At 70.1% G+C, this 82,552-nt stretch carries 74 protein-coding genes; 43 read left to right on the forward strand and 31 right to left on the reverse strand.

All coding sequences use genetic code 11. From position 1 onward, the window contains the following. The 3 genes from ACTWQR_RS34275 to ACTWQR_RS34285 all read left to right on the forward strand — a co-directional run. Positions 1-783: ATP-binding cassette domain-containing protein (locus tag ACTWQR_RS34275; protein WP_443231106.1), on the forward strand; the 783-nt coding region annotated here is incomplete at its 5' end. 38 nt (positions 784-821) lie between these two features. After that, entirely contained in the window at positions 822-1,571 is a 750-nt protein-coding gene (locus ACTWQR_RS34280; RefSeq protein WP_443231171.1) for an ABC transporter permease, read from the forward strand. A gap of 214 nt (positions 1,572-1,785) precedes the next feature. Continuing rightward, on the forward strand, positions 1,786-3,057 hold the full coding sequence (locus ACTWQR_RS34285; protein ID WP_443231107.1) for a WD40/YVTN/BNR-like repeat-containing protein: 1,272 nt from the start codon (positions 1,786-1,788) through the stop codon (positions 3,055-3,057). A gap of 68 nt (positions 3,058-3,125) precedes the next feature. Here the strand turns inward: ACTWQR_RS34285 and ACTWQR_RS34290 are convergent, their stop codons facing one another. Further along, entirely contained in the window at positions 3,126-4,532 is a 1,407-nt protein-coding gene (locus ACTWQR_RS34290) for a glutamate decarboxylase (protein WP_443231108.1), read from the reverse strand. Between the two features lie 190 nt (positions 4,533-4,722). Here ACTWQR_RS34290 and ACTWQR_RS34295 point away from each other — a divergent pair, with 190 nt between their 5' ends. Both ACTWQR_RS34295 and ACTWQR_RS34300 read left to right on the forward strand, forming a co-directional pair. Continuing rightward, on the forward strand, positions 4,723-5,481 hold the full coding sequence (locus ACTWQR_RS34295) for a MerR family transcriptional regulator (protein ID WP_443231109.1): 759 nt from the start codon (positions 4,723-4,725) through the stop codon (positions 5,479-5,481). A 192-nt stretch (positions 5,482-5,673) separates the two neighbouring features. Then, positions 5,674-6,381, forward strand: a complete 708-nt coding sequence (locus tag ACTWQR_RS34300) for a DedA family protein (protein WP_443231110.1) — start codon at positions 5,674-5,676, stop codon at positions 6,379-6,381. Between the two features lie 98 nt (positions 6,382-6,479). Here the strand turns inward: ACTWQR_RS34300 and ACTWQR_RS34305 are convergent, their stop codons facing one another. Together ACTWQR_RS34305 and ACTWQR_RS34310 are read right to left on the reverse strand one after the other, a co-directional pair. Next, a complete protein-coding gene (locus tag ACTWQR_RS34305) occupies positions 6,480-8,117 on the reverse strand; it encodes a threonine/serine ThrE exporter family protein (protein WP_443231111.1) in 1,638 nt (545 codons plus the stop codon). Between the two features lie 146 nt (positions 8,118-8,263). Further along, the gene (locus ACTWQR_RS34310; RefSeq protein ID WP_033321679.1) at positions 8,264-8,755 is read right to left on the reverse strand and encodes an inorganic diphosphatase; all 492 of its coding nucleotides are present in this window, start codon (positions 8,753-8,755) and stop codon (positions 8,264-8,266) included. A 79-nt stretch (positions 8,756-8,834) separates the two neighbouring features. Between ACTWQR_RS34310 and dacB the strand changes: the two genes are divergently transcribed. From dacB to folE, 6 genes are all read left to right on the forward strand, one after another. Continuing rightward, positions 8,835-10,418 carry a D-alanyl-D-alanine carboxypeptidase/D-alanyl-D-alanine endopeptidase gene (gene dacB, locus ACTWQR_RS34315; RefSeq protein ID WP_443231112.1) on the forward strand — a complete coding sequence of 528 codons (1,584 nt, stop codon included), beginning with the start codon at positions 8,835-8,837 and terminating at the stop codon, positions 10,416-10,418. A 164-nt stretch (positions 10,419-10,582) separates the two neighbouring features. Beyond that, a complete protein-coding gene (locus tag ACTWQR_RS34320) occupies positions 10,583-11,707 on the forward strand; it encodes a zinc-dependent metalloprotease (protein ID WP_443231113.1) in 1,125 nt (374 codons plus the stop codon). A 173-nt stretch (positions 11,708-11,880) separates the two neighbouring features. Then, the gene (gene tilS, locus ACTWQR_RS34325; RefSeq protein WP_443231114.1) at positions 11,881-12,909 is read left to right on the forward strand and encodes a tRNA lysidine(34) synthetase TilS; all 1,029 of its coding nucleotides are present in this window, start codon (positions 11,881-11,883) and stop codon (positions 12,907-12,909) included. Between the two features lie 106 nt (positions 12,910-13,015). Continuing rightward, positions 13,016-13,576 (forward strand): hypoxanthine phosphoribosyltransferase, encoded by a 561-nt coding sequence (gene hpt, locus ACTWQR_RS34330; RefSeq protein ID WP_443231172.1) that lies wholly within the window; start codon positions 13,016-13,018, stop codon positions 13,574-13,576. A gap of 211 nt (positions 13,577-13,787) precedes the next feature. Next, on the forward strand, positions 13,788-15,833 hold the full coding sequence (gene ftsH, locus ACTWQR_RS34335; RefSeq protein ID WP_443231173.1) for an ATP-dependent zinc metalloprotease FtsH: 2,046 nt from the start codon (positions 13,788-13,790) through the stop codon (positions 15,831-15,833). Positions 15,834-15,966: 133 nt separating this feature from the next. After that, positions 15,967-16,572: a GTP cyclohydrolase I FolE gene (gene folE, locus ACTWQR_RS34340; protein ID WP_443231115.1), complete on the forward strand. Its 606-nt coding sequence runs from the start codon at positions 15,967-15,969 to the stop codon at positions 16,570-16,572. A 149-nt stretch (positions 16,573-16,721) separates the two neighbouring features. Here the strand turns inward: folE and ACTWQR_RS34345 are convergent, their stop codons facing one another. From ACTWQR_RS34345 to ACTWQR_RS34370, 6 genes are all read right to left on the reverse strand, one after another. Further along, positions 16,722-17,210 carry a DUF3180 domain-containing protein gene (locus tag ACTWQR_RS34345; RefSeq protein ID WP_443231116.1) on the reverse strand — a complete coding sequence of 163 codons (489 nt, stop codon included), beginning with the start codon at positions 17,208-17,210 and terminating at the stop codon, positions 16,722-16,724. A 156-nt stretch (positions 17,211-17,366) separates the two neighbouring features. After that, complete coding sequence (folK, locus tag ACTWQR_RS34350) at positions 17,367-17,975, reverse strand: 2-amino-4-hydroxy-6-hydroxymethyldihydropteridine diphosphokinase (protein ID WP_443231117.1); 609 nt, start codon at positions 17,973-17,975, stop codon at positions 17,367-17,369. Then, positions 17,972-18,331 (reverse strand): dihydroneopterin aldolase, encoded by a 360-nt coding sequence (folB, locus tag ACTWQR_RS34355; RefSeq protein WP_443231118.1) that lies wholly within the window; start codon positions 18,329-18,331, stop codon positions 17,972-17,974. The genes folK and folB overlap by 4 nt, the downstream gene beginning before the upstream one ends. A 308-nt stretch (positions 18,332-18,639) precedes the next feature. Then, positions 18,640-19,143: a nuclear transport factor 2 family protein gene (locus tag ACTWQR_RS34360; protein WP_443231119.1), complete on the reverse strand. Its 504-nt coding sequence runs from the start codon at positions 19,141-19,143 to the stop codon at positions 18,640-18,642. Continuing rightward, complete coding sequence (folP, locus tag ACTWQR_RS34365; RefSeq protein ID WP_443231120.1) at positions 19,140-20,018, reverse strand: dihydropteroate synthase; 879 nt, start codon at positions 20,016-20,018, stop codon at positions 19,140-19,142. The genes ACTWQR_RS34360 and folP overlap by 4 nt, the downstream gene beginning before the upstream one ends. A gap of 292 nt (positions 20,019-20,310) precedes the next feature. Continuing rightward, entirely contained in the window at positions 20,311-22,116 is a 1,806-nt protein-coding gene (locus tag ACTWQR_RS34370) for a phosphatidylglycerol lysyltransferase domain-containing protein (RefSeq protein ID WP_443231121.1), read from the reverse strand. A 227-nt stretch (positions 22,117-22,343) separates the two neighbouring features. Here ACTWQR_RS34370 and ACTWQR_RS34375 point away from each other — a divergent pair, with 227 nt between their 5' ends. Then, entirely contained in the window at positions 22,344-23,465 is a 1,122-nt protein-coding gene (locus ACTWQR_RS34375; RefSeq protein WP_443231122.1) for an alpha/beta hydrolase, read from the forward strand. Between the two features lie 431 nt (positions 23,466-23,896). Continuing rightward, positions 23,897-25,891, forward strand: a complete 1,995-nt coding sequence (locus ACTWQR_RS34380) for a hypothetical protein (protein WP_443231123.1) — start codon at positions 23,897-23,899, stop codon at positions 25,889-25,891. Between the two features lie 79 nt (positions 25,892-25,970). Here the strand turns inward: ACTWQR_RS34380 and ACTWQR_RS34385 are convergent, their stop codons facing one another. Next, positions 25,971-27,254 carry a PH domain-containing protein gene (locus tag ACTWQR_RS34385; protein ID WP_443231174.1) on the reverse strand — a complete coding sequence of 428 codons (1,284 nt, stop codon included), beginning with the start codon at positions 27,252-27,254 and terminating at the stop codon, positions 25,971-25,973. Between the two features lie 176 nt (positions 27,255-27,430). Next, the gene (locus tag ACTWQR_RS34390) at positions 27,431-27,934 is read right to left on the reverse strand and encodes a PH domain-containing protein (protein ID WP_443231124.1); all 504 of its coding nucleotides are present in this window, start codon (positions 27,932-27,934) and stop codon (positions 27,431-27,433) included. A 31-nt stretch (positions 27,935-27,965) separates the two neighbouring features. Here ACTWQR_RS34390 and ACTWQR_RS34395 point away from each other — a divergent pair, with 31 nt between their 5' ends. Then, complete coding sequence (locus tag ACTWQR_RS34395; protein ID WP_443231125.1) at positions 27,966-29,117, forward strand: NADH-quinone oxidoreductase subunit D; 1,152 nt, start codon at positions 27,966-27,968, stop codon at positions 29,115-29,117. Positions 29,118-29,231: 114 nt separating this feature from the next. Here the strand turns inward: ACTWQR_RS34395 and ACTWQR_RS34400 are convergent, their stop codons facing one another. Then, positions 29,232-30,239 (reverse strand): SAM-dependent methyltransferase, encoded by a 1,008-nt coding sequence (locus ACTWQR_RS34400; RefSeq protein ID WP_443231175.1) that lies wholly within the window; start codon positions 30,237-30,239, stop codon positions 29,232-29,234. A gap of 160 nt (positions 30,240-30,399) precedes the next feature. Here ACTWQR_RS34400 and ACTWQR_RS34405 point away from each other — a divergent pair, with 160 nt between their 5' ends. The 3 genes from ACTWQR_RS34405 (at position 30,400) to ACTWQR_RS34415 (ending at position 33,016) form a co-directional block, all read left to right on the forward strand. Next, entirely contained in the window at positions 30,400-31,602 is a 1,203-nt protein-coding gene (locus ACTWQR_RS34405; RefSeq protein ID WP_443231126.1) for a sensor histidine kinase, read from the forward strand. A 38-nt stretch (positions 31,603-31,640) separates the two neighbouring features. After that, positions 31,641-32,312 (forward strand): response regulator, encoded by a 672-nt coding sequence (locus ACTWQR_RS34410; RefSeq protein WP_443231127.1) that lies wholly within the window; start codon positions 31,641-31,643, stop codon positions 32,310-32,312. Positions 32,313-32,383: 71 nt separating this feature from the next. Further along, positions 32,384-33,016, forward strand: coding sequence for an AAA family ATPase (locus tag ACTWQR_RS34415; RefSeq protein WP_443231128.1), 633 nt, complete (start codon positions 32,384-32,386; stop codon positions 33,014-33,016). Between the two features lie 64 nt (positions 33,017-33,080). On the opposite strand, the gene ACTWQR_RS34420 is transcribed toward ACTWQR_RS34415, so the two are convergent. Further along, a complete protein-coding gene (locus ACTWQR_RS34420; protein WP_443231129.1) occupies positions 33,081-34,187 on the reverse strand; it encodes a DUF5937 family protein in 1,107 nt (368 codons plus the stop codon). 186 nt (positions 34,188-34,373) lie between these two features. On the opposite strand from ACTWQR_RS34420, the gene ACTWQR_RS34425 reads away from it, so the two are divergent. After that, a complete protein-coding gene (locus ACTWQR_RS34425) occupies positions 34,374-34,589 on the forward strand; it encodes a hypothetical protein (RefSeq protein ID WP_443231130.1) in 216 nt (71 codons plus the stop codon). Here ACTWQR_RS34425 and ACTWQR_RS34430 read toward each other — a convergent pair. Continuing rightward, on the reverse strand, positions 34,562-35,782 hold the full coding sequence (locus ACTWQR_RS34430; protein WP_443231131.1) for a threonine aldolase family protein: 1,221 nt from the start codon (positions 35,780-35,782) through the stop codon (positions 34,562-34,564). The genes ACTWQR_RS34425 and ACTWQR_RS34430 overlap by 28 nt on opposite strands. A gap of 147 nt (positions 35,783-35,929) precedes the next feature. On the opposite strand from ACTWQR_RS34430, the gene ACTWQR_RS34435 reads away from it, so the two are divergent. The 10 genes from ACTWQR_RS34435 to ACTWQR_RS34480 all read left to right on the forward strand — a co-directional run bounded on the left by ACTWQR_RS34435 (position 35,930) and on the right by ACTWQR_RS34480 (position 44,490). After that, positions 35,930-36,862: a Rossmann-like and DUF2520 domain-containing protein gene (locus tag ACTWQR_RS34435; RefSeq protein WP_443231132.1), complete on the forward strand. Its 933-nt coding sequence runs from the start codon at positions 35,930-35,932 to the stop codon at positions 36,860-36,862. Beyond that, positions 36,859-37,848, forward strand: coding sequence for a pantoate--beta-alanine ligase (gene panC / locus ACTWQR_RS34440; protein WP_443231133.1), 990 nt, complete (start codon positions 36,859-36,861; stop codon positions 37,846-37,848). The genes ACTWQR_RS34435 and panC overlap by 4 nt, the downstream gene beginning before the upstream one ends. Further along, the gene (locus ACTWQR_RS34445) at positions 37,845-39,572 is read left to right on the forward strand and encodes an L-aspartate oxidase (protein ID WP_443231134.1); all 1,728 of its coding nucleotides are present in this window, start codon (positions 37,845-37,847) and stop codon (positions 39,570-39,572) included. Before panC ends, ACTWQR_RS34445 begins: the two co-directional genes overlap by 4 nt. Before the next feature lie 5 nt (positions 39,573-39,577). Next, positions 39,578-40,591 (forward strand): carboxylating nicotinate-nucleotide diphosphorylase, encoded by a 1,014-nt coding sequence (gene nadC, locus ACTWQR_RS34450; RefSeq protein WP_443231135.1) that lies wholly within the window; start codon positions 39,578-39,580, stop codon positions 40,589-40,591. Positions 40,592-40,593: 2 nt separating this feature from the next. Next, a complete protein-coding gene (locus ACTWQR_RS34455; RefSeq protein ID WP_443231136.1) occupies positions 40,594-41,391 on the forward strand; it encodes a type III pantothenate kinase in 798 nt (265 codons plus the stop codon). 322 nt (positions 41,392-41,713) lie between these two features. Further along, positions 41,714-42,442, forward strand: a complete 729-nt coding sequence (locus ACTWQR_RS34460) for a hypothetical protein (RefSeq protein WP_443231176.1) — start codon at positions 41,714-41,716, stop codon at positions 42,440-42,442. An 84-nt stretch (positions 42,443-42,526) separates the two neighbouring features. Next, positions 42,527-42,706 carry a hypothetical protein gene (locus ACTWQR_RS34465; protein ID WP_443231137.1) on the forward strand — a complete coding sequence of 60 codons (180 nt, stop codon included), beginning with the start codon at positions 42,527-42,529 and terminating at the stop codon, positions 42,704-42,706. Positions 42,707-42,924: 218 nt separating this feature from the next. Next, on the forward strand, positions 42,925-43,332 hold the full coding sequence (locus tag ACTWQR_RS34470) for a BlaI/MecI/CopY family transcriptional regulator (protein WP_443231177.1): 408 nt from the start codon (positions 42,925-42,927) through the stop codon (positions 43,330-43,332). Positions 43,333-43,341: 9 nt separating this feature from the next. Next, the gene (locus ACTWQR_RS34475) at positions 43,342-43,905 is read left to right on the forward strand and encodes an amino-acid N-acetyltransferase (protein WP_443231138.1); all 564 of its coding nucleotides are present in this window, start codon (positions 43,342-43,344) and stop codon (positions 43,903-43,905) included. Between the two features lie 249 nt (positions 43,906-44,154). Further along, positions 44,155-44,490, forward strand: coding sequence for a histone-like nucleoid-structuring protein Lsr2 (locus ACTWQR_RS34480; RefSeq protein ID WP_443231139.1), 336 nt, complete (start codon positions 44,155-44,157; stop codon positions 44,488-44,490). On the opposite strand, the gene ACTWQR_RS34485 is transcribed toward ACTWQR_RS34480, so the two are convergent. Then, on the reverse strand, positions 44,469-45,179 hold the full coding sequence (locus tag ACTWQR_RS34485; RefSeq protein ID WP_443231140.1) for an SCO3374 family protein: 711 nt from the start codon (positions 45,177-45,179) through the stop codon (positions 44,469-44,471). The two genes, ACTWQR_RS34480 and ACTWQR_RS34485, sit on opposite strands and share 22 nt — an antisense overlap. A gap of 429 nt (positions 45,180-45,608) precedes the next feature. Between ACTWQR_RS34485 and ACTWQR_RS34490 the strand changes: the two genes are divergently transcribed. After that, positions 45,609-48,134, forward strand: a complete 2,526-nt coding sequence (locus tag ACTWQR_RS34490) for an ATP-dependent Clp protease ATP-binding subunit (RefSeq protein WP_443231141.1) — start codon at positions 45,609-45,611, stop codon at positions 48,132-48,134. Positions 48,135-48,240: 106 nt separating this feature from the next. On the opposite strand, the gene ACTWQR_RS34495 is transcribed toward ACTWQR_RS34490, so the two are convergent. Then, complete coding sequence (locus ACTWQR_RS34495) at positions 48,241-48,882, reverse strand: HAD family acid phosphatase (protein WP_443231142.1); 642 nt, start codon at positions 48,880-48,882, stop codon at positions 48,241-48,243. A gap of 543 nt (positions 48,883-49,425) precedes the next feature. Between ACTWQR_RS34495 and ACTWQR_RS34500 the strand changes: the two genes are divergently transcribed. Then, positions 49,426-50,946, forward strand: coding sequence for a carboxylesterase/lipase family protein (locus ACTWQR_RS34500; RefSeq protein WP_443231143.1), 1,521 nt, complete (start codon positions 49,426-49,428; stop codon positions 50,944-50,946). A gap of 120 nt (positions 50,947-51,066) precedes the next feature. Here the strand turns inward: ACTWQR_RS34500 and ACTWQR_RS34505 are convergent, their stop codons facing one another. After that, positions 51,067-51,438 (reverse strand): STAS domain-containing protein, encoded by a 372-nt coding sequence (locus ACTWQR_RS34505; protein WP_443231144.1) that lies wholly within the window; start codon positions 51,436-51,438, stop codon positions 51,067-51,069. Positions 51,439-51,568: 130 nt separating this feature from the next. Here ACTWQR_RS34505 and ACTWQR_RS34510 point away from each other — a divergent pair, with 130 nt between their 5' ends. Next, positions 51,569-52,054 (forward strand): helix-turn-helix domain-containing protein, encoded by a 486-nt coding sequence (locus tag ACTWQR_RS34510; RefSeq protein WP_443231145.1) that lies wholly within the window; start codon positions 51,569-51,571, stop codon positions 52,052-52,054. A gap of 19 nt (positions 52,055-52,073) precedes the next feature. Here ACTWQR_RS34510 and ACTWQR_RS34515 read toward each other — a convergent pair whose 3' ends face one another. Beyond that, positions 52,074-53,135 carry a PDDEXK nuclease domain-containing protein gene (locus ACTWQR_RS34515; RefSeq protein ID WP_443231146.1) on the reverse strand — a complete coding sequence of 354 codons (1,062 nt, stop codon included), beginning with the start codon at positions 53,133-53,135 and terminating at the stop codon, positions 52,074-52,076. Between the two features lie 368 nt (positions 53,136-53,503). Here ACTWQR_RS34515 and ACTWQR_RS34520 point away from each other — a divergent pair, with 368 nt between their 5' ends. Further along, entirely contained in the window at positions 53,504-53,674 is a 171-nt protein-coding gene (locus ACTWQR_RS34520) for an ATP-binding protein (protein WP_443231147.1), read from the forward strand. On the opposite strand, the gene ACTWQR_RS34525 is transcribed toward ACTWQR_RS34520, so the two are convergent. Together ACTWQR_RS34525 and ACTWQR_RS34530 are read right to left on the reverse strand one after the other, a co-directional pair. Continuing rightward, positions 53,659-56,886: an NACHT domain-containing protein gene (locus ACTWQR_RS34525; RefSeq protein ID WP_443231148.1), complete on the reverse strand. Its 3,228-nt coding sequence runs from the start codon at positions 56,884-56,886 to the stop codon at positions 53,659-53,661. The genes ACTWQR_RS34520 and ACTWQR_RS34525 overlap by 16 nt on opposite strands. A 14-nt stretch (positions 56,887-56,900) precedes the next feature. Then, positions 56,901-57,128 (reverse strand): hypothetical protein, encoded by a 228-nt coding sequence (locus ACTWQR_RS34530; RefSeq protein WP_443231149.1) that lies wholly within the window; start codon positions 57,126-57,128, stop codon positions 56,901-56,903. A gap of 625 nt (positions 57,129-57,753) precedes the next feature. Between ACTWQR_RS34530 and ACTWQR_RS34535 the strand changes: the two genes are divergently transcribed. Beyond that, positions 57,754-58,389: a M23 family metallopeptidase gene (locus ACTWQR_RS34535; protein ID WP_443231150.1), complete on the forward strand. Its 636-nt coding sequence runs from the start codon at positions 57,754-57,756 to the stop codon at positions 58,387-58,389. Between the two features lie 56 nt (positions 58,390-58,445). On the opposite strand, the gene ACTWQR_RS34540 is transcribed toward ACTWQR_RS34535, so the two are convergent. Further along, positions 58,446-59,030, reverse strand: a complete 585-nt coding sequence (locus ACTWQR_RS34540; protein ID WP_443231151.1) for a TetR/AcrR family transcriptional regulator — start codon at positions 59,028-59,030, stop codon at positions 58,446-58,448. Positions 59,031-59,251: 221 nt separating this feature from the next. On the opposite strand from ACTWQR_RS34540, the gene ACTWQR_RS34545 reads away from it, so the two are divergent. Further along, positions 59,252-60,895, forward strand: a complete 1,644-nt coding sequence (locus ACTWQR_RS34545; protein ID WP_443231178.1) for an MDR family MFS transporter — start codon at positions 59,252-59,254, stop codon at positions 60,893-60,895. 11 nt (positions 60,896-60,906) lie between these two features. On the opposite strand, the gene ACTWQR_RS34550 is transcribed toward ACTWQR_RS34545, so the two are convergent. From ACTWQR_RS34550 to ACTWQR_RS34575, 6 genes are all read right to left on the reverse strand, one after another. Next, on the reverse strand, positions 60,907-61,278 hold the full coding sequence (locus tag ACTWQR_RS34550; protein ID WP_443231152.1) for an imine reductase family protein: 372 nt from the start codon (positions 61,276-61,278) through the stop codon (positions 60,907-60,909). Between the two features lie 67 nt (positions 61,279-61,345). Continuing rightward, the gene (gene cseC / locus ACTWQR_RS34555; protein WP_443231153.1) at positions 61,346-62,788 is read right to left on the reverse strand and encodes a two-component system sensor histidine kinase CseC; all 1,443 of its coding nucleotides are present in this window, start codon (positions 62,786-62,788) and stop codon (positions 61,346-61,348) included. Positions 62,789-62,795: 7 nt separating this feature from the next. Continuing rightward, entirely contained in the window at positions 62,796-63,515 is a 720-nt protein-coding gene (gene cseB / locus ACTWQR_RS34560; protein ID WP_443231154.1) for a two-component system response regulator CseB, read from the reverse strand. A 227-nt stretch (positions 63,516-63,742) separates the two neighbouring features. Continuing rightward, positions 63,743-64,399 carry a hypothetical protein gene (locus ACTWQR_RS34565; RefSeq protein ID WP_443231155.1) on the reverse strand — a complete coding sequence of 219 codons (657 nt, stop codon included), beginning with the start codon at positions 64,397-64,399 and terminating at the stop codon, positions 63,743-63,745. Next, positions 64,387-64,926 carry a SigE family RNA polymerase sigma factor gene (locus tag ACTWQR_RS34570; protein WP_443231156.1) on the reverse strand — a complete coding sequence of 180 codons (540 nt, stop codon included), beginning with the start codon at positions 64,924-64,926 and terminating at the stop codon, positions 64,387-64,389. The genes ACTWQR_RS34565 and ACTWQR_RS34570 overlap by 13 nt, the downstream gene beginning before the upstream one ends. 293 nt (positions 64,927-65,219) lie before the next feature. Then, complete coding sequence (locus ACTWQR_RS34575; RefSeq protein ID WP_443231157.1) at positions 65,220-66,149, reverse strand: A/G-specific adenine glycosylase; 930 nt, start codon at positions 66,147-66,149, stop codon at positions 65,220-65,222. A gap of 469 nt (positions 66,150-66,618) precedes the next feature. Here ACTWQR_RS34575 and ACTWQR_RS34580 point away from each other — a divergent pair, with 469 nt between their 5' ends. Next, the gene (locus tag ACTWQR_RS34580; protein WP_443231158.1) at positions 66,619-67,449 is read left to right on the forward strand and encodes a hypothetical protein; all 831 of its coding nucleotides are present in this window, start codon (positions 66,619-66,621) and stop codon (positions 67,447-67,449) included. A gap of 284 nt (positions 67,450-67,733) precedes the next feature. Here ACTWQR_RS34580 and disA read toward each other — a convergent pair whose 3' ends face one another. Both disA and radA read right to left on the reverse strand, forming a co-directional pair. Further along, entirely contained in the window at positions 67,734-68,858 is a 1,125-nt protein-coding gene (disA, locus tag ACTWQR_RS34585; RefSeq protein ID WP_443231159.1) for a DNA integrity scanning diadenylate cyclase DisA, read from the reverse strand. Between the two features lie 70 nt (positions 68,859-68,928). After that, positions 68,929-70,338: a DNA repair protein RadA gene (gene radA, locus ACTWQR_RS34590; RefSeq protein WP_443231160.1), complete on the reverse strand. Its 1,410-nt coding sequence runs from the start codon at positions 70,336-70,338 to the stop codon at positions 68,929-68,931. Positions 70,339-70,560: 222 nt separating this feature from the next. Between radA and ACTWQR_RS34595 the strand changes: the two genes are divergently transcribed. Further along, complete coding sequence (locus ACTWQR_RS34595) at positions 70,561-72,555, forward strand: BACON domain-containing protein (protein WP_443231161.1); 1,995 nt, start codon at positions 70,561-70,563, stop codon at positions 72,553-72,555. A gap of 142 nt (positions 72,556-72,697) precedes the next feature. Here the strand turns inward: ACTWQR_RS34595 and ACTWQR_RS34600 are convergent, their stop codons facing one another. Further along, positions 72,698-73,582 (reverse strand): hypothetical protein, encoded by an 885-nt coding sequence (locus tag ACTWQR_RS34600; RefSeq protein ID WP_443231162.1) that lies wholly within the window; start codon positions 73,580-73,582, stop codon positions 72,698-72,700. A gap of 71 nt (positions 73,583-73,653) precedes the next feature. Between ACTWQR_RS34600 and ACTWQR_RS34605 the strand changes: the two genes are divergently transcribed. From ACTWQR_RS34605 to ilvD, 4 genes are all read left to right on the forward strand, one after another. Next, positions 73,654-74,586, forward strand: coding sequence for a Ppx/GppA phosphatase family protein (locus ACTWQR_RS34605; RefSeq protein WP_443231163.1), 933 nt, complete (start codon positions 73,654-73,656; stop codon positions 74,584-74,586). A 169-nt stretch (positions 74,587-74,755) separates the two neighbouring features. After that, positions 74,756-75,580, forward strand: a complete 825-nt coding sequence (locus ACTWQR_RS34610) for a sugar phosphate isomerase/epimerase family protein (RefSeq protein ID WP_443231164.1) — start codon at positions 74,756-74,758, stop codon at positions 75,578-75,580. Beyond that, positions 75,577-76,191 carry a TetR/AcrR family transcriptional regulator gene (locus ACTWQR_RS34615; protein ID WP_443231165.1) on the forward strand — a complete coding sequence of 205 codons (615 nt, stop codon included), beginning with the start codon at positions 75,577-75,579 and terminating at the stop codon, positions 76,189-76,191. Before ACTWQR_RS34610 ends, ACTWQR_RS34615 begins: the two co-directional genes overlap by 4 nt. Positions 76,192-76,316: 125 nt before the next feature. Beyond that, entirely contained in the window at positions 76,317-78,170 is a 1,854-nt protein-coding gene (gene ilvD, locus ACTWQR_RS34620; protein ID WP_443231166.1) for a dihydroxy-acid dehydratase, read from the forward strand. Positions 78,171-78,264: 94 nt separating this feature from the next. On the opposite strand, the gene ACTWQR_RS34625 is transcribed toward ilvD, so the two are convergent. Then, a complete protein-coding gene (locus ACTWQR_RS34625; RefSeq protein WP_443231167.1) occupies positions 78,265-80,394 on the reverse strand; it encodes a protein kinase domain-containing protein in 2,130 nt (709 codons plus the stop codon). Positions 80,395-80,537: 143 nt separating this feature from the next. Here ACTWQR_RS34625 and ACTWQR_RS34630 point away from each other — a divergent pair, with 143 nt between their 5' ends. From ACTWQR_RS34630 to ACTWQR_RS34640, 3 genes are all read left to right on the forward strand, one after another. After that, positions 80,538-80,885, forward strand: coding sequence for a peptidase (locus tag ACTWQR_RS34630; RefSeq protein WP_443231168.1), 348 nt, complete (start codon positions 80,538-80,540; stop codon positions 80,883-80,885). A gap of 279 nt (positions 80,886-81,164) precedes the next feature. Continuing rightward, the gene (locus ACTWQR_RS34635) at positions 81,165-81,329 is read left to right on the forward strand and encodes a hypothetical protein (protein ID WP_443231169.1); all 165 of its coding nucleotides are present in this window, start codon (positions 81,165-81,167) and stop codon (positions 81,327-81,329) included. Positions 81,330-81,613: 284 nt separating this feature from the next. Beyond that, positions 81,614-82,396: a class I SAM-dependent methyltransferase gene (locus tag ACTWQR_RS34640; protein WP_443231170.1), complete on the forward strand. Its 783-nt coding sequence runs from the start codon at positions 81,614-81,616 to the stop codon at positions 82,394-82,396. Positions 82,397-82,552: the final 156 nt, after the last annotated feature.

Raw genomic sequence — 82,552 nt, forward strand, 5'->3', positions numbered from 1 at the left:
CTGCCGGACGAGGGGCGCGCGGGGGTCGCAGGACACGACGTGGTGCGCGAGGCCGGCCGGGTACGGCAGCGCATCGGCCTGCTCGGCCAGCACGCGGCGCTCGACGAGGAGCTCGGCGGATGGCAGAACCTGGAGATGTTCGGGCGTCTCCACCACCTGGGCGCCCGCCGCGCGCGCGTGCGGGCCGATGAGCTCCTGGAGCGCTTCGGCCTCGCGGACACGGCGCGCAAGGCGGTGAAGCAGTACAGCGGCGGCATGCGGCGCCGCCTGGACCTCGCCGCTTCACTCATCACCGAACCGGAGGTGCTCTTCCTGGACGAACCGACGACGGGACTCGACCCGCGCGGCCGAGCGGAGGTGTGGAACGCGGTGCGTTCCCTGGTCGGCGGCGGCACCACCGTGCTGCTCACCACGCAGTACCTGGAGGAGGCGGACCAGCTCGCCCATCGCATCTCGGTCGTCGACCACGGCCGGGTCATCGCGGACGGCACGGCGGACGAGCTCAAGGCGAAGACGGGCGGCGACCGGATCGACGTGGTGCTGCGCGACGCTGGCCAACTGGGTGCGGCCGTCGCCTTGTTGCCCTTCGAGAAGACCGACATCTCCGTGGACACCGACCGCCGCCTCCTCAGTGCTCCGGTCACTGACCGAATGGCGGCGCTCGCCGGGGCGGTACGCGCCCTGGAGGAGGCCGGAATCGAGGCGGAGGACATCGCGCTGCGACGGCCGACGCTGGACGAGGTCTTCCTGCACCTGACCGGCAAGCCTGAGGAGGCCGCGTGAGTACATCGTTGAACTGGGCCGTCACCGACTCCTGGACCATGACCCGGCGTGAACTCGCCCACTGGGTACGGCAACCCGTGCAGGTCGTCGTGGGGCTGGTGTTCCCCGTGATGCTGCTGCTGATGTTCGGCTATCTGATAGGCGGCGGCAGCGGTATCGAAGGCGACTACCGCGAGTACCTGGTACCCGGCATGTTCGCGCTGACGATGACCTTCGGCCTGGACGCCACCATGGTCGCGGTCACGCAGGACCTGAACAAAGGGGTGATCGACCGGTTCCGGTCGATGCCGATGGTCAGCGGCACCGTACTCGTGGGCCGCTCGGCCGCGGACATGCTGCAGTCCGTCATCTCACTGGTGGTGCTGGTCGCTGTCGGGCTCGCGGTCGGCTGGACCTGGCACGGTTCGTTCGCCGCCTTCCTGGGCGCGCTCGGCCTGCTGCTCCTGCTGCGGTTCGCGATGCTGTGGATGGGCATCTACCTGGCCATGGTCGCGGGCAGGCCGGAGCTGGTGGTCGCCGTGCAGATCCTGGTCTGGCCGGTGGGCTTCCTGTCCAACGCCTTCGCCACACCCGAGTCCATGCCGGGCTGGCTGGGGGCGACCGTCGAGTGGAACCCCATGTCGGCGACGGCGACCGCGGTGCGTGAGCTGTTCGGGAACAAGGGCGGCGCGGTGAGCACGTCCTGGCCGGCCGAGCACGCCGAGCTGCTGGCGGTGGCGTGGCCGATCGCGCTGCTCGCTGTGTTCTTCCCGCTGGCGGTACGGAGGTTCGCGGCGCTGAGCAAGTAGGCGCCGGCCGGGCAGGCCTGAGCGAGCCTGGGCAGACAGCGGACGCGGGGCAGACAGCGGACGCGGGGCAGACAGCGGACGCGGGGCGGACAGCGGGCGCGGGAAAGTCGTCGGCGGGAAGTGGGAACCCGGTCGCGGCGAGCGGTGTACCAGAAATAGACGCTGCGCGGTGAGCGCGGCGGGGGCATCGGTTCGTCGCTGGTCGGGGGTTTGCATGGAGTCGGTGAAGGCGTGGGCGAAGAGGAAGGCGGTGGCGGTTCTCGCCGCCGTGCTGGGGGTTTCGGCGGTGTTGGGGGCATGCGCCGACGCGGAGCGGGGAGGGGACCGTGCGTCACGGGGCGCACGGCCCTCGGGGCCCTTACGGTCGGCGCCCGATCCCGCTCAGGACGGGGCGACGCCGCCCAGGGTCCCGTCGGCACTCCGACTACCCGGCAGCCCCTCCGGCGTCGGCTTCTCGGCGGACGGCGGCGGGTTCGCGCTCCTCGCGCAGTGCGGTGAGAAGCGCTGCCGGCAGAGCGTAGCCGTGCTGGACAAGGGCGCTGACGCATGGCGGCTCGTGCGCTCACCACTGCCTGACGCGACGGGCGACCTGGGGATAACGGTGGGGCTGACGGTGCTGGGCCCCGGCCGGGCGCTGATCACCGAGGGGCGGTGGCCGCCGACGTACCGGACCTGGTTCACGCGCGACGGCGGGCGCAGCTGGCGCACCGGTTCCGAGAAGCCCTCGGGGACGATTCCCGCGGTACCTGAGGGAGGCGCTCTGGTCCAGGACTGCGTGGAGCTGGAGGACGACGGAAACGGGTGCGCGCGGTCCCGGTTGCTCGCCGTCCTGCCGGCCACCGGTGAGTTCCGGGTGCTGGCCGCGCAGCCACCACTGGAGGGTGTGGTGAGTCCGGCGGGGGAGCAGGCCCACTTGGGGAACGTCCCCGTGCGGCCGACGGGCGAGCCGGCCGAGAAACTGCTCTTCGCCTCCGGCGCCGACCCGGACTCCGGCCTGTCCGCGCTGGCTGTCAGCGAGGACCGCGGGCGCACCTGGCGGACGACTCGGATGCCTGGGACCGAGAAAGGGGGATGGGGCATGAGCGTCGTCACTATGGAAGGCGTGCTGTACGCGGCGCAGCCGGGCCAGCTGCTCGACGAGCCCGATGTGAAGAACGGGCTCCTGGCCATCCACCGCAGCACCGACGGCGGCCACACCTGGCAGCGGATCTGGAAGCACCGTAAGGGGGTGGAGCCGCGCTCCAACCTCGGGGACCTGGTGTCCGCCACCGACGGGGGCCTCACTGTCTACGGCGAAGACGGCGTCTGGCGCAGTACCGATGGCGGCCGCACTTTCCAGCGGGTCAACGGCTCGCGAGGCCCCGCGGGCTCGGTCACCGCGACTCCGCTGGGCTATGTGTGGGCCGACAGCTTCGGCGTCGGGAGTTACCGCATATCCGCCGACGGCGTCCACTGGGACGCGTTCGAGCTGGGGGCCGGACGCTGACCAGGCACACACCGACCAGTGGTGGAAAGCCCAGTGGTGGAAAGCCCCGAGGCGGCAGCTGGGCCCCCTCAGTGATGGAACCCGGTCGCCGCCTCCTTGTCCCGAGTCGACGGATGCGGCTGTCGGCGCAGCTCGGGCAGCAGGCGGCCCAGGTCCTCGGTGAACAGCTCGGCGAGGTCGGACGAGAAGCCGTTGCGGCACACCACACGCAGCACGGAGAGGTCTTCACGGTTCGCGGGGAAGGTGTACGCGGGCAGCAGCCAGCCACGCTCACGCATGCGCCTGGACACGTCGAAGACGTCGTACGCGGTGACGTCCGAGCCGGTTGTGAAGGAAAATACGGGCAACTGATCACCCCGGGTGAGGAGTTGGAAATCGCCGAGCGACTCGACCCGCTCGGCGAGTCCCTGGGCGACGTCCCGTGTCGTCTGCTGCACGGCCCGGTAGCCCTCACGGCCCAGCCGAAGGAACGTGTAGTACTGGGCCACCACCTGCGCCCCCGGCCGGGAGAAGTTGAGCGCGAAGGTCGGCATGTCGCCACCCAAGTAGTTGACGTGGAAGACCAGTTCGTCCGGCAGTTCGGCGGCCGAGCGCCACAGCGCCCAGCCGACGCCCGGGTAGACCAGTCCGTACTTGTGCCCGGAGGTGTTGATGGAGGCGACACGCGGCAGCCGGAAGTCCCAGACCAGGTCCTCGTCGAGGAAGGGGGCGACCATCGCACCGGACGCGCCGTCCACGTGGACGGGGATGTCCAGACCCGTGCGCGTCTGCAACGCGTCCAGAGCGGCGCAGAGTTCGGCGATCGGCTCGTAAGACCCGTCGAAGGTGGAGCCGAGGATGCCGACGACCCCGATGGTGTTCTCGTCGCACAGTTCGGCGGCGGCCCCCGGGTCGAGGTGGAAGCGGTCGCCCTCCATGGGGACTTGGCGGGCCTCGACCTCCCAGAAATTGCAGAACTTCTCCCAGCAGACCTGCACGTTGACACCCATGACGAGATTCGGGCGGGCCCCCGGATACCGGTCGGCGTTGCGGTGGGCCCAGCGGCGCTTGAGGGCCATGCCCGCGAGCATGCAGGCCTCGCTGGACCCTGTCGTCGAACAGCCCACGGCGGCGGCCGGATCCGGCGCGTTCCACAGGTCGGCGAGCATCGCCACGCACCGCCGCTCCAGCTCGGCCGTGCGCGGATACTCGTCCTTGTCGATCATGTTCTTGTCCCGGCACTCGCCCATCAGCACCCCGGCCTGCGGTTCCATCCAGGTGGTGACGAAGGTGGCGAGGTTGAGACGGGAGTTGCCGTCGAGCATCAGCTCGTCGCGCACGAGCTGATACGCGGTAGTCGGTGGCAGCGGCCCGTCCGGCAGCCGGTGCTTGGGTGGGGCCTGCGTCATGCCGCCGACCGGATTCGCCTCCCCGTAGAACGGGTTGACGGCCAGAGGGCGCTCGTCGGGCTTCTCGGGGCCGGTGTGGAGCGGCATGGTGCCTCCGGTGGGTCGATGGGTGGGGCCGGGCTGGATTCCATGGTGAGCCACCATCCGTCATAAGCGGGTAAAGCTGGCATAGCGTCCGGTGGATTGTCGGCATGGCGCCCGGTGGATTCGGGCTTGCACCTCACGCGGCGTCAGGGCGCAGGCTGAGGTGCGTACCGAAAAGGAGGGAGCGGAGGCGATGAGCTATTCCGTGGGACAGGTCGCCGGTTTCGCCGGGGTGACGGTGCGGACGCTGCACCACTACGACGAGATCGGGCTGCTCGTACCGAGCGGGCGCAGCCACGCGGGCCACCGGCGTTACAGCGACGCCGACCTCGACCGGCTGCAGCAGATCCTGTTCTACCGGGAGCTGGGCTTTCCGCTGGACGAGGTCGCGGCCCTGCTCGACGACCCGGAGGCGGACCCGCGCGCGCATCTGCGCCGACAGCACGAGCTGTTGACCGCCCGGATCGAGAAGCTGCAGAAGATGGCCGCGGCCGTGGAGCACGCCATGGAGGCACGCAAGATGGGCATCAATCTCACGCCCGAGGAGAAGTTCGAGGTCTTCGGGGACAAGGACCCCGACGAACATGCCGAGGAGGCCGAGCGCCGCTGGGGAGGCACGGAGGCGTACGCCGAATCGCAGCGTCGCGCCGCCGGTTACACCAAGGACGACTGGAAGCGGATGCAGGCCGAGGTGGCCTCCTGGGGCGGGCGCTACGACGCCCTCATGGAGGCCGGTGAGCCCGCCACGGGGGAGCGGGCCATGGCCATGGCCGAGGAGCACCGGCAGCACATTGGTCAGTGGTTCTACGAGTGCTCGTACGGGATGCACCAGGGCCTCGGCGAGATGTACGTGTCCGACGAGCGGTTCAAGGAGTTCTACGACTCCATGCGCCCGGGGCTCGCCGAACACCTGAGGGACGCGATCGCCGCGAACGCCGCGCGCCACGCGTGAACGGGGCCCGGCCCGGGCTCACTCCCGGGCCGGAGCCTGCGCGGCTGAGGGCTCACGGTTTTGTCCCAGTTCGCTCACAGTGCATGCCGGGTATGCCGGGGGAACCTGGTTCCGTCGTCCTGCGTTGATAGCTTTGGGTCGGCTACAGCTTGACGCCCCGCACCTTCCACCACCCTTCAGGAGCCCGGAACCGTGACGACGCTTGCCCTCGGACCAAGCTGGTTGGACCCGGACTACCTGCTCGACTCGTTCGGCATCTGGGGCTTGCTCCTGATCGTCTTCGCCGAGTCCGGCCTGCTCATCGGCTTCTTCCTGCCGGGTGACTCCCTGCTGTTCACAGCGGGTCTGCTGATCACCTCGGACCAGCTGGACTTCCCGCTGTGGGCCGCCATTCTCCTGATCTGCCTCGCCGCGATCCTCGGCGACCAGGCGGGCTACATGTTCGGCAAGAAGGTCGGCCCTTCGCTGTTCACCCGCCCGGACTCCCGTCTCTTCAAACAGGAGAACGTGGTCAAGGCCCACGAGTTCTTCGAGAAGTACGGCCCGAAGTCGCTGGTCCTGGCCCGGTTCGTGCCCATCGTTCGCACGTTCACGCCGATCATCGCGGGCGTCAGCGGCATGCGGTACCGCTCGTTCCTCACGTTCAACATCATCGGCGGGGTGCTCTGGGGCGCGGGCGTCACCCTGCTCGGCTCCTGGCTGGGCAAGATCGAGTTCGTCGAGAAGAACATCGAGCCGATCCTGCTCCTGATCGTCCTCATCTCGGTGGTGCCGATCATCATCGAGTTCATGCGGGCCCGGAGTAAGTCCAAGAAGGCGGCGGCCGAGGGCCCCGTGGACCCGACGAATCCGGCAACCCCTCCGACGCAGCCGCAGCGCGGACGGCACGCCAAGCGCTGATCGCCCACTCCGTAGGCGCATGAAAACTCCGTAGACGTACGAAAACGGAAAACGCCCACTACGGAGACGTACGAAAACTCGACGGAGACGTACGAAAACTAGAACCCGCGCGTCCGCTTGGCCGCGCGGCGCCCCGCCGAGCTGGCCGCTCCCGGCACCCGCAGGAACAGCCGGGAGATCTCGGAGCCCAGGTTCACGCCGATCGCGATGGCCATCGCGAGGGCGGCGGCCTTGGTGAGGGACACCAGCCCCGCGTCGACGTTGTTCTGGGCGATCGCGAGGAGCCCGAAGTACGTGGCGGAACCGGGCAGCAGCGGCCCGATCGCGGCGGTCGTGTACGGGAGCGCGGACGCGAACCGGTAGCGCGACAGGAGCTGCCCGAACAGGCCGACCACGCCGGCGGCGACGGCCGTCGAGGCGACCGGTGAGATCTCGCCCGCGTAGTGCATCGCGCCGTACACGCTCCAGGCCACGCCGCCGTTGAGCGACACCAGTAGCACGGTGGATCGTTCCTGCTGCAGCAGCACCGCGAAGGCGAGCGACAACAGCATCGACGCGGCGATCTGCGCCACCGGCCGCTCGGCGAACAGCAGCGCCGCGTCCGGATTCAGCTCGACGCCCAGCTTCACACCGAAATACAGGACGACCAGGACACCGATGACGACACCCACGAAGAGGTACATGACCTCAAGGAGGCGGGCCGCCGCGGTGATGTAGTAGCCGGTCAGGCCATCCTGCACGCCCGCCACCAGTGCCCGCCCGGGCATCAGCGCGAAGAGACCACCGGTGATCACCGCGGAGGCGCGCACCTCGACATTCGCGAGCGTGAGCGCGATCCCGATCGCGGCGGGCGGCATCGCGGCCACCGTGAACTGGTAGAACTCCGGCAGCCCGCGCCCCGAGCACAGCCACGCGAGCCGGTCGCCCAGCACCGCGCCGAGAGTGGCCGCCACGAAGACGACCAGGCCACCGCCGACGAGCATGGAGGCCGCGCCCGCGAGGAGGCCGGAGGCCCCGGTCAGCGCCCAGCCGTTGTACGGGTGACGGTTTCGGCGTATCTCCGCGAGGCGCCGGTAGGCCTCCTCCAGGGAGATCTCGGTCTCGTCGTCGCTGATGTCGTCGACCAGCTGGAACACCGCCGCGAGCCGCGTGTAGTCGGTGCCCCGGCGGCGTACCGTCCGTGACGCCGTCACCGGATCGTCCACCAGCGACGGCTGGTACGAGATGGACAGCAGCGTGAACGTGACGTTCGGCTCGCAGCGGTCCAGGCCGTACGAGCGGCAGACGGCGAACATCGCCGCCTCCACGTCCTCGGCGCCCTCCCCGCCCGCGAGCAGCAACTCGCCGATGCGCAGCGTCAGGTCGAGCACGCGCGGAACCGCAGGGCCCTCGTCCTCCGCCTTCTGCACGATCTCGGGCACGGGCCGCTCGGCGACCGGCATACGCAGCATCGTGCGCATCCGGTCCTGCCAGGGGATGTCCTTGGTCAGGTCGACCCGGGGGATGCCCAGGGGCGGCGTGAAGGCGGGGGCCCGGTACGTACGGGGCGTGTTGAAAGCCGAGCCCTCCGGCTCGGTGGTCGGCGGCTCGGGCGGCGCGAGCCCCACCGGAATCGCGAACTCCGACGTCGTGTGCGACTCGTCCTCGATCGCCGGGGCCACACCGGGCGGTTGCGTGAACGCACTCCTCGCCTCGTCCGACTGCGGCTTGCGGTCTTCCGCCTCCGGCTCCGTCACCCCACGACTCCCGACTCGCACCTCCAGTAGGCCCCAGTATGAGCACAGGCATGCGAACGGGCCGCGCGCACCCGGCGTACGGCCCGTAACAGCGGCCTTCTTCAAAGAAGCCGGCGATCAAGAAGCCGACGACCTAGAGGGGGCGCTCAGTGACCGCCCGTCTCCTTGAAGCGCTTGTACGACCGCTCGATCTCGGCCTCGGCGTCCGTGCGCCCCACCCAGTTGGCGCCCTCGACGGACTTGCCGGGCTCCAGGTCCTTGTAGACCTCGAAGAAGTGCTGGATCTCCAGACGGTCGAACTCCGACACGTGGTGGATGTCCCGCAGGTGCTCGACGCGCGGGTCGTGCGCCGGAACGCAGAGCAGCTTGTCGTCGCCGCCGGCCTCGTCCGTCATGCGGAACATGCCGATGGTGCGGCACTGGATGAGGCAGCCGGGGAAAGTCGGCTCGTCCAGGATGACGAGGGCGTCCAGCGGGTCGCCGTCCTCGCCGAGGGTGTTCTCGACGAAGCCGTAGTCGGCCGGATAGCTGGTCGACGTGAACAGGCGACGGTCCAGGCGGATCCGACCGGTCTCGTGGTCCACCTCGTACTTGTTCCGTGAACCCTTCGGAATCTCGATCGTGACGTCGAACTCCACCGGTGGCTCCTCCATGATCAGCACATAGTTCTGGTGGTTAAGTGTCCCTCACGCAGGTGTGTGATCGCGAAAGGGGCTGGTGGTCGTGCCAGAGCTGAAAGCTTGGCGGGCCGCGAGACCGCATGTGGTGCGGGTCGCGCGATCCGTGAAGCCGCAACTCGTACGGGCCCTCGGAGCCGTGAAACCACCACTCGTCCGGGCCGCGGGAGCCGTGCGACCGCTGGTGACGCGGCCATCGACCGCGCAGTTCACGGCGGGCGCCGCCACCCTCGGACTCGCCCTCGCGATCACCGTGGTCACCGCGGCCGGGCCCTGGGACTCCACCGGTCAGCGTACGGCGGAGCGCGACTGGGCCGCATCGCGGGAGCGCGCAGGTGGCGCAGATCACGGCCATGTGTCCGGTACGTCCGGAAAGTTGCCGCAGCCCGCGCCCAGTGCCGCAGCTGTGCTCACCGGACTGGGCGGCTCCGTCGGCTCCGTACCGTCTCCCACCGAGAAGGCCCTCGCCGACATCCTCGGCCCGCTCCTCGACGACGCCTCGCTGGGCTCCGAACGCTCGGCCGCCGTCGTCGACATGACCACCGGCAAGCGCCTGTACGGCAAGGGCGAAGACGACGCGCTGACCCCGGCCTCCACCACGAAGATCGCCACGGCCGTCGCGGCGCTCACCGCGGCAGGCGCCGACCACCGCATCGCGACCCGTGCGGTCCTCGAACCGGACACCCAAGAGGTCGTCCTCGTCGGCGGCGGCGACCCCACGCTGACCGCCCGCGAGGAGACGGCCGGCAACGCGAGCCTGCGCACCCTGGCCGACGACACCGCCCGCGCCCTCAAGGCCCGCAAGCTGGGCGAGGTGACCGTCTCCTTCGACACCTCGCTGTATGCGGGCCCCACCGTGCACCCCATCGGCCCCAACGCCAACCTCGCCGCGGTCAGCGCCCTGATGACCGACGAGGCCCGCCTGGACGACTCCTCCAGCGGCCCCGCGGACCGGAGCAGGGACCCGGCGGCCGACGCGGCCCGGAAGTTCGCGGACCTCCTCGAGGACCGCGGCATCAAGACCAAGGCCCCCGGCCCCTCCAAGGCGACCGGCCGCGCCAAGGCCCTCGCCACCGTCGAGTCCCCGCCCCTGTCCGCCCTGGTCGAGCGCATGCTGACCAGCAGCGACAACGACATCGCCGAGGCCCTGGCCCGCCAGACCGCCCTCGCCTCCGGCGAACCGGCGAGCTTCGAGGGCGGCGCCACGGCGATCCGTAAGCAGCTGAAGAAGCTCGGACTGCCCCTCGAAGGAACCCGGTTCGCGGACGGCAGCGGCCTGGACCGCGCCGACAAACTCACCGCCGACCTGCTCACCGCCCTGTTGGCCGAGGCGGCCGACCCGGCCCGCCCCGACCTGCGCCCGGTCCTCACCGGCCTCCCGGTGGCCGGATTCACCGGCACCCTCGTCAAGCGTTACGCCGACCAGCCCGGCACCGGCGTCGTACGCGCCAAGACGGGCACCCTCACCGGCGTACACACCCTCGCGGGCACGGTGGTCGACAGCGACGGCCGCCTCCTCGCGTTCGCCTTCCTGACGTCTTCGGACCGGCCCATGGACCCGACGGCCACCCAGGCGGCCCTGGACCGCCTGGCGTCGACCCTGGCGGGCTGCGGCTGCGATTGAGCATTGGGGCGCGCTCCGTCAGGGGGCCTTGTCAGGCCGCGCCCCCAAAAGGGGCGCGCGGAACCGCGCGCCCGGCCACAGCCGACCCGCACTTTGAGGACCACGGCACTTCCCCCGGCCCGTACTCCCTGCCCCCAGCGGCAGCGCTCACGTACGGTTGACGCATGACGAGCATCGGTGGTGCGGAGATGGTCGACTGGAATCTCGCGGTGGCGACCGCGACCCGGCTCGTACGGCCGGGCCCAGAAGTGAGCCGCGACGACGCCCGAGCCGTCGTCGCCGAACTGCGCAAGCATGCCAAGGCCTCGGAGGAGCACGTCCGCGGTTTCACGCGGATGGGCGGCGACGACCTCCGCGACACCCCCATCCTCGTCGTCGACCGCCCGGGCTGGGTCCGGGCGAACGTCGCGGGGTTCCGGGAAATCCTCAAGCCGCTGCTCGACAAGATGCAGGAGCGGCGCGGCAGCACCCCCGGCGGAGCCGTCCTCGGCGCCGTCGGCGGCAAGGTCACCGGCGTCGAGCTGGGCATGCTGCTGTCCTTCCTGGCCTCCAGGGTCCTCGGGCAGTACGAGACCTTCGCCCCGGCCACCCGGGACCTCCCGGCCGGTGAGAACGGCGGAGGCAGGCTCCTCCTGGTGGCGCCGAACATCGTGCACGTGGAGCGCGAACTCGACGTCCAGCCCCACGACTTCCGGCTCTGGGTCTGCCTGCACGAGGAGACCCACCGGACGCAGTTCACGGCCGTGCCCTGGCTGCGCGACCACCTCGAGGGCGAAATCCAGTCTTTCCTGGGCGAGACCGAGGTCGACCCCATGACCGTCCTGGAGCGCATCCGCGAGGCCGCCCAGTCGCTCGCCGGCGGCCGCCCCGAGGGCGAGGAGGGCGACGACGGCCGGTCCATCGTGGAGATCGTGCAGACCCCTGCCCAGCGGGAGATCCTCGGCCGTCTGACCGCCGTGATGTCCCTCCTGGAGGGCCACGCCGACTTCGTGATGGACGGAGTCGGCCCCGAGGTGGTCGCGTCCGTCGCCGAGATCCGCGAGAAGTTCCAGCAACGACGCGCCCGCGGGGCCTCCCGCCTCGACCTGGCGCTGCGCAAGCTGCTCGGCCTGGACGCCAAGCTGCGCCAGTACCGGGACGGGGAGCGTTTCGTACGCGCCGTCGTGGACGAGGTCGGCATGGACGGGTTCAACCGCGTGTGGACCTCGCCGAACACGCTCCCGACCAAGTCGGAGATCGCCAAACCGGCGGACTGGGTCGCGCGGGTGCACCGTAAGGCAGAGTCGTGAATTGAATCCGGCCGACGGCAGATGAACGCCCCTTCAATCACCCGTCCGAGGGACCGTTGGCGATGGGTAGGCGTGCAATGCTCGGGGAACGGCCCTGTTCTGTCACCATCTACACACTCTGAGTGACCGAACTTCGGGCTCACCCCCCGACAATTTCATGAAGGGAACCGGACATGGGTCCCCATCCTGCGGTCGCGGCGATACGCCTGGCGGTCCGCCGCGTCCTCCACGACGTCCTCACCGACCACGCCCCTGACCAGACCTCGCACGAGCCGCCGCCCCCGCCGCTCGTGCTCGTCGCGTGCTCCGGCGGCGCCGACTCCATGGCCCTGGCCTCCGCCCTCGCCTTCGAGGCTCCCAAACTCGGCATTCGCGCCGGTGGCGTCACCGTCGACCACGGTCTGCAGTCCGGTTCCGACGTGCGCGCCGCCGAGGTGGTGCTGCGTCTCACCGAGCTCGGGCTGGCCCCGGCCGAGGCCGTCACCGTCAGCGTCGGCCGCGACGGCGGACCCGAGGCCGCCGCCCGCGACGCCCGGTATTCGGCCCTGGACGCCGCCGCGGAGAGCCATGGCGCCGCCGCGATCCTCCTCGGCCACACCCGCGACGACCAGGCCGAAACCGTCCTGCTCGGCCTCGCCCGCGGCTCCGGCATCCGCTCCCTCTCCGGAATGGCAGCCGTCTCCGGGGGACCGGGCGCCACCCGCCGATACCGCCGCCCCTTCCTCCACCTCGACCGGCAGACCGCCCGCAAGGCCTGCATGGTCCAGTCCCTGCCCGTCTGGGACGACCCCCACAACGCCGACCCGGCCTACACCCGCTCCCGCCTGCGCCACGAGGGACTGCCCGCCCTGGAGAAGGCACTCGGCAAGGGTGTCGTCGAAGCCCTGGCCCGTACGGCCCAGCTGTCCCGAGACGACGCCGACGCCCTCGACGCCTGGGCCGGCCAGGCCGAGGCCACCGTGCGCGACGCGGCCGGCCTCCTGGAGTGCGCCAAGCTGTACGCTCTGCCGCCCGCCGTGCGGCGCCGCATCCTGCGCCGCGCCGCCATCGAGGCCGGGGCGCCCGCCGGTTCGCTGTTCGCCCGGCACATCGAGGAGATGGACCGGCTCATCACCGGCTGGCGCGGCCAGGGAGCCATCAATCTGCCGGGCAAAGTCGTCGCCCAGCGGCAGGGTGGCAGACTGGTGATTCGGCAAGGCTGAAAAAGGGTCCCCCTTAGGGGAGTGACTCTCCCGAAAGGGCAACCCCTTCGGGAGCGGCTCCTCTCCGAGGAGGGTCGGGAAGCAGCCGGTGGGACGACCGAAAGTGATGCGGGTGGACGCGAAAGACATGAGTACCGACCTCAAGTCGGTGCTCATCACCAAGGAAGAGATCGACGCGAAGCTGGCCGAGCTGGCAGCGAAGATCGACGCGGAGTACGAGGGCAAGGACCTGCTGATCGTCGGAGTCCTCAAGGGCGCCGTGATGGTCATGGCGGACCTGGCGCGTGCCCTGTCCACCCCGGTCACCATGGACTGGATGGCGGTGTCCTCGTACGGCGCGGGCACCCAGTCCTCCGGCGTGGTGCGGATCCTCAAGGACCTCGACACCGACATCAAGGGCAAGCACGTCCTGATCGTCGAGGACATCATCGACTCGGGGCTGACGCTGTCCTGGCTGATCTCCAACCTCGGCTCGCGTGAACCGGCCTCCCTCAAGGTGTGCACGCTGCTGCGCAAGCCGGAGGCGGCGAAGGTCGCGATCGACGTGGAGTGGGTCGGCTTCGACATCCCGAACGAGTTCGTCATCGGGTACGGCCTCGACTACGCGGAGAAGTACCGGAACCTCCCGTTCGTCGGTACGCTCGCGCCCCACGTCTACGGCGGCTGAGGCACCCTGAGAGGGCAGCGCTCGCCGACAGGTGACGCAGCCCTCACGGGCCACCGGGAACCCCAGCGGGTTTCGCGCCGTTGGAGCATGCGTAGACGGGTTTGTCAGCCGGACCGTGCGGCTTCGGGTGACAATGCTGGGGTACCGTCCGAAGAACAGTCTTATCAAACTCACTATGGCAGGAGGGACGGGGCGGCACCGCTCCGTATGGATGGACGTGAAGCGATACTTCCGTGGGCCGGTCATGTGGATCGTGCTGGCCGTCCTTGCCGTGGTCGTGTTGATGCAGGTCGTCGGCTCGTCCGGCGGCTACAAGACGGTGGACACCGGCCAGGTCGTCCAGGCGATCAATGACAACAAGGTCCAGCAGGCCAAGCTCACCACCGGCGACGAGGCGACCATCAAGGTCGAGCTCAAGGACGGCGAAAAGATCGAGGGCAGCTCGAAGATCCAGGCGAGCTACATCGGCGACCAGGGCGTTGCCCTGGCCAACACCCTCCAGACCAAGTACCAGGACAAGCAGATCACGGACGGCTACACGGTTTCGCCGACCAAGCAGAACGCTTTCGTCGGCATCCTGCTGTCCCTGCTCCCCTTCGTCCTCATCGTCGTCGTCTTCCTGTTCCTGATGAATCAGATGCAGGGCGGCGGCTCCCGGGTCATGAACTTCGGGAAGTCCAAGGCGAAGCTCATCACCAAGGACACCCCGAAGACGACGTTCGCGGACGTCGCGGGCTCGGACGAGGCGGTCGAGGAGCTCCACGAGATCAAGGAGTTCCTCCAGGAGCCGGCGAAGTTCCAGGCCGTCGGGGCGAAGATCCCCAAGGGCGTGCTCCTGTACGGGCCTCCCGGTACGGGCAAGACGCTGCTCGCGCGTGCTGTCGCGGGCGAGGCCGGGGTCCCCTTCTACTCGATCTCCGGGTCCGACTTCGTCGAGATGTTCGTCGGTGTCGGTGCCTCCCGAGTCCGTGACCTGTTCGAGCAGGCCAAGGCGAACGCTCCGGCGATCGTCTTCGTCGACGAGATCGACGCCGTCGGCCGGCACCGCGGCGCCGGTATGGGCGGCGGTCACGACGAGCGCGAGCAGACGCTGAACCAGCTGCTCGTCGAGATGGACGGCTTCGACGTGAAGGGCGGCGTCATCCTGATCGCCGCCACGAACCGGCCCGACATCCTGGACCCGGCTCTGCTGCGCCCCGGCCGCTTCGACCGCCAGATCGCGGTCGACCGTCCGGACATGCAGGGCCGTCTGGAGATCCTCAAGGTCCACCAGAAGGGCAAGCCGGTCGCTCCGGACGTCGACCTGTCCGCAGTGGCGCGTCGCACGCCGGGCTTCACCGGCGCCGACCTGTCGAACGTGCTGAACGAAGCGGCGCTGCTCACCGCGCGCGGCAATCTGAAGCTGATCGACAACCACATGCTGGACGAGGCGATCGACCGTGTGGTCGCGGGCCCGCAGAAGCGGACCCGGATCATGTCGGACAAGGAGAAGAAGATCACCGCGTACCACGAGGGCGGTCACGCCCTGGTCGCGGCGGCTTCACCGAACTCCGATCCGGTCCACAAGATCACGATTCTCTCCAGAGGACGTGCTCTGGGCTACACGATGGTCCTGCCCGACGAGGACAGGTACTCCACGACGCGCAACGAGATGCTCGACCAGCTGGCGTACATGCTGGGCGGGCGCGCGGCCGAGGAGCTCGTCTTCCACGACCCGACCACGGGCGCTGCGAACGACATCGAGAAGGCCACCGCAACGGCCCGCTCGATGGTCACGCAGTACGGCATGACCGAGCGGCTCGGCGCGATCAAGTTCGGTGGTGACAACACCGAGCCGTTCCTCGGCCGTGAGATGGGTCACCCGCGCGACTACTCGGAAGAGGTCGCCGCGCTCGTCGACGAAGAGGTCAAGAAGCTCATCGAGAACGCGCACAACGAGGCCTGGGAAATCCTGGTCGAGAACCGCGACGTCCTCGACGCGCTGGTGCTACAGCTGCTGGAGAAGGAGACGCTGAGCAAGGAGCAGATCGCTGAGATCTTCGCTCCCATCGTCAAGCGCCCGGCCCGTCCCGCGTGGACCGGCTCCTCCCGGCGCACGCCGTCCACCCGCCCGCCGGTGCTCTCCCCCAAGGAGCTGTCACTGACGAACGGGGCGAACGGCGCGACCCCGGCGATCACCGCGAACGCGAACGTCTCCGCCGAGGCGCAGGCGCTCCCGGTGACCGAGCCGGCCCCCGAGGACCGCTCCGAGAGCTGACCCCGGAGGCCTCACCAGGCCCGGAATGACTGCCGCGTCCCCCAGGTTCTAGCCTGGGGGACGCGGCATTTCGGTATGCCGGCGGCGACGCGCGTGGTCCGTACGCGTGAGCGGCACAGAAACGAGGCACCAGATGACCGACCCCGTGACGCTGGACGGCGAGGGCACTATCGGCGAGTTCGACGAGAAGCGCGCCGAGAACGCCATACGAGAGCTGCTGATCGCGGTGGGGGAGGATCCGGACCGCGAGGGGCTGCGGGAGACGCCCGGCCGCGTGGCGCGCGCGTACAAGGAGATCTTCGCGGGGCTGTGGCAGACGCCCGAGGAGGTCCTGACGACGACGTTCGACCTCGGCCACGACGAGATGGTCTTGGTGAAGGACATCGAGGTGTTCTCGACCTGCGAGCATCATCTGGTGCCGTTCAGGGGCGTCGCGCACGTCGGCTACATTCCGGCCACCACCGGCAAGATCACGGGGCTGTCCAAGCTGGCCCGGCTCGTGGACGTCTATGCCCGTCGGCCACAGGTGCAGGAACGACTCACCACGCAGATCGCCGACTCGCTGATGGAGATCCTGGAGCCGCGCGGCGTGATCGTCGTGGTGGAGTGCGAGCACATGTGCATGTCGATGCGCGGCATCCGCAAGCCGGGAGCGAAGACCATAACGTCGGCGGTGCGGGGGCAGTTGCGGGATGCCGCGACTCGTAATGAGGCTATGAGTCTCATCATGGCGCGGTGACGCTCCGCTGAGGTGCGGGGGAGTACGGCGCGTCGGTAGGTGCGGGTTGGTTGTGGCTGGGCGCGCCCACGCGGCGGAGCCGCAAATGTCACAGCCCCGCGCCCCTTACGGGCGCGCCCCGTAAGGGCCGCGCTCCCGGCAGGGTCGCGTTACGCCGCCGGAGCCGCCGTCCCCCCGTTCGTGTCGTCGTCCTCCGGGAGCTTGCAGACGCGCTCCAGGAAGAAGGCGGCCGCTATGACGGCGATTCCTGCCAGGACGGAGAAGCCGGCGTAGATGGCCTGGTCGCGGCGGGCCGGGACGTCGAGGGACTCCAGGAGGAAGGCGCCCGTGCCGCCGTACATACCGGCGACGAGGGCCGCCACCAGGGCGCTGGCCTGGCCGAAGACGACCGCGCGGGCGGCCATCAGGGGGTCGACGCCCTTGGCACCCGGGCGACGCTCTCGCTGGGCCTTGAGACGGGCTCGTAGGGAGAGTGCCGTGGCCAGCAGGACTGCGGCGATCAGAGCGAGGACGATGGGGGCGGCCAGGGGGACCCGGGGAAGCGTGCCCACCGAGTTCCACAGGCGGGCACCCGCCCAGGACAGCACCCCGGCGATGACGAACACCGCGGCCAGCGTCCTGATGCGCAGCTCTTTCACTCAGTTCCCCTCGTGATTGCATGTCCCGGCCACGGCGGTCCGGCCGGCGGTCCGGTCCGCGGCGCAGCCGCTGTCGGATGCGGCGTCCCCGGGAGGACGCAGCCACTCTGACTCTGCCCTTCGGCCAACCGCCTGTGGTGGTCTCGACCTTAACGACTACTCGGGCAGCTGGAGTTCCAGGTCGGCGCGGGGCGCGACACCTTCCCGGGGGACGGCGGCGAGCAGCCCCGCCACGGGGCCGCGGCCGGGCAGCTGCGCCTCGGGATCCACGTCGTACCAAGGGGCGAGGACGAAGGCGCGCTCGTGGGCGCGCGGGTGGGGGAGGGTCAGGTCCGGGTCGTCGGAGACGACATCCGCGTACGCCACGATGTCCACGTCGATCGTGCGCGGGCCCCAGCGCTGGTCCCGTACGCGGTGGAAGGCCTCCTCGACCGCGTGCGCCCGCTCCAGGAGCGAGGAGGGCGGGAGGGTGGTCCTGAGTACGACCACCGCGTTGAAGTACGTCGGCTGGCTGCCGGGTTCGACGCCCCACGGCTCCGTCTCGTACACCGGAGAGACCGCCTTGACGCGGACGCCCGGTGTGTCCTCCAGGGCGTCGATGGCTCCCTGGAGGGTCTCCAGGCGGTTGCCGAGGTTCGAGCCCAGGGAGAGCACGGCACGCCTCGGGTTCTGCAGGGTCGTGTCGGCGGCGTCCACGCGCTCCACCACGGAGGCGGGCACCGGCTGTACGGTCGGGTCGCTCTGGCCCTCGGTGAACGCGTTCATACTCGGCTCCGGGTGATGGTGACGGTCACGTCGTCGAAGGGGACCGTGATCGGGGCGTCCGGTTTGTGGACGCACACCTCGACCTCCTGGACCCCGTCGTGCTTCAGGCACGCCTGGGCGATGCGCTCGGCGAGCGTCTCGATGAGGTTCACCGGCTCGCCCTCGACGACGGCCACGACCTCCTCCGCCACGATGCCGTAGTGCACGGTCTTCGCCAGGTCGTCGTCGGCCGCGGCCGGCCGGGTGTCCAGGCCCAGCCTGAGGTCCACGATGAAGGTCTGGCCCTCTTCGCGTTCCTTGGGAAAGACACCGTGGTGCCCGCGGGCCTTGAGGCCGCGCAGCGCGACACGATCCACGCGAATCACTCCTGCAATCGTCGGTAACGGCTGGCTCGTCCGAGTGCCATCGGCACTCTCCCCACTCTCGGCTCCTCCCCACTCTCGACTTCGCTCGAGCGGGGGGACCCCCATGAGCGGGGGAGACCCCCATGCCTCAATGGAATCTACCTGCGAGCACTGACAGTGCTCGCCCACAGAGGGCTCGGCCCAGGTGGGGACCAGGAGGTTCATCGAGTGTTTTCCTGGGGGAACGCGGCGGCTCACGGGCTGGTAGCCGCCCATACCCAGGGGCCGGTGATCTCAATCCCTACTTGGCCCCTACCCACTCAAGCGGGGGACTCGTCGTCCTCTTCCTCGCCGGATTCGGCCAGTACCGGGGAGGCGTGGTGCGACCAGAGTTTCCAGCCCTCGGGTGTGCGGCGGAACACATTCGTGGCGACCACGAGCTGACCAACGAGCGGCCCGAGTTCGTCGCTGTCCTCGGGCGAGGGGCCGCCGCTGAGAATGTTCTCGGTACAGGTCACCAGGGCGGTGTCGCCGGTGACCGAAACGCGCACGTCGGTCAGGAAGAACTGGATGTACTCGGTGTTCGCCATGATCAGCGCGTACGACCGCAGGACCTCGCCGCGGCCGTTGAGCACCGGCCACCCGGGGTGGACGCAGGAGACCTCACCGGCCTGCGCGGGGTCGTGGTACTCCTCGTCCTGGCCCAGGTCGGACGGGGTCAGCCAGAGCGACGACAACTCCTCGAAGTCGCCCCGCTCCATCGCCTCGTAAAAGGCGGTGTTGGCGAGTTCTACCTGCTCGACGTCCGTGTGGGGCGCGCTCACCGGTCTCCTTCTGCGGCCAGGGCGCCTTCCACTGCCCGGGCGACCCGGACGGCGTCGGCGGTGGCCCGCACCTCGTGGACGCGGACGGCCCACGCGCCCTGATGGGCGGCGAGCGCGGAGACGGCGGCGGTGGCCGCGTCGCGTTCCCGGGCCGGCGGCGGGGCGCCTTCCGGGCCCGCCAGTACACGGCCGAGGAACCGCTTGCGGGAGGCCGCCACCAGCAAGGGGTGGCCGATCTCCCGGAGGCGGTCGACGTGGGCGAGCAGGGCCAGGTCGTGCTCGATCTGCTTGGAGAAGCCGAGGCCCGGGTCGACGACGATGCGGTCCGCGGCGATGCCGCCCGCCAGAACGGCCTCCACGCGCGCGTGGAGCTCGTCGACGACTTCGGAGACGACGTCCTCGTACCGCCCCTGTATGTTGCCGCCCTGCAGGAAGCCGCGCCAGTGCATGACCACGAAGGGGGCGCCGGCCGCGGCGACGACGGGGATCATCGCCGGATCGGCGAGGCCGCCGCTGACGTCGTTGACGAGTGCGGCGCCCGCGGCGAGCGACTGCTCGGCGACCGAGGCGCGCATCGTGTCGACGGAGACGGTGACGCCTTCGGAGGCGAGGCCGCGGACGACCGGGATGACGCGCTTGAGCTCCTCGGCCTCGTCGACGCGGGTGGCGCCCGGGCGGGTGGACTCGCCGCCGACGTCGACCAGGTCCGCGCCCTCCGCGACCAGTTCGAGGCCGCGCTTGACGGCGGCCGTCGTGTCGAACCAGCGACCGCCGTCCGAGAAGGAATCGGGGGTCACGTTCACGACCCCCATGACCGCGCACCGGTCCCACTCCGGAAGCCCCGCGACTTGGCCTCGCCCGCTCTTCTTGCTCATGCGTCCAGCGTAGGCCCCCGGCGGTAAGGCGGTTGGTCGCCCTTGGTGGGTGCGGGCTCGTCTTGTTCGGCGGCTGTCGGCGGCTGTTCGTCGTCGGTGGCTGGGGCGTCTTGCCGCTTCGCGGCTTGCCTTCCCGCCCGCTCGTCCGCTGTCCGCTGGCCCCCGCCCGCCAGCCCACCCGTGGCCCGGGACCCCGGGAGTCAGCCGACCGCCCCGCGGCACGGGGGAGTGCGTCACGAGGCGGCCGGGGTCTTCGTGCGGCCGGGAGGCGGTGCCGGGGAGGCGGGGGCGGTTACGCCGCTCGTACGTCCCGTTCCGTCACTCCGTGTGGGCACGGGCGCGGAGTCGTCGCGCGGCGGCGCAGGACGCGGGGGAGGGCGAGGTTGACGAAGCCCTCGGCCTGCATGGCGGCGAAGCCGATGCGGAGGAGGTCGCGGGAGGAGCGGTAGACGACGAAGCGTGGCTCCCAGCGGGGGCGGAACTTCGCGTTGAACTTGTAGAGCGACTCGATCTGGAACCAGCGGGAGAGGAACACCAGCAGGCCGCGCCAGGCGCGCAGGACCGGGCCCGCGCCGATCTTCTCGCCGCGCGCCAGGGCCGAGCGGAACATCGCGAAGTTCAGGGAGACGCGGGTGATGCCCAGGCGGGGAGCGGCCTGGAGGGCCGCCACGATGAGGAGTTCGTTCATGCCGGGGTCCGCCGAGCGGTCGCGGCGCATGAGGTCCAGGGAGACCCCGTCGGTGCCCCAGGGGACGAAGTGGAGTACGGCCTTGAGGTCGCCGTACGGGCCGGGTTCGGGGTCGGCTTTGTGGGCCGTCGCGATGAGGCAGTCCCCGTCCGACGGGTCGCCGATGCGGCCAAGTGCCATGGAGAAGCCGCGCTCGGTGTCGGTGCCGCGCCAGTCCTCCGCGGCACGCCGGATCCGGTCCAGCTCGCCCTCGCCCACGTCACGGATGTGCCGTACCCGGGTCTCGTAACCGGTCCGCTCGATGCGCTTCACCATCTGGCGCACATTCCGCATGGCGCGCCCCGCCAGGGAGAAATCCGCGACGTCCACCACCGCCTCGTCGCCCAGTTCGAGGGCGTCGAGGCCGGTTTCCCGCGTCCAGACCTCGCCGCCCGTCTCGGAGCAGCCCATGACGGCGGGCGTCCAGGAGTGGGCCTTCGCCTCGTCCATGAAGCGCTCGATCGCGCCGGGCCAGGCCTCGACGTCGCCGATCGGGTCGCCGCTGGCGAGCATCACTCCGGAGACGACGCGGTAGGTGACGGCGGCCTTGCCGCTCGGTGAGAAGACGACCGCCTTGTCACGGCGGAGCGCGAAGCAGCCGAGCGAGTCGCGGGCGCCGTGCTTCTCCAGGAGGGCGCGCAGCCGTGTCTCGTCGTCCTCCGTCAGGCGCGCGGCGGGGTGTTCGGGGCGGAACGCCAGGTAGATCGTGGTCACGGCGGTCAGCAGGCCGAGCGCGCCGAGGGAGACGGCCACCGTCCAGGACGTGGCGCCCTTGTAGTCGACGGGGCCCTCGAAGCCGAACAGGCCGTACAGGACGTGGCTGATGCGGTCCGCGAGGCTCGGACTACCGAGCATGCGGTCCGGGTGGACGCTGACAATGACCAGGCCGAGGGCGAGGGAACCGGCCCCCATGAGAACGAAGTTGGCGAGTGCGCGCCAGCGGCTGCGCGGGTCGGGCAGCGCCGAGAACTCGCCGCGGTGGCGCAGCAGCGGCGCGAGCAGGGCCAGCGAGATGAGGACGCCGATGAGCGAGTGGCGGTACGTGAACTGAGCGAGGGCGCCGAGCGGCAGCAGCACGACGGCTGCCCGCCACGCCCTCCGCTTGCGTCGGCGCAGACCGTGGGCGAGCAGGAGCAGCAGGACGCCCGTACTGAGCGACAGGGCGGCGGCGAAGGGGCCGAGCGCGCCGGGCAGCACCTCGGCGAGCGTGTGCATCCGGCTGTGGCGGAAGCGCGGGAAGACGCCCGCGGCGATGTCCAGGAGCCCGACGAGCGTGCAGGCCCTGGCGACCAGGGCGGGGACGGCCTCGGGACGCGGACCGCGGAGTACGCCCCGCAGTCGGCCCGTTCGGTCCGGAACCCCGCCCGACATTTCCCCATCTATCCTGACAGACATCGCATCCCGTGGTTCTGCGAGAGACCTTGAATCCGGTGCCAATCCGGCATCCGGTCACATTGCGCCCTCTAGGACGGTGTCTTGAGGAGGCAGGTTCACTCGCCTCTGGAAATCCGTTCCAAAAGACTGGGAAAGGCCAGGGGCGAAGCGCCGTGCGGGACGCGGCGCCGGGCACCGGCCGGAAAGCGCAGGCGGCACAGCCCATGGGTCTCACTAGCAACAAGGTGCTGGCACTGGCGGTTCTCTTCGCGGTGCTGCTGTTCGTCGGCACGGTGTGGTTCTGGCCACGGCTCGCCCGCCGCGGCTGGCGTGCCGTGGCAGGGCGGATCGGTCTGCTGCTGGCCACTCAGGTCGTGGTCTTCGCGTCGATCGGCCTCGGTGCCAACCAGGCCTTCGGCTTCTACGCCAGCTGGGCCGACCTCTTCGGCCAGGAGTCCGGCCAGGGCGTGGTGGTCGACCACGACGCCGGCGGCCCGCTCCAGGTGGTCGACACGCGACAGGTGGACGTCTCGGGCGGGGGCGGGGCGAGGCCGGAGATCGGCGGCCAGATCCAGAAGGTCGACATCGTGGGCCGGCGGACCCACATCGCGACCCCCGCGTACGTCTATCTGCCGCCGGAGTATTTCCAGCCGCAGTACCGCACCCGTACGTTCCCGGCCGCGGCCGTGCTCACCGGCTATCCGGGCACCGCCGAGTCACTCATCCACGGTCTGCACTACCCGCGGACCGCCCACGAGTTGGCGAAGAACGGCCGGATGCAGCCAATGATCCTGGTCATGCTGCGGCCGACCGTCGCGCCGCCGCGCGACACCGAGTGCGTGGACATTCCCCGTGGTCCGCAGACCGAGTCGTTCTTCGCCAAGGACCTGCCCGAGGCCATAACGGCCCACTACAGGGTGGACGGGAAACCCGGGAGCTGGGGCATCGTCGGTGATTCCACGGGTGGTTACTGCGCACTGAAACTCGCGATCCACCACCCGGAGACGTACGCGGCGGGTGCCGGCCTGTCGCCGTACTACAGGGCGCCGATCGACCCTACGACCGGCGATCTCTTCCACGGTGACAAGGAGTTGCGCAGCAGCGCCGACCTCATCTGGTACATGAAGCACAGGCCCGCGCCCGATACGTCGCTGTTGGTCAGCAGCAGCAAGCAGGGCGAGACCAATTACAAGGAGACGCTGAGGTTCATCGACTTGGTCAAGGCGAAGAAGCCGACACGGATCTCGTCGATCATTCTCGACAGCGGCGGCCACAACTTCAACACCTGGCGACGCGAGATTCCGGCGACTCTGCAGTGGCTCAGCGGGCGGCTCAGCGACCGCTGACTGGGCCTCCGGGAGATTGGCGGTTGGGGGAGTGGGGCGGTGTCTTCGCTGGTGTTGGCGGCGCGGGGGCGGTGTCGGACATGGGTGTCCGACGAAGGAAGCGGCCTTCGCTTTTCAAGTCTCTTTCGGATCGGGGAAAGCCGGGCCTCAAGCCAGGACCGCGGCCAGTGGCGAATGCGAGGAGCGGCCCTTCCGCACGCCGGGCCCGGAGAAGACGTACGGCATTGACGTCACCGGAATTGGTGCCGACGACCACCACCGACGCGACGCTGGAGCGGGCGGCGAGGAGTTGGCCGACGCGCTCGGGAAGTGGGCGGGGAGCGGTCGTGGCGGGGATTGCGGAGTGATGAGGTGGTGAGAACGCTTCGGTGTGGCTGGGTTTTTACCGGGCGGGGCACCACGATTCGCCTACGCGCGGTAAGTTTCTGGCCATGCCACGTGGACGTCACCGTCATTCCCCACCTCTGCACCGGCTGCTGCCCCCCTCGGCGATCGCAGGCGTCTCTCTCGTCTGCGCCGTCGGGCCATGGCTGTTCGCGGAACCGTTGGTGCTCCGCGGGCTGGCCGCCGGTGCCGCGGCTACGGCTGTCGTGGGCGCGGTCGTCATGCGCCGCTGGGACACGGCGGCGGGCAAGCGCGTCGCGGATCTCACGCGCGCGCGGGCGAGCGACGAGTGGCGCCACGAGGAGCGGGTCGCCGAGCTCGAGACCGACCTCGACGAATCGCGTGAGCTGCGCACCAAGTTGGAGCAAAGGCTCCGCGCGAAGCGGTCGGAGCTGGCGGGGCTGCGCAACGAGCACGCCGCGCTGCTGCGGCGGTACGCCACCGCGGAGACCGAGCGGGCCACCGCCCTGGAAGGGCGCCGGCTGCTCGCGATAGAGGCGACGGCTCCGACCCGTGCGTTGCCCGCGGCCGCTTCCGAGGCGTCGGAGGCCCTGGCGGCTGAGGAGACGGGTCCTGCCGGACTTGTCGAGGCGGCACCCGAGGCGGCGCCCGAGGCGGCGGTTCCGGAGCCGACCGCGGCGACGGTTCAGGCCGCCCTCGCGGCCTCGGCCGCGGCCTCGGTTCTCTACGTGAAGGCCAACGCCGCGCTGGACCGGTTCGCGCGGGCCGGTGCCGCGGGCGCGGCCGGTGCGGATGCGAGCGCGGGCGAGAGCGCGGGTCCGGTCAAGGATGCGGCTTCGGCGAGTGACGCGACGGAGGACGCGTCCGAGTCGGACGGCTCCGTTGCGGACGGCTCTGCGGCGGATGCCGACGGTTCTGTTGCCGACGGCCCTGAGACGGGTGACTCCGTGTCCGTGGAGGACGGTTCGGCGAACGGCGCGTCCGCCGAGGCTGGTTCAGCGGAGGCAGACGCGGTGACGGGTACTTCCGCGCAGGGCGATGCGGTGGCGGACGGCTCCGGCCAGGATGGCCCGGCGACCGATGACTCCGCGCAGGCCGCGGCTGCGAAGGGCGGGTCCGTCAAGCGGGCCTCCGGGAAGGGCGGTGCCCGGAAGGGTTGGCCCTCGCCGGGAGGGCCCGGGAAGGGGGCGCCCCGGCCGGGCGGATCCCCGAAGGGCGCTTCCGCGGCGGGCGGGACCGTAACCGGTGCCTCCGCGAACACCGCCTCTCCGGCCGGGAGTTCGGCGAACGGCGGGTCGCGGGGGAACGGGAACGCCCCCGCGAAGGGCGAGGCCGGGCAGGAGGGCGAGACGCGGGGGAAGCCCGGGGCGGTCGGCGGGCATGAGCGCACGGCCGCCGCGAACGCACCGACGCGCACCCATTCCGCCGAGACGGTGCGCTCGCTCGCGCAGTCCGCGGAGATGGCGCGCCCGCGCACGCAGTCCGCCATGACCGGCACCGCGCCCGCGCAGTCCACCACCCAGGCGCAGCCCACCGGTCACGCGCAATCCGCCGGTCACGCGCAATCCACCGACCACGCCTCGCCGACCATGGCTGCCCCGGCCACCACTGCCGCCCCGGAGCCGTCGCCGAGCACCGCTCTCGCCCGGCCCCGCGTGACAGAAACGGCGCTGGTTCAGCGCCCCGCGCCCGGAGCGACTCCCGACCCGACGAGCGCCGCCGCGCTCACCCCCGCCGCGAGGCCCTCGCAGCCGGCCAAGCCCCCGCAGCCCTCCGGGCACTTCACCGTGCCGACGGCCGTGGCGGTCGTACCGGGTTCGCCCGTGCGGCGCCCCTCCGTGGAAGGCAGGTTCGACTTCTTCGGTACGCAGAAGGGCGCGGAAGCGCTGGAGGCCGTACAGAACGAGGACCTCGCCGACGTGGTGGGCCAGGAGGCGCTCGCGCTGCACAAGGCCGAGGCCGAGGCGGAGTTCAAGCCCGCCGGCGAGGAATCCCGCGGTGTCGGCCAGGTCATCGACCTGACCGCACACGACGAGACGGAACAGATCGACCTGGCGGAACTGCGGAGCGCGGTTTCCTGAACCCGGTCGTCCGTACGTGAGGGCAGTGGCGCCGCGCCACTGCCCTCACGTCGTTCCACCGGGCCGGAGTTGCGCGGAGTCATGCCATCCAGCGATCCGGCCGAGCCTCCCGCCGCCCCGTACGCGACCGGTCCGCCTGCCCGTACAGCAGCTCCGCCGCCTCCGAGGCGTCCCGCAGCCGCGCCGTCACCGTCTTGTTGGCACCGGTGTGGACGTGGACGTGTGCGAGCCCCTTGACGCGCATCCACGGCCCTTGCTCCAGGCGCACGCTCTGCACCTTGGCGTGCGGCACGAGCGCGAGGCTGCGACGCAGCAGCCCGTGCCGGGACGCGAAAACGGTGTCGGTGACGGCGAGCCCGTACCCCCGCCACCAGAACGGCATGCACCACCCGGCCCGGCGCGGCGGCCGCGCGAGTGGGGCCGGCACCGTCACCCCCGGCAGCACTCGCGCGATCACCGACTCCGCGACCTCCCGCGGAGCGACCGGTACGAGCACGGAGTTGGACGAGCCCGCCACGTCCAGCTCGACCCGGACCCAGCCTCGTCGCCGCCAGAGCAGGGGTTCGACGATGCGTACGGTCTGCACGCGCCCGGGTGGCACCGTCTCGTGCGTACGGTCGAGCAGCCCGTGGTCGATGCGGAGCCCGTCCGGGGACTCGCCCACGGTCCAGTCGTACTCGCCGACGAACCGCCCCACGCTGCTCGCGCCCGCCGCGCCGAGCAGCGGCAGCCCTGTCGCGAGAACCGTCCACACACTGTGGGTGGCGAACCACAACAGCGGCGGTACGACGAGCGCGGCGGCCAGTGTGCCCCAGGTGGCCCCGGTCAGCACGAGCGAGACGGCGAGGACGCCGGCCGGCACGTGCAGCAGCTGCCGGACCGGCGCCTCGCCCACCTCGTGCGCTGTCTCGGGCGCGAAACCGGCGGCCCGTGCGAGCAGTTCGGCCCGCAGTATTCGGGCCTCCTCCTGGCCCAGATAGGCCAGTTCGTCTTTCTTGTCGGTCCCGACGACGTCGAGTTTGAGCTTGGCGACCCCGGCCACGCGGGCCAGCAGCGGCTGGGTGACGTCGACGGCCTGGAGCCGTTCGAGCCGGATGTGGGCGGTGCGGCGGAACACCAGGCCCGTACGGATGCGCAGTTCGGTGTCGGTCACCGCGAAGTGAGTGAACCACCAGCTCAGCAAGCCGTAGAGGGTCGCCGCCAGAACCGACACGGCGAGCGAGATCAGCAGCGTGGTCGTCGTCAGCCGGGTCAGCTGCCGCTGCGCCTGGTCGGGGTCGTGCACGGCCCATCCGGCGATCACGGCGACCGGCGCCCACGCGCGACGCAGCGGCGTCACCGGGTGCAGCCGCCGCTCCCGCAACTCGGGTTCGCTCTTCCGCGCGTTCTCGGTCGCTTCTCGTACGTTCTCGGTCGCGTCCTGTGCGGCTTCGGTCTCGTCGCGGAGGTCCTCGCGGGCGTGTACGCCCGTGTGGGCGCCCGGCGGCGTCACGAAGTCCCTGGACGTCGTCCCCGACGGCGGAGGCCCCGGAGGCGTGGTCACAGCCCCGCCGATCGGGCTTCGCCCAGCTCGGTGAGCCGGTCGCGCAGGCGTTCCGCCTCAGCCGGGTCGAGACCCGGAATGCGCGCGTCCGTCGCCGCGGCGGCCGTGTGCAGCTGCACGCTCGCCAGCCCGAAGTGGCGCTCGACGGGACCGGAGGTGACCTCGACCAGCTGCATGCGCCCGTACGGCACGACCGTCTCCTCCTGCCACAGCACGCCCTTGCTGATCAGCAGGTCGTCCGCGCGCTCGGCGTACCGCCAGGACCGCCAGTTTCGCCCCAGCATCGACCAGCCCCACAGCAGCAGGCCGAGCGGCAGCAGCGCGAAGGCCGCCCAGCCGGGGCCGGCGAGCAGGCCGAGCAGCGTGGCCGTACCGACGGTCAGCAGCCCCAGCCACACCACCAGCAACAGTCGCCGCATCCTCAGCAGCCCGGGCGGCAGCCCGGTCCACACCGGCTCGCCCTCCGTGTGCCCCGAGTCTTCCAAGGTCCCCGTCTCCATTCGGCAAGCGTACGTACGAGACACTGTTCCCATGACTCCTACGACGGAGACCATGGTCGGAATCGGCGGCGCCGCGGAGAGCACCGACATGGTGCTCAACATCGGGCCCCAGCACCCGTCCACGCACGGCGTGCTCCGGCTGAAGCTCGTGCTGGACGGCGAGCGGATCCAGCACGCGGAACCGGTCATCGGCTACATGCACCGCGGCGCGGAGAAGCTCTTCGAGGCGCGCGACTACCGCCAGATCATCATGCTCGCCAACCGCCACGACTGGCTCTCCGCCTTCTCGAACGAGCTGGGCGTGGTCCTCGGCGTGGAGCGGATGCTCGGCATGGAGGTCCCCGTGCGCGCGGTGTGGATGCGCACGCTCCTCGCGGAGCTCAACCGCGTTCTGAACCACCTGATGTTCCTGGGGTCGTATCCCCTCGAACTCGGCGGAATCACCCCGATCTTCTACGCCTTCCGGGAGCGCGAGGAGCTCCAGCACGTCATGGAGGAGATCTCCGGCGGGCGCATGCACTACATGTTCAACCGTGTCGGCGGCCTCAAGGAGGACCTCCCCGCCGGATGGGCCTCACGCGCGCGTGCCGCTGTCGCCGACGTCCGCTCGCGCATGGACGTGTACGACAACCTGGTGCTCGGCAACGAGATCTTCCGGGGGCGTACGCGCGACGTCGGAGTGCTGTCCCCGGAGGCGGTGCACGCCTACGGAGTGAGCGGTCCCATCGCCCGCGCCTCCGGAGTCGACTTCGATCTGCGCCGCGACGAGCCGTATCTGGCGTACGGGGAGCTGGGCGACGTTCTGAAGGTGGTCACCCGGCAGGAGGGCGACTGTCTCGCCCGCTTCGAGGTCCTCCTGGAGCAGACGTACAACGCCCTGGACCTCGCCGACGCCTGCCTGGACCGTCTCGCGGAGCTGCCGCCAGGACCGATCAACCAGCGGCTCCCGAAGGTTTTGAAGGCTCCCGAGGGCCACACGTACGCGTGGACGGAGAATCCCCTCGGCATCAACGGCTACTACCTCGTCAGCAAGGGCGACAAGACCCCGTACCGGCTGAAGCTGCGCTCGGCCTCGTACAACAACATCCAGGCACTCACCGAACTGCTGCCGGGCACGCTCGTCGCGGACATGGTGGCGATCCTGGGGTCACTGTTCTTCGTGGTCGGGGACATCGACAAGTAGGACCTCGTCGGGGAGGCCAAGCAGGGCCCATCGGGGAAGCGGGGCTCTACGTAGAGGGCCGTTTTCCCGGATGTCCGTTTTCCGGATGTCCGTTTTCCCGGATGTTCTTGGGCATCACGCCGGCCGCTCGCCGGGCAGCGGGTCCGGGATTCCGACCGGCTGCACGAGCCAGCCGAAGTCGCCGAGTCCGCCCGCAGCGGTGAGCTCGGCGGCCTCGCCCGCGCCCGCGAGGGCCCGTACGTAGGCCGTCGGGTCCGTGGAGGCCAGGGTCAGGGGCGGCCGCTCGCCGCTCACGCCCAGCGCGCGCAGCGCCTCCCGCTGGGTCAGCAGCCGCGCCCCGGGCAGCGCGCACGCGTCCAGCGCCACATGGGCGGTGATGTCGCGGGACCCGTCCGGCACGGGCGCCGTCTCCCGGCCCTCTCGGAAGCCGGTGAGCGTCCCGAAGGGCGGCCGCGCGTCCGCGAAGTGCGCGTAGTCGACCGCCACGGCGAGCCCTCGGCCGAGCGTGGCCACGGCGGAGGCCCAGGCGGTGTCCCTGGGCAGCCCGATCTCGGCGCGGAGGCCCTCGTCACCCCTCCCGAGCGGCCACCACCGCTCCAGCCACTCCGCCTCGGCCCCCGTCACCGGGTCACCCGGAGACTCCGTACCGTCCCCCCGTACGAGCACCAGCCGCGCCACCCCGTCCGCGTCCGTCTCGGCGACGTCCAGCGGTACGTTGTCCAGCCACTCGTTGGCGAAGAGGAGCCCCGTGACTCCCGCGGGAGGTTCCGCGAGCCACTCGATGCGGTGATCGAGATCACTGGGGCGGTCGGCGCGTTCGACCGCGTATCCGCGCGCGCGGGACGCCACTTCGGCGGGGAGTTCCTTCAGGACGCCGGTGACCAGCTCACCCCGGCCCGCTCCCATGTCGACGAAGGCGAGTTCGGCGGGGCGGCCGAGAGCCTCGTCGACGAGGCCCAGCAGTCGGGAAACGGCCCACGCGAACAGCGGCGACGCGTGCACCGACGTGCGGAAATGGGCCGCCGGCCCCTCTGGCCGGCGATAGAAACCGGAGGGCCCGTACAGCGCCTCCTCGGTCGCCCGGCGCCACCCGAGCAGCTCGCCCGCCGCCTCATGCCTCACTGCGCTCACCACTGCTCCGGGCCGTCCTCACCGCGTCAGGCTAAGCCTCGGGCTGGGTACCAGGTCGAGGCCGCCTCCACCTTGGGGAGTACGAGCGCCGGTCACGGATCGACCCTCCGGTTGACCCCTGCACACTGCACGCTTCCCTACGCTGGGTTACGTGCAGCGCCTCTATGACTTTCTCCGCAGGCACCCGACATGGGTCGACAGCTTCTGGGCCGTCGTCCTGCTCGGGATCTCTGTCGTGGGCGGAACCGCGAATCAGGAGGCCCAGGGCTCCGACCTTCCGGCCGCCACTGTCCCGATCACGCTGCTGCTCTGCCTGGTGGTCGCCCTGCGCCGCCGTATGCCGGAGAAGATGCTGCTGCTGGCCGTGGCGGTGGGCCTGGCACAGCTGGCCTTCGATGTGTCGCAGACGCCGGCCGACTTCGCGATGCTGGTGATCATCTACACCGTGGCCGCGGACGGCGCCGGCTGGGCCTCCCGGCTCGCACTGATCGGCGGCCTGAGCGCGGGCATGCTCGCACAACTCCGCTGGCAGTTGGACTCCGAGAGCGCCGCGGCCAACGTCCTGATAGCTGTCTTCCAGACCGTCCCCTTCGCGCTCGCCTGGGTCCTCGGCGACTCCATCCGCACCCGTCGCGCCTACCTCGCCCAGCTGGAGGAGCGTGCCGCCCGCCTGGAGAAGGAGCGCGAGGCCCAGTCCAAGGTCGCCGTCGCCGCCGAGCGTGCCCGCATCGCCCGCGAGCTGCACGACGTGGTCGCGCACAACGTCTCGGTGATGGTCGTCCAGGCCGACGGCGCGGCGTACGTTCTGGACAGCGCCCCCGACCAGGCCAAGAAGGCCCTGGAGACCATCTCCGGAACGGGCCGGCAGGCCCTCGCCGAGATGCGCCGCCTGCTCGGCGTGCTGCGCACCGGCGAGCACCAGGAGTCCGGCGAGTATGTGCCGCAGCCCGACGTCGAGCAGCTCGACGACCTCATCGAGCAGTGCCGCACCTCGGGTCTGCCCGTCGACTTCAAGGTCGAGGGCACCCCGCGCCCGCTGCCCAGCGGCGTGGAGCTGACCGCGTACCGCATCGTGCAGGAGGCCCTCACCAACACCCGCAAGCACGGGGGGCCGAACGCGGGGGCGAGCGTGCGCCTGGTCTACTTCGACGACGGCCTCGGCCTGCTCGTCGAGGACGACGGCAAGGGCGCCCCGCACGAGCTGTACGAGGAGGGCGGCGCCGACGGCCGGGGACACGGCCTGATCGGGATGCGCGAGCGCGTCGGCATGGTCGGCGGCACCCTGGACGCGGGGCCCCGCCCGGGCGGCGGCTTCCGGATCAGCGCCCTGCTCCCGCTCAAGTCCGCCCACTGACACGTGCACGTTCAACGAACCGACCGGAGGACCTCCCCATGCCGATCCGCGTGATGCTCGTCGACGACCAGGTGCTGCTGCGCACCGGGTTCCGGATGGTGCTCGCCGCCCAGCCGGACATGGAGGTCGTGGCCGAGGCGGGAGACGGCGTCGAGGCCCTCCAGGTGCTGCGCGCGTCCGAGGTCGACGTCGTCCTCATGGACGTCCGCATGCCGAAGCTGGACGGCGTCGAGACGACCCGCCGCATCTGCTCGGAGCCCGACCCGCCGAAGGTGCTGATCCTGACCACCTTCGACCTCGACGAGTACGCCTTCTCCGGGCTCAAGGCGGGCGCCTCCGGCTTCATGCTCAAGGACGTGCCGCCCGGCGAACTCCTCGCCGCGATCCGCTCCGTGCACAGCGGCGACGCGGTGGTCGCGCCCTCCACGACCCGGCGCCTGCTCGACCGGTTCGCGCCGCTGCTGCCCAACGCCGGCAAGGAGCCCCAGCACGAGGAGCTGGAGCGGCTCACCGGGCGTGAGCGCGAGGTGATGATCCTGGTCGCGCAGGGCTTGTCGAACGGCGAGATCGCGGCGCGGCTGGTCCTCTCCGAGGCGACGGTCAAGACCCACGTGGGCCGCATCCTCACCAAGCTGGGGCTCCGGGACCGCGTACAGGTCGTCGTCCTCGCATACGAGACAGGGCTTGTACGGGCTGGGGGGCAGGGCTGATTTCAGGTCGCCCGGGCAGGGCCGGACGTGGGCGTGACCGGGACGTGATCGGCGCCTACTAAGGTCTGCGCATGCTCCTGTGGATCAACGGGCCCTTCGGCGGCGGCAAGACACAGACCGCACACGAGATCCAGCGGCGACTGCCCGGCAGCGTCATCTGCGATCCGGAACACGCCGGCTTCGGGCTGCGCCGCATGCTGCCGCCCGAACTGCGCGGAAACTTCCAGGACCTGGCGTCCTGGCGGCAGGGCGTGGTCGAGGTGCTCGACCTCGCCCTAGCCAAGCACGACGGCGTGGTGATCGCGCCCATGACGGTCACGGACTTCGGCTACTTCGACGAGACCGTCGGGCTGCTGCGCGAAAAGGGCCACGACGTTCGGCACTTCACGCTCCTCGCCCAGCGCGAGACCGTCCTGAAGCGGCTGCGTGAGCGCGGCTTCGGGCACCTCATCCAGCGCGTGGCAGGCAAGGACGCCCCCTTGCGCAGGGACAGTTGGGCCGTCGAGCAGCTCGACCACTGCCTGGAGCGGTTGCGCGAACCGGAGTTCGCCGAGCACCTGTGGACGGACCAGTCGACGGTGCCGAAGACGGCGGACCGGATCGCCGTACTGGCCGGGCTGACGCTCGCCCCGAACAGCGAGGGCGCACTGCGGACGCGGCTGCGGCAGGTACGGGTCGGGGTCAAGCACATCCGGTTCGACTGACCGCCTCCGGAAGCTTTCTTCCCGAAGGAGTCAGCTTCCCGAAGGGGTTAGCTTCCCGAAGCGGTCAGCGCAGGATTCCCTCCAGGAAGTCGCTCCCCAGCCGGGCCACCACCGTGACGTCCAGCTGGTGCAGCACGTACCGGCCGCGGCGCCGCGTGGTGACCAGCCCCGCCTTCTTCAGCACCCCCAGGTGCCGGGATATCTCCGGCGCCGTCATCCCCTGCGTCTTCGCCAGCTCGCCCGTCGTGTACGCGCTGCGCGCCAGGTGACGGCACAACCGCATCCGTACGGGATGGGACAGCGCGGCCATCCGGAGCGTGAGCTGCTCGACGGAGGGCGGCGCGGCCAACGCCGGTGAACCGACCGGGTAGTGGAGCACGGGCTGCCACTGGTAGCGGTGCAGCACTTGCAGATGAGGCCGGCCCAGGGTCGTCGGCACGAGCAGCAGGCCGCCGTCCGTGACGGCCGTGCGCCCGGTGGCCAGTTTGTCGACGGTGATCAGCCCCGCGTCCTCGTCCAGCGTCACCATGGGGGACATGGCGGCGAGCGCCTCGGCCAGGCCTTTGCGTCTGAGCAGGTCCGTCTTGTGGCGGGCGTCAGCCGCGAGCTGGTGGCGCAGCCGCGACCAGGTCTCGGCGAAGAAGGCCTCGTCGCAGTCCTCCACGAACCGCCGGAACCATGCCCGGACGCTCGGCGGGTCCGCCAGCAGCCTCTTGGTGAACCGCAGCTGCTGCGGTCCGCGCGAGGCGGCCAGCTCCAGGGCACGTTCCCGTACGGCGGGATCGGTGAGCGCTTCCGGGCCCTGCGAGTCGTACGTCAGCACGCAGGTGAACTCCAACGCGGCGTCCACGAACTGCTCGTCGGAGAGCTTGTCCACCAGGTCCAGCTCCTCGGCGAGCGTGGCGCCCGGGAGCGTCCCGCCGCCCGCGGCTCCCGCGTACGGCAGGAAGATGTCCGAGAACGTCGTACGCCACAGGAAGTCCGCCTCGCACATCCGGTCCGCGAGGCCGGTGTCGAGCCGGGAGGTCACCCCGGTCGCCCAGCTCCGCAGCCCGGGGTGGTGCCCCGGTTCGGTCAGCGCGTGCAGCGCCATGCCGAGCTCGGCCAGTGGCGAGGGCACGACGGCCACCCGCTCCTGCCGCAGCCCGGAAATGTCGATGTGCACGCTCACGACCTCATGGTGCACCCCGCCACTGACAACGCGGCCGCCGATTGACGGCCGCCGTCAATCGAGGCGACGACTCGGGCCGTCGGGGAGCAGTCTGGGATCACTGGGGCACCGCGGGGCCCACGGAGACGTCAGGAACCGATTCCGGTCCTGAACTCGTCCGTTCCCGTCCCGAGAAGGCGATCCGCCATGAGCATCACCGAGCTGTACATCCTCGACACCTACCGCGCCCGGCAGCACGGCGACCCGACCCCACCCGCGCCCGGCGCCCACGACTGGCAGGCTGTGCGCGAGCTGCGGGACTACCGGCGATTCCGGGCGGTCGTGGCGGGTCGCCCGGCCCGCGGGCGGGTACGGGCGGCGCTGGCCCGGCTGCTTCACGGGCGGCCGCGTCCCGGCTGCTGACCTCGGGCGCCCTCCTCGTCGGCGATCCGCCGCACGAACTCTCCGACCGCCGCCTTCACGTCCTGCGCCGTCCACTCCAGCCCGGCGGCCCGCACGGTGACCTCGGTGAACGCCAGGCCCGGCCCGCCCCGGTCCCAGGCGTCGGCGAAGAGGCAGATCCTCGTCTCCTCGGCCTGCCGCACCGCCGCGTCCGCCAGTACTTCGGCGTCGTACGGCAGCCAGACCTGGAACTCGTAGGTGTGCGGCTCCTCAGGGTGTACGCGCACCCAGGGCACCCCTGCCGTCGCGAACCCTTCACGCAGCGCGGCGGCGACCACGCGCGCGTGGGCCACGTACTCCGGCAGCCGGGGCAGTTCCCGCTCCAGGCCCACGAGTGCCGACAGCGCCGTCGGGAACTGTTGGAAGACCGTGCCTCCGTACCGGTGGCGCCACGTCTTCGCCTCGTCGACGAGTGTCTTCGGGCCCGCCAGTGCCGCGCCGCCGAACCCGTCGAGCGACTTGTAGAACGACACGTAGACGCTGTCCGCGAGGCCGGCGATCTCGTCCAGGGGACGACCGAGGTGCGGTGTGGACTCCCACAGGCGCGCCCCGTCGAAGTGCACCACCGCGTCGCGTTCCCGTGCCGCCTCCACGACCTCGGAGAGCTCCTTCCAGGAGGGCAGCACGAAACCGGCGTCCCTGAGGGGCAGTTCGAGCATCAGCGCGCCGAAGGGCTCCTCGAAGTCCCGTATCTCGTCGGCGGTCGGCAGCCGCGGTTCGGTGGTCACGCGGACCGGGCGCAGCCCGCTGACCGTGCTGAACGCGTTCCGTTCGTGCACTTCGGGGTGGCTCATCGCATGCAGGGCGACGGTCGCGTTCCCGGTGCGGCCCGCCCAGCAGCGCAGGGCCACCTGCTGGGCCATCGTGCCCGTGGGGAAGAAGGCGGCTGCCTCCTTGCCCAGCAGGCCGGCGACCCGCGCCTCCAGGGCCTCGACGATCCGGTTCCCGTATACGTCCACCGGCTCGTCCAGGTCGTACACCTGTGGTGCCTCGTCCTGCAGCAGCGCCAGCCGTTCCCGGATCGTCGCCCGGTAGCCGGGGCGTGACAGTGCCTGCCGGGCTTCCCGGTGCGCGGTCGCCCGCCGCTCCCGCATCCGCTCCGCGGACCGCTCTTCGCCCTGCTCGTCCTTGCCCAGCTCCGCCGTATCGCTCATTCCCGGATCATGCAGGACGCCACGGGGGCCGGGCATGCGAATTCTCCACAGCCTGTGGGCAAGAAAACGACCCTCGGACCAATCGCGTTAACATGACGAGAAATCGTCCGGTACCCCGAGCGGACTGGAACGGAAGGCCGCCGTCGAGTGAGTACATTCCCACAGCCAGACCCCAAGGACCGCCCCGCGCGGCTCACCATCGGCGTTGTCGGCGCCGGCCGCGTGGGTCCCGCACTGGCCGCTTCCCTGCAACTCGCCGGGCACCGCCCGGTGGCCGTCTCCGGGGTCTCCGACGCCTCCCGACGACGAGCGGCGCAGCTGCTGCCCGACGTGCCGCTGATGACTCCCGAGCAGGTCCTGGAGCGGGCCGACCTGGTGCTCCTGACGGTCCCGGACGACGCCTTGCCGGGGCTGGTGGAGGGCCTCGCCGAGACGGGCGCCGTGCGGCCGGGGCAGCTGCTCGTGCACACCTCCGGGCGGTACGGCGCGAGGGTCCTGGACCCCGCCCTGCGCGCCGGGGCGCTGCCGCTCGCGCTGCACCCCGCCATGACGTTCACCGGCACCCCCGTGGACGTGCAGCGGCTGGCCGGGTGCTCCTTCGGGGTCACCGCGCCCGAGGAGCTGCGGCTGGCCGCCGAGGCCCTGGTCATCGAGATGGGCGGCGAGCCCGAGTGGATCGCCGAGGAGTCCCGGCCGCTCTACCACGCGGCCCTCGCGCTCGGCGCCAACCACCTGGTGACCCTGGTCGCCGAGTCCATGGAGCTGCTGCGCGCGGCGGGCGTCGAGTCCCCGGACCGGATGCTGGGCCCGCTGCTGGGCGCCGCCCTGGACAACGCCCTCAGGTCGGGCGACGCGGCCCTCACCGGACCGGTGGCGCGCGGCGACGCGGGCACGGTCGCCGCGCACGTCGCCGAGTTGCGCAGGCACGCACCGCAGACCGTCGCCGGCTATCTGGCGATGGCCCGCGCGACCGCCGACCGGGCCCTCGCCCACGGGATGCTCAAGCCGGAGCTCGCCGAGGACCTCCTCGGGGTACTGGCCAACGGGGCGACCCTTCCCGACGACGGGAGCGACCGATGACGACCGCTCTGCTGCGCACCACCGACGAGCTCCACGCACGCGTGCGCACCGGCCGCCGCGCCGTCGTGATGACCATGGGCGCCCTGCACGAGGGCCACGCGACACTCATCCGTACCGCCCGGGGGATCGCGGGGGACGGAGAGGTCGTCGTCACGGTCTTCGTGAACCCTCTCCAGTTCGGCCCGGGCGAGGACCTCGACCGCTACCCGCGCACTCTGGACGCCGACGTCAAGATCGCCGATCAGGCGGGCGCGGACGTCGTGTTCGCCCCCTTCGTGGACGAGGTCTACCCGGGCGGGGAGCCCCAGGTCCGCGTCAGCGCGGGACCCATGGGTGAGCGCCTGGAGGGCGCGGTGCGGCCGGGGCACTTCGACGGCATGCTCACCGTCGTCGCCAAGCTGCTGCATCTCACCCGGCCCGACGTGGCGCTGTACGGGCAGAAGGACGCCCAGCAGCTCGCCCTGATCCGCCGCATGGTGCGCGACCTGAACTTCGGCGTGGAGATCGTCGGCGTTCCGACGGTGCGCGAGGAGGACGGCCTGGCCCTGTCCAGCCGCAACCGCTATCTGTCGACCGCCGAGCGCCGCACCGCGCTGGCCCTCTCCCAGGCCCTGTTCGCGGGCAGCGACCGGCACGCCGCCCAGGAGGCGCTGCGCGCGCGTGCCCGCGAAGTGCCCGCCACGCGCGCGCGTGCCGAGGCCCTCAGCGCCATCGGCGAGTCCCGCGCCGCGGCCGACGCGCACGCCGTGGCCAAAGCCGCTCCCGGAGGCCCCGCCGCGGTGCGCGCCGCCGCCCGCCTCGTCCTCGACGACGCGGCCCGCCTCCAACCCCCGCTCGCCCTGGACTACTTGGCGCTGGTCGATCCGTCCGACTTCACCGAGATCCCGGACGATCACACCGGCGAGGCGGTCCTCGCCGTCGCCGCCCGGGTCGGGACGACCCGGCTGATCGACAACATTCCTCTCACCTTCGGAGCCGCCTCGTGACCACCACAGGCATACGTCTGCACGCGCCCGCACCCGGCTGGTCCATCGCCGCCGACGTCGTGGTCGTCGGCTCGGGAGTCGCCGGACTCACCGCGGCCCTGCGCTGCGACGCGGCCGGCCTGCGCACCGTGGTCGTCACGAAGGCCCGCCTCGACGACGGATCGACCCGCTGGGCGCAGGGCGGCATAGCCGCGGCGCTCGGCGAGGGTGACACCCCCGAGCAGCACCTCGACGACACGCTGGTGGCGGGCGCCGGCCTGTGCGACGAGGAGGCCGTCCGCATCCTCGTCACCGAGGGCCCCGACGCCGTACGCCGCCTCATCGCGACCGGCGCCCACTTCGACGAATCCGAAGAGGGCGACCTGGAACTGACCCGCGAAGGCGGCCACCACCGCCGCCGCATAGCCCACGCGGGCGGCGACGCGACCGGTGCCGAGATCTCCCGGGCCCTCGTCGAGGCGGTACGCGCGCGTGGACTGCGTACGGTCGAGAACGCGCTCGTCCTGGACCTCCTCACGGACTCCGACGGGCGCACCGCGGGCGTGACCCTGCACGTGATGGGAGAGGGCCAGCACGACGGCGTCGGAGCCGTCCACGCGCCGGCCGTGGTCCTCGCGACCGGCGGCATGGGCCAGGTCTTCTCGGCGACCACCAACCCGTCCGTGTCCACCGGCGACGGCGTCGCGCTCGCACTGCGCGCCGGAGCCGAGGTCAGCGACCTCGAATTCGTCCAGTTCCACCCGACCGTGCTCTTCCTGGGCGCGGACGCCGAGGGCCAGCAGCCGCTGGTCTCCGAGGCCGTACGCGGCGAGGGCGCCCACCTGGTCGACGCGGACGGCGTGCGCTTCATGGCCGGCCAGCACGAGCTCGCCGAGCTCGCGCCGCGGGACATCGTCGCCAAGGGCATCATGCGGCGCATGCAGGAGCAGGACGCCGAGCACATGTACCTGGACGCCCGGCACTTCGGCGCCGACATGTGGGAGCACCGGTTCCCGACGATCCTGGCCGCCTGTCGCACCCACGGCATCGACCCGGTCACCGAGCCGATCCCGGTCGCCCCAGCGGCCCACTACGCCTCCGGAGGCGTCCGCACGGACTCCCAGGGCCGCACCACGGTCCCCGGCCTGTACGCGTGCGGCGAGGTCGCCTGCACGGGCGTTCACGGCGCCAACCGGCTCGCCTCCAACTCCCTCCTCGAGGGTCTCGTCTACGCCGAGCGCATCGCGGCCGACATCGCGCACCGCCACGAGGAAAACCGCCTCCACGCGCGCGTGCCGGTCCCGGTCGCCCACCCGGAGAAGCCCGCGCACCCGCTGCTCGCCCCGGAGGCCCGTTTCTCGATCCAGCGGATCATGACGGACGGCGCCGGAGTGCTCCGCTCGGCCACCTCCCTGGAGACCGCGGCCGACCGCCTCCAGCAACTGCACACCGACGCCCGCGACGCCCTCGACGAGAACGGCAAGACGGCCGAGCCCGGCGTCGACACCTGGGAGGCCACCAACCTCCTGTGCGTGGCCCGCGTCCTCGTCGCCGCCGCCGGCCTGCGCGAGGAGACCCGCGGCTGCCATTGGCGTGAGGACCGAGATGAACGGGACGACACGAACTGGCGGCGCCACATCGTCGTACGGCTGAATCCCGACCGAACCCTCGCCGTACACCCCACCGACACAGCAGACTTCCCCTCAACCCGGCAGCCCCAGCAGCCCCGTCCCCAGGAGCAGTGACAGAAGTGAGCACCCCCGACCTTCCCCTCATCGGCGGTGGCTGCGGCGACGGCTGCGGCTGCGGCGCCGAAGGGGAGTACGACCCCGCCTCCCCTGAGAACGCGGAGTACGCCGAGTGCGGCCTCGACCCCTCCCTCGCGCAGCTCCTCGCCGACGCCGGGCTCGACCCCGTCGAGGTCGAGGACATCGCGCACCTGGCCATCGAGGAGGACCTCGACCACGGAGTCGACGTGACCACGGTCGCGACCATCCCCGAAGAGGCCGTCTCCACCGCCGACTTCACGGCCCGCGAGGCAGGCGTCGTAGCGGGCCTGCGAGTCGCGGAAGCCGTCATCTCCGTCGTCTGCACGGACGAGTTCGAGGTCGAGCGCCATGTCGACGACGGCGACCGCGTAGAGGCCGGCGAGAAGCTCCTCACCGTCACCACCCGCACCCGCGACATCCTCACGGCCGAGCGCAGCGCGCTGAACCTCCTCTGCCGCCTCTCCGGCATCGCGACCGCCACGCGCGCGTGGGCGGACGTCCTGGAGAACACCGACACGCGCGTACGGGACACCCGCAAGACGACGCCCGGCCTGCGCTCCCTGGAGAAGTTCGCGGTACGCATGGGCGGTGGCGTCAACCACCGCATGTCCCTCTCCGACGCGGCCCTGGTCAAGGACAACCACGTAGTGGCCGCGGGCGGTGTGACCCAGGCCTTCAAGGCGGTCCGCGAGACCTTCCCGGACGTGCCGATCGAGGTCGAGGTCGACACCCTGCGCCAGCTCCGCGAGGTCGTGGACGCGGGCGCCGACCTGATCCTCCTCGACAACTTCACGCCCCTCGAATGCGAGGAGGCGGTGGCCCTGGTCCAGGGCCGCGCACTCCTGGAGGCCTCGGGCCGCCTCACCCTGGAGACCGCGGAGACGTACGCGAAGACAGGCGTCGACTTCCTCGCGGTGGGCGCCCTCACGCACTCCTCTCCCATCCTGGACATCGGCCTCGACCTGCGCGAAGCGTCGACGAGCGAGGCTGAGTAGGCATGCTGCTCACCATCGACGTAGGCAACACGCACACCGTCCTCGGCCTCTTCGACGGCGAGGACATCGTCGAGCACTGGCGCATCTCGACGGACGCCCGCCGCACCGCCGACGAACTGGCCGTACTCCTCCAGGGCCTGATGGGCATGCACCCGCTCCTCGGCGACGAACTGGGCGACGGCATCGACGGCATCGCGATCTGCTCGACGGTCCCCTCGGTCCTGCACGAACTCCGAGAGGTCACGCGCCGCTACTACGGCGACGTACCGGCTGTCCTCGTCGAACCGGGCATCAAGACGGGCGTCCCGATCCTGATGGACAACCCCAAGGAGGTCGGCGCCGACCGCATCATCAACGCGGTGGCGGCGGTCGAGCTCTACGGGGGACCGGCCATCGTCGTCGACTTCGGCACGGCGACGACGTTCGACGCGGTCTCCGCGCGCGGGGAGTACGCCGGCGGCGTCATCGCCCCCGGCATCGAGATCTCGGTCGAGGCACTCGGCGTCAGAGGCGCCCAGCTCCGCAAGATCGAGATCGCCCGCCCCCGCACCGTCATCGGCAAGAACACCGTCGAGGCCATGCAGTCCGGCATCATCTACGGCTTCGCGGGCCAGGTGGACGGCGTCGTCAACCGCATGTCCCGCGAACTGGCAGAGGACCCCGACGACGTCACCGTCATCGCCACGGGGGGCCTCGCACCGATGGTGCTCGGCGAATCCTCGGTCATCGACGAGCACGAGCCCTGGCTGACCCTTATCGGCCTCCGCCTGGTCTACGAACGAAACGTCTCCCGCACCTGATCAGCCACCGGAGGCTCCACCCGCGGGCGTGCGCTCAGGGCGCGGGTTGGTCGCGCAGTTCCCCGCGCCCCTGAAAGGGCGCCTCAGGCCGGTTCGTACACGGCAGGCCGTCAGTGGCTGGTCGCGCGGTGCCCCGCCCCCGCAACAAACCCAGGGGCGCGGGGAGCTGCGCGAACAGCCCACTCACCCCGCAGACAAACAACCGCCCAACCGCCTGAGGCAAGCCCGGCCAAGCCACGCCACACGCGCCCGTTCTGCGAATTTTGTCTGATTAGCGCGTATCGTCGCGAGCATGCCCACGCCTTACGGATCCCGCGGCGGCATGGCGTTCGGTGCGGAGGAGCTGCGTGTGCTCCGACGTGCGCTCGCCCTCGCCCTCCATCCCAGCCCCGCTTCGGCCGAGGACGTCCAGGACTGCCTCCGCCTGGCCGAGTCCGTCGACGAGGCGGCCCACGAGGGCGCCCGGCTGCGCGCCTTCCTGCTGGCCGACCTCGCCCGCTACCGCGCCGCGCTACCCGGCACGGCAGCCGGCTACCTGACGCTTCTGGAGGAAGCCCTGGGCGCCGGCTACCGCCCGAACCCCGACGACCTCGCCGGCCTACGCGCCCTGCGCGGCAACCCCATCGCGGCCGCCCTCCTCGCCCGCTGCCACGCCCTCGTGGAGCAGGACGTACGCACCCGCCTGGCAGTCCGCACGGTCCCAGCCTCCCGCACCAGCACCAGCGCCAGCGCCAGTGACAGCACCAGTGCCAGCGCCGAAGCCCGCCCTCACGACCACACCCGCGTGCGCACTCGCCTGACGGCTCTCCCCGGCGGCCTGGCCCCCGACACATCTTCACGCGCGCGTGTCGCCACCTGCGGCACCACCGAAGCCGCGAAAGACCCCGGCAAGAAGCCCGCGGAGAAACCCGCCGAGAAGCCGGCCCCCCAGCCCCAGCCGCACCCCTCGCACCCGGACCGCCCCATCCCGACCCCTGGCGAGGTCTTCCCTCCCAGGCGCAAGCCGTCCGCGCCACCCGCCGGCCCGCCGCAGCAACTCGCGGTGGGCTAGCCGAAGCCCAAGACCTCACTCCTCATCTCAACCGCCCACCCCCACCCCTGACCCGCCCCACAGGCCCTGGCTACTCTGGACGGCATGGACTACGTCTCCGCGCTCGTACCCCCGGTAGTGATGGCCGTGTTCTTCACCGGTCTGATCGTGACGATCGTGAAGAGCCAGGGCGGCGCCAACAAGGCCAAGGAGGACGCGGTCGTCGACGCGGCCCTCGCGCGCGCCGAGAACACCCGCCAGGCCTCCCGGAACACCGACGCCTGAACACCTGCGCCTGCTGGACGCCGGACCGAACGCAGACCAGAGGCTCACCCAGGGCGCCAGACGCTCAACCAGGGCGTACGACTCATCAACTTCCCGAGTCGTACGCCCTTTTTGTGCCCGTTTGCCATCCAAAGCCACGTCCACCATGCGAATGACGCCATCTCCCCCTATTGTTCTGAGCTGTGCCTCGCCCATTGGGAGAACTCGAAGACGCGGTCATGACGCGGGTGTGGAAGTGGAACCGCCCGGTAACCGTTCGGGAAGTCCTGGAAGACCTTCAGCAGGAGCGGTCCATCGCGTACACCACGGTGATGACCGTTTTGGACAATCTCCATCAGAAGGGCTGGGTACGCCGCGAAGCGGAAGGCCGGGCCTATCGATATGAGGCGGTCTCGACCCGCGCCGCCTACGCGGCCGCACTGATGAACGACGCCTGGTCCCAGAGTGACAACCCCGCCGCGGCTCTCGTCGCCTTCTTCGGCATGATGTCCCCGGAACAGCGCGAAGCACTGCGGGATGCCGTGCGTATGGTCCAAGGACCGGAAACCCCCGCCAAGGAGAACCCGGCGGCGGAGAACCCGGCCGACGAGAACCCCGCCGCCACCGAGGGCGACACAGGGCGATAGCGTCCGTTCATGCCAGCAGAGCAGCCCGCAGAGCAGTCCGCAGAGCAACCTGAAGTCACCGCTAAAGCACTCACCGTTCGCCGGGCCAGGACCACCGATGTCCCGGCGGTTCGCCGCCTCCTTGACGCGTACGTCCGCGGCGGCATCCTGCTCGACAAAGCGATGGTGACGCTTTACGAGGACATCCAGGAGTTCTGGGTCGCGGAACGCGATGCCGGATCAAGTACTGAGGTCGTGGGCTGCGGCGCTCTGCACGTGATGTGGGAAGACCTCGCGGAAGTCCGCACTCTCGCGGTGAACCCCGCCCTCAAGGGAGCCGGTGTCGGCCATCAGTTGCTGGGGAAGTTGCTGCAGACCGCCCGCTGGCTCGGTGTTCGCCGGGTATTCTGCCTGACCTTCGAAGTCGACTTCTTCGCGAAGCACGGCTTCGTGGAGATCGGCGAGACGCCCGTCGACGCCGATGTCTACGCCGAGCTACTGCGTTCCTATGACGAGGGCGTGGCTGAGTTCCTCGGTCTCGAACGAGTGAAACCGAACACCTTGGGCAACAGCCGGATGCTTCTGCATCTGTGATCGCCGACGGGTAATACTCCGGCAGTACCCCGGCACTTACCCCGATCCGCCTTCCCCGGCGGGCCCTATGTCCGAAACGCGCACGTTTCCGGTCTTCCCGGGTCCCATCGGTCTCTCCCAGGGGTTTGTGTTTTTCCAGCAAAAGCGGTTTGCTTTCCGACGTACTGCAGTAGTGCATATAACAGGGACGTGAAACGCGGCGGCCGCCGCAGACCCTCGGCCCTGAAGATATCGATGAAAGGAAATCCGGTGGCACAGAAGGTTCAGGTCCTTCTTGTCGACGACCTCGACGGCGGCGAGGCGGACGAGACCGTGACGTTCGCGCTGGACGGCAAGACGTACGAGATCGATCTCACGACTGCCAATGCGGACAAGCTCCGTGGACTTCTCGAGCCGTACGTGAAGGGCGGTCGTCGTACCGGAGGCCGCGCTTCGGGGGGTCGTGGAAAGGCGCGCGTCGCCTCCGGCGGGAGTCAGGACACCGCGCAGATCCGCGCGTGGGCGAAGGAGAACGGTTACGAGGTCAATGACCGTGGCCGCGTTCCGGCGTCCATTCGCGAGGCCTACGAGAAGGCCAACGCCTGAGTGCAGGAACGGCGCAGCCGGATGCGATGGCACTCCGTCGCCATCGTGTCCACGAGTCGTACGAGATCGGGGGCGCCCCCACCGCCCCCACCCAGCGCCGACAGCGTCGGCAACGAAGGCTCCACCTCGCAGCCAGGCTCAGGGGGCCGCAGCCAGACGGCGGCCCCCTGCGGGCCGCCGACAGGCCCGCTCACGGGGGCCCCTGTGGTCCTTTCCTGGCTCGTCCCGCCCTGGCGCGTGTTCCTGCGGTCTGTGATCCCGAGATCTGTGATCCCCCGGCCTCTGTTCCTCTGGTCGGTGTTTCCCCGGGCCGTCTTCCCTTGAGTGCGGGCCAGACCCGGTGGTAGCGGCGCCTCGATGCGCTCGCCCGCGCCGATCGCCCTGAGATCCAGCGCGAGAGCGCCCCACTCCAGCCATTCCAGCAGCCCCGGCAACTCGTCCGCGGTGCCCGCGGCCACCAGTAGCCGCATCCGGTCCGCCCGCACGGCCACCGGAGAGCCCGGCCCCAGGTGCCGAAGTGCCGCGTATCCCGCTTCCGCGGGCGCGTCCAGGACGTCGAAACGCATTCCCGTCAGCAGTTTCACCGGAGTTCCGGGCACTGTTGCCCAGCCCAGTTCGTTCTCGTACCAGTGCCGGACCGGATCGCTCGCTTCGAGCGGCCGACGGGGAAAGGGAACTGTGGGGACCATGCAAGGCCAACCGTCAGAAGAGCGTTCGAGTTACGCTGGGTGGCCTCGCGGATGCGCACAGTGCCGTTCGAGAGGGCGTTCCGGAGGGGTCGGCGGCGCAAGGATGTTCGCCCGTAGCGGAGGGAACCGGTGCGCGGGGCATGGAGTGTCAGTGCGTACGGGTAAGACATCCCTAGTGGGAGGGGCGACACGCATGGCTCGGGCATCTCACGTTCGCCATCGGCGTACAGCTAGTGAGGCTATCTGCCTGGCCTGCGGGAACATCGTCTCGCACGCTTGGGTTGGAGCAGATGTCGGCTTTCCGGGTCAGGAGGCCAAGGATGGTGTCGGCAGATGGAATGAGCGGTCCCCGCTTGCGGGACTAAGCTGCGGAAGGACAGGGAGGGGAGCGTCCCCTTACTGCCTGACCGCTCTGAGGAGCGATTAACGATGTTCGAGAGGTTCACCGACCGCGCGCGGCGGGTTGTCGTCCTGGCTCAGGAAGAAGCCCGGATGCTCAACCACAACTACATCGGCACCGAGCACATCCTCCTGGGCCTGATCCACGAGGGTGAGGGTGTCGCCGCTAAGGCCCTGGAGAGCCTCGGGATTTCGCTCGAGGCGGTCCGCCAGCAGGTGGAGGAGATCATCGGGCAGGGGCAGCAGGCCCCGTCCGGGCACATCCCCTTCACCCCCCGTGCCAAGAAGGTCCTGGAGCTGTCGCTCCGCGAGGCCCTTCAGCTGGGCCACAACTACATCGGCACGGAGCACATCCTGCTCGGCCTGATCCGTGAGGGCGAGGGCGTCGCCGCCCAGGTCCTGGTCAAGCTGGGCGCTGATCTCAACCGGGTGCGGCAGCAGGTCATCCAGCTGCTCTCCGGCTACCAGGGCAAGGAGACCGCCGCCGCAGGTGGGCCTGCCGAGGGCACCCCCTCGACGTCCCTGGTCCTCGACCAGTTCGGCCGGAACCTCACCCAGGCCGCTCGTGAGTCCAAGCTCGACCCGGTCATCGGGCGCGAGAAGGAGATCGAGCGGGTCATGCAGGTGCTGTCCCGCCGTACGAAGAACAACCCCGTACTCATCGGCGAGCCCGGCGTCGGCAAGACCGCCGTCGTCGAGGGGCTGGCGCAGGCCATCGTCAAGGGCGAGGTGCCCGAGACCCTCAAGGACAAGCACCTCTACACCCTCGACCTGGGCGCGCTGGTCGCCGGCTCCCGCTACCGCGGTGACTTCGAGGAGCGCCTCAAGAAGGTCCTCAAGGAGATCCGCACCCGCGGCGACATCATCCTGTTCATCGACGAGCTGCACACGCTGGTCGGTGCGGGTGCCGCCGAGGGCGCCATCGACGCGGCTTCGATCCTGAAGCCGATGCTGGCCCGCGGTGAGCTCCAGACCATCGGTGCGACCACCCTCGACGAGTACCGCAAGCACCTCGAGAAGGACGCGGCCCTCGAGCGCCGCTTCCAGCCGATCCAGGTGGCGGAGCCTTCGCTCCCCCACACGATCGAGATCCTCAAGGGCCTGCGCGACCGCTACGAGGCGCACCACCGCGTGTCCATCACGGACGAGGCCCTGGTGCAGGCGGCGACGCTCGCCGACCGGTACATCTCGGACCGCTTCCTGCCGGACAAGGCGATCGACCTGATCGACGAGGCCGGCTCCCGGATGCGTATCCGCCGGATGACCGCGCCGCCGGACCTCCGCGAGTTCGACGAGAAGATCGCCGGCGTCCGCCGCGACAAGGAGTCCGCGATCGACTCGCAGGACTTCGAGAAGGCCGCCTCCCTCCGCGACAAGGAGAAGCAGCTCCTGGCCGCCAAGGCCAAGCGGGAGAAGGAGTGGAAGGCCGGCGACATGGACGTCGTCGCCGAGGTCGACGGCGAGCTGATCGCCGAGGTCCTCGCGACTGCCACCGGCATCCCGGTCTTCAAGCTGACCGAGGAGGAGTCCTCGCGTCTGCTGCGCATGGAGGACGAGCTCCACAAGCGGGTCATCGGTCAGGTGGACGCCGTCAAGGCGCTCTCGAAGGCGATCCGTCGTACGCGTGCCGGTCTGAAGGACCCGAAGCGTCCCGGTGGTTCGTTCATCTTCGCCGGTCCGTCCGGTGTCGGTAAGACCGAGCTGTCCAAGGCGCTCGCCGAGTTCCTCTTCGGTGACGAGGACGCGCTGATCTCCCTCGACATGTCGGAGTTCAGTGAGAAGCACACGGTGTCGCGTCTCTTCGGTTCGCCCCCCGGTTACGTGGGCTACGAAGAGGGCGGCCAGCTGACGGAGAAGGTGCGGCGCAAGCCGTTCTCGGTGGTCCTCTTCGACGAGGTCGAGAAGGCCCACCCGGACATCTTCAACTCGCTGCTGCAGATCCTGGAGGACGGTCGTCTGACCGACTCCCAGGGCCGGGTCGTGGACTTCAAGAACACGGTCATCATCATGACGACCAACCTCGGCACCCGGGACATCTCCAAGGGCTTCAACCTGGGCTTCGCCGCCCAGGGCGACACGAAGTCCAACTACGAGCGCATGAAGAACAAGGTCGCGGACGAGCTCAAGCAGCACTTCCGCCCCGAGTTCCTCAACCGCGTCGACGACGTGGTCGTCTTCCCGCAGCTGACCCAGAGCGACATCCTGCGGATCGTCGACCTGATGATCGGCAAGGTGGACGAGCGCCTCAAGGACCGGGACATGGGCATCGAGCTCTCCCAGTCCGCGAAGGAGCTGCTGGCGCAGAAGGGTTACGACCCCGTGCTCGGCGCGCGTCCGCTGCGTCGCACGATCCAGCGTGAGGTCGAGGACAGCCTGTCGGAGAAGATCCTCTTCGGCGAGCTGCGCCCCGGTCACATCGTGGTCGTCGACACGGAGGGCGAGGGCGAGGCCAAGGTCTTCACCTTCCGCGGCGAGGAGAAGTCGGCACTGCCGGACGTCCCGCCGATCGAGCAGGCCGCCGGTGGGGCTGGTCCCAATCTGAGCAAGGAGGCGTGACCCTCCGGGGATTCGCCTGAGAACGACTGAGAACGGCCGGAGGGGCCGGTGCCAACAAGGCACCGGCCCCTTCGTCATGCGCTCATGCGCTCATGCTCGCGCGCGGTTACGACAGCTGGCCGTCGTAGTCCGGCAGCTTGTACGTCTTCTCCGCGTGGCCGCCGGAGAGGTCGGTGGGGGTGTTGCCTATGTTCGCGATGATCGTGTAGCCCTTGGCCTCGATCTCCGCGCGCTTGGCCGTCTTGTACTCGGCCTTGTCCCTGAAGAGATCGCCGAAGTTGCGGACATAGAGCCCGGACACCTTGTAGCCGACGTGCTTGAGGTTGTAGTCGGTCACGGAGGCGATGATGTCCGGGCGCGCGGTCACGAAGAACAGGGCGACGCCGTGCTCCTGGGCGTACTTGGCGACTTCGAGGACGGGCGCGTTGGCCGGGGACGGATAGCTGAAGCCGAAGTCGGTCTCCAGCGTCGTGTTGTCGATGTCGAAGACGATCGCCTGCTTCTCGCCCGAGGACGCGTCGGCGATACGTTCCTTCAGGTACGGGAGCGCCTGAGCCATGACGGCTTGGCAGTCCTTCTGCCAGGTCGCGTAGTCCACGTCCGCCGCGGCGGCGGTTCTCGCGGCCGTGGCGGTGGTCGTGGCCGCGGCCGGAGCCGAGGCGACGGCGGGGCTCATCAGGGCCGCGGTGACGGCCGTCGCGGCGGCGGTCACGCCTATGAGGCGGCGCAGCCGGTTGCTTACTGTCATGGGGGGTTCCTCTCGCATGGAAGCGCTGCGGGACATGGGCCGTAGTGCATGCTCATGGGCAGGGGAGGACACAGGGAGGCGAAGGGATTACTGGCTGGTAACTGTAAGGCGCCCAGCCGAAGTTGGGCTAGAGGACGGTGTGCGTCTTCATGGCGGTGTGCGGGCGCGGGAGGAGTTCGAGGACCTGCTCCGGTACTTCCGTGGCCTCCGGAGCGGGCACGAATGAACCCACCACAACCCCGAAAACAGAGCCCATACAGCCGAGAGATCTTCGTTTCCGGTGAATCTTTCGCGACGGAGTCGCCTAAAGCTCGGCAGGACCGCTCGAAGCCGTTCGCCTGACTGGGCGCTTCACCGAGCGCATATGACGCAAGCCGCGCAACCCGGTGAACTGAAGGGCATTCTCGGTGAATCGCGGATACGAGATGCCCGATCCGACGGAGGAGCGGCGAATGGCATCCCACTCGGAAAATCCGGTGGCCGCAAGACCCTGTTCGGCGAGACGATCCACGATGTCCCGAACTGCCTTCAGAGGGAGCCGTGATGGGCGCCGACGAACCCGAAGTCCGTACGACAGCAGGTGTCTTGCGAGGGGAAGGGCAGGCGGGTCTGGCGGTGTTCCGCGGGATTCCGTTCGCCGAGGCTCCGGTGGGCGCGCTGCGGTTCGGTGCGCCACGGCCCGTACGGGGCTGGGACGGCGTGCGGAAGGCGGTGGCGTACGGGCCGCCGCCTCCCCAGTCGGCGGCGTTCGGCATGGACGCGCTGTCGTCCGGGGACGCGGTGGGTGCCGGCGACTGGCTGACCCTCAATGTCTGGACGCCGGAGCCCGGTCCTGGCGCGGGGCTCCCAGTGATGGTGTGGCTGTACGGGGGCGCGTACACGATCGGGATGTCCGGGCTGCCCGAGTACGACGGCGGCCGGCTGGCGCGGGAGGGCGGCGTCGTCGTGGTGACGCTCAACTACCGCGTGGGTATTGAGGGATTCGCCGCCATCGAGGGCGCGCCGGCCAACCGTGGGCTGCTCGACCAGGTCGCCGCGCTGGAGTGGGTGCGCGAGAACATCCGGGCCTTCGGCGGCGACCCGGACCGGGTCACGGTCTTCGGAGAGTCGGCGGGGGCGGGATCGGTGGCCGCGCTGCTCGCGATGCCACGCGCTCGCGGGCTCTTCGGGCGGGCCGTCGCGCAGAGCGTGCCCGGTACGTTCTTCTCGGCCGAACTCGCCGCCGACATCGCCGGGGCCTTCGCCGCCGAGCTGGGGTTGCGGCCGACGGTGGACGACCTGAGCACGGTCGATCCGCGGCGGTTGCCCGCGGCGGCGGACGCGGTCGGGGCGAAGACGGAGCAGTTCGCGGAGCGGTGGGGGGTGCTCGGGCATACGTCGATTCCGATAGCGCCCGTTGTGGACGGCGAAGTGTTGCCGGTTGCTCCGTGGGAGGCGTTGGCCTCCGGCGCGGGTCGGGACGTCGAGCTCGTGGTCGGGCACACGCGTGACGAGTACCGGTTGTTCCTGGCGCTCGGCGGGATGCTGGGCGAGGTGACGGAGGATCAGGCGGCTGAGGCGCTGAGGGTGTTCGCGCCCGCCGCGGGTGACACCGCCGCGTACCGTGACGCGTTCCCGGGCGCCGGCCCGGAGGAGCTGTACGAACTCGTCCACTCCGACTGGCTGTTCCGCATGCCGTCCCTGCACCTGGCCGAGGCCCAGGTCGCCGGCGGCGGACGTGCCCACCTCTATGAGCTGACCTGGGGCGCACCGGGCATGGGCGGAGGGCTCGGGGCCTGCCATGGGCTCGATGTGCCGCTGGTGTTCGGCAACCTCAGCGGCGGGCTGCCCGCGATGTTGTTGGGGGAGGGGCCGCATGAGGAGGCGGAGGAGTTGTCCGCGGCCTTCCGCACCGCATGGACGGGCTTCGCCTCCGGGCACGGCCCGGGCTGGCCCGCGTACGACCTAGAACGACGGCTCGTCCGGCTCTTCGACACGAGTCCGGCTGTGGCCGCGTATCCGGAGGAAGCGTCGCGGGGATTGTGGCGGGAGCATGTGTTCGGGACGCTGCCGCTGAGTGGCTAGTCAGGGTCAGAGCAACCCGTGCGCGCGGCACCACTCCTCGATGCTCCGGCTGTCGCCTGTGCCTGTGCCTGTGCCTGTACGTGTACCCGTACCTGTACCCGCACTTTCGACGGTCTCTCGTCAGTGCGCATCGGCAGTGATCGCCTCCGGCACCGAAGAGTGGATCGGAAAGACCTGGATGAGCCCGGTGATCCGGAAAATCCTGAGGAGCCGGTCACTGTCGATGACGAGCCCGAGTGAGCCCTCACGCACGCGCAGCCGCTTGAGGCTGCCCACCAGAGCGCCTAAGCCGGTCGAGTCCAGAAACTCCACGTTCCGCATGTCCGTGATGATGTGGACGGCGTCCTTGTCGAGGAGATCGATCACCCCTTCGCGCAGCATCGGGGTTGTGTACACGTCGATCTCGCCGGCGACCTGAAGGATGGCGCAGTCGCTGCCGGCGGTGATGGAGGTCAGATGAAAATCCCGCACTTCGGTCTCCCATGCTGTCATCGTGTGGAGTGACGGCGAGTTATACAGGGATACAGTATGGCGATTGATGCGGCTTGTCAACGTTGATGTTGCGCTGTCATCATGCACAATGACGCAGAGGGCTGTGCGGGATGACGCGAGGAGAGCAGGGATGCGGGTCGAAGAGGCCATCGGAAAGCAGATCGCGCGATTCCGGGAGGCACGGCACCTGTCGCTCACGGAACTGGGTGAGGCCATGGGGCAGTACCTGGACAGGCCCTGGAGCAGGCAGGCCGTCCACCAGGCAGAGCGGGGGCGCCGTGCCTTCACGGCGGCCGAGTTGACCGCCATCGCCCTGGCTCTGGACACCTCGGTCCCCGCCCTGTTCCTCACGGACGCCGAGCAGATCGAACTGCCGGGCGGGACCATCTCACCCGAGGAGTACCGGGGGATCCTCCTGTACGCGGGAAAGGACGCGCCCCTGGACGGAGTCGACGAGCTGATCGTGGCCCTTCACGACATCGGAGAGGTCCTGTCGAGGCCTGCGCTGGCCCGACTTGCCAGGATCGGAGCGGTGGCCGAGCAGGTGGCCGGTGTGGCAGCGGAGAGCGAGGTGGCAGCGTCCACACACCGTGAGCCGGCGCGGTCGGAGCGTTGAGCACGTCTCGGAGCACTGCTCACGACCGCACGGCGTCGATGGCGTCCTGGACGACGCGGCTCAAGTCCTCTTCGGTCGGGACCAGTTCGCGGTCCGCCGGGGAGAGCGTCGAGTAGTTCGTCACGGCCAGCGGGTTGTTGCTGGCGTCGAGGGCGAGCTGCACCGCGGCTTTGTTGTGCCGGGTTCCGATGAGGAAGCCGATGGTCGCGTCGTCGCGCTGCTCGTCGCGGACCATCTTGTCGACCACGCTCACGTAGAAGTTGAGCTTGCCGACGTGTTCGGGGCGTACGTCCTTCGTCTTGAGCTCGAACACGAAGTAGCGGTGCAGTTTGAGGTGGTAGAAGAGCAGGTCGATGCGGTACTCCTCACCGCCGATGAGCACCGGGTACTGGCGGCCCACGAAGGCGAAGCCGACGCCGAGTTCGGTGAGGAAGCGGACCATGTTGGCGGTGATCGCCTCTTCGAGCTCGTGCTCGGAGTGGTGCTTGTCGAGACCGAGGAAGTCGAGGCGGTACGGGTCCCTTGCCAGGTCCTTGAGGGCTGCGGAGCCCTCCGGGAGGGTCACCTCGAAGTTGGTGGCCGCGGAGCCCTGGGTGAGATGCAGGTTCTGGTGGATGAAGCGGCTGAGGAGGTCTCGGGACCAGCCGTTGCGGACGGCTTCTGTGGCGTAGAAGTCCAGGTCGGGCCGGGTGTCGAGCTTGTCCAGCATGAGCATGATGTGGCCCCACGGCAATTGTGCAGCAGGCTGCTGCACAATTGGCTCCGGCCAGGTACGAGCCATCTTGTGCATGTACATCAGGTTCCGGCGGGAGAAGCCGCGCTGGTTCGGAAACGCCGTCTTCAGGTCCGCGGCGAGGCGGCCCACGACCTTCGTGCCCCAGCCCTCTTGCTCCTGACGGGTCAGGATGAGCTTGCCGATCTGCCAGTACATCTGGACCAGTTCGGTGTTCACGGCCCGCTGGGCGCGGAGGCGTGCGCCCGCGACGGTTTCCTTGACCTCGCCCAGCAGGTCGCCGTACCAGGAGGGCAGGGCGCTCTGCTGGGTGGGGAGAGTGGGCTTGGCCTCGGTGTTCTTGTGCATGGGGCGAGGCTTGCGCACGGTGATCTTTACGCGGGGGCGAACTGTGTCACGTCATCCGAACGTGTGGGGTTGGGGCGAGTGTTCGTATGAGGGCGGACAGGGCGGTGGGGGTGGTGGTGAGGCTGCATCCAGCGTCCCCCCGCCCTTGGAGGCGTCAGCCATGGAACTCCCGCTCACCTACACCCTGTTCACCCCTGCCGCCGTGACCTCCCCCAAGGTCTGCCGGGACTTCGTGCGCTCCATGCTGGAGACGCTGGGGCTCGGCGAGCTTGCCGATACCGCCGCCCTGTGCACCTCTGAGCTGGTGACGAACGTGCACCGGTACGCGGAGGGTGACGTGCGCCTCAGAGCCGCCATCGAGTCGACCCATGTCCGGGTTCGCCGTCTACGACGGGAGCACGCGGCTGCCCTCGCCTCGCCGGGTCACGGTCGGAGACGACGGCGGGCGCGGTCTGTTCCTCGTCACCGCGCTGTCGGACGTGTGCGGGGTGACGCCGACCGAGGGTGGAAAAGGAGTGTGGTTTCAGCTCAATCGGTGAGGGGGGCGGGGACGGAGGCTCAGCTTCACGGAGTCGGGGAGTCTGTCGGCGTTGAGGATGCGGTCCGCCCTGTACACGTCGACGACCTTGAGCTGGGGAAGGGCGGCCAGGGGAGAGAGGTCGAGAGTGGTGCCCGGCTGATCCACGGACACATTTTCCAGTGAAGGGAATGCTGTTGCGGCCTGCCGGAGGTCTACCTCTTCTCGGTCGGCCATGATGAACGCCCTGCTGATCTGCTCCAGCTGTACGCCGGAAGTAGCCAGACTCACGAGTTCACTCTGCGACAGGCTGAGAATGGACAGCTCCTCAAGGCCTGCAATGACGCTCCACTCGGCCGGGGTGGGCGACGTATCCAGCCGAAGTCCCAGCTGCCGCAGCTGTGGGAAGTCCGCCAGGCCCGCGAGGCCGCTCGCGTCCTTGGGAAGGAAGAGCGTCGTCAACGGCGCCTCGTGCGGCAGCGCTTCTGTCCCGGGCCACGCCGGGATTCCGGTACTCAGGCTGAGCACTTCGAGTCGGGTGAGGGTCCGCAGACTGTTGAGGTCCGTGAGGCCGGGCAAATCATGAAGAACCAGATTTCGTATCGGCAGGTGCTGGAGTGGCGAGAGGTCCCAGATCTGGGTGCAGCCCACCAGATTGAGGTGGCCCAGGCGAGGGAAGCGGCGGAGGAATTCCACGCTCTCGATCACCGTGTTGTCTTGGAGGGAAACTCTCCGGAGCTGGTCTTCCCGGAAAGCTTCTGCGATCTGATCGCTGGTGAAGTCCCCGAGGAGTCGCACTTCACCGTGCCCGCCCAGTCGCCGCAGCTCGGCCAGTTGTTCCGGAGACGTCACGGTAATGAGAACCCCGGACCTCCCGGTCAGGTTGCAGATGATCTCCTGCCCGTAGGTCTCGGTGTCGAACGCGGACCAGTGGGAACCGAGATTGCCCTGGACTGCCGTGTCTTCGTGGCCCAGGTACCGCGCCAGCAGGGGAAGTGCCGCATCACCTCCGATAAGGCCCGCCGTGTGGACGACGGCTGCCGCCACCAACTCGGTCAGTCCCTCCGGCCCCGGCAGCAGCTCCAGGACAATGGGGCCCAGCGCGGCAAGCTCCTGAGCCTCGTCGAAGTTGTGCGGTGGAATCAGTGCGCCCGCCCGCCGCTCCACCTCCTCCCGTATCCCTGGATCCAGCTTCGCCGCATGCTCCAGACAGGCCATCGCCAGCAGAAGCAGCCGTACGCGGTCGTGGCGTGTCGCCGCCGTATCCCCACGTCTCACCAGCCCCCGCAACAGCCTCGCCCGCTCATCCGGGCGAGCATGGGCGACCGCCATGCGCAGCACGTCCTCCCACTGGTCGAGGTGGGCGTGCTGGACGAGGTAGTCGAAGTCGCGCTCCTCCACTGCCGCCCGCGCTCCCAGATAGTCCTGGAACGTGCGGTGGACGAAGTCCACAGCCCCCTTGGCCGGTTCGCGCAGTAGACCAGACCGTACGAGCAAGTACCGCAGGATTTCCTCGGCCGAGCCCTGCTCGGCGACATAGGGCATGGACGGCAGCAGCCGCTCCAGCTGGCTCACCGCATCCGCGCGGTCCATTTCCGCGCGGCCGTTGCGGATGAGCCAGTACGCGAGCTTCTGCAGGAGCTCGATCTGGGACTCCTCGTCCAGCTCGCCGGCCACGCCACGCATGTCGCGCTCGCGGTCGCGGCGCTCCAGAAGCATGGAGAGGGCCGCGTCGTACAGGGCCTTTCGGCCGCGGGGGAGGAAGCCCCGGCGTTCGCGGTGAAGGGCACAGATGAGTGCGCACATCAAGGGGTTGGTGGCCAGTCGCCCCAGGTCCTGTTTGGCGCGGACGGCGTTCAGCAGCGTCTCGCCGAGCGCGGGGTCGGCTTCGGCCGCCTCGTGCCAGCGGCGGATGAAGACCGCGATGTTCTCGCGGCTCATACGGGAGAGAGTGAGCTCGGCGAAGTCCTCGCTCCCCAGCCAGTCGTCCCGTACGGCGGAGGGGCGGGAGGTGACCAGCCAGAGGTTGCCGGGGAAGGCGGAGAGGAGGTCCGACAGCCAGCGACGCGTGCGTTCGCGTTCCTGCTCGGGGACCTCGTCGATGCCATCGATCAGGAGCAGTCCTCGCTCGGCTGACAGCACACGGTCCGTCCAGCCGGAGGGCTGGGATCCGTTGAGAGGGCAACCCACGGCGGTCAGGAAGTTCGCTGGGGTGGGTAGGGCGGCGCCTCCGCGGGTGAGGGTGCGGAGGGGGAGGACGAAGGGCACGCGCCCAATGAGGTGGGCCAGTTCGCCGGTGAGCCGGTCCTGGCGGGCGGTGGCCACCGCGAGTGACTGCACCAGTGTGGTCTTGCCCGATCCGGCGCTGCCGCGCAGCAGGACCCGTTGGTTCCCCGCCAGCGCCTTCTCGACAGGTTGCGGCAGCGCGGGGAGCCAGCCTTCGGCCGACGCTGCCTCGGCCCGGCCCTGTCCGGTCTGTCCGGTGAAGGCGGGGTCGGCAACCGGCTGGTGGTCAGTGCTCCGGTATGCCTCCAGGCTCAGGTAGGCCGTGTCCAGGGGCCAGTCCCGGGACTCGTTGAGGTCGACGCCGTAGATGGTGAGAAGGCTGTGCTTCTTGGCGATGTGGGCCGCGTAGCGCTCCTCGAAACCTGCGTCCTCGGCGGACTGGGAGGACAGACGCTGGATGAGGATGTCAGTACGGGTGATCAGTTCGCTCAGCTGTCGGCTCTGCTCGACGAGGCTGCGGGCCGCGAAGGTCGAGCGTTGAGTCAAGAAGTGCAGTATGTGCAGGCAGGCACTCTCCAGGAGGTGGGAGTACAGAGACACTGAGTCCTGGCTGAGGAACCGTACGAGCTGCGGGCCGCCGGCCTGCTCGTACAACTTGGCGGCCAGCTGCCTGTGGCCCAGCCGCACGGCCTCGACATCGTTGAGCTCCAGATTTCCCAGCGCGTGCAGCGTCAGCTCCAAGGTGTCGGTGACGGCCTCCAGCTCGGCCTCCTCCAAAGGCTGCTCGCGCGTCTCCCCAGCCGCGCGCCGCACCAGCTCCTCCACGAGCTTGCGGAAGTCCTTCTCGCCGAGTGAGCGTTTCTCACCCTTGAACGACACCAGCGCGGATATCCGAACCGGCCGCGCCACCAGCCCCGCCCCGGGCCCCTCCCGTACGAACAGCTTCCGCACCAGGGGCGCGACGACGCTCGACGCGACACGGACCCCGACCATCCCCGGATCGACCATGGATCGAGCGTAGGTCAACAGCAGTCAGGACGCGGTCTGTTGGGCCAGGCCGTGATCCTCACGCCCTCCGGCACATTCCGCACCCGCGGCAGGCGCGGATTGACGCGGAGCACCCGCAGGTCGGGGAAGCCGGACAGCCAGGTCATGTCCGGGTCGGACGGTTCGGCGTTGAGCCAGCGGTGGGTGAGTTGGTCGTGGTCCAGGCCGTCCATGAGGTCGGCCGCGGGTATGACGCCGACCACCTGCGGGCGGGGGTGCCCGCCGAGGTCCGCTCGGCGGGCACCTGGAGTCCACCGCTCCGCCCATCCCGCTCCCGGATCGCCTCCAGGCTGAGATACGCCGCATCCAGCGACCACTCGCTCGTGCCGGCGTCGAGCCCGTAGATGATCAGCGTTCCGTACCGCCCGGCGATGTGATCCGCGTACCGCGCCTCGAACCCCGCGTCCTCGACCTGTAGCCCGCGCCACATTCCAGGACCCCTCGATCCCGCCGTCCGGTGACATGACGCACAGGTGATTTGTCCGGTACTAGGGCGAGTAGTGGTGACATCGAACGGGGCAAAACAGACCTTTGGCTCAAGGTCTGGGGGGAGGTGTGGACGTCATTGGGTGCGGGCCCGGAGGGGTGGGATCGGAGCCGAAGTGGATGGCGTGAAGTGGGCGTAAACCTGACTTCCAGGCTAAATGCAGGAGGTTCTGTTTCGATGTGGTTCTGATGTCAAGAATTCAGAAGTTTTGCTGTCAAGTACTGCTTTAGGTAGTAGAAGGCGGTTTTGGGGGATGGCGGGGGCGTGGGTTACCAAGGGACGACCGCCCGGCGCATGGCCAACGCGCCGGGTGCCTTGATGTCCGTCCCCGGAGGTAGTTCATGTCGCAGCGCACCATGTCCCGTAATCCCGGTACGTCCCTGCTCCGAGCCCGGGCGGCCGTCGTGGCCGTCGGTCTGGGGGTCTCGGGCGTCCTGGGGGTCGGGGTCGCGGTCGCCGCTGACAGCAGCGTCAGTGCGGTGAGCGCCAAGACGGCGAGCGCCAAGACGGTGAAGGCCAAGACGGTGAGCACCAAGCCGGTCGCCGCCAAGAAGGCCCCCTCCTGGGTCGACCCCGTCCAGAAGTACAAGCTCTCCGCCAGTTTCGCCCAGGCCGGCAACATGTGGTCGTCCACCCACTCCGGTCAGGACTTCGCCGTCGCCTCCGGCACCAAGGTCTTCGCCGCAGGCGGCGGGACCGTCGTGAAGGCCGGCGGCAACGGCGCCGGTGACGGACCGGCGTACGGCAACGCCATCGTCATCAAGCACGGCAACGGCACGTACTCGCAGTACGCGCACCTGTCCCGCGTGAACGTGAAGGTGGGCCAGGTCGTGAAGGCCGGACAGCGCATAGCGCTGTCCGGCAGCACGGGCAACTCCAGCGGGCCGCACCTGCACTTCGAGATCCGTACGAGTGCGAGCTACGGTCACGCGATCGACCCCGTCGCCTTCCTGCGCTCGAAGGGTGTGACCGTCTAAGGCGCAGGCTCAGGGCTCAGGACTCAGGGCTCAAGAGCCAGGCCCAAGGGCAAGGCTCAGGGCTCGCGCGTGCCGCCGTGTGCCTGCGTCACCAAGTCGATCGCGACCTCCAGGACCGCCTTCCGCTTGTCCTCGGGGTCGCCTTCGATGTCCTTGAGGGCGAACATCCCCGCGTGCATCGTGAACAGGGCGCTCACGCAGCGCACTTGGTCCGTCAGCGGGGCGTCCGGCTCCTTGATGATGTCCATCATGGCGAGCATGCGGTCCTTGAACGTCTCGCCGACGCTCAGCTCGCGGACCGTCGCCTGGTTCTCCTGCATGAAGCGGAAGAGGGGGGCCGCCTCGGTGAGGGCCTCGCTGTAGCGGCGCAGGAGTTCCTGCTTGGTGGCGAGGGTCTGTGGCTCCCCCTTGGCCCACTCGATCATGTCGTCCATCGGCCTCGTCAGGTCCTGGAAGAGGCTGATGAGGATGTCTTCCTTCGTCTTGAAGTGGTAGTAGAGCGCCGCCTTCGTGACGTCCAGCCGTTCGGCGATCTCCCGCAGGGACGTCTTCTCGTAGCCCTGCTCGGCGAAGAGTTCGACGGCCACGTCCTGGATGCGCTGACGGGTGTCGCCACGCCGCCGCTGCCTGCTGCCGCCCATCGTGGCCGCTCCTCGTCCTTGGTCATTGGTCCTTGTCGTACGTACGCCGAGCGCGCGCTCCGTGTACGTACTCGCCGTGTCGTACGTAAAAGAAAACTTACTTGACGCCCGGCTAGTTACGGGTCTACCTTCCCCGAGTGTAGTCAACTTGCCGGGCGGCAAGTAAGTATCGGGCGGCAGCCAGGGGAGTGGGGACAGTGGCGGACAGCAGCGCGGCCGGGGTGGCCGAGGCAGCCGAGGCGGAGGAAACAGCGGAGGGCGGAGGCAAGCAGCCCAGGAGCGTGCGCGTCGTCCTCCTCGCGCTGATGATCGCCATGCTGCTCGCGATGCTCGACAACATGATCATAGGCACCGCGATGCCGACCATCGTGGGTGAGCTGGGCGGGCTCGAGCACCTGTCCTGGGTCGTCACCGCGTACACGCTCGCGACCGCCGCCTCGACGCCGATCTGGGGCAAGCTCGGCGACATGTACGGGCGCAAGGGCGTCTTCATGACCTCGATCGTCCTCTTCCTGATCGGGTCGGCGCTGAGCGGAATGGCCCAGGACATGGTGCAGCTCATCGGGTTCCGTGCCGTGCAGGGGCTCGGCGCCGGCGGGCTGATGGTCGGCGTCATGGCGATCATCGGGGACCTGATTCCGCCCCGGGAGCGCGGCAAGTACCAGGGCATGATGGCCGGCGTGATGGCGCTCGCCATGATCGGCGGACCGCTGGTCGGCGGCACCATCACCGACAACTGGGGCTGGCGCTGGTCCTTCTACATCAACCTGCCGCTCGGTGTCGTGGCGCTGGTCGCCATCAGTGCCGTACTGCATCTGCCCAAGAAGCGGGCGCAGGCGCGGATCGACTACCTCGGCGCCGCGCTGCTCACCGTGGGCATCACCTCGATCGTGCTCGTCACCACCTGGGGTGGGACCGAGTACGCCTGGGGCTCCGTCATGATCATGGAGCTGATCGGGATCGGGGTCGCCTCGCTCGTCGGCTTCGTCTTCGTGCAGACCAAGGCCGCCGCGCCGGTCATGCCGCTGCACATCTTCCGGAGCCGTAACTTCACGCTGATGTCGATCGTCGGCTTCGTCGCCGGGTTCGTGATGTTCGGTGCGGTGCTGTTCCTACCGCTCTACCAGCAGTCGGTGCAGGGGGCGTCCGCGACCAACTCCGGGCTGCTGCTTCTGCCGATGCTCGGCGCGATGCTGGTCACCTCGATGGTCGCGGGGCGGGTGACCACCAGCACCGGGCACTACAAGGCGTTCCCGATCGTGGGCAGCGTGCTGATGGCGGTCGGGCTGTATCTGCTGTCGCTCATGGACACGGATACGACGCGGCTGACCTCCGGTGTGTACATGGCCGTCGTCGGTGCGGGCATGGGCTGTCTGATGCAGATCACCATGCTCGTCTCGCAGAACAGTGTCGAGATGAAGGACATGGGCGTCGCGTCGTCCTCCACCACGCTGTTCCGTACGCTCGGAGCGTCCTTCGGCGTCGCGATCATGGGCGCGCTGTTCAACAGCCGGGTTCAGGACGTGATGACCGAGCGGGCCGGGGCGCTCGGGTCCAAGGCCACCGAGCAGTCCGCGCAGCTCGACGCTGAGAGTATGGCGAAGTTGCCGGAGGCCGCGCAGGAGGCGTATCAGCATGCGGTTTCGGCAGGTACGCATTCGGCGTTCCTGTTGGGGGCGCTCGTGGCCGTCGTCGCGCTGGTGGCCGCGGTGTTCGTGAAGCACGTACCGCTGAAGGGCGCGGGGCCGCAGAAGCCGGCCGAGCCGTCCGAGTCGCCGCAGGACGCGACCGGGGCGACCGGGACGATGGGGGCGCCCCGGGACGCCGCGGATGTGAAGCAGACGGTTGCGGAGACTGCGGTCTGAGTCGTTTTCTACTACGCCGTTGTACTACTACTCCTCGGTCGAAGGGCCCGCAGTAGGCCCTCGGCAGGCCCCAGCAGCCCCTCGGCGAGCAGCGCCTTCAGGCCGGCCAGCGACGGCTCCAGCGGTGCGGCGCTGACACCGGCCTCCTGGGAGGCGTTCATGATGTTGGCCAGCCCGACGAGCTGGACATCGAGCCCCTGGGTGAGCTGAGGCTCCGCGCCCGTGTCGCGGTCGGCGTCGACGTCCGCGGCGAGGGCGGGCAGCAGCTGCGCCATGTTCGTCGGCCAGGGGACGAGCAATTCGGTGAAGCCGGCCGCAGTGCCCTCCCTGTGCGAGGTCGCCATGGCGACCGAGTGGTGGAACCCGTCGAACATCATGTTCATGCCGTGAGCCAAACCATGACGCCGGCCGTGAAGCCAAGACCTGCACCCACGCTCTGGGTCGTGTGCCCTACACCGGCAGCATCGGATAGCTCCCCGTGCTGGTCGGCGCGTGCTCCGGCAGCCACAGCACCGCCACCGCACCCTCCGCCGGCACGCCTTCCGGTGCCCCCGGGGGCCGTACGTTGCGGAAGGTGAGCCGGGCGCCGAGCACCCGCGCCTGACCCGCCGCGATGGTCAGGCCCAGACCGTGCCCCTGGCCCGCCCGATCCGTGCTGCCCGTGCGGAAGCGGCTCGGTCCGTCGGCGAGCAGTCCCTCGGGGAAGCCGGGCCCGTGGTCGCGTACGCGGATGACCCGGCCCTCGACCGTGACCTGGATGGGCGGCTTGCCGTGCTTGGCGGCGTTGATCAGGAGGTTGATGAGTACCCGCTCCAGACGGCGGGGGTCGGTGGTGACCTCCGACTCATGCACCACCCGCACCTCGATATCGGCGTCCCGAGCGGTCACCCGCCGGGCCACGAACTCGCCCAGCATGATGTCCTGCAACTCGGCCCGCTCGGACGCACTGTCCAGCCGGGCCACCTCCAGGACGTCCTCGACGAGGGTGCGCATGGCCTGCGCCCGGTCCCGTACGAGCTCCGTCGGCCGGCCCGGTGGCAGCAGTTCGGCCGCCGTGAGCAGACCGGTCACCGGAGTGCGCAGCTCGTGCGCGATGTCGGCGGTCACCCGTCGCTCGGCCTCGAGCCGCTGGCTCAGCGCTTCCGCCATCGCGTCCACGGCCCGCGCCAGGTCGTCCGTCTCGTCGCGTACGACACCGCCGATGGAGTCCCGCACCCGTACATCCGTCTCGCCCTGCGCGACCCGCCGGGCCGCCGTGGCCGCCTTGCGCAGCCGCCGCGAGAGCTGGCCGCCGATCAGTACGCCGAGCGCGCAGCCGCCGAAGACGACCGCGATCGAACCGATGATCAGCGCCTGGTCGAGGTCCTTCATCACCGTGGCGCTGCGGTCGGTGAACCCGGTGTGCAGCGACAGGATCCGGCCGTCCTTGAGCGGCACGGCGGCCCAGATGTCGGCCACGCCGCCCGGGCGGTCCGTCACGTAGGTCGCCCGTCGGTCGAGTGTGACCTTCGCCAGCAGGTCCTTCGGTATGTCCGGATCGTCGATCTGGATGCCGGGGAAGTTGGCCCGCCCGGACGCCTCGTAGTTCCGCTGCGCGATCTGGACACGCTCGTCCGCGAGGTCGCGCGCGTTGTCGAGCATCGAGACCCGGGCGGCGTTGTGTACGACCAGGCTCAGCGCGACAGCAACCAGCGCCCCGACCGCCGCGATCGCGGCGCTGAGCTTCCACCTGATTCCGGTACGCGGCATCAGGCGCTCGAATCTCTCGCGCGCACCGGGCCCAGGCCCCGCGTGCACGTCGCGCCCCATTGCCTCGTGAACGCGTCCGCTTGCCTCGTACGCGCGTCTTGCCTCGTACGCGCGTCCGCCCGGCTTCCGACTGGTCCCCCGCATGGTCCGCTCAGGCCTTCAACTTGTAGCCGAAACCGCGGACCGTCTCGATCCGGTCCTGACCGATCTTCGTACGCAGCCGCTGCACATGGACATCGACGACCCGGGTGTCGCCGCCCCAGCCGTAGTCCCAGACCCGCTCCAGCAGCTTGTCGCGCGACAGGACCGTACCCGGCGCGGACGAGAACTCCAGGAGCAGCCGCATCTCGGTGGGCGTCAGCGCCACCGGCGCACCGCTTCTGCGCACCTCCATGCCCTCCGTGTCGATCTCCAGTTCGCCGTCCCCGAAGGACAGCACGCCACCGCCGTCGACGGACGACGAGTCCTCGGACCCGGCGGCGGACCGCAGGCCGCTCGCGTGCCCGAAGCGCCGAAGCACCGCGCGGATGCGCGCGACCAGTACGGCCCCGTCGAAGGGCTTCGTCACGTAGTCGTCGGCGCCCGCCTCCAGACCCAGGACGACGTCGATCGAGTCGGCACGGGCCGACAGCATGATCACCGGGACCGTCGAATCGTCGCGGATCCGGCGGCACAGCGAGACACCGTCCAGGCCCGGCACCATGACGTCGAGGAGCGCGATGTCGGGGCGGTTCGCGCGGAACGCCTCAAGGCCCGACAGACCGTCGGGCATCGCGGTGACCGCGAAGCCGTCGCGCTCCAGCGCGAGCTGGGTGGCCTCGCGGATGACGTCGTCGTCCTCGACGAACAGGACGTGGGTCTGCTCTGCCATCCACTGCTCTCAGTTCTCGTGCCGTCAGTTCTCGTGCTGTTGGTTCGTGCCGTCAGTTCTCGTGCTGTTGGTTCGTGCCGTCAGTTCTCGTGCTGTTGGTTCGTGCCGTCAGTTCTCGCGTCTCGCGCCATCAGTCCTTGTGCAGCCCTTGTGCGGTCCTTGTGCGGTCAGTTCTCGTGTTCCGAGTTCTCGTGTTCTGAGTCCTCTTGTTGCCAGTCCTCGTGCTGTCAGTCCTCGGTCGGGGACGGCGTATCGCCGTCCACCACCTTGCTGTAGTCGTTGTGCGTCCGGGCCCGCTCCGTGAAGCGGCTCTCGGACCAGCGGTAGGTGATCACTTCCTCGCCGGACGGATACGCCACCGAGTCGCCCTTGTCGTACACCTGCTGGGTGATCACCAGATCACCGCGGTCGATCTCCGCATAGACCGGAGGCTCCTCGGCCCGGAAGACATTCTCGTACGCGTCGCCGTCCTCGCGATACACGTACGAGCCGACGCCCACCGCGTCGCCGCAGGTCATCACGTTGATCACGATGTCGTCCGCGGAGCCGCCGGTCAGGTCGCCGTAGGACACGTCGACCGGGTACTCGTCACCGACGCAGGGCTCCAGGTCGCGCTTGACCGCCGCGCTGACGTCCGGGTCGGCCTTGACGAGCTTGACCGCGTTCACGCGGTCCGGCGACTCGGAGGCCGACGGCGGGGCGGAGGGCGCGGTGGCGCCCGAAGCCATCGATTCGGAGCGGGCCGGGCCCTCGTCCCGGGCGCCGGTGCCGCCCGTGCCACAGGCGGAGACCAAAAGGCCGAGGGCGGCGAGCACGGACACCGCCGTGATCACCGCCTTCAGGGCCCCGGGGGGCCGGGGGGCCCTTGTGCCTAGGCCGCGCAACGCTCCTGCTCCTCCCGCTCCAGCGCGCTTGCATCCAGGGCGCGGCTCTCCAACTCCTCGCGGAGCCGGGCGAGCGCCCGGTGCAGCGTGCTCTTGACCGTTCCGGCCGACATGCCGAGGGCGGCGGCCGTTTCCTCCGTGGACATCTGCTCCCAGTGTCGCAGCACGACGACACTGCGCTGCTTCGGAGCCAGCACCTTCATGATGTCCATCAGGAGCGCGCGGTCCGCGTGCTGCTCGGTGGCGTCGTCCACGCTCGCGTCCGGGAGCTGCTCGGTGGGAACCTCCTCCAGCTTGCGGGCCCGCCACCACTCCGTGCGCGTGTTGATCATCACGCGGCGCAGGTAGGCGTCGGCGAGACGCTTGTCCGCTATGCCCTCCCAGCGGCCGTACGTCCGCACAAGAGCGGTCTGGAGGAGGTCCTGGGCGTCGATCGGGTTCGGGACCAGGCGGCGTGCGCTCCGCAGCAGGGCGTCCTGCCGGGTGCGTACATACTCTTCGAACTCGAGCACCTCGCCGTGCGCCATTACAACCGCCTCCGTCCCCGTTTCCGACCTGCCTGCTGCCGGTTTTCCGTTGCTTGCCGTACCGCTGTTCCGCGGTACGGCACTGAAGTTACGGAGGCGTTGTCACGGGGTTGTCCGAGCGAGCCTGCGGCGAGCACTCGGCTGTCCGTCGGTTGTGTAACGGAAGTAGGGGCTGGGTAAAGAGGGGTGGCTGTTGGGGCGGTTATGCGGCGTTTTGTCTGCCGGGAGTTGTTGCGGGGAACTGTGACTGAGCTCGGTGGAACCTGTGGGTCAGCTCAGCGGTAGCCGGCGGATCAGCTCAGCGGCAGCCGGTAGAGGCCACCCACCAGGGGCTCGACCAGACCGTCGGCGACCAACCCGTCCAGGGCGCGGGCGCGTTGCACGGGCTCGTCCCAGACACGGTCGAGGACCGACTGCGGGACCGGGGTGACCGCCTCGCGCAGTACGGCGAGCAGCCGGCCGCGGACTTGCCGGTCGGTCCCCGCGTACGTCTGGCCGCGCCGCGGCGGGCCCTCGTGCGCGGGCTTCCCGGCGAGCCGCCACGCGCACCGGGCCGCGATGGGGCACCGTACGCAACTCTCGTTCTTCGCCGTGCAGATGAGCGCGCCGAGCTCCATGGACGCGGCGGCCCAGCGGGAGGCCGTGTGCTCGTCGTCGGGCAACAGGGCGCGGGCGAGCTTGCGTTCGGCGGCGGTCGTGGCGTTCGGCGGGTACTGCACACCGGTCACGGCCCGCGCGAACACGCGCCGCACGTTCGTGTCGAGAACGGCGTGCCGCTGCCCGTATGCGAAGGAGGCCACGGCAGCGGCTGTGTACTCACCGATGCCGGGCAGCGCGAGGAGCTGGGCGTGGTCTGTCGGTACGTCACCGCCGTGCCGCTCCGTTATGGCGACCGCCGCGCCGTGCAGCCGCAGCGCGCGCCGGGGGTAACCGAGCCGCCCCCAGGACCGGACGGCCTCACCCGGCGCGTCCTCGGCGAGGTCGGCGGGCCGGGGCCAGCGGGCGAGCCACTGCTCGTACACCGGCAGCACCCGGCTCACGGGCGTCTGCTGCAGCATGAACTCGCTGACCATCACCCCCCACGGTCCCGCGTCGGCCCGCCGCCACGGCAGGTCACGCGCGTTCTCCTCGAACCAGTCGATGACGGGGGCGTGCAGGGCGTCGCCGGAGGTGTCGAGTCCGCCGGCCTGGGCACTGGATGTGGGCTTCGTGGGCGCAGTCATGGCACTTCCGATCCTGCCATGGCGGGGTGTGGGGGTGGGGCATGCGGGGCCGGAGCTCACAATCGCGGGCCGGGCGACGCCGGTAGGGCAACGTGAGCAGGGCAAGACGGGCAGGAGTCGGCTTGGCCGAGTAGACCGGGAACCGCGGCATGGTGTTCGGCTGCGGCGGACGCCGCCATGGCTGCTGTGACTCGACCTGGCCGGCGCCGATCGCGAAAGAACCTGGCGGTGCGCAGGTCCTCGGGGTTTCGGGTCCTCCGGTCCGCGGGTCGGCCAGTCTTCGGGTCCTCCGGTCTTCGGGGCCTGCGGTCCTGCGGTCCTGCGGTCCTGCAAGCAGGTGTGCGACAGGTGTAAGACAGCGCAAGACAGGGGCAGGCGACCGTCATCCAGGATGATGATCCGGAAAAGTTGAGGCCCAGGGCGGCGGGTGGGGCCAGCGAACTCCCGGATCTCTCGTACAGTTTGCGCCGTGGGATCTCTGCGCAATCCGGTCGGGCCGCTTCCCTCCTCCATCTACTGGCGACGGAGGGCCGTTCTGCTGTCCACGTTGGCGCTGTTGGCGCTGCTGATCACCTGGGTGGTCACCTCCGGCGGCGGAAACGGCAACAAGGACAACGCCGACGGCTCCAACGGCAAGAACCCCACGGCCTCGATCACACCGGGCCCCTCCGGCTCCGGGCCCGCGATCAGCCAAGCCCCGGGCGGGCGCGACGAGTCGAGCGACGGAGGCACCGGTGACGGCGACGGCTCCGGGGACGGCTCCGGGGAATCCGGAGGCACGGCGGGCTCCGGCGGCTCGGGCGGGTCCACCTCCGGCGGATCCGGTTCCAGCGGCGGCGTGGCCGACGGCGGCGGTGGCGGTGGCTCCGGCGACACTCTTCCCGCCGGGTCCAGCCTGCCCAACTGCACTGCCGGAGCGGTGAAGTTGACGCTGCGCAGCGTCAACAACGAATACGCGCCGGACGAGAAGCCCACCTTGGAACTGATCGCCAGGAACTCCTCCGGCAGCGACTGCAAACTCGATCTCGGCCCGAAGCACGCCGTGCTGACGATCACTCAGGCAGGCAGCGACGACGAGATCTGGTCCTCCGCCGACTGCCCGACGGGCGCCGCCAGCATCCTCCTCCGCATCCCGGCGAACGACAGCATCACCCACACCGTCGAGTGGAACCGCAAGGCCAGCGCCCCACAGTGCGCGACCCCTCCGGCGGTGTCGGCGACCGCGGGCACGTACCTGGTGGAGGCAGAGACCCCGGGCCTGACCAAGACCCAGACGTCGTTCGTCCTGAAGAAGGACTAGCGACTCAGAGTTCACCAAGAGCCACGCGGAACAAGGGCGCCCCGTAAGGAGCGCGGGACTGTCCGACCATGCACCTCAGCCGGCGCCGTACGGGGCCCTGGGAACTGCGCGACCAGCCCCGTAAGGGGCGCTGGGAACTGCGCGACCGGCCCCGTAAGGGGCGCGGGGAACTGCGCGACCAGCCCCCACCAACCCGCACCCGGCACACAGCACCAACGCAACCCGACGCAACGCAACCCGACGCAAGGCCACCCGACACAACGCCACTGCCCAACCGCCGGAGGCTAGACGTACCGCTCCAGGATGGAAGACTCCGCCAACCGCGACAGCCCTTCCCGCACGCTCCGCGCCCGCGCCTCACCAACACCGTCCACCGTCTGCAGGTCGTCCACGCTGGCAGCGAGAAGCTTCTGCAGCCCTCCGAAGTGCTCGACCAGCCGGTCGATGATCGCACCGGGCAGCCGCGGCACCTTGGCCAGCAGCCGGTACCCGCGGGGCGACACCGCCGAGTCGAGCGCCTCGGGCGAACCCGTATAGCCCAACGCCCGTGCCACCGTGGACAGTTCGAGCAGCTCGGCGTGGGTGAGCCCTTCGAGCTCGGAGAGCGCCTCATCGACCGTGCGGGAGCGCTTGGCGGTCGGCTCGGGCACGTAGTCCCGCACGACGAGCTCACGCTCGGGCTCGACCCCGGCGATCAACTCCTCCAGCTGGAGGGAGAGCAGGCGCCCGTCGGTGCCCAACTCCACCACGTACCCGGCGATCTCCGTGGCGATCAGGCGCACCATCTCCAGACGCTGCGCCACCGCCGAGACGTCCCGGACGGTGACCAGGTCCTCGATCTCCAGCGCGGACAACGTACCGGCGACCTCGTCGAGGCGGAGCTTGTAGCGCTCCAGGGTGGCCAGGGCCTGGTTGGCGCGGGAGAGGATCGCGGCCGAGTCCTCCAGAACCCGGCGCTGTCCGTCCACGTACAGCGCGATCAGGCGCATGGACTGGGAGACGGAGACCACCGGGAAGCCGACCTGCTTGCTCACGCGGTCGGCCGTGCGGTGCCGGGTGCCCGTCTCCTCGGTGGGGATCTTCGGGTCGGGGACCAGCTGCACGCCGGCCCGCAGGATCTTGGTGATGTCCTTGTCGACGATGATGCCGCCGTCGAGCTTGCACAGCTCGCGCAGCCGGGTCGCCGTGAACTCGACGTCCAGGACGAAACCGCCCGTGCACATCGACTCGACGGTCTTGTCCCAGCCGAGCACGATGAGCCCGCCGGTGTTGCCGCGGAGGATCCGCTCCAGGCCGTCACGAAGACCCGTGCCGGGTGCCACGGCGCTCAGTGAGGCGCGCATCAGCCCTTCGGCACCGGAGCTCCCACCGGACTTTCCGGGAGCTGCCGCCCGGTCGTTGGCTGCCACTGCACTCCTCCGGTCGCAGGTGTTTAGGGGCGCCCTCGGTTCGTACGGACGGGCGAGACCTGGGCAAAGTCTACCGGCGCTCTTCCTCCTCTCGTGGGGCCTCTCGCCTACGCGACCTCGGGAGCACGCGCAGCGCGTCCCCCATGTCGGCGACTTCCAGCACCTTCATGCCGGTGGGGATCTTGCCGGGATCACCCGGTACGAGGGCGTGGGTGAAGCCCAGACGGTGGGCCTCGGCGAGTCTGCGCTGGACGCCCGTGACCCGTCTGACCTCGCCCGCGAGGCCCACTTCGCCGATCGCGACGAGGTTCTTGGGCAGCGGGGTGTCGCTCGCGGCGCTGGCCAGCGCCAGCGCGATCGCGAGGTCCGCGGCGGGCTCGGAGAGCTTCACGCCGCCGACCGTCGCGGTGTAGATGTCGCGCTTCCCGAGGGCGCTGATCCGGCCGCGCTGCTCCAGGACGGCGAGCATCATCTGGACGCGAGAGGTCTCCAGACCGGATGTCGTACGCCTCGGGGTCGGGATCTGGGTGTCCACGGTGAGCGCCTGCACCTCGGCGACCAGAGGACGGCGGCCTTCCAGGGTGACCGTCAGGCAGGTGCCGGGGACGGGCTCGGCGCGGCGGGTGAGGAAGAGGCCGGAGGGGTCGGTGAGCCCGGTGATGCCCTCGTCGTGCAGCTCGAAGCAGCCGACCTCGTCCGTCGTCCCGTACCGGTTCTTGATGCCGCGGACGAGCCTGAGGCGCGCGTGCCTGTCACCCTCGAAGCTCAGGACGACGTCCACCAGGTGTTCGAGGAGGCGCGGTCCGGCGATGGAGCCGTCCTTGGTGACATGGCCCACAAGGAGCGTGGCCATGCCGCGCTCCTTGGAGGCGCGGATCAGGGCGCCGGCCACCTCTCGGACCTGGGACGGGCCCCCGGGGGCGCCGTCGATCTCCGGAGAGGCCACCGTCTGCACGGAGTCGACGATGAGCAGGGACGGCTTCACGGCGTCCAAGTGGCCCAGGACCGCCGCCAGGTCGGTCTCCGCCGCCAGATACAGGTAGTCGTCGATCGCCTTGATGCGGTCGGCGCGGAGGCGGACCTGGCTCGCCGACTCCTCACCCGTGATGTAGAGGGTGCGGTGCTCGTCGCTCGCCGCCTTGGCCGCCACGTCCAGCAGCAGCGTGGACTTGCCGACGCCCGGCTCGCCCGCCACGAGCACGACCGCGCCCGGCACCAGGCCGCCCCCGAGCACGCGGTCCAGCTCGGGCACGCCGGTGGAACGAGCGGTCGCCTGGCGGCCGTCGACCTGGCCGATGGGCAGCGCGGACGTCGTGACCCGGCCGGGGGCCGTCGTACGCACAGCGGGCGCGCCGTACTCCTCGACCGTCCCCCAGGCCTGGCACTCGGGGCAGCGGCCGAGCCACTTGGCCGTCTGCCAGCCGCACTCGGTGCAGCGGTAGGACGGCCGGTCCTTCGCGGTCTTCGTACGGGCAGCCATGGACGAAACCGTAACCGGCACCACTGACAGCCCGGCGCCGGCCCGGTCCACGCCCTGTGCCGATACCAGGGCACCCTTCGCAAACCGGCCGCGATCCATCGCGGGCACGCCACGGAATCCCGGGTTCCTGTCCCCTTATGAGGGATCGTTTCACCCGTATGGATTAAATGTGCGCAAGCGTGAAGAAGGGGCCACCGCCCGGCCCCTACGGTCGCACGGGTGATGAGCAGCAGTCCGGAAACCTCCACGCACACCACCGGCGCACACCGAGCCCACCGTGCCGCTCGCGACCGGGCGGCGGCGCGCACACTGGCACAGCGCCCGCCCGCGCGCTATGAGCCCTATCTGGACGGCCTGTTCACCTACTGCCTGTCAGTGCTCTGCGACCACGACACGGCGACCGCCGCCCTCGGGGACGCCCTCAGGTTCGCCGAGCGCCGCGGCGCCCGGGGCCCGGAGAGGCCCGACGACCGCAGGGCTTGGCTGTACGCCCTGGCCCGCTGGGCCTGCCTGCGCAAGCTCGCCGAGGCCAAGCAGAAACGTCATGGCACGCATGCTTCGGGCCGTTCCCAGAGCGCCTGGGGCGGGCATGGGTCGGGCCGTTCAAGGGACACGTCGGCCGCGCATACCGAAGGTCGGCCTCAAGGGACGTACGCCGACGGCCGGCCGCAGGATGCCTACGCCGCCCGCAACATCACAGCCAACCCAACCAACACCACAGCCAACCCAACCAACATCGCGGCGAGCACAACCAACATCACAGCGAACACAGCGAACACCACAGCCCGGGGCCCCGACCGCCCCGGCGACCGTGCCTCCGATCTCCTCGCCGAGGCGGAGGAAGACCGTCGCCGTCGCGAACTCGCTCTGTTGGCCTGGCCGGAGGCCGCCGGTACGACGCCCGAGCAGCGGGAGGCGCTCGAACTCGCCGTGCGGCACCAACTAGCCGCCCACGAGGTCGCCGCCGTCCTCGGCATGGACCTGGCCGCCGCCCGGGAGCTCCTCGCGACGGCCGCCTGCGAGGTCGAGCGCACCCGCGCGGCCCTCGCCGTCGTCGAGACCGGCCGCTGCCCGGGTGTCACCCGGCTCACCGGCGACAACCACCTCGTACTCAGCACGGCCCTGCGCCGCGAGCTGGTCCGGCACGTCGACGACTGCCCGCGCTGCCGTCGTACCGCCGAGCGCGCGGTCCCCGGCCATTGGCCCGGCACGAGCGTCACGCCCGCCGCGCTGCCCGTACTCGAAGCCCCGCGCGCGGACCTGCACCTGGCGATGACGCACCTCCCGCGCGCGCGGGGCGGTGGTCCGCGCTTCGACCGGCGCGGTTTCCCGATGGACCCCAAGGACCGCGCGGCCCGTCGCGACCGCCTACGCGCGCGTGCCGTCACGACCACGGTCGTCGCCACCGTCGTGGCCGCCCCCGTGCTCGCCCTGTGGGCGGCATATCGCGGAGCGCCCCTCACCGGAGAGGGCTCGGACGGCCGGCCGGTCGCCGCGAGCGGGCAGGATCCCGACGCGTTCGGCGGGGAGGCGCCCGGCTACGAGAACGCCGGCAACGCCAGGCCGAGACCCGAGTCCCGTTTCACCCCGGGCAGCGATGCGTCGGACGTCTCCGTGGAGGTCATCAGCGTGGCCTCGGCCGACAAAAACGCTCTCTCCGTAGAGACCGATTCCAGCGGCGACACGACACTCATCACCCTCAGGGCATCCGGAAGTTCACCGGTCAACTGGTCCGCGCGCACCGGAGCGGCCTGGCTCTACCTGAGCCAGTCGGCGGGAACGCTGGCGCCGGGCGAGTCGTTGACGATCAAGGTGTACGTCGACCACCTCCGCGAGCCGGTGGGCCCCTGGCGCGCACGGGTGTCGGTCGCACCGACGGGAGCGGTCGTCACGATCAACGGCTACGGGACGGCGGGCCCGACACACCCCGGCCCCCGCCCGGACCCGCCCACCCCGAGCGATCCCACTCCGTCCGACCCCGGCCCGTCCGACCCGGGCCCGTCCGACCCGGGCCCCGCCCCCGAACCCACGCCGAGCGACCCGACGCCGTCCGACCCCGACCCCGAGCCGACGCCGAGCCCCAGCGACCCGACCCCGACCGAGCCGGAGCCGCCGCCCGCGGACCACGCGACCTCTTCGGACCCCGGCGGTTCGACCCCAGCACCCGGCGACAGCGCCGACCCGAACCCAGCCGACCCGAACCCCTCGGGAAGCTAGACCGCCGGCCGCCGCGAGAGCGGAGCCCCGGATGCCGAACACCGAATCCCAACCGGCATCCGACCGACACGTCGCCCGAATGGCAGCCGACGCCAGTTGTCAGCCGACGGCAGTGAACCTCAGCGGACCGGATCCGCGAACCTCAGCGAGCCGGATCCGCCGGATGCGGTGCCACCAGCGGCAGCTGCGAAGCCAGCCGCTCCTCGCACAGCTCCACGAGCCGGTCGTACCCCGCCTTGCCCATGAGCTCGATGAGCTCCGGCCGGTACGAGACGTACACCGGGTCGCCCGCGCCGTGCGCCGAGGTCGCCGACGTGCACCACCAGTGCAGGTCGTGGCCGCCCGGACCCCAGCCGCGCCGGTCGTACTCGCCGATCGAAACCTGGAGCACACGGGTGTCGTCGGGCCGGTCGATCCAGTCGAACGTGCGCCGGACCGGCAGCTGCCAGCAGACGTCCGGCTTGGTCTCCAAGGGCTCGCGGCCCTCCTTCAGCGCCAGGATGTGCAGCGAGCAGCCCGCGCCGCCCGCGAAGCCGGGGCGGTTCTGGAAGATGCACGAGCCGTTGTACGGGCGGGTCTGCCGCGAACCGTCCTCGTCCGTCGAGACCCAGCCGGTCTCCGTCCCGATGCCGTGGTGTTGCCAGATCTCCGGCGTGAGCCTCGCCACGTTCTCGGCGACGCGCTTCTCGTCGTCCTCGTCCGAGAAGTGGGCGCCGAGCGTGCAGCACCCGTCGTCCGCGCGGCCCGCCTGGATGCCCTGGCAGCCGCTTCCGAAGATGCAGTTCCACCGAGAGGTCAGCCATGTCAGATCGCAGCGGAAGATCTGCTCGTCGTCGGCCGGATCCGGGAACTCCACCCACGCGCGGGCGAAGTCGAGCCCCGTCTCGTCCGGCACCGCGGCCTTCTTCGGGGACTTCTTGGACTTGGACGCCTTCGCCTGCGAAGAGCCCTTGGAGGAAATCTGAGCAGAATCCTTCACAGAATCCTGGGTGGATTTGTCGGCCTTCGCCTTTTTCGTCTTTGGCACGAGTCCAGGGTAAGTCGCCCGAGACGACTCCGGGACCGGCCGGGCGGCCCACGCGCAGTAGCGTTCCGTACATGAGACTCGGTGTCCTCGACGTGGGTTCGAACACGGTGCATCTGCTGGTGGTGGATGCCCACCCTGGCGCGCGCCCGTTGCCCGCCCATTCGCACAAGGCGGAGCTGCGGCTCGCCGAACTTCTCGACGAGAGCGGGGCGATCGGCTCCGGTGGCGTCGACAAACTGATCGGCGTCGTTCAGGAGGCGCTGGACGCGGCCGAGGACAAGGGCGTCGAGGACCTGCTGCCGTTCGCGACCTCCGCCGTCCGAGAGGCCAGCAACGCCGACGACGTACTGGCCCGGGTGCGCGCCGAGACCGGCGTCGAGCTCCAGGTCCTCACCGGCGCCGAGGAGGCCCGGCTCACCTTCCTCGCCGTACGCCGCTGGTTCGGCTGGTCGGCCGGAAAGCTGCTCGTCCTCGATATCGGCGGCGGCTCCCTGGAGATCGCGTACGGCATGGACGAGGAGCCCGACACGGCGGTGTCGCTGCCGCTCGGCGCGGGGCGGCTGACGGCCGGCTGGCTGCCGGGCGATCCACCGGACCCGGCGGACATAAAGGCGCTGCGCCGGCATGTACGAGCCCAGATCGCCCGTACGGTCGGCGAGTTCAGCCGCTTCGGGGCACCCGACCACGTGGTCGCCACCTCCAAGACCTTCAGGCAACTGGCCCGGATCGCGGGAGCCGCACGCTCGGCCGAGGGCCTCTACGTCCAGCGCGAACTCAAACGCAGGTCCCTGGAGGACTGGGTCCCCCGCCTGGCCGCGATGACCGGCGACCAGCGCGCGGAACTCCCCGGCGTCTCCGAGGGCCGGGCAGGCCAGCTCGTCGCCGGCGCGCTCGTCGCGGAAGGCGCGATGGACCTCTTCGGCGTCGAGACGCTGGAGCTCTGCCCCTGGGCGCTCAGGGAGGGCGTAATCCTCCGCCGCCTGGACCAGATGGCGCCGGCGTAAGGGCTCGCGAGGGGGTCGCGGGCCCCCGGAAGGGGCTCGGGGAACCGCGCGCCCAGCCACGGACAACCCGCACCCGCCCGTGATCAAAACCCACAACGACGACCAGGCGCCCCCGGCCTACGTCCACCGCCCTGACACGACCGACACAGGCACCCCGTAATCTGTCCCCGTGGCAGAACCAGTCGTGCGCATCCCGGATGCGAAGGTCGCCCTGTCCACGGCCTCCGTGTACCCGGAGTCGACGGCGACGGCCTTCGAGATCGCCGCGCGCCTCGGGTACGACGGAGTCGAGATCATGGTGTGGACCGACCCGGTCAGCCAGGACATCGAGGCCCTGCGCAGACTCAGCGACTACCACCGGGTCCCGATCCTGGCGGTCCACGCCCCCTGCCTGCTGATCACGCAGCGCGTCTGGTCCACCGATCCCTGGGTCAAGCTCCAGCGCGCCCAGGCCGCCGCAGAGAAGCTCGGCGCCTCCACCGTCGTCGTACACCCGCCCTTCCGCTGGCAGCGCCAGTACGCGCGCGACTTCGTCAGCGGCATCTGGCGGATGGCGAACGAGACGGACGTACGGTTCGCTGTCGAGAACATGTATCCCTGGCGCTACCGCGACCGCGAGATGCTCGCCTACGCCCCCGACTGGGACGTCACCAAAGAGGACTACCGTCACTTCACGATCGACCTCAGCCACGCCTCGACGGCCCGCACCGACGCGATGCAGATGATCGACCGCATGGGCGACCGCCTCGGTCACGTCCACCTCGCCGACGGCAGCGGCTCCAACAAGGACGAGCACCTGGTGCCGGGCCGCGGTACGCAACCCTGCGCCGAACTGCTCGAACGGCTCGCCCTGTCCGGCTTCGACGGCCATGTCGTCATCGAGGTCAACACCCGTAGGGCCATGTCCAGCGCCGAGCGCGAGGCCGACCTCGCGGAGGCCCTCGCCTACACCCGGCTGAACCTGGCCTCGGCGGTCCGGGTCCCGCGCTCATGACCAGCGCCGCCCCTCGCCGCCGGGGACGCCCCTCCCGTACGGACTCGGCGGACACCCCCGCGGCCCGCGACCGCATCCTGGCGGCGGCCCGCGAGGAATTCTCCGAGCGGGGCTACGACAAGACGTCCATGCGCGGCATCGCCAAGGCCGCGGACGTGGACTCCGCGCTCGTGCACCACTACTTCGGTACCAAGGAGCAGGTTTTCGAGGCAGCCATCGAGGTCGCCTTCGGGCCACTCCTGAACGCCCCCGGCTCGATCGCCGAGGGTCCCCTCGACGGCGTCGGTGAACGGCTGGCCCGTTTCTTCTTCGGGGTCTGGGAGAGCCCGGCGACGCGTACGGCGCTGCTCGCGATCATCCGTTCCGCCATGAACCACGAGGCCGCGGCCGCGGTCTTCCGGCGCCTCATCTCCACCCAGCTACTGCGCCGCGTCGCCGCCCAGCTCGACCTCCCGGACGCCGAACTGCGCGCCGAACTCGCTGCCGCACAACTGGTCGGCATCGCCATGCTGAGGTACGTGATCAAGGTCGAACCCCTGGCCTCCACGAACCCGGAACAGATCATCGCGAGGGTGGCCCCGGTGATTCAGGGTCACCTGACGAACCCCTGAGTCCGGGAGACGACCCGCAGCCGACAACCGAGACAGGCGTCCCGCATTCCGGACCAGCTGTCCGAATCCTGGCGCACCGGCGTACGCTCGATACGAGTCATTACTCTCCGAAGGAGCGAGCGACGATGCCCGAGCTGAGGTCCCGCACAGTCACCCACGGACGCAACATGGCGGGCGCCCGCGCCCTTATGCGCGCCTCCGGTGTACCGGGTGCGGACATCGGACGGAAGCCGATCATCGCGGTCGCCAACTCGTTCACGGAGTTCGTGCCCGGCCACACCCACCTCCAGCCGGTCGGCCGCATCGTGAGCGAGGCCATCACCGCCGCCGGAGGCATCCCGCGCGAGTTCAACACGATCGCCGTCGACGACGGCATCGCGATGGGCCATGGTGGAATGCTGTACTCCCTTCCGTCCCGCGACCTGATCGCGGACAGCGTGGAGTACATGGTGGAGGCCCACTGTGCCGACGCCCTGATCTGCATCTCCAACTGCGACAAGATCACCCCTGGCATGCTGATGGCGGCCCTGCGCCTCAACATCCCGACGGTCTTCGTCTCCGGCGGTCCGATGGAGTCCGGCCGCGCGACGCTGGTCGACGGCACGGTCCGTACGCTCGACCTGGTCGACGCGATCTCCGACGCCGTGAACGACAAGATCTCGGACGAGGACATCCTCCGTATCGAGGAGAACGCCTGTCCGACCTGTGGCAGCTGCTCCGGCATGTTCACGGCCAACTCGATGAACTGCCTGACGGAGGCCATCGGCCTCTCGCTCCCGGGCAACGGCTCGGTCCTCGCCACGCACACCGCCCGCAAGGCGCTGTACGAGGACGCGGGGCGCACGGTCATGGACATCACCCGCCGCTACTACGAGCAGGACGACGAGTCGGTCCTGCCGCGTAACGTCGCCACCCTCGCGGCCTTCGAGAACGCCATGGCCCTCGACATCGCCATGGGCGGCTCGACCAACACGATCCTGCACCTGCTGGCCGCCGCCCAGGAGGCGGAGGTCCCCTTCGGCCTGGACGAGATCAACGCGGTCTCGCGCCGTGTGCCCTGCCTGGCCAAGGTCGCCCCGAACGTCGCGAAGGACCGCACGTACTACATGGAGGACGTGCACCGGGCCGGCGGCATCCCCGCCCTCCTCGGCGAACTCCACCGCGCGGGCCTCCTGAACGAGGACGTGCACTCGGTCCACAGCCCGTCCCTGTCGGACTGGCTGAAGACCTGGGACGTGCGGGCGGGCTCCCCGTCCCCCGAGGCGATCGAGCTGTGGCACGCGGCCCCCGGCTGCGTCCGCTCCGCCGAAGCCTTCTCCCAGTCCGAGCGCTGGGCGGCCCTCGACGAGGACGCCGAGGGCGGCTGCATCCGCTCGGCGGAGCACGCGTACTCGAAGGACGGCGGCCTGGCGGTCCTCAAGGGCAACCTGGCGGTCGACGGCTGCGTCGTGAAGACGGCCGGCGTCGACGAGTCGATCTGGACCTTCGAGGGTCCGGCGGTCGTCTGCGAGTCGCAGGAGGAGGCCGTCGACAAGATCCTCAAGAAGCAGATCACCCACGGCGACGTCGTCGTCATCCGCTATGAGGGCCCCAAGGGCGGCCCCGGCATGCAGGAGATGCTCTACCCGACCTCCTTCCTGAAGGGCCGGGGCCTCGGCAAGACCTGCGCCCTGATCACCGACGGCCGCTTCTCCGGCGGCACGTCCGGCCTCTCCATCGGCCACGCGTCACCCGAGGCGGCCTCCGGCGGCACCATCGCCCTCGTCCAGGACGGCGACCGCATCCGCATCGACATCCCGAACCGCGCCATCGAACTCCTCGTCTCCGACGAGGAGCTGGCGACCCGCCGCGAGGCCCTGAACGGCGTGTACGCCCCGGCCGCCCGCGACCGCAAGGTCTCGGCCGCCCTCCGCGCGTACGCCGCCATGGCGACCAGCGCCGACAGGGGCGCCGTCAGGGACGTCTCGCTGCTCGGCTAGCCCGCACGGCCCCGGATACGTGAGCCCGCCCGGTCCTCACCACCGGGCGGGCTCGCCGTTTGTGCGTCCAGATGTGTCGTGTTGTGCCCTGGTGTTACCAGCCGGCGGGCTTGCGCGCGTCCAGGGCGAAGACGCTGCCGTCCGGCGCGCTGCCGAAGACCCGGTCGCCCACGACCACGGGTGCGGGCAGCTCGGCCACGACGCGCGCCGTGTTCCCGCCGAGCCGAGGGCGGGTCTGGCCCAGGGGGTCGCCGGTGCGGGCGTCGGTGGCGAGGAGACGGCCGTCAGGGGCGGTGACATACACATGGCCGCCGGACACCACGGGCCGCGACGGGCGGCTGACCGATGTCTCCAGGCGCCACAGTTCGGCGCCGTCCCCGGCCCGGCGCGTGTCGACGGCCACCAGTGAGCCGCCGACACCGCTGAGATACGCGACCCCGCCGCTCTCCGCGGCCGAGGCCTGATCGAGCGGAGTCGGCAGGGACACGCGGCGGACGCTCCGCTTCGCGCTGTCGACCCGAACGATCGAGTCGACCAGCTGGTCCTTGGCCGACATGAGGTAAACGGCCCCGTCCGGCGCGGCGAACGGACTCAGGTCTCCGGCCGCCGACCTCGTCCACAGCACCGTGCCCCGCTCCACGGACACCGCGCTGACCTGCGTGACGGATCCGTCGGCGGAGGGCGTCGCCGCATAGAAGACTCCGGCCCCGCCCGAACCGCTGATCCACTGCGTACCCAGGCCGCCGATGCGCCCGCTCCAGCGCTCCTCGCCCGACGCGCTGTCCAGCGCCCGCACGGCGCCACGCTCCCCGACCAGGAGCGTGGTGTCCGCACTGTGCACGACGGCCGCGTACGCGGAAGTGTCGACGTCCCAACGCTGCTTCCCCGAACGGGGATCGAGCGCTCTGAGCCGACCGTCGCTCGCGATGTGCAGCAGCCCGCCGGACAACTCGGGCAGCGCCGTCGCGTCCTCCGAAGCACCGCCGTTCCCGCTCCCCTCCGCGTCCTTTTCCTTGTACGACCAGGCGACCCGGCCGTCCACGGCATCGAGCCGTGCCGCCGGAACCCCCGGTGCGGTGCAGTAGAGGGCGCCCTCACCAGACGTACAGACCGGAGGCGTGTCCTGCGTCCGGTCACCGCCGAGTGTCGTGCTCCACGGCCGGAACGTTTCGGCGTCTGCCTTGACGGGGGCCGTCGGTGGTGCGTCGGACGAGACCAACTCCCTTATGCCCAGGCCGCCTCCGACGGCCAGAACGAGCGCGATGCCTACGGCCGGAGCCCGTCTGAGCCGACGACGACGGCCGCGTGTGGCAGTGGTCGGCTCCGGCGATCGACTCCCGGCGATGTGCGTCTCTTCGGGAGGGCGTCGTTGGGCCGGAATACGGGGCGCCGAGGCGGCCGTCGGCTGACGCAGGGCGTCCATCACCTCGGCGGGTACGGGCCGGTCGGCGGGATCCTTCGCGAGGCAGCGCAGGATCAACGGCACCAGATCGCGCGGGACACCGGCCAAGTCGGGCTCGTTGTGCACCACTTGATACGCGACGATGTACGGGCTGTTGGAGTCGAAGGGCCCGCGCCCCGTTGCCGCGTGAGCCAGCACCGCCCCCATCGCGAACACATCGGCCGCCGGCCCGACTTCCCTCGGCCGCTGGAACTGCTCGGGTGCCATGAAGGGCGGCGAACCGATCAACTTGCCGGTCTCCGTGCGCAGGTCACTGTCCGTGGGGCGCGATATCCCGAAGTCGATGACCTTGGGACCGTCGGGCGCGAGCAGCACGTTGCTCGGCTTGAGATCCCGGTGGACCACTCCGGCGCGATGAATGTCGCGCAGCGCCTCGGCCAGTCCCGCCCCGAGCCTGCGGACCTCGTCCGGCTCCAGCGCACCATTCCGCTTCACCTGCTCGGCGAGGGTGGGGCCGGGTATGAACAGGGTTGCCATCCACGGCAGTCGGGCGTTCGGATCCGCGTCCACCACGGGGGCCGTGAAGGCCCCGCTCACCCGGCGGGCGGCGCTCACCTCCTGCCGGAAACGGGCCCTGAACTCAGGGTCCGCCGCGTACTCGGCATGCACGACCTTGATGGCGAGACGCAGACCGGAAGCGGACGTCGCGAGATGCACCACACCCATGCCGCCCGCGCCCAGGCAGGACTCAAGGTGGTACTGCCCGGCGTATTCCGGGTGTTCCGCTTCCTGGCCGGATCCGAAGCTGCGCAGCGGGGCCATTGCCCACCCCCGTGTCTGTGTCCGCAAGCGCGACGCACGGAGCCTAGTCGATGGTGCGTGCGATGTCGGAGTGGCTTGCTAGCCTGCGCGCGTCGCGTGTGAAAGGCGTCGACAGGACAGAAACATCAACGGGGGAGGCCAGAATGGCTGTTGAGGACGGAACGAACACGGTCGAAGGTATGGCGGAGGCGCAGCAGGAGGCGACCGAGACGCTTGCCGCTGCCGAGAGCACGGAGGCGCTGGCGGTCCGCTACCCGGTCGCTCCGGGCGTCCGCCTGAAGGTCCGCAGCGGCCCCGGCACCCAGTACCAGCTGATCAAGGTGCTGCCGCTCGACTCCCGAGTGCCGATCAACTGCCAGAAGCCCGGCGAGTGGATCACTGGCACTTACGGCACGACAAACCTCTGGGACAACATCGCCAACGGCCAGTACGTCTCGGACGCGTACGTGAACACGGGCAGCGACGGCTACGTGGCGCCACGCTGCGCCTGAGCCCGCTGTGTCCCTGAGCGGAATCTGAACCTTCGGACCGCCCCCGAGTGTCACCGCGGTGTCCGACCCCTTCGGACCGAGTCCGGTGTCAGACCCCTTCGGACCGAGTCCGGTGTCAGACCCCTTGGACCGGGCCCGGTGTCAGACCCCTTGGGACCGGGCCCGGAGTCCGGCCCGGAGTCCGGCCCGGAGCCCGGGTCGGACTCCGGGAAGGGACGAGCCCGAGAATCGCCTCGGCCCTGGCGCCACCCGGCCCGCGGGCCGAGGCGACAACCAGCCGTGATCGACGAAACCGGCACCACCCTCGCAGGCCCCCGCCCCGAACCGATCCGCTTCTTCGGCACAACCCGGGTGGACCACGACGGCGGCTACCCGGCCCGCCGCGGCCGCAACCGCAACCGCAACCGCAGGCCCCCCACGCGACGACCGTGGCGGGCTGCCTGATCCTCCGCTTCGCGTACGAGGGCCTGGAGGTCGCAGCCAGGCGGTTTCGTTTCAGCGTCCTGGGCGTTGTGATCTTCGCCGTCTCCAGCGACTGAGCCCAGGCCAACTCAGCCTGTCCGGCGTTTGAGGACGAGGCCGTTGAGGCCGAAAGGCGGTTTGGCGGCGCAGCCCCGGGACGATGGGGCCCCGCTCGAGCAAAGCCCAGAGTTGGAGGAGGGTAGGGGCGGCGGGCGCGAAAAAACCCAACGGTTCCCGTCCGCCCACCTCCCAGCCACCATGTCCACATGACCGCCTCCCCCTCCCACGCAGCCCACGCCCATTCCTTCAACACCGCCGCAGCCCAATACGCGGCAAACCGCCCCTCCTACCCACCCACCCTCTTCGACGCGATCGAAAACGCGGCAACTCGGCCCCTCGCAGGCGCCACCGTGGCAGACGTGGGCGCCGGCACCGGCATATCGACCGCCGTCCTCCAGACCCGCGGCGCCAAGGTGATCGCGATCGAACCCGGCGAGGGCATGGCGGCCCAGTTCCGCCGCACCCTCCCCGACACGCCCGTCGTACGGGGCAACGGCAACGCCCTCCCCCTGGCCACCGCCTCCCTCGACTTCCTCACCTACGCCCAGTCCTGGCACTGGACGGACCCAGCCCACTCCCTCCCGGAGGCCATGCGCGTCCTGCGCCCATCCGGTGTCCTGGCCCTCGGGTGGAACACCAGCGCCCCCGACGTCCCCTGGCAGACAACCCAGGGCAGGCGCATAGAACAGTTCATCGACGGCGACGTCACCCAGCAACGAAGCTTCAGCCGCCTGGCCCGCACCGACGAAGCCTTCGCCGGCGCCGCATACACCCCGGACTGCACACGCCACGAAGTCCGCTGGAGCCGCACCGTCTCCCTCGATACCCACCTCGCCAACATCGGCAGCCACTCGGTCTTCCTGGTACTCGGCGAGGAGCGCACGAACGCCTTCTTCACCGAGGAGCGCGAACACCTCCTGAAGGCCTTCCCGAACGGCCTCATCGAAGAGGTCTACGACGTCGTACTGATCGTCGCCACCCGCCCCTGAGCCAGCTGTCACCGCCCCGCGCCCCCGCAGCCCCCTCTCAACGCGGTCACACCCGCACGGTCCATGCGCCGCAACCCACTCAACCCCGGGGACCACGCCAGCCGCCCTCGTCATCTCCCCGTCACGCTTCGGTTCCCCCTGTCACCCTTCGGTCCC

The organism is Streptomyces sp. 2A115 (assembly GCF_052245575.1).
GTDB lineage: Bacteria > Actinomycetota > Actinomycetes > Streptomycetales > Streptomycetaceae > Streptomyces.

Bases quoted from the DNA above. Each gene is read 5' to 3' on its own strand.
- ACTWQR_RS34280 (WP_443231171.1), top strand. From the start codon at position 822: ATGACCCGGCGTGAACTCGCCCACTGGGTACGGCAACCCGTGCAGGTC.
- ACTWQR_RS34285 (WP_443231107.1), top strand. From the start codon at position 1,786: ATGGAGTCGGTGAAGGCGTGGGCGAAGAGGAAGGCGGTGGCGGTTCTC.
- ACTWQR_RS34290 (WP_443231108.1), bottom strand. From the start codon at position 4,532: ATGCCGCTCCACACCGGCCCCGAGAAGCCCGACGAGCGCCCTCTGGCC.
- ACTWQR_RS34295 (WP_443231109.1), top strand. From the start codon at position 4,723: ATGAGCTATTCCGTGGGACAGGTCGCCGGTTTCGCCGGGGTGACGGTG.
- ACTWQR_RS34320 (WP_443231113.1), top strand. From the start codon at position 10,583: ATGACGAGCATCGGTGGTGCGGAGATGGTCGACTGGAATCTCGCGGTG.
- tilS (WP_443231114.1), top strand. From the start codon at position 11,881: ATGGGTCCCCATCCTGCGGTCGCGGCGATACGCCTGGCGGTCCGCCGC.
- hpt (WP_443231172.1), top strand. From the start codon at position 13,016: ATGCGGGTGGACGCGAAAGACATGAGTACCGACCTCAAGTCGGTGCTC.
- ftsH (WP_443231173.1), top strand. From the start codon at position 13,788: ATGGACGTGAAGCGATACTTCCGTGGGCCGGTCATGTGGATCGTGCTG.
- folE (WP_443231115.1), top strand. From the start codon at position 15,967: ATGACCGACCCCGTGACGCTGGACGGCGAGGGCACTATCGGCGAGTTC.
- folK (WP_443231117.1), bottom strand. From the start codon at position 17,975: ATGAACGCGTTCACCGAGGGCCAGAGCGACCCGACCGTACAGCCGGTG.
- folP (WP_443231120.1), bottom strand. From the start codon at position 20,018: ATGAGCAAGAAGAGCGGGCGAGGCCAAGTCGCGGGGCTTCCGGAGTGG.
- ACTWQR_RS34370 (WP_443231121.1), bottom strand. From the start codon at position 22,116: ATGTCGGGCGGGGTTCCGGACCGAACGGGCCGACTGCGGGGCGTACTC.
- ACTWQR_RS34375 (WP_443231122.1), top strand. From the start codon at position 22,344: ATGGGTCTCACTAGCAACAAGGTGCTGGCACTGGCGGTTCTCTTCGCG.
- ACTWQR_RS34380 (WP_443231123.1), top strand. From the start codon at position 23,897: ATGCCACGTGGACGTCACCGTCATTCCCCACCTCTGCACCGGCTGCTG.
- ACTWQR_RS34390 (WP_443231124.1), bottom strand. From the start codon at position 27,934: ATGGAGACGGGGACCTTGGAAGACTCGGGGCACACGGAGGGCGAGCCG.
- ACTWQR_RS34395 (WP_443231125.1), top strand. From the start codon at position 27,966: ATGACTCCTACGACGGAGACCATGGTCGGAATCGGCGGCGCCGCGGAG.
- ACTWQR_RS34410 (WP_443231127.1), top strand. From the start codon at position 31,641: ATGCCGATCCGCGTGATGCTCGTCGACGACCAGGTGCTGCTGCGCACC.
- ACTWQR_RS34415 (WP_443231128.1), top strand. From the start codon at position 32,384: ATGCTCCTGTGGATCAACGGGCCCTTCGGCGGCGGCAAGACACAGACC.
- ACTWQR_RS34425 (WP_443231130.1), top strand. From the start codon at position 34,374: ATGAGCATCACCGAGCTGTACATCCTCGACACCTACCGCGCCCGGCAG.
- ACTWQR_RS34430 (WP_443231131.1), bottom strand. From the start codon at position 35,782: ATGAGCGATACGGCGGAGCTGGGCAAGGACGAGCAGGGCGAAGAGCGG.
- panC (WP_443231133.1), top strand. From the start codon at position 36,859: ATGACGACCGCTCTGCTGCGCACCACCGACGAGCTCCACGCACGCGTG.
- ACTWQR_RS34455 (WP_443231136.1), top strand. From the start codon at position 40,594: ATGCTGCTCACCATCGACGTAGGCAACACGCACACCGTCCTCGGCCTC.
- ACTWQR_RS34460 (WP_443231176.1), top strand. From the start codon at position 41,714: ATGGCGTTCGGTGCGGAGGAGCTGCGTGTGCTCCGACGTGCGCTCGCC.
- ACTWQR_RS34465 (WP_443231137.1), top strand. From the start codon at position 42,527: ATGGACTACGTCTCCGCGCTCGTACCCCCGGTAGTGATGGCCGTGTTC.
- ACTWQR_RS34470 (WP_443231177.1), top strand. From the start codon at position 42,925: ATGACGCGGGTGTGGAAGTGGAACCGCCCGGTAACCGTTCGGGAAGTC.
- ACTWQR_RS34475 (WP_443231138.1), top strand. From the start codon at position 43,342: ATGCCAGCAGAGCAGCCCGCAGAGCAGTCCGCAGAGCAACCTGAAGTC.
- ACTWQR_RS34485 (WP_443231140.1), bottom strand. From the start codon at position 45,179: ATGGTCCCCACAGTTCCCTTTCCCCGTCGGCCGCTCGAAGCGAGCGAT.
- ACTWQR_RS34490 (WP_443231141.1), top strand. From the start codon at position 45,609: ATGTTCGAGAGGTTCACCGACCGCGCGCGGCGGGTTGTCGTCCTGGCT.
- ACTWQR_RS34495 (WP_443231142.1), bottom strand. From the start codon at position 48,882: ATGACAGTAAGCAACCGGCTGCGCCGCCTCATAGGCGTGACCGCCGCC.
- ACTWQR_RS34500 (WP_443231143.1), top strand. From the start codon at position 49,426: ATGGGCGCCGACGAACCCGAAGTCCGTACGACAGCAGGTGTCTTGCGA.
- ACTWQR_RS34505 (WP_443231144.1), bottom strand. From the start codon at position 51,438: ATGACAGCATGGGAGACCGAAGTGCGGGATTTTCATCTGACCTCCATC.
- ACTWQR_RS34510 (WP_443231145.1), top strand. From the start codon at position 51,569: ATGCGGGTCGAAGAGGCCATCGGAAAGCAGATCGCGCGATTCCGGGAG.
- ACTWQR_RS34515 (WP_443231146.1), bottom strand. From the start codon at position 53,135: ATGCACAAGAACACCGAGGCCAAGCCCACTCTCCCCACCCAGCAGAGC.
- ACTWQR_RS34520 (WP_443231147.1), top strand. From the start codon at position 53,504: ATGTCCGGGTTCGCCGTCTACGACGGGAGCACGCGGCTGCCCTCGCCT.
- ACTWQR_RS34525 (WP_443231148.1), bottom strand. From the start codon at position 56,886: ATGGTCGATCCGGGGATGGTCGGGGTCCGTGTCGCGTCGAGCGTCGTC.
- ACTWQR_RS34535 (WP_443231150.1), top strand. From the start codon at position 57,754: ATGTCGCAGCGCACCATGTCCCGTAATCCCGGTACGTCCCTGCTCCGA.
- ACTWQR_RS34540 (WP_443231151.1), bottom strand. From the start codon at position 59,030: ATGGGCGGCAGCAGGCAGCGGCGGCGTGGCGACACCCGTCAGCGCATC.
- ACTWQR_RS34550 (WP_443231152.1), bottom strand. From the start codon at position 61,278: ATGAACATGATGTTCGACGGGTTCCACCACTCGGTCGCCATGGCGACC.
- cseC (WP_443231153.1), bottom strand. From the start codon at position 62,788: ATGCGGGGGACCAGTCGGAAGCCGGGCGGACGCGCGTACGAGGCAAGA.
- cseB (WP_443231154.1), bottom strand. From the start codon at position 63,515: ATGGCAGAGCAGACCCACGTCCTGTTCGTCGAGGACGACGACGTCATC.
- ACTWQR_RS34570 (WP_443231156.1), bottom strand. From the start codon at position 64,926: ATGGCGCACGGCGAGGTGCTCGAGTTCGAAGAGTATGTACGCACCCGG.
- ACTWQR_RS34575 (WP_443231157.1), bottom strand. From the start codon at position 66,149: ATGACTGCGCCCACGAAGCCCACATCCAGTGCCCAGGCCGGCGGACTC.
- radA (WP_443231160.1), bottom strand. From the start codon at position 70,338: ATGGCTGCCCGTACGAAGACCGCGAAGGACCGGCCGTCCTACCGCTGC.
- ACTWQR_RS34595 (WP_443231161.1), top strand. From the start codon at position 70,561: ATGAGCAGCAGTCCGGAAACCTCCACGCACACCACCGGCGCACACCGA.
- ACTWQR_RS34605 (WP_443231163.1), top strand. From the start codon at position 73,654: ATGAGACTCGGTGTCCTCGACGTGGGTTCGAACACGGTGCATCTGCTG.
- ACTWQR_RS34615 (WP_443231165.1), top strand. From the start codon at position 75,577: ATGACCAGCGCCGCCCCTCGCCGCCGGGGACGCCCCTCCCGTACGGAC.
- ilvD (WP_443231166.1), top strand. From the start codon at position 76,317: ATGCCCGAGCTGAGGTCCCGCACAGTCACCCACGGACGCAACATGGCG.
- ACTWQR_RS34625 (WP_443231167.1), bottom strand. From the start codon at position 80,394: ATGGCCCCGCTGCGCAGCTTCGGATCCGGCCAGGAAGCGGAACACCCG.
- ACTWQR_RS34630 (WP_443231168.1), top strand. From the start codon at position 80,538: ATGGCTGTTGAGGACGGAACGAACACGGTCGAAGGTATGGCGGAGGCG.
- ACTWQR_RS34640 (WP_443231170.1), top strand. From the start codon at position 81,614: ATGACCGCCTCCCCCTCCCACGCAGCCCACGCCCATTCCTTCAACACC.